Origin of the sequence: Burkholderia sp. WP9 (assembly GCF_900104795.1) — a bacterium.
GTDB lineage: Bacteria > Pseudomonadota > Gammaproteobacteria > Burkholderiales > Burkholderiaceae > Paraburkholderia.
This window is the reverse complement of the sequence record NZ_FNTG01000002.1, coordinates 742,126-855,736: the sequence shown is the minus strand read 5'-3', so window position 1 is coordinate 855,736 and position 113,611 is coordinate 742,126. Positions and strand designations below refer to the sequence as shown.

The window sequence follows — 113,611 nt, the reverse complement described above, 5'->3', positions numbered from 1 at the left end:
GCCATGGCCAACCGCGCGCTGCGCACGTGGCAACGCTCGGCGGAACTGCTCGGCGAGGACATCGAGTTTCTGCCTTCGGGCCACACGCGCGTGTGCTACCACCAGAAGGATGTCGAAAATTTCGATCAGTATGCGATCGACGCGCGCGCCTACGGACTCGAACTCGAAGTGCTGCATGGCGACGCCATGTTCAGGCGCTTTCCGTTTCTCGGCCGCGAAGTGCTGGCGGCCTCGATCTCGCCGCTCGACGGCCACGCCAATCCGCGCCTCGCCGCGCCCGCGTTCGGTCGCGCGGCTGTGCGGCTCGGCGCACAGGTGATCGAGGACACGGAGATCGTTCGCGTGGAAAAGGATGGTGGCCGGTTTCGCGTGGAAAGCGCGCGTGGCGACGTCTACTGGGCAGCGCAGCTCGTGATCTGCGCCGGCGCGTGGGCGAGCCGCCTGACCGAACAGTTCGGCGAATCCGTGCCGCTGACCGCGCGGGGGCCGCAAATGTGCGTGACCGAGCCGGTGCCGTACGTATTCAAATCGTCGATGGGCGTGTTCACGTCGATCAAGGAAGAGAGCATCTACTTCCGCCAGATTCCGCGCGGCAACATCATCGTCGGCGGCGGTCCTGCTGGTCCGGCCGACGCCGTGACGCGCCGCGCCTCCGTGTTGCCCATCAACACCGTGCGGCAACTGGCGCAGATGCGCCGGCTCGTGCCCGCGTTGGCGCCGCTGCATGTGATTCGTGTCTGGAGCGGCGTGGAAAGCTATCTGCCCGACAGCGAGCCGGTGATCGGTCGGAGCAGCCAGGTCGACGGCCTTTACTACGCGTTCGGCTTCAGCGGCTCGGGCTTTCAGATCGGTCCGGGCGTCGGCGAGACGCTCGCGGAACTGATCGATACGGGCAGCACGGCGATTCCTCTCGACCCGTTTTCCATTCGGCGTTTCGCGAAACAACCGGCGGCCCGCTCGACTATCGTGACGTCATGAAACAGTCCATCAGCCTCAACGCGGCCCGCGCGTTCATCGAAGCCCATTTCGACGAACCGGTGACGCTCGCCCAACTCGCCGCGCTCTCCGCGCTCAGCGTGTCGCGCTTTGCCACGGTGTTCCGGCAGCAATATGGATCGTCGCCATACCGCTATCTGTGCGGCCTGCGGATTCAACGCGCGCAGACGCTGTTGCTCGAAGGCGTGCCGGGATCGGTCGTCGCCACGGAAGTCGGCTTCTTCGACCAAAGCCATTTCGGCCGCCATTTCAAGCGATGCTGCGGCATGACGCCCAGCATGTTCATCGCGCGCGCCGCTGCCGGCAGCAACGCGATCACGAGCGCCGGCACTGCGGCGATTAGCGCCGTGCGGCCGGCGCGGCATGGCGGCGTGGGCAACGCCGGCGCCACGCCTACTGCGCCGCGTTCAGCTTCCGCCATAACGTCGTCTTGCTGATGCCGAGCGCCTCGCAGACGGCGTCGCGATCGCCTTCGTGCGCGGCGAGCGCGGCGCGGATTTCGTCGGCTTCCACGTGACGGCTGCGTTCGCGTAGCGATAGCGCGGCTTTCCTCGTGCGCGCGTGAGGCTCGGCGATTTCCGGCGCGAGCGTGCGCAACATGTCGCGGGTGAAAGCGGATTCGGTGGCGTCTGCGTTGGTGTCTTCAGGGACCGCGTCGGCGAGTTCCACGGCGATCCGTTCAATCACGTTCTGCAGTTCGCGCACGTTGCCGGGCCACGCGTAACGCTTGAGCGGCTCGTCGAGTGGGGCGAGCACGCGTTCGGCGGCAGCCGCGTCCGGCACACGCGCCGCGAGCCGCGGTTCACGCGCCACGGCTTGCAGCAGCAGTTGGGCGGCGAGCGGCAGCAGGTCGGTCGGCCGCTCGCGCAGCGGCGGCAATGCGATGCTGAGAATGTTGAGGCGGTAGTACAGGTCGGCCCGAAAGCTGCCCGCTTCGATGCCCTCGGTCAAGCCGCGATGCGTCGCCGCGACCACGCGAATATCGACCCGCGTCGGCTCCGTCGAGCCGAGCCGCACGACTTCACGTTCCTGGAGCACGCGCAACAGCCGGCTTTGCAGCGACAGCGGCATCTCGCCGATTTCATCCAGAAACAGCGTGCCGCGGTGCGCCACTTCGATCAGCCCCGCCTTGCCGCCCTTGCGCGCGCCGGTGAATGCGCCTTCTTCGTAGCCGAACAACTCGCTTTCCAGCAGCGCCTCGGGAAACGCGCCGCAATTGATCGCGACGAACGCGAAGTCGCGCCGCGCGCTCAACTGATGCATGCTCTGCGCGACCATCTCCTTACCCGTGCCGCTTTCGCCGAGAATCAATACGGTGGCGTCCGAGCGCGCATAGCGCTTGACGAGCGTACGCACCCGTTCCATCGATTCGGACGCGCCGACGATATCGTCGAGCCGGTAACGCGCGCTGAACTGCTGCACGCGCTGGCGCGAGCGCAGCGTCCGGTCGAGCCGTTCGACCGCGCGCGATTCCTGAAACGTCAGTACGGTGCCCGCGGCCGAACCGCTGCTCGCCAGCGGCCCGCGATGCACGACATAGCTCACGCCGCGCACCGTGCAGAACCCGTCGCCGTCCGCGTCCGGCAGACTGCCCGCGAGATCGGGCGCGAGTTCGAGCAGCACGCGGCCCACGGCGTGTGCCGCGTCGAGGCCGAGCACGCTCGCGAGGCGCTGGTTCATCGCTTCGACGCGGCCTTGCGCGTCGAGCGCGACGACGCCGTCGCGCAGATGCTGCAACAGATTGTCGAGCCGCTGACGTCGAACCGTTTCGCGGCGCGTGGCCTGGGCGACTTCGAGCGCGGTGTCGAAGGCCGCGCGCACGGAAGCGCGCGAGTAGAGAAACACCGCGCCCATGCCGGCATTCGCGGCGAGATCCGTGACGAGTCCGGGGCCGACCACCACCTCGATGCCGCGATCGCGCAGATCGAGCACGAGGCTTTCCGCGTCCTGCGCCGATTGATAGGAAGCGAACGTGATGTCGAGTGCGAAAGCGGCCGTGAAACGCCGCACTTCGTCGGGTGTGTCGCCGTGCGTGACGAGCGCGACCTTCGCGCCGTCGCGGCGTGCGCGCGCGAGCGCGTGCATCACGTCGAAACCGGTCGGACCGATCAGCACGACCGGCACCGATACGCGCGTCTTCAGATACGCGCCGTTCGAGCCGCCGGCAATCACGACATCCGGACGACCCGCGCCCGCGGCCTCGACTTCGCGCACGGCGTCTTCGAAACCGTGCGAGACGATGCGCAGGTCCGCGCGCTCCACGTATTCGCCGGCGATATCGAAAAACAGATCGCGCAAGCGGCTAATGCTGAGCGCCCAGATGCGGGGGCGCTGGGCGGGTTCGAAAAGAGGTGTGCTCAAGGCGGGGCGGCTCACGGCGGTGCTGGGAAAGTCCACCCATTATGCGCGCATCCATTTCCAATCTGAAATCCACGTTTCATTTCTGAAATCGGATCGAGGCGGGCGCGGACGGCAGTCCTTTTTTAAATCAGGTACTTAGCGCGCGTGCGCGTGGCTGGCCCGTTCTTTGCGTTTTGGGATGCGGTCCAACATATTCCCCATGCATCTGGAGACGAAGTCATGAGCGAAGCAGATAACAGTACGCCGAACACAGGCGCGTTCAAACCGAAGAAATCCGTCGCCCTGTCCGGCGTGACGGCAGGCAATACCGCCCTCTGCACGGTCGGCAAGACCGGCAACGACCTGCACTACCGCGGCTACGACATTCTCGATATCGCGGGCGCCTGCGAGTTCGAAGAGATCGCGTACCTGCTGGTCCACGAAAAGCTGCCGACCCAGGCCGAACTCACCGCGTACAAGACCAGGCTGAAGGCGCTGCGCGGCCTGCCCGCGAACGTCAAGGCCGCGCTCGAATGGATCCCGGCCGCAGCACACCCGATGGACGTGATGCGCACCGGCGTGTCGGTGCTGGGCACCGTGTTGCCGGAGAAAGACGATCACAACCTGCCGGGCGCGCGCGACATCGCCGACAAGCTGATGGCCTCGCTCGGTTCGATGCTGCTCTACTGGTATCACTACTCGCACAACGGCAAGCGCATCGAAGTGGAAACCGACGACGACTCGATCGGCGGCCACTTCCTGCATCTGCTGCACGGCGTGGAGCCGTCGAAGGCGTGGGTCGACGCAATGCACGTGTCGCTGAACCTGTACGCCGAGCATGAATTCAACGCATCGACCTTCACGGGCCGCGTGATCGCGGGCACGGGATCGGACATCTATTCGGCGATCACCGGCGCGATCGGCGCGCTGCGCGGGCCGAAGCACGGCGGCGCCAATGAAGTCGCGTTCGAGATCCAGTCGCGCTACCAGACGCCGGACGAAGCCGAAGCGGACATCCGCCGCCGCGTCGAGAACAAGGAAGTGGTGATCGGTTTCGGCCACCCGGTGTACACGATTTCGGACCCGCGCAACAAGGTCATCAAGGAAGTCGCGAAGAAGCTCTCGAAGGAAGCCGGCAACACCAAGCTGTTCAGCATCGCCGAGCGGCTCGAGTCGGTGATGTGGGAGGCGAAGAAGATGTTCCCGAATCTGGACTGGTTCAGCGCGGTCTCGTATCACATGATGGGCGTGCCGACGGCGATGTTCACGCCGCTCTTCGTGATCGCGCGCACGGCCGGCTGGAGCGCGCACATCATCGAGCAGCGCATCGACAACAAGATCATTCGTCCGAGCGCAAATTACACGGGACCCGATGACCTGCCGTTCGTGCCGCTCGCGAAACGTGTTTGAGCGTGGCTGAAGACCTTGCGAGCGTTGTCGATTGTTGAAGAGCGTCGACACGCCGATGCAAGTGTTCGACCTTCATTGCGTCTCGAGAGCGCGGCGCAATGAAATTGGGCCTTGGCTCGCTGGAACCCCGAGCCAAGGCTGTTTTTTGCGGCGTATTCGCGTGAGTGCCGGCAAACCCGGCCCGCGCGCTGCCGCGAGCTAAACTACCCGTACCTGACTGGCCCGCCAGGGAAGCGCTAAAAGAGGGGCAGCTGACTGTGATCGGCCGCCGCCATCGTTCCCGGATCATTACTGTTTTGTCCCCTACGCCATGAATACCGCAAACCGCAAACGCCTTCCCGGCACCCAGCTCGATTTCTTCGACACGCGTGCCGCCATCGACGCCATTGCGCCCGGCGCGTACGACAAGCTGCCGTACACGTCGCGCGTGCTGGCGGAGAACCTCGTGCGCCGCTGCGATCCCGTCACACTCGTCGCGTCGCTCAAGCAGATCATCGAACGCAAGCGCGATCTGGATTTCCCGTGGTTCCCGGCACGCGTGGTCTGTCATGACATTCTTGGCCAGACCGCGCTGGTCGATCTCGCTGGTCTGCGCGATGCAATCGCCGCGCAAGGCGGCGACCCTGCCATGGTGAATCCGGTGGTGCCGACCCAACTCGTGGTCGACCATTCGCTCGCCGTCGAGTGCGGCGGGTTCGATCCGGACGCGTTCGCGAAGAATCGCGCGATCGAGGATCGCCGCAATGAAGACCGCTTCGACTTCATCAACTGGACCAAGCGCGCGTTCAAGAACGTCGACGTGATTCCGCCGGGCAACGGCATCCTGCATCAGATCAACCTCGAGCGCATGAGCCCGGTGGTGCAGGTGAAAGACGGCGTGGCATTCCCCGATACGCTGGTCGGCACCGACTCCCATACGCCGATGGTGGACGCGCTCGGCGTGATCGCCGTCGGCGTGGGCGGACTCGAAGCGGAAAGCGTGATGCTCGGCCGCGCGTCGTATATGCGCCTGCCGGATATCGTCGGCGTGGAACTGACCGGCAAGCCGGCTGAAGGCATTACCGCGACCGACATCGTGCTCTCGTTGACCGAATTCCTGCGCAAGGAAAAAGTGGTCGGCGCGTACCTCGAATTCTACGGTGCAGGCACGGCCAACCTGACGCTCGGCGATCGCGCGACCATCGCCAACATGGCGCCGGAATTCGGCGCCACGGCCGCGATGTTCTATATCGACGAACAGACCATCAAGTATCTCAAGCTCACCGGCCGCGACGACGCGCTCGTCAAACTGGTGGAAACGTATGCGAAGGAAACCGGCCTGTGGGCGGACAGCCTCAAGCATGCCGAATACGAACGCGTGCTCAAGTTCGATCTGTCCACCGTGGTGCGCACGCTGGCCGGTCCGTCCAACCCGCACCGCCGTCTGCCGGTGTCGGAACTGGCGGCGCGCGGCATCAGCGGCAAGGTGGAGAATGAACCGGGCCTGATGCCGGACGGCGCGGTGATCATCGCCGCGATCACGAGCTGCACGAACACCAACAATCCGCGCAACATGATCGCCGCCGGCCTGCTGGCGCGGAACGCGAACAGGCGCGGACTGACGCGCAAGCCGTGGGCGAAGACCTCGCTCGCGCCTGGCTCGAAGGCGGTCACGCTGTATCTGGAAGAAGCCGGTCTGCTGCACGATCTGGAGAAGCTCGGCTTCGGCGTGGTCGCGTATGCGTGCACGTCGTGCAACGGCATGTCCGGTGCGCTGGATCCGGCGATCCAGAAGGAAATCGTCGAGCGCGATCTGTATGCGACTGCCGTGCTGTCGGGCAACCGCAACTTCGACGGCCGCATTCACCCGTACGCGAAGCAGGCTTTCCTGGCGTCGCCGCCGCTGGTGGTGGCGTATGCGATTGCGGGCACGATCCGCTTCGACATCGAGAAAGACGTGCTCGGCATCGACGCCGACGGCCACCCCGTCACGTTGAAGGACATCTGGCCGTCGGATGCGGAGATCGACGCGATCGTGGCGTCGAGCGTGAAGCCGGAACAATTCCGCAAGGTGTACGAGCCGATGTTCGCGGTCACGGTCGACACGGGCGAGAAGGCCAGCCCGCTGTACGACTGGCGCCCCATGAGCACGTACATTCGCCGTCCGCCGTATTGGGAAGGCGCGCTTGCCGGTGAGCGCACGCTCAAGGGCATGCGCCCGCTCGCCGTGCTGGGCGACAACATCACGACCGACCACCTGTCGCCTTCCAACGCGATTTTGCCGAACAGCGCCTCGGGCGAGTATCTGGCGAAGATGGGCCTGCCGGAAGAAGACTTCAATTCCTACGCGACTCACCGCGGCGACCATTTGACGGCACAGCGCGCCACCTTTGCGAACCCCACGTTGAAGAACGAGATGGTGGTCGAAGACGGTAAGGTGAAGGCGGGTTCGCTGGCGCGCATCGAGCCGGAGGGCAAGATCACGCGCATGTGGGAAGCGATCGAAACCTACATGGAGCGCAAGCAGCCGCTGATCGTGATCGCCGGGGCCGATTATGGCCAGGGGTCGTCGCGCGACTGGGCCGCAAAGGGCGTGCGTCTTGCCGGCACGGAAGCGATCGTCGCCGAAGGGTTCGAGCGCATTCACCGCACGAATCTGGTGGGCATGGGCGTGTTGCCGCTGGAATTCAAGCCTGGGGTGAACCGGCTTACGCTCGGTATCGACGGCACGGAAACTTTCGACGTGATCGGCGAGCGCAAGCCGCGCGCGGACCTCACGCTGGTGATTCATCGCAAGAACGGTGAGCGTGTGGACGTGCCGGTCACGTGCCGGCTCGACACGGCCGAAGAGGTTTCCATCTACGAGGCCGGCGGCGTGCTGCAACGCTTTGCGCAGGACTTTCTCGAATCGACGAAAGCGGCGGCCTGAGGCTGCCCGGTTGTCAGATCGTTTGAAGCAGCGAACGTTTTAACGCGGGACAGGGCGCTACGGTGCGGCATGCCGTACGCCCTGCACGAAGTCCCTCCAGGGACCGTCCGCCTACATCAGGACACGACTTTCATGGCCCACCAACCCCAGATCAAGATTGCCGCCACCTACATGCGCGGCGGCACCAGCAAAGGTGTGTTCTTCCGCTTGCAGGACCTGCCCGAGGCCGCTCAGGTGCCGGGCGCCGCGCGTGATGCGCTGCTGATGCGCGTGATCGGCAGCCCCGACCCGTACGGCAAGCAGATCGACGGCATGGGCGGCGCGACCTCGAGCACCAGCAAGACGGTGATCATCGCCAAAAGCAGCCGGCCGGATCACGACGTGGATTACCTGTTCGGGCAGGTGTCGATCGACAAGGCATTCGTGGACTGGAGCGGCAATTGCGGCAACCTGTCGGCCGCCGTGGGACCGTTCGCAATCAGCGCGGGTCTCGTCGACCCGAGCCGGATTCCGCGCGACGGCGTGGCGACCGTGCGCATCTGGCAGGCGAATATCGGCAAGACGATCATCGGCCACGTGCCGATGACCAATGGCGCCGTGCAGGAAACCGGCGATTTCGAACTCGACGGCGTCACGTTTCCGGCTGCCGAAGTGCAACTCGAATTCATGGATCCGGCTGCGGAAGAAGAGGGCGCGGGCGGTTCGATGTTCCCGACCGGCAATCTCGTGGACGACCTCGAAGTGCCGGGTGTCGGCACGTTGAAGGCGACCATGATCAACGCGGGCATTCCGACCATCTTCGTGGATGCGGAATCGATCGGCTACAAGGGTACGGAGTTGCAGGACGCAATCAACAGCGACCCAAAAGCGCTGGCGATGTTCGAGACCATTCGCGCGCACGGCGCGCTGCGCATGGGGCTGATCAAGCATCTCGACGAGATCGCGACGCGCCAGCATACGCCGAAGGTCGCGTTCGTCGCGAAGCCGGCCGACTATGTAGCGTCGAGCGGCAAGCGCATTGGCGCGGGCGATGTCGATCTGCTGGTGCGGGCGATGTCGATGGGCAAGCTGCATCACGCGATGATGGGCACGGCCGCGGTCGCGATCGGCACGGCGGCGGCGATTTCCGGCACGCTGGTGAATCTCGCGGCAGGCGGCGGGGCGAAGCAGTCGGTACGCTTCGGGCATCCGTCGGGGACCTTGCGGGTGGGTGCCGAGGCGAGCGAGAGCGGCGGCGAGTGGACGGTCAAGAAGGCGATCATGAGCCGCAGCGCGCGCGTGTTGATGGAAGGGTGGGTGCGGGTGCCGCAGGAAAGGTGAGGCGGCCGGCGCGAGCGCGCCGATTCGCCGCTCAGGTGTCCAGAGTGCGAAAGTCCGGCTTCGTCTGGAAAGCACGAAGCCGGAAAAACGGGTTGGATGAAATGGCGAAGCCTAAGACATCAGCCCGATGCTGGCGAGAACGAACCGAAGGCCGAAGAAGCACACGGACGAAAAAAGCGGCAGGCCGAAAGCCACCGTGACACACCGCAGGCCGACCACGCTGAGCGTTGGCCATCGATTGAGGGTGTAGACCGCCGCGCCGGCCAGTGCGCGGCTGATCCCGTTCACAGCCGCTCCATGACGACCTCGAGATACTCGCTGGGCAACACGAGTGTCTCGTCGCCGGAACGGTTGCCGTTTGCCAGCAGCGTCATCAGGTCGAGCTGGAAGGCTGCCTGCCGCTCGGCATCCATCGCGGCGAATGCCTTGTTGACCGGGCCGTAATATGTCCGGAATACCTCGATCCAATGCGCCGGTGAGCGGTAACGGAACGTGAATTCACGGCTCTTTGCAGCGACGGGCTTCGCGCTCCCGTGAAAGAGCTCGTCGAGCCGCGCCCTGGTGCCCCACAACGCGGGCGACTTGAGGCCGGGCGGCGGGGGCAGATACTTGCCGATCGTTTTGAACACCTGCCCGATGAAGCTCTCGGGCGTCCAGTTCGCAAGGCCGATTTTGCCGCCCGGCTTGCACACGCGCGCCAACTCGCTTGCCGCCATCTCCTGATTCGGCGTGAACATGACGCCGAAGGTCGAGATGACGGCATCGAACGAGGCGTCGGCGTAGGGCAGCGCTTCGGCGTCCGCTTCGCGAAACCGCACCGCGGTGAGACCTTCGGCTCGCGCCCGAGCCTTCCCCGCTTCGAGCAGCGAGGAGACATAGTCGGTCGAGGTGACGTCGCACCAGCGGCGTGCGGCGGCAAGCGTGGCGTTGCCGTTGCCCGCCGCGACATCGAGCACGCTGCTGCCGGCGCGCAGATCGAGCGCCTCGCACAGGTTTTCGCCGACGATCTGCAGCGTCGTGCCGACGACCGCATAGTTGCCCGTTTCCCACGCGACGTGCTGGCGCGCTTTGACATCGGCAAATGCGGAGGTTTGCGAAGAAGACTGGACTTGTGACATGGAAATGCTCCTGAAAATTTTTTTGTGCAATGCAAGTTGATCTCGTTGCGCGAAGGCTTTCAGCGTCGCTATGAATTCATGGGGCGCCTCCTTAATTGCGTTTAAGTATTCGATACATTCAAGATTCCTTAGCATCGTTGTAAGGAATTCGCATGGGTGCTAGTATCGTTGCGCGTGTTGAATCGATGAATGACCAGGCGTCCAGATCTTTTGCGCAGGACGCCGAAGTTCATGGGCACACATCCATGGATGCTCTCTCCAACGTTCTTCGCCTCGTTCGCCTGGGCGGCGCGGTGTATCTAAACGGCCACTTCACTGCGCCCTGGTGTCTGTTCGGCCAGGCGGACGCAGCGCTGTGCGGCAGTTACCTGCCACGAGCCGAACGTGTCGTCTCCTATCATCTGATCACCGAGGGAAGCTGCTGGGCGGCACTCGCGGACGATCCCGAGTCCGCCATTTACGTCAATGCCGGCGAACTGCTCGTCGTTCCGCAAGGCGAATCGCATCTGCTGGGCAGTTCACTCGACGTCACGCCCGGACCCACTGCCGAACTGCTCGAGAGTCAGTTGCGCAATTCGCCGGGGCAGTTGATGACGCTCAACTATGGCGGCGGCGGCGACAGTACGCGCTTGGTGTGCGGCTTTCTGGCTTGCGACGACACGTTGAGCAACCCGGTGCTGTCCGCGTTGCCTCGCCTCTTCAAGGTCGACATGCGCAATGATCCGCAGTCCGCGTGGCTCGAATCTTCTTTGCGGTTCGCCACGGCCGAGGCGGCGGAGTGGCGCGTAGGCAGTGCGCTCGTGCTTGCGCGGCTATCGGAGCTGCTCTTCGTGGAGGCGGTGCGGCGCTGCATCGACGCGCTGCCGGCCGATCGAAAGGGCTGGCTCGCGGGTGTGGGGGACAGGTTTGTCGGCCGGGTGCTGGCCATGATGCATACGCAGCCGGCGCATGCGTGGACCGTGGATGAGCTTGCCCGAATGGCGGGGTTGTCACGCTCCGCGCTGGCGCAGCGGTTTACGCAGTTGCTCGGTCAGCCGCCCATGCAGTATCTCGCCCACTGGCGTTTGCAGGTCGCCGCGCAGGAGTTGCGCGGCGGGACGAAGTCGGTGGCGGAGGTGGCGGATCAGGTGGGGTATGAGTCGGAGGCGGCCTTCAATCGCGCTTTCAAGCGGGAGTTCGGGATGCCGCCAGCGGGGTGGAGAAAGAGCCGGGGCGAGATGGCGAGTGCCGCGGCGGGTGCCGCCGGCGCGAGCGCGGTAGATTGCTACAGCGAACCCTTTAGCGGCAACCCGATGTGAAGGCGCCAATACTCCGTGCGCTCATTTCACGCCATGCTTCGCCTGCCATTTTTTCATGAACGCGATCTCATCGTGCTGTGCCTTGATGATGTTGCTCGCCAGCCGCTTCAGTTCCGGATCCTTGCCGTATTTCAATTCGACCTGCGCCATTTCGATCGCGCCCTGATGATGCGGAATCATGTGAGCGACAAAGTCCTTATCGGCGTCGCCGGTGTAGTCGGCGCTCATGTCCTGCATCATTTTGTCGTCGGCGGCTTTGAAGGCTTGCGTCGACTTTCCGCCGGCTGAACCGGACATATCCATGCCGGGCATGGACGCCGGTTGCTGGGCATGGACGGGCGCGGCCGCAACGGCAAACGCAAAGCCGCCGAACAGGCAGAGAGCACGAAAGGCGCGAAGGTTTTTCATAGTAGATTTCCGTTGGGAAAAAGTTGTCCCGATCGACACCGCTACCGGAAAGCGGAAGTGGGCGCGTGTGCTCCCACCGCCTTCCCGGCGGCTATCCGGCGGCTATCCGGCGTCGATCTGGTCCGGCGATCGAGCGATTGGGCGATCAGCCTATCAGGCTTTCAGTGACGGATGAAATCCCGCCGCCTCGATGGCCTCGATGAATTGCTCGGGCGCCAGCGTCGACGTGACCTTGACGATTTTAACGGGCACATCGACTTCGAGCCTCGCCACCGGGTCGAGACTCGTGACAGCACGCGTGATGGCGTTGGCGCATCCGCCGCACGACATGTCCGGGATGTTGAATTCCATGTCCTACCTCCAATGAGAAGTCATGGCTCGAGCGTGGACCTTCCCACGGCGGTAAGGTCAAGCCTCTTTTTTTGTGACTGGCTGAAGGCAAATCACCGCACCAAAAACGTGCGCGCGCGACGTCGTCCCTGCCTTACGATTTTCCAGAACCGCATGCTAGACTCCGTTTCCATGTCTTGCTGGCGCAAATTCTTCATCGTGTTGCTGCTCGTGCTGTGCCTCCCGGTTCAGTCGTTCGCGGCCGTCTCCATGAAATGCGAGTCCTCGCATTCCGTGGGCGAAGGGATGTCGGCGCGCCACGAGCATGGGGGTCCAATGACCCAGCATCACGATCATGCCGGGATGATGGCCGATCAGGCCGACAATATCGCCGGTACTCATCTTCAGCATCACGACGGCGGGGGCAGCGAGCATCACGCGCATGCGTGCTCCGCCTGCGCGTCCTGCTGTTTCGGCGGCGCGTTGCCCATCACGCCGGTCGTGTCCCTGTCCGCTAACGCGGTTCATTTTGCTGTTCCCCTGCCTCCCGCCGTGCGTGTCGTGTCGTTTCTGACTGACGGCGTCGAACGGCCTCCCCGAATCCCTCTCGTCTAGATCTTTCGCAGCCCTGTGCTGCGGTGTTCCATTTTGTCTCGATGGCGGCCGTGTGTCGTCCGTCGGGGCGGACTACGACGAGACTATCCATGCGAATGTTCATTGCGGCGCTGCTCGGCGCGCCGGCATGTCTGCCGGCACTCGCGTTCGCCGCGCCCCTATTTCCCGACCCGGCGAATGCCGCGGCATCCGTGCCTGCGCTCGAGGTGCCATCTGCATTGGCCGGCTATCGGCCGCACCGCGACCAGCCGTCACCAGGTTGGCAGGCGCTCAATCGCGCAGTGACCGATCCAGCCGATGGCGCTGGAAAGCGCCACGCTTCGATGCACTCGGGTGTCACTAATGCCGAAGGCGACGGCCACGGTGCTCACCACGCAGAGGCGGAAAAATGAGGCCGCGCCTGCTTCCTTCCACCAGCGCTGCTTCCATCGCCATCGCCATTGCCGTGTCATGGCTCGCCGGCTGCACGACGTTTTCAAAGGACGGCGGGTTCGACACCGTGTCGACGGTGGCCTCCGCGCGAATCGGCAAAGACGCCGTGTCGATAAAGACGGATGAAGACCGAAACACCGTGGCAAGCCGCACGCAAGCGTTGCTCGCCACACCGCTCAGCATGGACGACGCGCTCCAGATCGCGCTCCTGAACAACCGTGGCCTGCAGGCGTCGTACGGCGAACTCGGCATTGCCGAAGCGGACCTCGTTCAGGCAGGACGCCTGCCGAATCCCGGCTTTTCGTTCAGCCGCACGCACGGTGGCGATGACCTGAGTATCAGCCGCACTTTCACGCTCGGCATGCTGAGAGTACTGACCATGCCGCTGGTGACGCGCATCGAGAGCCGCCGTTTCGAGCAGACTCGCCTGCTCACCGCAAACGCCATGCTCAAAGTCGCCGCCGACGCCCGGCGCGCCTATATCCTCGCAGTCGCCGCAGGGCAATCGGCAATGTACGCGGAGCAGGTAAAGGACGCGGCCGAGGCCGGCGCCGAACTCGCTTCGCGCATGCAGCAGGCCGGCCATTTCAGCAAGCTCGATTACGCGCGCGAGCAGGCCTTTTACGCGGAAGCGATGGCGCAGGTAGGAAGAGCGCGACAGCAGTCAGTGTCCGCGCGAGAAAAGCTCACTCGCGCGATGGGACTCTGGGGTTCCCAGGCACAGTACACGCTGCCTGAGCGCCTGCCCGATCTGCCTGCCACGCGCCCCGAGTTGCACGATCTGGAAACCTTCGCGATGCAGAACCGGCTCGACATTCAGGCCGCGAAGCTGCAAACGCAAAGTGTCGCCAGCGCACTCGGCTTGAGCAAAGCGACGCGTTTCATCAACGTGCTGGATGTCGGCTATCAGAACAATTTCACGACTTCAGACGGCCGCCAGCAGGGCTATGAGATCAGCGTCGAGATCCCGCTGTTCGACTGGGGCAGCGCCAAAGTGGCGCGAGCCGAAGCGATCTATCTGCAGTCGGCGAATCGTGTTGCCGAGACCGCGATCAACGCGCGCTCCGAAGTGCGCGAATCGTATTCGGCCTATGTGTCCGGCTACGACCTCGCGAAGCACTATCGCGACGAAGTCGTGCCGGTCCGCAAAACCATCTCCGATGAATTGCTGCTTCGCTACAACGGCATGCTGGTCAGCGTGTTCGAACTGCTCGCCGATTCGCGCGAGCAGATCGGCGCGGTGAATAGCGCAATCGATGCGCTGAAGGACTTCTGGCTCGCGCAAACCGATTTGCAACAGGCGCTCGGCGGCCGTCTGCCAGTTGCCACGAGCGCGACGCCGCTCGCCTCCACGACGCAGCCGGCGTCGTCCACTGAATTGGAAGGTCAATGACATGGTGTCACGTCGACATTTTATCGGCGGCTCGGGAGCCGCTTTGTTAGGCGCCGCGCTGGTCAGCAAGGCCGGCGCCGCGTCGTTGCCCGAAGCGCCCAGCATGGCCTCGGCCGCGATGCAGGCACCGCGCGCGCCGTCGAATGGCCGGCCGTACACGCCGGTCGCCACACTCAACGGATGGTCGCTGCCGTGGCGCATGAGAAACGGCTGGAAGGAGTTTCATCTGATCGCCGAGCCGGTGGTGCGCGAACTGGCGCCGGGCATGAACGCGAACCTGTGGGGTTACAACGGCCAGGCGCCGGGGCCGACCATCGAGGCCGTTGAAGGCGACAAGGTGCGCATTTTCGTGACCAACCGGCTGCCGGAGCACACCACGGTCCACTGGCACGGCATGCTGCTGCCGTGCGGTATGGATGGCGTGGGCGGGCTCACGCAGCCGCACATTCCGCCAGGCAAGACCTTCGTCTATGAATTCGGTCTGGAGAGGCACGGCACCTTCATGTATCACCCGCACGCCGACGAGATGGTGCAGATGGCGATGGGCATGATGGGCCTGTTCATCGTTCATCCGAAAGATCCCGGCGCGATGCCCGTGGACCGCGACTTCGCGTTCATCATGTCGGCCTACGATATCGATCCGGGCAGCTTCACGCCGCGCGTGAACGAGATGACCGACTTCAATATGTGGACATGGAACGCGCGCGTGTTTCCGGGTATCGATTCGTTGCCGGTGCGCGCGGGCGATCGCGTGCGGATTCGCGTCGGCAATCTGACGATGACCAATCACCCGGTTCATCTGCACGGCTATCACTTCGAAGTGGTGGGCACGGACGGCGGCTGGATTCCGCCTTCCGCGCGCTGGCCCGAGGTGACAACCGATGTCGCGGTCGGGCAGATGCGCGCCATCGAGTTCACGGCGAATCGTCCGGGCGATTGGGCGTTTCATTGCCACAAGTCGCATCACACGATGAACGCGATGGGGCATCAGGTTCCGAACATGATCGGCGTGCCGCAGAAAGACCTGGCCAAACGCATCAACCGGCTGGTGCCCGACTATATGGCGATGGGCAGCACAGGCGGCTCGATGGAGATGCCGCTGCCCGACAACACGCTGCCGATGATGACCGGCACCGGGCCATTCGGTGCGCTCGAAATGGGCGGCATGTTCACGGTCGTGAAAGTGCGCGAGGGGCTAGGGCGCGACGACTACCGCGATCCGGGCTGGTTCAGGCATCCCAAAGGAACCGTGGCGTACGAATACACCGGCGAATTGCCGGATGGTTGATGTCGTGCAGATTGTGATGAACTTAGGAGAGTGTGAGATGAAGAACGTTTTGGTTTCGATGGCGATGGCTTGCATGGTGACGGTTCCCGTTTCGGCATATGCGGCGGATGAGGCGAGCCACGCGGCAGCGGCCGCGGATGGCGCTCAAGCGGGAGGCCAGGCGAAGGTCGGCATGTCGCATGGCGAGATCAGGAAAGTGGATGCGGTAGCCGGTAAGCTGACCATCAAACATGGTCCTTTGGAAAACCTCAGCATGGATGCGATGACCATGGTGTTCAAAGTGAAGGATTCGGCAATGCTCTCGCAGGTCAAGCCTGGTGACAGAATCGACTTCGTCGCTGAAGAGGTGGACGGGGCGCTGACGGTGGTTAAACTGGAGAAGCGATAAAACGCCAGGCGTGATCGGCCGTTTCGGAACGGTCCTACAGTTCGTGCGCTACCTGCCGTTGGCGCTCGAACGGTTCGCGCGTGTCGGCTACATTTGCCCGCCCTCATTGCGGCTCGCGCATCTGGCGGCGGCAATGGGCAAGCCGGTGTGGCTGCTCAACCGCTTTGCCGGCTGCTGGCGCTGGTTGCGCGATCGTGACGACAGCCCCTGGTATGCGAGCGTGCGGCTTTTCACGCAGACGTGACGAGGTGACTGGAGCGGCGTGCTGGAGCGCGTTGCCGAAGCGTTGCGTCAGGCGAGCGCCTCATCTCGCGGGAAGTCTTACCGAGCCTTTGTGCGGTAGCTCACCAAGTCGAGCCGAACTTACTCGACCCGAAGTTTCGAGATGTTATGCTCGGGCGTCGTGACTTTCATCGTGCACAGACGCGGACGATTTCAAAGAATACCTAGATTCCATTAGGAGCCGGGCATGCTGAGAAAAGTGGTCGATCGGGCGAAAAAGATCCGGCGCAGCGAGGGGTTCAAGCATTCCGTGGCCACACCGCGTCGCATTTCACTTCATGCTACACAGCGTTTGAACAGGGGCATTTTTGCCATCGAAATTCAGGAGAACTCCGGTTTCTTCTCCGTGATGCAGATGGTCCTGTTTATCCTGATGTACTGCGACGAAAAATGTCTGACGCCGTCCATCAGTGCTCGCGGTGGGCTCTACGGCGACCCTGAAGGAAAGATCGACTGGTTCTCGGCCTTCTTTGATTCCATGCATGGCGAGGCTACGGCGTTGCTGACGCACAGGGTGAGAAAATCGACGGTTCGTGACCTGGTCCAGCTAGGATTTCGTCAACGCTATGAGGCGCGGCTTCAACTCACGAGCGCCAGCGAGCTATTCTTCGCGCATTACCGGCCCGCCGGCCACATTCAGGACGAAGTCGAAGCGATCTGCCAGCAACTCGAAATTGGCACGTCGACGCTCGGTGCGCATTTCAGAGGCACGGACAAAACGCTGGAAGCAATCCCGGTTTCGTGGGGCGATTTCTGCCGCCACATAGAAACGACGCTCGCGGAAAACCCGCACCTGAGCAACGTTTTCGTTTCAAGCGACGAACAGGCGTTTCTCGACTTCTTCGTTGCCTGGCCGTTTCGCAAGCCGGTCAAGGTGGCTCCCGCGAAATTGCTCGCGAGCGGAAATACGCCGGTGCATTTCAGCGGCTACCCTGGGCTCGACATCGGCCGCGAAGCGCTGGTCTCCAGCCTTCTGCTATCGCGTTGCGGGTATCTCGTGAAGACACCTTCGTATCTGTCGGCGTGGTCCAGAATATTCAACCCGTCGCTGCCGGTGAAACTCGTGTCGCCGCCGCGGCCGGATGCATTCTGGTTTCCCGACAGCCGACTCTGGCTCGAACAGGTCGCGCAGGACAAAGCGGCCTGAACGCGGGCGCATTCTGCTGTCTCGAAGTCGTCACATGAGTAGGAAGAATGACGGGCATATAATCAAAAGCCCGCGAGACCTATCGTGACTGCAAAGAGGCTTCAGCATGTACATTGCCATGAACCGTTTCAAAGTGACGCCCGGATCCGAAACCGCTTTCGAGCATCTCTGGACCACGCGCGATACACACCTGAAAGAGGTGCCGGGTTTCGTGGAATTTCATCTGCTGAAGGGACCGCAGAAGGAAGATCACGTTCTGTATTCCAGCCATACCATCTGGAAGGACTACGCGTCTTTCGAGGCGTGGACGAAATCCGAGGCGTTTCGCGCCGCGCATCGCAATGCCGGTGGCGACAATCGTGTGCTCTATCTCGGGCATCCGGAGTTCGAAGGCTTCGAGGTCATTCAGACCGTCAAATGAACGCATGAGCGCGGCTATCGCGCTGGCGCCTGCGCACGCGAGCACGTGCGCAGCGTGCTTGCGGTATTCTTTTGCGAGTCACTCGCGCCGGTGCGTCACGCGCCGGGCAACTCACAGAGGAACGAACGCATGAAAGCCGTCAAAATCGGGTCGCCCGCCACTGTAGCCAATCTTCAGGTTGTCGATATTGCGGACCCCGGTCAACCCGGAGCGGGCCAGATTCGCGTGCGCATTCACGCGAACTCCCTGAACTTTCACGATTACGGCGTGGTGAGCGGCAATTTGCCGGCTGAAGCAGGGCGGATTCCGATGGCGGACGGCGCGGGTGTGGTCGAAGCAGTCGGCGCGGGCGTTTCGGAATTCAAGGCGGGCGATCATGTGGTGTCGTGCTTCTTCCCGTTCTGGGAAAACGGGCCGCCCGCCATTGCTGACTTCACGACCACGCCGGGCGACGGCGTGGACGGCTATGCGCGCGAAGCCGTTGTGCTGCCGGGCCACTACTTCACGCATGCGCCACGCGGTTATAGCCATGCGGAGTCCGCCACGTTGACTACCGCCGGGCTGACCGCATGGCGCGCGCTCGTTGTGGACGGTCAGTTGAAGGCCGGCGACACGGTGCTCGTGCTCGGCACTGGCGGCGTGTCGATTTTCGCCTTGCAGATTGCCAAAGCGATGGGGGCTTCGGTGATTGCCACGTCTTCATCGGATGAGAAGCTCGCCCGCCTGCGCGCACTGGGTGCCGACCATACGATCAACTATCGCGACAATCCGGAATGGGGCAAGCAGGTCCGCTCGCTGACCGGCGGGCGAGGTGTCGATCACGTGATCGAAGTCGGCGGCCCGGGGACTTTGCCGCAGTCGATCACCGCGTGCCGGATCGGCGGTCATATTGCGCTGATCGGTGTGCTGACCGGACGGGCGGGGCCGGTGCCCACCGCGGCGTTGATGGCGAGGCAGCAGCGCCTGCAAGGCTTGATCGTCGGCAGCCGCCAGGATCAGCGCGATATGATCCGGGCGCTCGAAGCGACCGGTATCAAGCCGGTGATCGATAGTACGTTCGCTCTGGAGAAGCTCGGCGAGGCGTTCGCGCACGAGGCATCCGGGGCGCACTTCGGGAAGATTTGCGTCGCGGTTTGAGTGTTGCGCGTGCGGCGTTGTGCGTGCGTTAGAGAAATCCGCGAGCGCGCATGCAGACCCGCATGCAGACCCGCTTGCCGGCTCCGATCGCTTTGATCGCGGCGCGACACGGTGGCGTGGTCGCATGCAGGCGCGTCTTAGCCGCGCCCGCCGAGGTCGGCGAAACTCACGCTGCGCGCTTCGCACGCGTCGGTAAAGACTGTGTCGTAGCTCGAGAAAAACACCGTGCGCGTTTGCGCGAGAGTCTTGAACAGGTCGACCAGTACGGCGCGTGCAGCGGCGTCGAGTCCGCCGACGGGTTCGTCCGCAAGCAGGACCCGGGTCTCGCCGAGCACGGCTGCGGTCAGGAAAATCTTCTTGCGCGTGCCGAACGACATCTGTTCGAACCGTTTGTCGAGATGCGGCGTCAGACCGAAGCGGTCCGCAAGCTCCAGGGTCGCGTTGCTCACCGCGGTGTTTCTCGCCGCTGCCACGTTGCGCAAGTACTCGCGGCCGGTTTGATCCTGATAGGTCATGCAGTCTTCGGGCACGTAGGTGAGCACGGATTTCGCGGCAAGCGGTGCGGTGCGCAGCGAATGACCGCCGAGCCACACCTCGCCGGCGTCGGGCTCGATCATGCCTGCGAGGATGCCTATGAGTGTCGACTTGCCGCTGCCGGATTCATCGTTTAACGCTACGCATCCGGACGCAATGTCGTCATGCAGCTCCTGAAAGATGAGGCGCTCGCTGTAGCGCTTGCTGAGGTTTTCGAATCGAAGCATGGGTTGGAGCGTGTAATAGGGTGTCTTTTGCAGCTTGGCGTTGCGCAAGTGTAGCAGTGTGAGACATGGCCGCTGCCGCGTCGTGAGCCACGCCGCGAGGCCGCGCGTCAGTGCGTGGAGGACCGGAGATCTGGAAGAACTGGCGTCATGCCGTAAAGTTGCGCCCTGCCGGGCCGATAAAACAAGCGCTTCATTTTCTTCGCCAGCTTCCCGAATAACTCGACGAATTATCAACTGCAACTCATGCACACCGCTGCCAGCAATGTGGCCCCACTGTCGCGCGCCGAACTCGGACGTATCGTCACCGCCATCGTGATCGGCAATGGTTTCGTTGCTTACGACTTCACCGTCTATAGCTTTTCGGCCGTTGCGATCGGCAATCTGTTCTTCCCGTCGCACGATCCCGCGTCGTCGCTGTTGCTCTCGCTCGCCACCTTCGGCGCGGGCTTCGTCATGCGCCCGCTCGGCGCGATCATGATCGGCCACATTGCCGACAGCCGGGGCCGCAAAGCCGGCCTCACGGTATCACTCAGCTTGATGACGCTCGGCACATGGCTGATCGCATGCCTGCCGGGTTACGCGTCGATCGGGCCGGCAGCGCCCGTGCTGATGGTGCTCGCGCGCCTGATGCAAGGGCTTGCGGCAGGCGGCGAGATCGGCCCGGCGTCGGCGTCGCTAATGGAGTCGGCCGGCTACCGGCACCGCTGCTTCATGGTGAGCTGGCGCGGCGCGAGCCAGGGCGCGGCCGCTTTCGCCGCCGCGCTGGTGGGGGCGAGCACCACGGCGCTGCTGTCGCCCGCCGCCATGCAGGCATGGGGCTGGCGCATTCCGTTCGTGCTGGGCGGGCTGATCGGCCCGGTCGGCTGGTACCTGCGGCGCCGCATGCCGGCGGCCGCGCCGCAGCAGCGCACGCGGCTCAGCCCGCGGCGTCTGTTCGCGGAGCACACGCGCCCGCTCGTCTGCGGCCTGCTGATGATGGCGGCGCCTTCGGTGAGCATTTACGTCACCGTGTTCTACATGCCGGCCTATCTGGTCCGCACATTGCATCGGCCGCCGACCATCAGCCTTCTCACGGCCTGTCTGTCCGGTGTCGTGATTCTCGTGGTGACGCCGCTGATCGCCCTCGCGGCCGACCGTTTTGCGAGCCGCAAGACGCTGCAATACGTATCGCTCGCGGCGTCGCTGGCAGTGGCCTGGCCCGCGTTCTGGGCGCTAACCCACGGCGCGGGCAACCTCGCGTCGCTCGTGATCATCACGGCTTACGTCGCGCTGGCGGTGAACAATGCCGGCGCCGCTTCGGTGCTGATGATGGAGGCGTTTCCCGCCCACCGGCGCGCGGCCGGACTGTCGGTGATTTACAGCTTTGGGGTGGTCCTGTTCGGCGGATTTTCGCCGTTCCTGGTGACGTGGCTCATCAAACGGACCGGTGATCCGATGGTGCCGGCGTGGTATCTGATGGGCGCTTCCGTGCTCACGCTCATCGCGTTGAAGGCCTTCCCGGAAAAGGCGGTGACGGATGCCTGCGCCGCCTGCGCCTCGCCGCCGCCTGCCTGAGCGCTAGGCCGGGTTGCGCAATTGCTGCAGGTCGAACGCGCGGGCGCGCAAGTCCTGCGGGCTCATGTCGAAGGCGCGTCGAAACGCGCGGGTGAAGTCGGAGGCGCTCTGAAAACCGAGTCCAAAAGCGATTTCCGCCACCTGGAGGTGCGGATAACGGACGAGTTCGTCTGCCGCCTCCCGCAGACGGCGATGGCGGATATACGCGCCAAGGCCGCCCTCGTGCTCGAACCAGCGATAGATCGTCGCCCGTTTCAATTGCAGTGCCTGGACCACACTGGTCGGTGTGAGGTCGCCCTGATGCAGATTGGCCTCGACATAGCGGCGTATCCTGCCCATTACCGCAGCTTGCAGCGCGGCGCGGCCCGTGCCGCTCAAGTGCGCGTCCTTGCGAAACGCCGCCACCAGTAGTTGCGCGCCCGCGTGCAGCGCGCTGATGGCGCCGGCCGCATCGAGCCTTGGAATGTCGCGGGCGAGCGCCGCCATGTGATCGAACACGACACCGGTGAGCGGCGAGCCTTGCTGAACGATGCGGCCATGGATAGCCGCGCCGTCGCGCAATTGCTCATCCACGAGCGCGGCCGGTACGAACACGCTCAGCACCCGGCATTCCGGGCGTTCCACGCGAAACGGCTGGTTCAGGTCGAACGCGACGATGCCCCGCACCGAACCCGGCGCGCTGCGCTTTTTGTGCATGCCGGTCACATGGCCGACTTCCCCTTCCAGAAAGAGGTGAAACACGTAATCGCGCCGCGAGTCGGTGGACACGCGGGCCACCGAGCGTTCCAGCAGCATCGAATCGGTGCTGCAGTCCGTGAACACCATGCCGCCGGTTGCGTATAAATCGATTTCACCGCGAAATCCCCCTGCAACCTGGGCCTTCGAGGGCGGCGCGTCGACCACATGACCCACACGCTGGCGCCACGCCAGAAACTGTTCGTCGGGCGCCAATCCGCGCGTGCTGAAACGGCTCGTCGAAATGACCGAGCGCGAGTGGGCGGCGGCGGCCGCGGCCAGATGTTGCGGCAGTGAGCGCTGATTCATGAATCGGTTGCTGGGAGCGAGGCGTGCGGTTTCGGCGAGCAGGCGCAATGCATGGAGATACGGTTCGCAGCCGCCCGAAATTGAGACGGATGGTCAAGCCTAACAAAAAACCTGCATTAATGTTACGTGATTAGATGCGGAACGTTTTCGCAGACGGCGCGGCACGCAGTGATTCACCGCCTCCGTTGCTGGAATCGCATCCGCACGAAGAGAGAGCGCCGATCCGCTATCCGCGACGCGCGGCGCGAAGGTCACGCTTTGCCAGCAGGCAATTCACGGGATATCGACGATGAGCGGCACGAACAGGCAACTGACCGCGCGGCGTCCGGCCAGTCTGGTGGACAGCCAACTGCAACATCTCGAGAACGTGATGCAGTATGTGACGCGTGGGGACGCGTCCAGCGGGCTGCATTCGCTCGACCATGAGTATTGGGAAAATCGCATCCGCGCGCTGGAAGACACTTACGAGCTGATCGCCGCCCAGCGGCAACGCGTGGCGAAACTGCTCGAAAGACTCTCGCGTGATGCGCGGATTGCGCTGAAGCCGCGCACGGCCGCTTGAGCCCAGGCCAAGAACAAGAAGCACGCAGACCGGGGTTGCGCAGAGGAGGACCAGATCGATGCATTCCAGCGTCGGCAATAAAAATCGAAGAACTTGAGAGAAAGCGGCGAGGGTGCGAACGGGCCTGCAAAGGCCCGTTCGCACCCTCGCCGAGCTTTACCTGGGTTGACCATCTGCGGCGCGGCTCCGTGCGGCCAGGTCGACCGTATCGCTCGTGAGCCGGTGAACGCGTTTCGCCATGCGCGCTTAGTGTTCCACGTGTTCTGAACCAAGCCCTCGCGAACAACACTCTTTTTCCAACACCCCCGCTGGTCTCACCTGCTCGCCCAACCTATTCGGTTGCGGCGGAGAGCGGTTCATTCTGCACACCAGCGCTTAATCGTGAAGCGCGATGATGCGGTCAGACAACGCGTGCAATCGTCGCTCACTCCGGATACCCCGAAAAAAGGGCGCTACTGTAATTCTGACCGCTTTTAATTAGGGAGCGGTTAATTGTAGGTATGCAGAATACGCAACGAATTTAGCGCTGATAAACTGTGCGCCGGAACAGCATTTGCCAGAACCGCCCGCAGTACCCGTTCCCCACAATCCGGCGGCTCGAATCGCCGGATAGACGGTAGAACTAGGCTTTTTCCGCGATTTGGAAGAAACGGCGGCACCGCATACTTGAGTGTATGCACGCTGTTAAAAGGGACGTATGGTTGGGTGTCCTGTCATCTGATCACGCACGGTGTCGTCCTTAGTCGATTCCCCTCCGCCGACCTCTGCCCATCTGACTTTGACAAGTATCGGGGCTCGTTCTGGGCCCGTTTTTGGAAGTGACTCATGAAGCCGGGAAAGAACTCGCTTGGTAAAAGACGCACACGCACGATCGTCATTTCGGTGTGCGCGGCACTCATTGCGGGGTTGCTCGCATTCGGCGTGTGGCGTTACCAGCAGCGCGCGGCGCAAGTCGCGCCGGCGCTGACCGGTGTCGCAAACCAGATGCGCCATGATGCTTCGGCATGGACGCGCGAAGAGAAAGACGCCTCGCAAATGCTGCGCGACATTCGCGACGCCAATGTCGCCGCGGTCGGCGTGAGTCCGAACGCGATTCTGATCTCGAAGCGCGACGGCACGAAATACTTCGTCACCGACCACAACGCGACCTTCTCACACGCGCTTCTGCTCGGCGAACCCAAGTCCGACGAGGCCGCCACCTATCAGCTCGTCTGGCTTCCCGACGCGGATATTCTCTCCGCCGGCTCACGCTGGGCACAACTTTTCGATCAGACTCGCGACGTCATCAGCTTGCTGCTTCCGCTGTTGTTGATCGGCGGTATGGCATGGTTCATGCGGCGCGAAATGCGCGGTGGCGCGGGGCTGCTCGACACGGCGCCGGCGCTGCGTTTCGACGACGTGATCGGCGCGGCCGAAGCGAAGACGGCACTCGCGGACATTCGCAGCTATCTGTCCGATCCGAAGCAGTTCACGTCGATGGGCGTGCGCGCGCCGTGCGGCATTCTGATGGTGGGCGGACCGGGCGTCGGCAAGACGCGGCTTGCTCAGGCGCTGGCGGGCGAGTGCGGCGCGAACTTCATCTCGATCACCGGCAGCTATTTCAGTGCGAAGTACTACGGCGTCGGCATCCAGAAGGTCAAGCATCTGTTCGAACTGGCGCGCAAGAATGCGCCCACGGTGATCTTCATCGACGAAGCGGACGGCCTCGCCAAACGCACGGATACGGGCAGCGGTCCTGTCGAAGCCGAGAGCAACCGCATCATCAATCAGTTGCTCGCGGAGATGGACGGTTTTGCTTCGAACGAAGGGGTGATCATCGTCGCGGCGACCAATCACCCCGACAATCTGGACGAGGCGTTGCGCCGGCCGGGCCGCTTCGATCGCACCGTGCAGGTCCGTTTGCCCGACCGCGAAGATCGCGCGAAGATCTTCCGCTTCTACGCGCAGAAACTGAAATCGAAATCCGCCGACATCGACTATGACCAGCTGGCGCGCCTGACTACCGGCCTGTCTCCGGCAACGGTCGCGATGGTGGTCAATCAGGCGGGGCTCGTCGCGCGCAAATGCGGCGACACCGAAATTGCCTCGAAGCATTTCATGGAAGCGATCAAGATTGCGCGCATCGGCGACGTGAGCGGCGCCGAGCGCGCGCTGAGCGAAGACGAGCGCACGCGTATAGCCGTGCACGAAGCGGGGCACGGTCTCGTCGCCGCGCTGCTGGGTACGGGCGTGCTCGAGGAAGTCACGATTCTGCCGCGCGGCGGCGCGTTGGGTGTCGCGCTCATTACCAAAGCGCAGGACAAGCACCTGTATCGCGAGACCGAGATCCGCAATGAAATCCAGGTCTTGCTCGGTGGCCGCAACGCTGAAATTCTCACGTTCTCCGAAGCATCGAGCGGTGCCGCCTCGGATCTGCAGGAAGCGTCGCGCATCAGCCTGGATATGGTGTCGAAATTCGGCTTCAACAGCGACGGCGATCTGTTCAGTCTGGCGGCACTGCCGTCACAATATGCAGGCTTGCAGATGAAGAGTGCGATCGAACACGCGAACGTGCTGCTCAAGGAGTTGAATGAACTGTGCTTCGGGCTGTTGCATGCCTACGAGCCAGTGCTGCGCGCCATTGCGGACGAACTGCTCGAGCAGGAAACCGTTCCCGGAGAAACCGTGTACCGGTTGATCAGGGAACATAAAAACACGCTGAAGATCGTTCACGAACCGGAGGCTGCGTGAACGGTTGACTCGCTGAGCAGCGCGTGACTCATATGGGCGGTGCCATCAATTGGCTCCGCCCGTTGTCGTTTACCGGCCTGCGCTACGCAAAATCCGACGGACCCGGCGGCGGCACGCCTGGAGGCGTATCAGTGTCACCCAACGCTGCGTCCTCGGCTTCCTCGGCAGGCTGAAGTACCTCGCCTTTTTTCGGCAGCGGTTGATCGAGACCCGGTTCGACCGGTGTGGGAATTGCGTCGCCGATCGGTTTGGACACCTCGGTGGGCGGGCCGCCTGGGTCTTCTTCGGCGTGGCGCTCGGGCTCGTGCTCGTTCGGGGAATTAGCCATGATTGCCGCAAGGGCTCTCCGGTTGGTGAGTACCCACCATGTGCAGCAATACGCGTACCACGGCCAGTTTGAGGGGAGCGAGCCGCTTGCTATCGGCACCCTTACAGCTTTGGCCGGCCGGCGAAACGCAAGGCATGGCGGCCTCAGGCCGCATCCGACGTGGCGCGGTCATCCGTCAAGGAACGCTCGACTCGCTCATGACGGGACGGCGGCGCAGGCTGCGCGTGTGACGACGCTGGCGCGCGCGGTGTCTTCAAACGCAGGATCGGTTCTTCGATCAGCCGCCAGGACAGAACGGCCATGGCGAGCGAGATTGCAAACGACCCCGCGATGCCTGCGACATGCGCCCACAAGGGCACCGTGCCGCCGAAGAGCGCTTCGGCGTGATGGTTGCGAGTCAGGTCGGGGATCAGGTTGTGATAGAGGTAGAAGCCGTAGCTGATTCTCCCGAAGCTCACCAGCCAGCTCGTTTCGAGCAGGCCGATAACGACCGCATTGCGGCAGCACGCAATCGAACACACCAGCGCCGCGATGCATAGGCCGTACGCGGCGCTGATCAGGGTGAACAGCACGGGGTTGCCCACCTCGCTCCACGTCGGCTCGGTCGCGCAGAAAGCCACTAGCCCCAAGCTCAATGCGAAGAGCGTCGCGCCGTGCCCGAGCCATGCCCGCAGCCGGCTCTCCTTTCGCGCGATCATCAGGCCGCCGATTCCACCCAGGGCCAGCAGCCAGAAGTTCGTCAGTGGGTGCGTATAGATGGTAATGTCCTGCCAATGCGCCGCGCGCATCGCCATGAGCGAAACGAGCCCGGTCGCGACGATCACGAGGCACGCCGCGAGATGCCGTCTAACGGCAAGCAGCAGCAATAGCGGTGCGAACACGAGATAAAACTGCTCCTCGATCGCGAGGCTCCACAAATGCGAGTAGCGTCCCGGCCAATAGTGCAGCACGGAGCCGATCCAGATGTTCGACAGATAAGCGAAATGAAACGGCATGCCGCTCGCCAGTTCGGGACTCGCCATGCCGAACGCCATCAGGGCGCACATTACCAGCAGCATCAGGTAATAAATCGGAAAAATGCGCAGGGTCCGGCGAAATAGAAAGCGCTTCAATTCAGCGCCGAATCGACTAACGCCGGTTTCAATGCGCGTGCGTTGCGCGGACAGAATGCCGATGATCAGAAATCCGCTCAGCGCGAAAAAGATCCATACGCCGAGATGGCCGATTTCGCCGATATCGCCGAACAGTCGGTGTTGAAAAAAGACCATCAGGACCGCGATCGCACGCAGTCCGTCGAAGCCGGCAATTCTAGTGTTCATGTGGTCGTCTTCCAGTGCGAAGGTGGCGCGCGTGGCGCGGCCGTTCTGGGCGGTAATGGAAGGACCGGAGCGCTCCGGCGACGCTAAGGTCGGCCGTGGCGAAGAGAAGGCGTCGCAATGACGCGCAACGCGCCTGCCGATCGCGGATCGGCCGAGCGCGTGTCCGGTCCACATGAGTGGCCGCCGTCGAATGGTGGCATCGCTCAAAGCGCGCGATGTCCGACGGGCGTGCATGAAACCATCCTACGATGAAAAAAAGCGAAAAAAATCGCGCATCGCATTCAGCGATTTATTTTCTGCTTCCATTACCGATCGCATTCGCGCCCGGCGATTTAAAACCGCAAATCTTGCCGCAAACCGAATACTTGACGACTCAGTATTACCGCATGCCGACAGCCGAATTTCAGATTGCCGCTATGCGATTCGAAATTAAAGGCGTCTTGTCAGCGCGTGCCGATCTACTCTGCGGCGCCGGCAGGAACGTTTTATTGTCATGGTGTTCCTACGAAAAACGGCGTACCGCCTGCGTGCGCCCATCTTGCGAGAACCTGAATGGAAACCCGTCGCGGCCACTCCGGAGGAAGTCCTCCCGGGGGACGTTCGATCGAAGTGGATTTCTTCCGCGGCGTCGTGCTGATCGTCATCGTGCTGGACCACATTCCCGGCAGCACACTCTCTCATCTGATGCTGCACGCTTATGCGCTGTGCGATTCGGCGGAAGTGTTCGTGTTTCTCGGCGGCTATGCGTCGGCGGCAGCTTATACGGCCGTGCTCGCGGGCCGCGGCGAGAGCGCGGCGAAGATGCGCTTTGTGCGGCGCTGCTGGGAAATCTACCGCGCCTATCTGTTGACGGCTGTGCTGACGCTGCTGTCCGGTGCCGTACTCGCGACGCTGAACCTGAACCGTCCCATGGTCGACCTCACCGGCTGGGCGCCTTTCGCGCTCCAGCCGCTGCGCGAGGCGCTCGATATCATGCTGCTGCGGCGCCAGCCTTATCTGTCGAGCGTGCTGCCCATGTATGTGATCTTTGCGATATGTGTGCCGTTCGCGGTGCCGCTGGCCCGCCGTTCGTCGCTCATGGCGCTGGGCTTGAGCGTGGCGATCTGGGCGCTCGCGCGGCCGCTGGCCGCGTTATTCAGCATTGACGACGTGGCCGACTGGGCTTTTAATCCGTTTGCGTGGCAACTGATGTTCGTGCTCGGGATTCTTTGCCGGGTGCAGCCCGTCAGCGAGCGCTTTCATGCGACCCGCACCGCCCGTTGGTGCACGCGGGGCGCGGTGGTGGCGGCGCTGACATTCGCTATCGTCAAACTCTTCGTGCTGACGCAACCTTTGCCCGGCACGTTTAAACAGAATCTTTCTCCCGATCGCGTGATCAACTTTATCGTCATTGCCTGGCTCGCCGCGCAGTTCGTGCGCATGGGCAGCATCGCGTGGCTCGCACGGCGGCTGCCCGCCGTGGTCACGGTCGGCCGCACGGGGCTGGTGTGTTTCGTTGCCGGCACACTGGTGTCCCTGATCGTCGATACGGCCACGCCGCATACATTTCATGGCTTTCGCGGCGTGCTGATCGGATTGGGCGGCGATCTCGTCGCCATCGGCGCCGTGCTGATGATCGCGCGTGGCTGGAACGGCTGGAAAGGGCAGCAGGCTCGCGCGGCCGCCAACGGCGCGGGTTGCGGATGAGGTCGCGCTGGGCCTCTGTGCGTGTCACGCGCGATTGGCGCGCGGCGATTCAGGTTGTCGGCGCGCTGCTGTGGCTCGCCGCTCACGAGGCATGTGCCGCGCCGAAGGAGGCGCCGCTCGCCATGCGCTGCGCGGAATTCGCGGGCGCGGTTCTGCCGCCCGAACTCATTGCGTTGCCGAGCGCCGGTGTGCAGATCGAAAGCGCGGCGATGGTCAGCGCCACCGCGCCGGGCAATCAGCAGGGCGGCGAGTATTGTCGTATCACCGGCCGTATCAAGGGCGTCAAAGCCACCACCCCCGACATCCGTTTCGATCTGAATCTTCCGCGCCGCTGGAATGGCCGCGCGCTGCAGATCGGCGGCGGCGGTTATAACGGCGTCGTGGTGAGCGGCACCGGCGTGATGCCGTTTTCGCCGAACCGCGCGCCGCTCGCGCAAGGCTACGCAACCTTCGGCGACGACTCCGGACATGTGGGCGATTCGTCGGTTGCGGTGTTCGGCCTCGTCGATGAGGCCGTTACGAACTTCGGCTTTGCGCATCTGAAGAAGACGCACGATGCCGCGCTTGCGCTGATTGCACGCGCCTATGGCCGGCCGCCGCAACGGATGTATTTCGCCGGCGGCTCGACCGGCGGCCGCGAAGGCTACACCGTGATGCAGCGCTTTCCCGACGATTACGACGGCGTGATCGCCAATTCGCCCGCGCTCAATTTTTCCGGCGTGCGTCTGCTCGGCGTGAAACTCGGCCAGGCGGAATACAGCACGCCCGGCGGCTTCATTCCGCCGTTGCTGCTCGAACACGTCTATCAACGCTCGCTCGCCGCGTGTGACGCACTCGACGGCGCGGCGGACGGGATTGTCAGCGACGTCGCCGCATGCCGGGAGCGCGAAGCGCAAATCATCGACTCGCTGCGCTGCGCCGGGCGTGCGCCGTCGCACGATGACTGCCTCACCGACACGCAACTTTCCACCTTGCTCGTCATGCGCGACGGGCTGTCGTTGCCCTACCGTCTGGCTTGGGACGTGAACGGCTATAGCGGCTACAACATTTTTCAGGGCACGCATCTGAGCGGACTGCTCGGCCTTGCGCATCAGCCGGAGCGCTTGCCGGTGCCGACATTCTTTGCCAACGGCTACCTGTTCGCGCAGGGCGACGGCTATATCCGCTATTTCGTCGCGCGCGATGCCGGCTTCGACTCTTTCAGATTCGACCCGCAACATCCTGGCAAATACCGCGCGCAACTGGTCGCGTTGTCGCAGACGATCGGCGCGATGAATCCCGACCTCTCGCGCTATATTGCTCGCGGCGGCAAGCTCATTACGCTGCAGGGCCTCGCCGACGAAGTCATCAGTCCGAATCAGACCATTCGCTACTACGACACCCTGGTCGATCGTTTCGGCATCGACCAGGTCAACAATTTCATGCGCTTGTACATGGTGCCGGGATTCCAGCACGGCAGCGGCGTGTTCATTCCATCCGTCGATCTGCTGGGCGCGCTCGATAACTGGGTGACGCGCGGGGCATCACCTGAAACGCTGACGGCAACCGATATCGCGGCGGCGACCAATGGACGCTCGCGTCCGCTGTGCCGCTATCCGCTGTTTCCGCGTTATGTCGGCAAGGGCAATGTGAATCTGGCCAGCAGCTTCGCATGTGCCGAGCCGTGAGCGGACGTCTTGCAAAAAGCGCTGCGGAAATTGAAAGGCCGGGGTGCATGCGCAGCGAGCCCGCTGCATGAGCGTGTGATTCCGCTTTCGCAAAGAGAAGGGCGGCGGCGCCTCGCATCGGCGCTGCCGCCCCACATCGAACTCAGCAACTCAATGCATACATGGGCCGTATCGCATTACTGGCCGTTTTGCATCGTGCCGCCCGCCCCATTGTTCATGCCATTGCCGGTACCGCTCCGGGTGCCGTTGCTCATACCGTTGTTCATGCCTTTGTTCACGCCGCCTTTGTTCATGCCGCTATTGGAACGGTTCAGCGACGGGCTATTCGGTGACGCGCCAGTACCCGTGCCCACGCCGCCGCCGGTGCCCGTCACGCCAGGCGTGCCGTAGCCCGAATCGCTCGGGCTCTTCATCGATCCATTGCCGACACCGGGCGTTGCGGTCCCGCCCGCGCCACCCGTAGTGCCGCCGCCGGCACCTACGCCGGTGCCTCCACCGCCAGTACCGCCAGCTCCGCCCGCCTGTGCGTAAGCTCCGCCAGACAATGCCATTACGAGCGCCGAAGCAAAAACCGTCTTGGTAACGTGTTTCATGTTGACCTCCATAAAGTCAGTTTGATGTCACGCAAGCGCTTGTCGCTCACATGCATGGACTGCCGCAAGCGGTGTGCCTCGCTTGAGGAGGCTCGCATTAGCGCGAACGGCACGGCAGCATGCAGAAATTCGAGCATGGGCCGTTCCCGGATCGATGCCGCGAATGATGAAAAGGTAGGTATCCAAAGCAATGGGAATAGTTACCTTGAATCGCGCGGCGAGGGCGCTGCGTCCAGTAAAAGCGGCCGATGCTTGCGCCTTCGGCGGAGGTTGGCGGCGAAGGGCAATCGCAGGATTGTGAAGGCAGATGACGCGTGTTAGAGTCCGAGGCGCCTGATCGGCAGCACCACAACCACCAGTAAAAACGCGGGCCGGCACATCACGCTGTCCGCGCAAAAACGATTAAGGACGCCGTATGGAAACGCCAGGCGCAACGCCTCTCGTCCCGCCAGGTCAGGACGACGTGCAGAACACGCTGCGCGACAACGGTGCCGGCATCGTCGCGGCTACCGTCTCGCCTGTCTCCAGCGAGCGGCCGCCGCTGCGTCTGCTGCTGGTGGACGACAGCGTGGACGCCGCCACGGCGATGTCGATGCTGTTCGAGGCGGACGGCTACGACGTGCGGGTCGCGCACGAAGCTAATCACGCGCTCGAGCTTGCGGCGCAGTTCGAACCTGAGATCGTGCTGCTCGATCTCGGCCTGCCCGGCATGGACGGGCTTCAGCTCGCCGAGGAGATGCGCAAGCGCGCGTCCACAGCCAATGCGCTGTTGATCGCGGTGACGGGCTATGGGCAGGCGGCCGACCGCCAACGTTCGCGTGAGGCGGGCTTCGACCACCATCTGGTGAAGCCGGTGTCGTGCGAAGAAATTCAGCATGTGATTACCGGCCGCTTCCCCGGCGGACAGCGCTAGACGCGCATCTTTCCCCTTTTCGACCCTACGTATTTCCGGTACGGCGCTGCAGTGCGCTGCACGCTTTCGCACTTTCCATTACATTGCGGGTGCGGTGGCGCTTTAACACCGCTCCCTCTAATTAAACAACGGTGTCTGCCATCGTCGATTCCATGCAGCCAATCGTCTCGGTCACGAACCTGTCGAAAACCTATGCGACCGGTTTTCATGCGCTTAAAAACATCAATCTCGCGATCAACCGTGGGGAAATCTTCGCTTTGCTCGGCCCGAACGGTGCCGGCAAAACAACCCTGATCAGCATCATCTGCGGGATCGTCAACGCGAGCGTTGGCAGCGTGACGGTGGACGGCCGCGATATCGCGACCGACTATCGCGGTGCGCGCTCGCTGATCGGCCTCGTGCCGCAGGAGCTGACCACCGACTCCTTCGAAACCGTCTGGGCGACCGTCTCGTTCAGCCGTGGACTGTTCGGCAAGCCGAAAAACCCGGCGTACATCGAAAAGGTGTTGCGCGACCTGTCGTTGTGGGAAAAGCGCGATAGCAAGATCATCACGCTCTCGGGCGGCATGAAACGCCGGGTGCTGATCGCCAAGGCGCTTTCGCACGAGCCGCGCGTGCTGTTCCTCGACGAACCGACTGCCGGCGTGGACGTGGAGTTGCGCCGCGACATGTGGAAGCTGGTGCGCTCGCTCGCGGCGAGCGGCGTGACGATCATTCTGACCACCCACTATATCGACGAGGCCGAGGAAATGGCCGACCGCATTGGCGTGATCAGCGGCGGCGAAATCATGCTGGTCGAAGAGAAAACGGAGTTGATGCGCAAGCTCGGCAAAAAGCAGTTGACGCTGCAACTGGAGAGCCCGCTCGCGCAAGTGCCGGACTCGCTCGCCGGCTATGGGCTCGACGTCGCGAAGGGCGGCAACGAGCTGATCTACACGTATGAGGGGGAGGGCGGGCGCACCGACATCATCGCGCTGCTCAAGGCGCTCGACGACGCCGGCATTCGCTTCAAGGACCTGCACACCACGCAAAGTTCGCTCGAAGACATTTTCGTCAGTCTGCTCCGAGGTGACCAATGAATCTCTACGCCATTCGCGCGATCTACAAGTTCGAGATGGCGCGCACCTGGCGCACGCTGATGCAGAGCATCATCGCGCCGGTGATTTCGACTTCGCTTTACTTTGTCGTGTTCGGCGCGGCGATCGGCTCGCGCATCAAGGAAGTGGACGGGATCAGTTACGGCGCGTTCATCGTGCCGGGTTTGATCATGCTGTCGCTGCTGTCGCAAAGCATTTCGAATGCGTCGTTCGGGATTTACTTTCCGCGCTTTACCGGCACGATCTACGAATTGTTGTCGGCGCCGGTGTCGTATCTGGAAATCGTGGTGAGCTACGTGGGTGCCGCGGCCACCAAATCGATTCTGCTCGGGCTGATCATTCTCGCTACCGCGGGATTGTTCGTGCCATTGCAGGTGCAGCATCCGTTCTGGATGATCCTGTTTCTCGTGCTTACGGCGGTCACGTTCAGCCTGCTCGGTTTTATCATCGGCATCTGGGCGGATAGCTTCGAGAAGCTGCAACTCGTGCCGCTCCTGATCATCACGCCGCTCACTTTTCTGGGCGGGAGCTTCTACGCGGTCAATATGCTGCCGCCGTTCTGGAAGGTCGTGACGCTGTTCAATCCGATCGTCTATCTGGTGAGCGGATTCCGCTGGAGCTTCTATGGTCTCGCCGACGTGAACGTCGAAGTGAGTCTCGCCATGACCGCGTTGTTTCTGGCGGTGTTTCTGCTGATCGTTGCGTGGATCTTCAAGACGGGATATCGGCTCAAGAGCTAGCAGGGCGCACGCGAGCCGGCACCCCTGCGGGCATGCCGGCCACGGCGCGCTTTGCTGTCTGACTTCTACGTCACATAACCCTGCGCGACATTGATCAACTGCACGCGGTTGCGCACGTTGAACAACTGCCGCAAACGGCGCAGGTGGTAATCGACGTTATGCGGCGACAACCCGAGGAAATAGGCGATCTCCTTGTCCCGCTGACCCTGCACGACCGCCCGCAGCACCGCATGCTGCAATTCGCTCAGCGTGACGCGCTGCTGCTGCGCGGGCGCGATGCCGATCACACTTTTCGCGTGCGTCCAGATGAATTCGTGGATCGTGTGCGCGAACATCAACGTTTCGGCCACGATCGATTCGGTCATCCAGCGCGGATTGCCGATCTCCGAGTTGAAGCACAAGCTAGCGCTCAGCTCCGGCTCGGGCAGCGGCATTTGCGTGAGGATCCCGCTTTTGCGCCCGGTCGCCTCAAGCAGGTCGATCAGGCCGCCGAGCCGTTCGCTGCGCATTTGCGCACGCGGCAGATCGGCGCGCATGTCCGCCGTATTCCAGAGAAACGGCAGGCCGGTCGGCGAGGCGAGCGCGACGCGCGGGTCGAGTTCGAAATAACGCTCGCGAAAGTAGCGCGTGAGCCAGCTCTGCGACTCGTAGCTGGTCAGCACGAACATCGTCTTGTGATGCGCCGACGTGCGCGTGGCCGAATAGCTGAACGAGTCGAATCCGAGTTGCCTGATGCGCTGCCGCACGAACTCGATGCGGTCCTGCGCGCTGCCAAAGCGCACCAGCGGACTGATGACCGGCGCGGCGCGCCGGGCGGCGGGTGAGGGCGTGCCGATTTCCTCCTCGGTGAAGAGCGTGAGAAAGCCTGTGGGCGCGATGCCTGTTGCGGTGCGGTTAGGTGCCCTGGATGCTTCAGCCGCGTGGGCTGATTTCTCGGGTTGCCGCGTGCCGGCCGGGTAGGCCGGTTGTGCGGCAACCGCCGAGTTGTAAGCTGCCGACGCGTGCCCGGCTTCACCTTGCGGCGAGCCGGTCAGCCAGTGCGGCAGCGTATCGCATTCATGTTCCATTAAACGGTAGCTCCAGCGTTCGAAACGCGTGAAAGACGACAACCTGAATGATTAGCTATTTCCAAAAATTACGGTAGCCGGTTCCTTGCTATCATTTTTGAGTTCTTGCTCTGATGGCGGACTGGCAACACGGGTATGGCAGGGTTCACTCTTCATATGCACCTCCCTGGGAATGGACGTGATGGCACGAATTCCAAAGCTGACTACGACGCTTGCCTACGATCGCTACATGGCGGGCGAGAAACTGGTCTCGAGCGTGAATCGCCCGTGGCGCCACCTCGTGCTGCGCTCGTATCTCGAACCGGCCGAGCAGGAACTGCTGGAAGCGCCCGGCTTGCAAGACCTCACGCTGATGACACTCGCGAGCGGCGCCGAGCACCTCGAGCGCAACCTGAACGGGCGCTGGGAGAGCGCCGATCTGCGGGTGGGCGACGTCTGGTTCGTGCCGCCCGCGCCGATCTCGTGGCGCTGGCGCTCGATCAGCGATGAGCCGCTGTCGACCGTCCATTTGCACATCGAGCGCAGCCTGATCGACAGCGTCGCCGATCAGATGGAGCTTGGCGGCTCCCGCGAGCTGTCGCTCGGCGACGCGATGCAGTTTCGTGATCCGCTGGTTGCCGCGATGCTTGCCGCATTGCATCGCGCCGCGGCGGATCCGGCCGACTCGCGTCTGTATGTCGATGCGCTGGTCCACGCGCTTGCCGCGCACCTGTTGCAGCACTATTCACGCGGCCGCTCAACGTTGTCTGGATCGCAGACCGGATTGCCGGCGCACCCGGAACGCCTCGTGCCGCGCCGGATTCGCCGTGTGACCGACTACATCCGCGCCAATCTGGCCGGGGATCTGTCGATCAGCGAACTGGCTGCCCAGTCGGGATTAAGCAGCTTTCATTTTGCGCGCGTGTTTCGCCGCGAGACCGGCGAGGCGCCGCATCAGTTCGTATCGCGACTGCGGCTCGAAGAGGCGGCGCGGCTGTTGCGTGCGACCGATCACACCGTGCTGCAGATTGCAATTGCGGTTGGTTTCGAGAATGCCAGTCATTTCTCCGTGCAGTTCAAGCGTGACTACGGCGTGACGCCGCTCGTTTACCGGCTGCGTAGCTGAAGAACGGATTGCGCGACCGGAAGTGGCCGGCTGGTCAGCAGGCAGTGGCGAGACGGCGGCAGAGGGTTCAAGCTAGCCGGACGAGGATTCGCTGAGCCTCGCCGCTTTCGCCGCCAGACGCGCTGTCGTACTGTCTGTCGTACTGTCACCGAAGTCGAACCGACTTGGATCGCTGCGAGGGACAATGCGACGGGCCGCCTTGGGGGAATCACGCACCTTGCGCAGTGTGCTGCGCATTGCGCGGCTTGCAAACTACGAACTTTCGTGGCGGACTTGCGGTTCGACCTGGCACGGCTATGCCGTCAAGGCGTGGCGGCCACGAATTGAACAAGCTCGTCGCACTGGTCCAACTGGCCTGACCGGCAAAATGTCAACTGTATCTGTCGAAGCCTTGCACCGGACGACAGAATGGTGCGCCTGCGGCCTGGCCTGTGCCTCGCGTCTGACCGACCATTCCATTCAACCCGTCACACTGGACAACTGGCGATGACCCGACTCCGAATCACCTCCTGCGGCCATGTCTTTACCGCTGAAACCCATCCGGACGCGCCGCATACCGTGGCCGCCTTCCTGAAGCTTCTGCCCTACCGCCAGAAGATCATCCACGTGCGCTGGAGCGGCGAAGGCTGCTGGGTGCCGCTTGGCGACTTCAAGCTCGAGAACGACGGCGTGGCGGTCGGCTTCGAGAATCACACGAGCCATCCGTCGGTCGGCGACATTCTGTTCTACCCCGGCGGCTGCAGCGAGACCGAGATCATTCTCGCGTACGGTTCGTGCTGCTTCGCGAGCAAGATGGGCCAGCTCGCGGGCAATCACTTCCTGACGATTGTCGAAGGCAAGGAAAAACTGCGCGAGCTCGGCACCAAGGTGTTGTGGGAAGGCGCGCAGGACGTACTGTTCGAAAAGATCTGACGCGGCGGTGCGGTGTCCCGCAAGGCGACTTGCGTTGGGGCACTAGTGCAGACGCGTCCTAACCCTGGTTAATTTTTGTTCCGTAAATCGCGCATACTGGAGGCGTCCGGGCGGCTTGCGAAGCGCTCCCCCTGTGCCTCCTGAGCGCGGTTGCCCAGTCCCTGCGGTCGCGTTGGATATGCCGAGGAAGTCCTCCTGGCGGTGGCGCGGAACACCTATTTTCGCCGCCACGCGGCGCCAGGTCTCCCACATGACGGACTCGCACGTACTGCCGCTGACCGCTCTTGCCGCACAGTTGCGTCTGCAACAGGTCGATCTGACCGAACGTTGGATGAAAGCCGTCTTTCACGACGCCGAATTGACCGAATCCGACCGGCTGACCTACGAGCAACTGGCCGATCACATCCCGAACATCCTCGAGGAAATCTGCAGCGTGCTGGAGCGCCAGGATCTCGACCACGCTGAAGGCGCGATCGAGCGCGACGCGCGCCTGCACGGCAAATTGCGCTGGAAGCAGGGCTACCGGATCGACGAACTGGTGCGCGAACTCGATCTGTTCCGGCAGATGCTGATCGGTGCGATCGTCGAATTCAGCGAGTCCCGGCCGTATTTCACGCGGCGTCACGAGGAGCGGGCGCGGTATTTCGTCGACGAAGCCGTCAGCTTCGTCACGCTGACCTCGATTCGCGAGGTCGTCAGCGAGCGTGACCGGAAAATCGACGACTACACCGGGCGCCTCGAGCGCGCCAATCACGAGTTGACGCTCAAGCAGCGGCTGGTCGGCGATCTGTACGAGTCACGCATGCAGATCACGCGCAGCGTCGTGCACGATCTGCGCAACTTCCTCAACGTGTTTTCGATGGCGCTGCAACTGATCAGCCGCGCGCCGTCCCGCGTCGACACCGCGCTCGCGCTCGCGAACCGTCAGGCCGCCGACATGAAAACGCTGGTAGACGAACTGGTCGAATATTCAGTCGTGCTCGGCGATAACAGTCCGCTCGTGGTGGAGAGCTTTGCGCTGCGCGAGTTGTTCGACGAACTGGTGATCTCGTGCGAACCCGCGATCGAAGCGAAAGGGCTGCGGCTTCAGACGGCCTTCGACGGCGCCTTGCAGGTGGTCGTGTCCAACCGCCTCAAACTCAAGCAGGTTGCGCTGAACCTGCTGACCAACGCGACCAAATATACCAAGGCGGGCCTGATCGAATTCAGCATGACGGCCGCGCAGGACGACCGCTGGCGCCTACGCGTGTCGGACACGGGCGTGGGCATCGAGGCATCGGACCGGGAACGCGTGTTCAAGGAATTCGAGCGCGCCGCCGCCGACGACATTCCCGGCGCCGGTCTGGGTCTCGCGATCGTCAAGGAATTGTGCCGGGTGCTGGAGGGCGAGATTCGTTTCGACTCGCATGAAGGCAAGGGGACCATCTTCGACATCACCTTTCCGATGCGCTTGCAGGCGACGGGCGGCTGACAGGTCTATCTGGATACGGCGTGCTCCGCTGTATCAGTTCTTGCATCTTCCAATGTGGTTCTCTTGTATGACTTTCGTTCAGTCACCGAGCGTAGACTGATTTTCGTCGATATTCGCCCGCGTGAAAGCTGGCTAGCCGCGATTCGCATTTATCCACAGCGCTGTTTTCAGACAATCTGAAATTGCGTCTTAGAAAAGACTAAAAACAGTCTGCACTATTTAAGACATTTGGCATTTTGCGTCTTAAATCGGCTATGTCGTTTTTCTAATATAAGCTAAAAAATAGCTTTGCAAGGTATATTTGTGTCCCGTGGCTTTGCGGCGAGGCGAAGCGCGATGCCATCTTAAGTTTCTATTGGTTCTGGCTAAATAGTTAGGATCACATAAGAAAAAACTATTGTTTGATTCTTCTATAAGAAGAGTGGGAGGTAAGTTGAACAAATCTTATAAGACCGTCTGGAATGCAACGACCCGCACATACGCAGCCGCGTCGGAGGTGACGAAAAGCCGTGGTGCAAAAGGGGTGTCGATATGCGGGTCGCTGGTGGCCGCGAGTGCGGGGCTGCTGAGTGCGTTGGCGTTTTCGCAACCCGCAGCGGCCGGGGAATGCGAGTCATCGGAACAGAACTGTCTGAGCGTCGCGCAGGCGTTGGCGGCCGGTGTCGCCGTGCCGGACAAAGACGACGCGGCGAAGCCCGCGGACATGGTGGCCGCAATCACGAATGCGAGCGTGTTCACCGGCAATCCGGCACTCGACACGGCGTCGGCGCCATCGTCGGCGGCATCCCTTGCCAGTTCGAACCGGACCGGCTTGCTCGGGGCGAGCGTGCCTACACCGGTGACCGACTATATCGCCGTGAGTCCGAACGTCGTTCTGGGCGCGCGCACCAGTGCGTCAACCGACCTGAACGCCATGGCAATCGGCCCAACGGCCGCTGCGACCGGCTTCAACGCATTGGCCGTCGGCTCGGCCTCGATTGCCGGTTCCGACGCTTCGACCGCGGTCGGCTCGGCGGCGGGCGTCGCTTCGGTGAATTCGACCGCCGTCGGGGCTTCGGCCATCGTGGGCGCGCTTTCCAATAACTCGGTGGCGGTGGGTTACAACTCGCGCGCAGGCGCCATGAATACGATAGCGCTCGGCTCCTTCGCGAGCGCCGTGTCGAGCGGGTCCGTGGCCATTGGCTACAACGCCTTCATCAACCCGTCCTCGACGAGTTCGATCGTGATCGGCTCGAACGCGTCGGCGAGCGCCAAGGGCTCGGTCGCGCTCGGCGCCGATTCGATTGCCGACCGCGCCAATGTCGTTTCGGTGGGCAGCATTACGCAAGGCCGTCAGATTACCTATGTCGCGGCCGGTACGCGGCCCACCGACGCGGCCAACGTCGGTCAGCTCTCAGGCGTGGCCGAAGCGCTCGGCGGCGGCGCGCAAGTCGATCCGAACGGCGCGGTGGTCGCGCCTGCGTACACCGTCGGCGGGACGACCTACCACGACGTGGGCGCGGCCCTCGCGGCGGTGGTGACAAATAGCGCCGCCGGCGGTGCCGACGCGCTGCGCTACGACACCCCGGCGCATGACGTTGCGACGCTCGGCAACAAAGTCACGCCGGTCAAGCTCACCAACGTCGCGGCCGGCACCTTGAGCGCAGCCAGTTCGGACGCCGTGACCGGCGCGCAACTCTACGGCACCAATCAGGCGGTCGCGCAAAACACGACTGACATCACCAACATCTCCAGCAACATCACGAACATTAGTAACGGCAAGGCGGGGCTGCTCCAGCAAGACGCTGTCTCGCGCGACCTGTCCGTGGCGAAGAGCACGGACGGCAAGCACGTCGACTTCACCGGATTGACGGGGGCGCGCGAGTTGGTTGGCGTGGCGGCGGGTACGACCGCGGGCTCAGCGGTGAATCTGGCGCAGCTCAGTCCGGTCGTGGCGTCGCTTGGCGGCGGCGCAACGGTGAACGCGAACGGTTCGGTGGCCGGTCCCACGTATCACGTGCAAGCGGGCACGCAGACCACGGTCGGCAGCGCGCTGAGTTCGCTCGACACCGGGCTTTCGTCGCTGCAGTCGCAGATCAGCGGCGGCACGGTCGGCCTCGTCACGCAGAATGCCGCATCTCACGACATTCTGATCGGCGCGTCCACGACCGGCACGCGGGTCAGCGTGGCGGGTTCGGCGGGAAATCGCGTGATCACCGGCGTGGCGGCTGGTGCGGTTGGCGCGGCCAGCAGCGACACGGTCAATGGCGCGCAACTTTATGCGAACACCGCTAATACGGCGGCCGCGCTGGGCGGCGGGTCGACCGTCAATCCGGATGGCTCGCTCAAGAGGCCGGCTTACAGCATCGGCGGAAGCACCTACAGCGACGTGGGGGCCGCGCTCGCGGCCGCCGTCACGACCAGTGTCCAGGCAGGCGCCGATTCCGTTCAGTACGATTCGGCGGCACACGACATCATCACGTTGGGCAAGGGCGTCGCGCCGGTTCGGCTCACCAACGTGCGCGCCGCTAATCTCGATGCCGGTAGTTCGGACGCTGTCAACGGCGCGCAACTGTTCGCCACCAATCAGGCCGTCGCGCAGAACAGCGTCAGCATCACGAACCTCGACCAGCGGGTGACGGATAACACGACGAACATCAGCAGCCTCGACCAGCGCGTCACCGCGAACACGACGAACATCAGCCATCTCGACCAGCGCACCACCACGATCGAAGGCGACGTGACCAACATCACGAACCAGATCACGAACGGCGAGATCGGGCTCGTTCAGCAGGATCAGGCGTCGCGCAATCTCACCGTGGCGAAAGATACGGACGGCGCGCGCGTCGATTTCACCGGCACCGGCGGCGCGCGCGAGCTGACCGGGATCGCGGCGGGCACCACGGACGCATCCGCGGTCAATCTCGGCCAGTTCAAGCCGATGGTGGCCGCATTGGGCGGCGGCGCGCAGATCAACGCCGACGGTTCGCTGACCGGCCCCAGCTATCACATGCAAGGCGGCACGCAAACCACGGTCGGCGACGCGCTCGGCTCGCTAGACAATGGTCTCAGCACGTTGCAGCAGAACATGGAAAACGGCGGCATCGGCATGGTCACGCAGGATCCGGTGTCGCGCGATGTCAAGGTGGGCGCGACGACGAACGGCAATCTGATCAACATGGCCGGCACGGCGGGTAATCGGGTCGTCACAGGCGTGGCGCGAGGATCGGTCAGTTCGACGAGCAGCGACGCGGTGAATGGCGCGCAACTGTATGCGCAGGCGGCGAGCACGGCGGTGGCGCTGGGCGGCGGAGCGACGGTCAACGCGGACGGTTCGGTAACGGCGCCTTCGTATAGCGTGGGCGGCAAGGTAGTGAACAACGTCGGCAGCGCGATTACCAACCTGGATGGCCGCGTCACCCAAAACAGCAGCGATATCGCCGGTTTGCAAACCACCATCGGCAACCTCAACGGGGCGGTCGCGAATGCGGTGCGGTACGACGGTTCGGCGCACGACAGGATCACGCTCGGCGGCACGGCGGCCAATGCGCCGAAGGTACAGCTGACCAATCTGAAGGACGCCAATCTATCGGCCACCAGCACTGACGCCGTGACCGGTGCGCAGCTCTGGAATACCAACCAGGATGTGAGCACGCTGAACCAGTTGGTCCAGTCCGTGCGGAACAATCAGACTACCGGCACTCCCTATGTGTCCGTGAACAGCGCCGGCAACGCGGCGCAGGCGATCGGCAACGGGTCCGTGGCGATCGGCGGCGGCGCCAAAGCGTCGGCGCCGAACTCGGTGGCGATCGGCGAGGGTTCGGTGGCCGACGTGACGAACACGGTTTCCGTGGGCTCATCCGGCAGTGAGCGGCGCATCACCAACGTCGCACCTGGCCAGGCGCCCACGGATGCGGTGAATATGCAGCAGTTCCAGGGCGGCTTGAGCGACATGGCGCGCAGTGCCTACTCGGGCACAGCCTCGGCGCTGGCGTTGACCTCGATTCCTGAAGTCGATTCCAGCAAGAACCTCGCGATCGGAGTCGGCACGGCCGGTTACAAGGGGTATCAGGCGGTGGCCGTGGGGCTGTCGGCGCGCGTCACGCAGAGTCTGAAGGTGAAGCTCGGCGCGGGCATCAGTTCCGCCACGACCGCGGTCACGGCCGGTGCGGCATATCAGTGGTAGAGCGAAGGCGGGAGATCGGCGCGTTCGATATGCGCCGGTAGAGGGGCCGCGAGCCTGGCTCGCGGCGCGCACCCCGCCGTCTGAACGCGCGGGGTGATGAACGGCAGGCCGTTACTGGAACAGCTTCATCGCCTGCGAGAGCGTATTGACCACGCCCCATGCCAGCGGAAGGGTCACATAAAGCCAGAACACGGCGAGTTTGACCTTGCTGGTCTGATTCACTGCTTGAACGGTCGACATGGGAATCTCCTTATGCGCCTTTGGCGAGTTGAGCGTCGGTCATGTGGTGCTTGTCGTCCACACGCTTGACCAGCAGGTTGCAGACGAAGCCGACCACCAGCAGCACGGCCATGATATGAACGGTCATCGTGTAGGCGTCCGCCTTGGCGACGCCGTGCGCGACTTCATAGGCGCGAATGTAGTTCACCAGCACAGGACCTGCGACACCCGCCGCAGCCCACGCCGTCAGCAGACGCCCGTGAATGCCGCCGACGAACGCCGTACCGAACATGTCGGCAAGATAGGCCGGCACGGTGGCGAAGCCGCCGCCGTACATTGTCAGGATCACGCAGTAGGCGAGCACGAAGAGGGCGATCTGACCGGATGCGGCGAAACCCGGCACGAGGTAGTACAGCACCGCGCCGAGCGCGAAGAAGATGAAGTACGTGTTCTTGCGGCCGATCCAGTCGGACGCCGACGCCCAGACAAACCGGCCACCCATATTGAACAGCGACAGAAGACCCACGAAGCCGGCCGCCGCGGCCGCCGTCACCGTGTTTTTGAAGCTTTCCTGAATCATCACCGAAGCCTGGCCGAGAATGCCGATGCCGGCCGTCACGTTCAGGAACAGCACGAGCCAGATCAGATAGAACTGCGGCGTCTTCAGCGCCTGGTCGATATGCACGTGGTTACGCGAGATCATCTTGTTCTGACTCGTCGCGGCCGGCGTCCAGCCGGCCGGTTTCCAGTCCGCCGGCGGCACGCGGATCGCCAGTGCGCCGATCGTCATCGAGATGAAGTACGCGATGCCGAGCACGACGAACGTCTCGGCCACACCGATGCTGGTGGCACTGCGGAAGTGGTTCATCAGCGCCACGGACAACGGCGCGGCGATCATCGCGCCGCCGCCGAAGCCCATGATCGCCATGCCCGTCGCCATCCCGCGGCGGTCCGGGAACCAGCGGATCAGCGTGGACACCGGCGACACATAACCAAGTCCCAGCCCGATTCCGCCGATCACGCCGTAGCCGAGGTAGAGCAGGACGATCTGATGCAGATACACGCCGAGCGAGGAGACGAGGAAGCCGCCGCCGAAGCAGCATGCGGCGGTAAACATCGTGCGGCGCGGGCCGACGCGTTCGAGCCACTTGCCGGCAAAGGCCGCCGACAAACCGAGGAACACGATCGCCAGCGAAAAGATCCAGCCGAGGGAGGTCAGCGACCAGTCATCCGCACTGGATTGCGTGATGCCGATGACCTTGGTCAGCGGGCCATTGAACACGGAGAACGCATACGCCTGGCCAATACAGAGATGGACGGCGAGCGCCGCGGGCGGGACCATCCAACGCGAAAAGCCGGGTTTCGCAACGGTGGCCTGTTTGGAAAAGAACGGGGCAGAGCCTGAATTGCCGCTCGGCTCGGTGATGCTGCTCATGGTCGGTCTCCGGTGACGAATTAGTTGTTATCGGCGCCTCGTACACTTTGCTTTAGGCGTCGCGGCGTAAAGTCCACGAACTCGGAGCCGTCAATATATGTATTTGAATTGCATATGACGTGTCGAAGTCCGCGACAAAAATTGCATCGTCGAACGATAGGCGGCGATCATGGCCTTTGCAATATGAGACGCAAAGACATAAGGTGTTTGCCTGGTGAAACACGACCGTAATCTGTCGAATCGCGGCGCCGCGGCGCAAAAGGGCGGGACAAACTACCGGTCATTCCAAACGAAACGGGCCGGCAGTGGCATCTTTCGCCACGCCGGCCCGCTTTGGCGGAGTTACCGCATTCAGGCGATGGTGCGCCCGGTTTTCATTTTCGCGGCTACGAGCACCGAGATCAGGCAGCCGATAGCCAGATAAGCGGCCACGGGATGCCACGAGCCACCGGCAAAGCTGACCAGCGCGACCGCAATGAACGGCGTGAAGCCGCCGCCGACCACGCTCGCCACCTGATAGCCCACACCCGCGCCGCTGTAGCGATACTCGGTGCCGAACAGTTCGGTGAACATAGGCTGCTGCACGCTCACCACCATGTCGTGCGCGACGTTGGCGAGCATGACGGCGAAGACCACGATCCACAGCGTCGAGCGCGCTTCGAGCGCGAGGAAGAACGGCACCGCGCTCAGCATGCCGATCACCGCGCCGACGATATACACGCGGCGGCGGCCGAAACGGTCCGCCAGCGCGGCGAAGCACGGGATCGTCACGCAGCTCAGCGCGCCGACCAGCAGACCGATGGTCAGGAAGAATTCGCGCGGCATGTGCAGATTTGCCGTCGAGTAGTTCAGCGCGAATGCGGTCACGATGTACATCGTGAACAACTCGGCAAGACGCAGCGCGATGATCAGCAGGAACGCTTTCGGATGCCGCAGCAATGCTTCGACAATCGGCAGGCGCACGCTACGTTCACCGTGCTTGCCGACTTTCTCGACGAACTCCTTCGACTCTTCATGCTCGAGCGGATCCACAGCGCGATCAGCACCAGCACCACGCTGAACAGGAAGGGCAGGCGCCAGCCCCAGCTTAGGAACGACGCGTTATCCATCGAACGGCTGATCAGCGCGACCAATCCGGTCGAGAGCACGAGGCCCACACCATAACCGACCTGCACGCCGCTGCTATAGAACGCTTTCTTCTTTGCCGGGGCGCTTTCGACCGCCATCAGCGCCGCGCCGCCCCATTCGCCGCCCACCGCGAAGCCCTGGATCGCGCGCAACGTCACGAGGAGCACCGGCGCCAACCAGCCGATGCTGGAGAAAGACGGCAGCAGGCCGATCGCGGCGGTCGACAGGCCCATCATCATGACCGTGAGCACGAGCATGCGCTTGCGTCCGAGCCGATCGCCGAAGTGCCCGAACACGAAGCCGCCGAGCGGACGGAACAGAAAGCCGACGCCGAAGGTGGCGAACGCGGCGAGGGTGCCCATCGCCGGGCTGACTTTGGGGAAAAACTCGGCATTGAAAACGAGCGCGGCGACGATGCCATACAACAGGAAGTCATACCAGTCGACCACGGCGCCGACGAAGCTGCCGAGCGCCGCCTTGCGGGCCTGGCTGCGCGCCTTGCGGTTGTCGGCCATGGCGGCCGTCGGGATGGTGGTGCTCGTCATAGTGTCTCCTCGAAACTCTCTGGCTGCTGGAATCGCGCGCGGGCAGGGTAGCGTGGCGGGTCGCGATCGATTGCAGGATGCCCGAAGGTTAATGATGCGAGGGCGATCCCACAATCCACATCTGACCAATAATGCGCGATTATCGTACATCTATGCGCGAATAGCGCGCGTTTTGCGCGTTTACACCGAGCGCCGCCCCTTCAGCCGCTGCGATGAAGCGTCTGAAGGCAGGCCGTGCTACCTTGAGGTTTCAGTCTCGAAAAACAACAGTTACTGATATACTACATACGGAATATTGATTTTTGCGGCATTGCAGCATATGATTGAGTCATTCCTTCACTCAATCATTCGGAGTTACAAATGGAATTTGTTCCTCTTTCGCTGCTTGCCGTTTCTGTCGTGGGTTTGGGCGCTGCGGCCACTGTACTGTTGACTCGCTGGGTTCCTCAACCGGTTGCGCAGCTTGCAGCGCAACATGGCCGCTTCGTGGGTTTGGGCGAGCAACGCGGCGCAGCAATGCCGGCGCCGTACCGTGCGCATGTTCAACAAGAGGCGATGAATGTCGTCAGAACTTCAAACTGAAGCAGTGGCCACACCGCTCACGTTGTCATTGCAGCCGATCGGCGCGAGCGCGAGCTTGCGCGATCAGGCGTATGCCATGCTCCGCCAGGCGATTGCCGACGCGGACATCTATCAGAACCGCGAAGAAATCCGACTCGACGAGCGCGTGCTGAGCGAGTCGCTCGGCGTCAGCCGCACGCCGGTGCGCGAGGCTATGACGCTGCTCGAGCAGGAAGGTTTTTTGCGCATGGTGCCGCGGCGCGGCATCTACATCGTGCGCAAGAGCAAGCGTGAAATCGTCGAAATGATCCAGATGTGGGCGGCCCTCGAAAGCATGGCGGCGCGTCTTGCCACGCTGCACGCCACGGACGAGGAAATTGCCCGGCTGCGCCACATGTTCGACAACTTCCGCGACGCGACGCCGGCCGAGCACATCGCTGAGTACTCGGATGCGAACATCGCGTTTCATCAGGCGATCGTCGAGTTGTCCAAGTCGCAGATCATTCTCGACACGATCAAGAACATCTTCATCCACGTGCGGGCGATCCGCCGCATGACCATTTCGCAGAGCGACCGCGCATCGCGTTCGATCGTCGATCATCTGCGCATTATCGAGGCGCTGGAGCAGCGGGATACCGAACTGGCCGAGCGCCTCACGCGGCAGCATTCGTTGGATCTCGCCGCGTTTGTCGAGGCGAATTGCGATTTTCTGGATTAACGGCTGCTTGGGCGGCGTTTGATTGGCAGGCTGAATAGGGAGCCCGCGGTGGAAACACCGCGGGCTTTTTTGTTTTCCGCCAGACCGAAATGCCGTCAGGCCGTCGAGGTGCGGGATAAACCTCGCTTGACGGTCTTAAAAATATGGTATGTGATATATCAAAAGAGCCAAGCGAAGCAATGACCTCGGTGTTTTCCCTCGACTTGGCGCCTGCAAGTTTGCCGTTTCTCCGTGGAGCGCCAGTCTGAGTAAGCCTAAGGAGGAGAAATCGCACCGAGGCGGCATCTAGAAATCAAGCTTGATTGAATCTGATATATCACATACCGTATGTGACGAAGGTGACTAGGAGACGACTATGTCCGCAGTTGTTTCACCCCTGATTTCAGCGACGTGCAGCGCAAAGGCCGAACAGGCGCTCAAACAGAAGGCGCGCCCGGCCGGCGAGGGCGCGTTCAGCATGACCGCGTTCGATACGGGACCCGCCCATTGCGACCCGCGCGACCATGCGCCGGGTACCAAAAACCAAACCATGTGCAAATAAGACGCGCCCTTCAGGAGACAGGACATGAGCAAAGCACTCGACGGCGTGCGCATTCTCGACTTCACGCATGTGCAATCCGGACCGACCTGCACGCAGCTGCTCGCGTGGTTCGGTGCGGACGTGATCAAGGTGGAGCGGGCGGGCGCGGGCGACATCACGCGTGAGCAGTTGCGCGACATTCCGGACGTGGACAGCCTCTACTTCACGATGCTCAACCACAACAAGCGCTCGGTCACGATCGATACGAAGAACCCCGAAGGCAAGCAGGTGCTCGAAGCATTGATCCAGAAATGCGACGTGCTGGTGGAAAACTTCGCGCCGGGCGCGCTCGATCGCATGGGCTTCACGTGGGAGCGGATTCAGGAATTGAATCCGCGCATGATCGTCGCTTCGGTGAAGGGCTTCGGCCCCGGGCCCTACGAAGACTGCAAGGTCTACGAGAATGTCGCGCAATGCGCGGGCGGCGCGGCGTCGACCACCGGCTTCGACGACGGTCCGCCGGTCGTGACGGGCGCGCAGATCGGCGACAGTGGCACCGGCTTGCATCTGGCGCTCGGCATCGTCACGGCGCTCTATCAGCGCACGCACACCGGACGCGGCCAGCGCGTCCTCGCCGCGATGCAGGACGGCGTGCTGAACCTGTGCCGCGTGAAGCTGCGCGACCAGCAGCGGCTCGAACGCACCGGCACGATGAAAGAGTACCCGCAATATCCGAATGGACAGTTCGGCGAAGCAGTGCCGCGCGCGGGCAACGCATCGGGCGGCGGTCAGCCGGGCTGGATCCTGAAGTGCAAGGGCTGGGAGACGGACCCCAACGCGTATATCTACTTCATCACGCAGGCCCCGGTATGGGCGAAGATCTGCAACGTGATCGGCAAGGAAGAGTGGGCGACGGATCCCGATTACGCGACGCCGGCTGCGCGCCTGCCGCGTCTGAAGGACATCTTCGCGGAGATCGAACGCTGGACCATGACCAAGACCAAGTTCGAGGCCATGCAGATTCTCAACAAGTACGACATTCCGTGCGGACCGATTCTGTCGATGAAGGAAATCGCCGAAGAGCCTTCGCTGCGCAAAACCGGCACGATCGTCGAAGTGGATCACCCGACTCGCGGCAAATATCTGACGGTTGGCAATCCTATCAAACTGTCCGACAGCCCGACCGAGGTGACGCGTTCTCCGCTGCTCGGCGAGCATACCGACGAGGTCATGGCCGAACTCGGCTATTCGCCCGAGCAGGTCAGCGCACTGCGCACTGCCGGCGCGATCTAGACGATTCAAGCTAACAGGGAGCAACGAATGGATACGTGGATGCGATTCATGTCGAGCGACGGCGGCGTCGTGTTCGGCCGTGTGGAGGGGGGCTATCTGCACGAGTATGAAAGTCTCGATCAGCCGGTGCCGACCGGCGCCGTGCTCTCGACGCGCGCGCTCGCCCCGATCGCGCCGTGCGCGCCGGGCAAGATCGTCGCGCTGTGGAACAACTATTACGCGCTGGCGGCGAAGCTCGACAAGCCCGTGCCCGCGCATCCGCTCTTCCTGCTGAAGCCGGCGGGTTCGGTGATCGGCTCGGGTGAGCCGATCCGCCGGCCGCTCAGCTACGCGGGCAAGATCGTCTATGAGGGCGAACTCGGCATTGTGATAGGACGGCGCTGCCGCGACGCGAGTGTCGAAGAGGCCGCTGAAGCGATCTTCGGCTACACGCTGGTGAACGACGTCACCGCTGCCGATCTGCTGAACGAGAATCCGCACTTTCCGCAATGGTGCCGTGCGAAGGGCTTCGATACGTTTTGCTGTATCGGGCCGGCGATCGTCTCCGGTTTCGACTGGCAGCGCGCACGTCTTGTCACGACACTCGACGGCGTGGAGCGGCAGAACTATCCGCTCGCCGACATGGTTTTCTCGCCGGCCGAGCAGGTGAGTCTGATCTCACAGGATCTCACGCTCGAACCGGGCGATGTGATTGCGTGCGGCACCTCGGTGGGCGTGGGGTCGATCAAGGACGGCGCGACGGTGTCGATCACGGTCGACGGGATCGGCACGCTGAGCAATACCTTGAGCGCCGCGCGCGCGGTTGCTGTGGCCGGCACGGAGCCAGTCGCGTCGAGCGCCGTCTGAACGGTTGGCTGACTTCGCCATGCATGGGCACGTGCCCATGCATTCCGACTCGGAGGAGCACGCATGCCGCTAGCGTATGACAGTACCGTGTGGTGTTCGCTGGCGCGTTTATTTGCTTCCGTGTTGGCCGTCGCGCTTGCCGCAGTCGGGCAACTGCAGTTCGAACGGCGAGCGAAGCGTCGGCCTGACTGGCACGTCGGCGCGTTGGCCGCCGCACTCGCGGCGCTTCTCGCTGCTGGCATGGGCGCGAGCGACGGCACGATCGGCGCCGCGGTGGCGGGCGCGGTGCTCGGCGCGCGACTGGCGCACGGACGCAACTTGACGCGGCGGCCGCGTCTCGTCGCCCTGTTGGGCAGCGGCATGGGGCTCGCTGTCATGTCGGGTGGTTTTGCGCGTTATCTGTCGTCGGCGGCGCAGGCGAGCGTGGAGCGCGCTGGACTCTGTGTCGCCGTGTTCATCGGCGCGTTGATTTTTGCCACCTCGACGATTGCGTTCTGCAAACTGCGCGGTGTATTGGACTTCGCCGCGGTGGCGCGTCCTGGTCACGATGTCGTCAATCTGCTTGCGCTGCTGCTGTGCGCCTGGCTCGGCTACGGTTTCGTCACCGAACAGGCGCAGCCATTCGGACTGGCCGCGCTACTCGCGATGAGCGCGGTGGCTTGTGCAATGGGTGTGCATCTGATGACCAGCCGCGAGTATTCCAATGCGCGCGAGCAGGGCCACGATTCAGGCGCACTCGCGTTTGCCGCGCGTTGCCACAGTCATAGCGCGACCACGCACAAACGCGGGCTGCTGGAGCGAATCGAATGGCACGGCGGCGAAGAGCAGGCGTGGACGCTGCGCTATGTAACGCGAGCCGACCTGCGAACGGCAGCATATCCGCGCTGTCGAAGCGAACGGCATAGCATGAATGGGGATGGGCGAAAGCGCGCGTGCGCCCACCATCATTCAACTCGCGCCACCACGAGGCGTGCCTTATGAACGCACGCAGCTGTCTGACGACAAGCGCGACGCGTAGCGGGATCGAAATCCCGCCGACGCTCTCAGTCGCCTGTCGCCGTGAACTCGCTGAAGTACTGCGACTTCTTGTGCAGAATCAGTTGAGCGAGGAAGTCGGTATCGTAGGCACGATGGAGATGGGAGTGAAACCGCTCGATATAGGCGGTGATACGGGCCGCTTCACTGTTGAATTCCTTGAGCACGTCGAGCGTGGCGCGATCCCAGCGAAAACGCAGGCCGAGATCGCTGAAAGCGGCGTTGTACGCGCTCAGGTGGGCATCGTCGGGATGGATCGAAGCGGCACGGTCAGGGTGCGCGCTGGCATGGGATTCAACCGAAGCGTGATTCATGATCGGCCTCCTGGGCTGACGAGTGATGGAACTCGCTTGCAGCATAGAAGTCCTGATGAATTTTCAATAGTTAAAGTTTTATTGCTTCTCCATAGCCTACTGCTTATACACGCTCAATTCCCTGACGCGCGTGATCTTCTCGATCAGATTCGCGCCTTCTTCCATGAGGAAGCGCTTGAAGGCGACCGCTACCGGCGGCAGGCGCTTGTTCTTGCGGTGCACCACGTACCAGTTGAGCATGACCGGAAAGCTCTCGACATCGAGCACGACCAGATGACCGAGTTGCAGTTCGAGGCTGATCGTATGCGCGGACAGAAAGGCGATGCCCATGCCCGCGATCACAGCCTGCTTGATCGTCTCGGTGCTCTTGATCTCCATGGCGATCTTGAGGTTGGCAAGGCGCCCGGCGAAACCTTCTTCCATCGAATTCCATGTGTCCGAGCCGCGTTCCCGCACGATGAAGGCTTCATTCGCCAACTGGCCGATCTTGATGTTGCGCTTATGCGCGAGCGGATGCGTGGGCGCCGCCACGATCACGTACGGGTGCGGCGCGAACGGCTCGTTGGTCGCGTCGGTTTCGTGGGGCGGGCGCACCATTACCGCGAGATCGGTCTGGTTGGTAGCGAGCTGATGCAGCAGCTCCTCGCGGTTGTGCACGGCGAGATTGAGCACGACACCCGAATAGCGGCGCGTGAATTCGGCCAGCAGTCGCGGAAAGAAGTAGTCGCCCGCGCTGATCACCGCGACGTTCAGCTTGCCGCCGGAGACGCCCTTGAGCTGACTCATCGCCTCGTCGACTTCGTGGAATTGCTGGATGATCGCGCGGCTGTAGTGAAGCATTTCGGTGCCCGCCGGCGTCAGATAGATTTTTTTGCCGAGTTGTTCGAACAGCGGCAGCCCGGCATGTTCTTCGAGTTGCCGGACCTGAGTGGAGACGGCCGGCTGCGTGAGATGCAATTCCTCGGCGGCGCGCGAGAAGCTCAGGTGGCGCGCCACCGTTTCGAAAACCTTCAGTTGTCGCAGAGTCGCATTTCGCATCGTCATGGCCGATGTATAAGCAAACGTGAATCAACATAATAACAAACTTTAATTATTAGTAATTCAGCAATGACCCTAGCATGACTCTGTATAAGAAAGCGGAAATGCCGCCAGATCGGTGGGTGAAGTACTCGGGTTAACGCTTGGATTTCAGGCCTTGTGGACCGGCGGCGACAGCCTCGTCGCAATGCGAAGTTTTAATTGATCGGAATAAAGTATTTTCAGAATGCGATGAATTAAGCGGGTGGATTTTTAAAGCAACGGATTAAAGACGCAAATATCAGATATTCCCGGAAGCACGGCTTTTCGGGGCACAACCATAAGGTGGGATGTATACAGTCCGGCGCGTCATCGAAGGGACTTCCATCGGGACGTTGGTCGGCTGCACTAAATAAATAGTGGAGACAAGGCTCATGGACGAATTCACTCAGCAGACCAAGGCCCGGGTGTTTTGGGCGAACCGTTGGTGGCAACTCGTCATCGGCATGGTGTGCATGGCACTGGTCGCCAATCTTCAATACGCCTGGACGTTGTTCGTCACCCCGATGAACGCGCGGCATCACTGGGGCGAAGCGTCGATTCAACTTGCGTTTGCAATCTTCATTCTGACTGAGACGTGGCTCGTGCCGCTCGAAGGCTGGCTGGTCGATCGGTTCGGGCCTCGGCCCGTGGTCGCGGGCGGAGCGATATGCGCGGGCATTGCATGGGTGATGAACTCATATGCCACGACCTTGCCGATGCTGTATGTTTCCGCGGTCATCGCCGGGATCGGCGCGGGTGGCGTGTATGGCACCTGCGTGGGCAATGCGTTGAAATGGTTTCCCGACCGGCGCGGTCTTGCCGCAGGTCTCACGGCTGCGGGCTTCGGCGCGGGCGCGGCGGTGACGGTGATTCCGATTGCCAACATGATTACGCGTTCGGGCTATGAGCACACGTTCTTCTTCTTCGGCATTCTGCAAGGCGGATGCATTCTGGCGCTCGCACTGCTGTTGAAGAAGCCGAACCTGCGCCAGCAACCCGCACCGAAGAAGAAGTTCGCCGTTTCGAAGGTGGACTTCACGCCGGGTCAGATGATCAAAACGCCGGTGTTCTGGGTGATCTACGTCTCGTTCGTGGCGGTGGCCGCGGGCGGTCTGATGGCCACCGCGCAGATCGGTCCGATTGCGAAAGACTGGGGCCTCGCACGCATTCCGATGACGATCTTCGGTATGACCTTGCCGCTCCTGACCGCCACGCTTTCCATCGACAACGTCTGCAACGGTTTTACGCGTCCGTTGTGCGGCTTCATCTCCGACAAGCTCGGCCGTGAAAACACCATGTTCGTGATCTTTATCGGCGAGGGTTTGGCGTTGCTCGGCTTGATGCAGTACGGCACCAACCCGTATGCGTTCATGACGTTCGCCGCGTTGATCTTCCTTTTCTGGGGCGAAATCTTCTCGATCTTCCCGGCGATCTGTGCCGATACCTTCGGCAGCAAATATGCGGCTGCCAATGCGGGTACCTTGTACACCGCGAAGGGCACGGCTTCGCTGCTGGTGCCGATTGCTTCAGTGCTGTCGGCGACGGGCGGCTGGAGCCTCGTCTTCATCGTTTCCGCCGTCGTGACGATCGCCGCGGGCATCTCCGCGAAGTTCATACTCGCCCCGATGCGCTCACGCTGGATCGAAACGCACAATGAGCCTCAGGGTGTGCTGGCGGTTGCCGGCACGGGCAAGGCCTCGCGGCTGAGTCACTGGCCTGAGCAGACAGGAGAATAGGGTGAGCGGCCCGCGCCCGGCAGTGACGTCATGAATGTATCGTTGCAGCAACTCAAGGTGTTCGTCGCCGTTGCGCGTGAGCGGAGTTTCACGCGCGCGGCGCGTGAGTTCGAGTTGACGCAATCGGCGGTGAGCCGTTGTATCCGTGAACTCGAAGAAGCGGTCGAACTTAAACTATTCGACCGCACTACCCGCCAGGTCGAACTGACTCATGCGGGCGCGAGTCTCGAACGAAGGATTGGCCGGCTGCTCGATGAAATCGACCTGACGCTGCGTGAAGAGCGAGCCGCTTACGACGGGCATACCGGCGTGGTGGTGCTGGCGAGCAATCCGGTGTTGTCGTCGAGCTGGGTGGCCCAAGGGCTCGCGCGATGCGCGGCGGCTTTTCCCGAGCTGATCGTCTCCGTCAGGGATCAGCCGCAAAGCGGTGTGCTCGCGAGCGTCGAGCAAGGCGAAGTGGACTTCGGCGTGGTCTCGCTCGCCGAGCCGCTCGCCGGCGATCTGTTGCACGCGCAAGTCGTTTTCACGACCCCGCTCCACGCGGTGATGCCGCCCGCGCATCCGCTTGCACGCCATGCGACCGTTGCGTGGAGCGCGTTGCACGAATGGGCGCTCGTTACGCTGAATGCCGATACGGGTGTGCGCGCGGCGCTCGAACTCGCCTTCAATACGAACGGCGTGAAGCGCCGGCCGGTGCAGGAGTTCGGGCATGTCGCGGCAGTGTTGCGCATGGTCGAACTGGGGCTCGGCGTCGGCATATTACCCATCGACGCGCATTGGCCCGCAGTGGGCACGTCACTCGTTAGCCGGCCGCTCGAGCCGGGGATGAGTCTGACGACGCTGCTCGTGCATCGCCGCAACCGTTCCCTGAGGCCCAACGCCGCGGCGGCGTGGGCACAGTTTTCCGCGCCAGCCGGCGCGCCTTCAGACGCCGCCGACGCTCAGCCATCCATTTCCGCAATGCGAACGGGGATGACCGTTGCGCGCGACGGCGCCGTACTCCACGAGCCCTAGTCAGCCCTCATCCCAAACCGGTTCGCAAGCATTCAGCCCATGCAACATCTCAGCCAGCATCTCAAGCAAGGAGCTTCATGATGGAAACTGAAACCGACCTCAGGCGCCATGATCTGCTTATCGACGGCAAGCGCTTGCCGCCCGGCACCGGCGAATATTCCGTCGACATCAACCCCGCCACCGAAGAGCCGATCGCACTGGTTGCACAAGGCAGCTCCGCCGACGTGGACACGGCAGTGCACGCGGCGCGTGCCGCATTGAAAGTATGGAACGCGATACGAACCGCTGAGCGCGGCCGCATTCTGATGCGGTTCGCCGCGCTGATGCGCGCGAATCTCGAAGAACTGGCCGCGCTCGAGAGCCTCGACGCCGGCAAGCCGATCGCCGCGGTCATGCGCCAGGACATTCCGGCCGCGATCGATACGCTCGAATACTACGCAGGCTGGTGCGACAAGATCAACGGCCAGGTCGTGCCGGTGCGCCCCGATGCATTGACATACACGTTGCGTGAACCCGTTGGCGTGGTCGCCGCGATCGTGCCGTGGAATTTCCCGCTGATGATCGGCATGTGGAAGATCGCGCCTGCGCTGGCGTGTGGCTGTACGCTGATCGTCAAACCCGCTGAGATCACGCCGCTGAGCGCATTGCGCATCGGCGAACTGGCACTCGAAGCGGGCGTGCCGCCGGGTGTGCTGAATATCGTCACGGGCAAGGGACGCGTGGTCGGCGATGCGCTGGTCGCGCATCCGGGCGTCGACAAGGTGACGTTCACGGGTTCGCCTGCCGTGGGGCGCGGCATTCTGCAAGGCGCGGCCGGCAACTTCAAGCGCGTCACGCTGGAACTCGGCGGTAAATCGGCCAACCTGATTTTCCCGGATGCCAATCTCGACAATGCGGTGCGCGCCGCGGCGGCGGGGATCTTCTTCAACACCGGTCAGGTGTGTTCGGCAGGCTCGCGCATTCTCGCCCATCGCGATGTGTACGACGAGGTGGTCGAGCGCCTCGCCGCTCGCGCGAAGTCGATCAAGGTCGGCGATCCGTCGGCGCGAGATACGTCCATGGGGCCGCTCATCTCCGCGGCGCAAATGAAGACGGTGTTGGGCTATGTCGAAACAGGGCGCTCCGAAGGAGCGTCGCTTGTGACCGGCGGCGCGCGAGTGGGCGAGCGCGGCTTCTTTGTCGAGCCGACTGTCTTCGCCAACGTCGAGCATGAGATGCGCATTTCGCAGGAGGAGATTTTCGGTCCGGTGGCGAGCGTGATTCGATTCAACGACGAAGCCGACGCGATACGGATCGCCAATGGCACGCTGTATAGCCTCGCCGCGGGCGTGTGGAGCGCGGATATCGGCCGCGTGCATCGGGTTGCGCGCGATCTGAAGGCGGGCACCGTGTGGATCAACACTTACGGCTACACCGATGTGCGCCTGCCGTGGGGAGGCTCCGGCGACTCCGGGTTCGGCCGCGAACACGGCGACGTCGCGATTGAAAACTTCACCGAGCCTAAAGCCGTGTGGCTCGCTATCGACCAGTAGCGACCAGTAGCGACCAGTAGCGACCAGTAGCGACCAGTGGTAACAAGTGGTCGCTAAAGGAAAGAGGATCGAACGCGCATGGCGTTCGATCCTCTTTTGCTTGCAGTCGTTCAACGGCGAGATCGTGTTTCCAGGCCTCACTCTCCCTGCAATGCCATCCGCTCACGCAGTTTGATGAGCGCCAGTACGACATCGATAGTCGGCGTGGGCTCGGCGACGAGGCGGCCCATTTCCTGTACCACCGTCAACAGCGGATCGATCTCCATTGGACGACGATTCTCCAGGTCGACCAGCGTCGAGGTCTTATGCGCGCCGACCGCGCCCGCGCCGTCGATACGCTTTTCCACATCGACGCGAAAGTGCACGCCGAACTGATCCGCAATGCGCTTGGCTTCCAGCATCATCGTGCGCGATACCGCACGGGTGCCGGGGTCGCTGGTGAGCACGTCGAGCGTGGCGTGCGTCAATGCGCTGATCGGGTTGAAGCACAGGTTGCCCCATAGCTTGAGCCAGATTTCGTCGCGGATATTGTCGCGAATCGGCGCTTCGAAACCGGCCGCTTGCATGATCTCGTGCAATTGCTGAATGCGCGGCGTGCGTTCTCCGCTTGGCTCGCCAATCGGGAACTTCTTGCCGTACACATGCTTGATGACGCCGGGTTCGACGATTTCGGCGGCGGGATACAGCACGCAGCCGATCGCCCGTTCAGGGCCGAGCTTTGTCCATTGACCGCCGTCGGGGTCGACGCTCGCGAGCCGCGTGCCGGCGAATCGGCCGCCGTGTTGGTAGAAGTACCAATACGGTATGCCGTTGACGCCCGTGACGATCGCCGTGTGTTTGCCGAGCAGCGGCTGCATCGCATCGACCACGCCGGGCAGCGAATGCGCTTTCAGCGTAATGATCACGAAGTCCTGCACGCCGAGTTCGCGCGGATCGGACGTGCAGCGTACCGGCGCGCTGAACGTCTCGCCGTCCATGATCAGACGCGCTCCGTGTTCGCGCATGGCAGCCAGATGCGCGCCGCGCGCGACGAAACTCACATCCGCGCCGGCGCGTGCCAGCTGCACACCCATCAAGCCGCCAATCGCTCCTGCTCCGAAGATACAGATCTTCATGATGCCGCTCCTCTGACGATGAATAGTCTCCTGCCCGGTGCCGTTTCTCGCCGTACACGGTTTGCGGGTCACTGTTCGAGCATAAGGGGAGGAGACGATTGCAGATAGTTAAAGTTTCTCAACGAGTCCATTAGGGATAGGTTATGGACGACCAGAAACCGGACTGTTTTGGAGAATTCAGAGTCGTTCCCAAAGATTGGATTTCCAAGCTGACGAATGCTGTGACGAGTTGGGAAATTTCCCATCTTTGGACGATCTTGATGGAGGCAGAATGCGATCTCTTTGAAAAGTGATGCATTCAGTCGGCATTGCAAATGAACTGTATTGAGGGCGATGCCATGAGGCCGAGGACTGCTTTGGACTATTCCGTCACGTTCGCGCATGTGGCACCGCAGACCCGTCTGCATGGCGTGGAAGCTGGTGCCCGGCGCCGCGACCCTCACGCGTGTTAGGGCGAGGTCCATGCGAACGGCAATTCGTCAACCCGCCGGCCGGAATTTAGCGGACGTGGACAGCATGTTGGCGCGCCTGCTCGACGTGATGTTGATTGCGTTGGGCGCGTCGTTGGCCTCGCTCGCGTTCGTGCCTCGTCCGGGTCTGTCGATTTTCGAGGGTGCGTTCGTCGCGTTCGATATGGCGTTTGCCATTGTGCTGTTGCCATGGTTCGGCGTGTACGACTCGTGGCGCGGCCGGTCGAAATGGCGTTTGAGTTTCAACATCGTATTCGGCTGGATCGCGGTGCAGGTTTGCGGACTTGCCATGTTGTTCCTGCTTCACCGTGCTGCATCAGTGTCGCGGCTCTGGTGCGTGAGTTGGACCGCGATCACGGCGGTTGGGCTGGTCGTTTCGCGACTGCTGGTGCATGCGGTACTCGGCCGCATGAGGCGGGCGGGAGGCAACCTGCGCACGGTGGCGGTGGTGGGCGTCGGCGCGCATCGCGACCGTGTGATCGCCAATATCGTGCGCTCGCCGGAAGCGGGCTTCCGGATGGTTGCCACGTTCAACACGCGGCAGGGGAACGAGGCTGATTTTCCGGGCTTGCCGTCGTTCGGGTGTCTGCCCGAATTCGCGGACTGGGTACGCTGTGAGCAGGTCGAAGAAGTGTGGCTCGCGCTATCCATGTCAGAGGAGGACACCATGCTGCGGATCCTCGACGAATTCAGCGGCGACCTGGTCAACGTGCGCTTCATTCCTGATGTACGCAGTCTTGCGATGTTCGATCGGAACGTGGTCGATCTGATTGGCACGCCGGCCATCAATCTGATGGCATCGCCGATGACTCCGTACGCGTTGGTTCAGAAGGCGGTTTTCGACCGGCTGTTCGCGCTCACGGCGTTGCTCGCGTTGGCGCCGGTGATGGTGACGATTGCAGTGGCCGTCAAGGCGACGTCGGAGGGGCCGGTGTTGTTCACCCAGCGGCGCAAGGGCGCGGACGGACGTGTGTTTCGCATCTACAAGTTTCGCTCCATGCGCAAGCACGCGGCGCGCACCGGTGTCGTTCGTCAGGCTACGCGTGGCGATCCGCGTGTCACTCGCGTGGGCGCGTTCTTGCGTCGCACGAGTCTCGATGAATTGCCGCAGTTTCTGAATGTGCTGCGCGGGGAGATGTCGGTGGTGGGGCCGCGGCCCCACGCGATCGAACACGATGACGAGTATCGCGGCATCGTCGACGGTTATATCCATCGGTACCGGATCAAGCCGGGTATTACCGGGTGGGCTCAAGTCAATGGTTTTCGCGGAGAGACGGATCGGGTTGAAAAGATGCAGGCACGGGTGGAACACGATCTGTACTACTTGCGTAACTGGTCGTTTGGGTTGGATATGCGGATTGTGTTTGCGACGGTGGTGAAGGGGTTGCGGCATCGGAATGCGTATTGACGCGCGGCTTCATCGCGATCTGAAACCAGATTGATCATGAAGCCGTGCCGATTGTGGAAGACGGCGCATATCCCAGTGGAATATGAATGAAATCTGCCCAATAGCGGGCAGCGAGAACGCGGCTTCGGCGCGTTCTCTTGAATAGGTTGAACAAGATGTTAGCGGTATTTTCAACCCGGCCGGCGTTCAGGCTTGGGGTTTTGATGGCAGCGGTAATCCTGCTGACCGGTGGATGTGCAGTGGCGCCAGGTATGCGAATGGAAACGTCTCGCGTGCAGGACAAGTCGGGTGGGTCCAATACGTCGAGCGTGGTTGGAGAAGCCAGCGAAGGCGCGGCAAGCGAAAAGGCCGATGCAACGGCGGGCACACCGGACATCGCCATCACGGAGGTCGACGCGGAGTTGATCTCGCAACTGGCTCAAAGCCGGAAACAGCAGCAGATCGAACTGTCGCAATTGCTCTCTGGAGCGCCGTTGGCATACACGGTCGGGCCGGGCGATGTGCTGCAAATTGTCGTCTGGGATCATCCGGAATTCGCGGCGGCACTTGGGTCGGCACAAACGCAATCTTCGTCGCGGCCGGGTGATCCGCTCGCTGGATTCGTCGTCGATCAGAACGGCGGCCTGACGTTTCCGTACGCGGGCACCCTGCAAGTGGCCGGCCTGCGCACCGAAGAGATACAGCAACGCTTGAGTAGCGCGCTCGGCAAGTACCTGGTCAAACCGCAAGTGACCGTGCGGATGGCGTCGTATCGGGCGCACCAGGTGTACGTGGATGGAGAAGTGCGTAGCCCCGGCACATTGGCGGTCAACGACGTGCCCATGTCGCTTTACGAAGCAGTGGGCCGCGCAGGTGGATTCAGTGAAGCGGCCGACCAGAGCGACCTCGTTCTGGTTCGCAGCGAACGGTCTTATCGCGTGAACCTGACCCAGATGCTTGCACAGGGATTGAGCCCGTCGCGCCTCTATCTGAAACCAGGCGACCTGCTGCGCGTCGTGTCGCGTGACGAAAACGACGCATACGTGATGGGCGAAGTGAACAAACCGGTCTCTGCGATTCCGCGTCGAACGGGGCGCATGACGCTGGCCGACGCTCTTGCGCAGGCCGGCAGCGTGAATGCTTCGACCGCCGACGCCGCTCAGATGTTCGTGATCCGCGGTTCGCTGGCGGGCACGCCGCAAGTGTTTCACCTCGACGGCCATTCACCGGTCGCGATGCTGCTCGCCAAGGATTTCGAGCTGCAACCGAAGGACGTGGTGTATGTGGATGGTAGCGGTCTCGTTCGCTTCAATCGTGTGCTGAGTTTGTTGATGCCGTTGATCAGCACGGGCTTGACTGCGGGGGTGATTGCGAAATGACCCGGGTTTTGATGGTGTGTGAGGGGAATATCTGCCGGAGTCCGGTGGCGCGGGCACTTCTCGAGCGGGCGCTGCCACTTGTTTCAGTGAGTTCGGCAGGTACGCGAGCGCTCGTTGGCCGGCATGCGGATCCGATGGCGATCCAGGTTGCGCGTGAGCATGGGATGGATATTAGTGGGCATGTGGCAGAGGCACTGAGCGACGAACACGTGCGCGCAGCAGATGTCGTGCTGACCATGACGAACACGCAGCGCGCGTTGATTCTCGATCGATTCCCGTTCGCAAGGGGGAAGGTATTCCGGTTGGGCGAGCATGAGCAACTTGATATTGTGGATCCGTATCAGCGGCATCGTGTCATTTTTGAACTGGCTTTCGCGCAAATCGAGCACAGCGTTTTGAAATGGTGCGAAGACATTGCCAGGTTGATGCACTGAATTATGAAATTACTTGATCGGGAACGCTCGGCCGACGCGCTGAGCGAAAAGGAAATCACGCTGTCCGATGTCATTGCCTTGTTGGGCGAGAACCGGCTTCTCATTGCGCTGACCACTGCGGCAATGCTGTTTCTCGGCGTGGCCTATGCGTTTTTCGCCACGCCATTGTACAAAGCCGATGTGATGATTCAGGTCGACAGCGACCCTGGCAGTGATACGCTCAACGACAAACTCGGCGACCTTGCATCGTTGTTCCAGAGCAAGGTGTCGACCGACGCCGAAATTGAACTGATCCGATCGCGGAGGGTGGTGGAAGAAACTGTCCGTAGTTTGCATCTCGACGTGAAGGCAACGCCGTACCGGTTTCCCTTAATCGGCGCGCTGGTCGCGCGGTATGTGACCGCAGGCGCTCCGGCGGATCCCGTCTTGGGGATGAGTCGTTTCGCGTGGGGCGGTGAGAGTCTGGATGTGATGCAATTCGACGTCCCCGCCGCGCTTTACGATCAGTCTTTCAGATTGATGGTGGAGGCGAACCAGGCATTCGAACTCCAGGGCCCTGATGGCCGCACGGTGCTGCACGGCCATATTGGCGCCACGGCGCAGGGTATGACACGGTATGGTCCGGTGCAACTGAGCGTGAACCGCATGGTTGCGCGCGCGGGCACGTCGTTCAATCTGGCGAGGGCCTCGACACAACTTACGGCAGCGGATCTGCAAAGCGCGCTCAATATCAGGGAGAAGGCGAAACAGTCGGGCATTGTCGCTGTCTCGCTTGAAGGCGCGGACGCGGCGAGCGCCGCTGCGACCGTTAACCGTGTTGCGAGCATTTACGTTCAGCGAAATGTGGACAGGAAGTCTGCGCAGGCACAGCAGATGTTGCAGTTCCTCGGCGAACAACTTCCTCAGTTACGCGCGGGCCTTGACGAAGCCGAGGCGAAATATAACGCGTTCCGCACCGGGAAAGGCACCGTCGATCTGGAGGCCGAAGGCAAACTCCTGTTGCAGTCAATCGTCGATAGTCAAACCAGGTTGATCGAGTTACAGCAACAACGTTCTGCGCTTGCACAACGGTACACGGTCGAACATCCCTCAGTGCAGGCTATCGACGCCCAGATTGCGGAACTGCAGAAACAGCAGGTTGCTTTCAATGAGAAAGTCGCTGCTTTGCCGAATGTTCAGCAACAGGAACTCCGTCTCCTGCGCGATGTGCGGGTCGATACGGACCTGTACACGAAGCTGCTGGATAGCGCGCAGCAATTGCGCGTATTAAAGGCGGGCCAGTTGGGGAACGTTCACACAGTCGACTACGCCGAGGTGGCCGAAAGGCCCGTGAAGCCGAAGAAAACCTTGGTGATTGCGTTGTCGGGTGTCATCGGTCTGCTGCTCGGATGCTCCGTCGCATTTGTGCGCAGCACGCTGAATTGCGGGCTCGAGACCCCGTCGGAAATCGAAGGCGCTGTCGGCGTGCCGGTATACGCGATCGTCTCGAAGAGCACGCGGCAGCGGGCGCTACAACAGGCGGCGCGTGGTGGCGTGCAGGGCTTGAACGTGCTCGCGGCGGTTCAGCCCGACGATATCGCGGTCGAAGGAATCCGCAGTCTGAGGACCGCATTGCAATTCGGCTTGCTCAAATCGCACAACAACATCGTGATGTTGACGGGGCCGCGGCCAGGAGTCGGCAAGTCGTTTCTCTCGGTGAACTTGTCCGCGGTGCTATCGGCAGGCGGTAAGCGCGTTCTGTTGATCGACTCGGATATGCGCCGGGGCGACGTGCACAGGTACTTCTCGCTTCCCGGTAAGCCGGGTCTGTCCGATGTGATCGGTGGAGTCGAACCGGCCAGTGCTGTCCATTGTCAGGTTCTGCCGAACCTCGATGTACTCACGAGTGGAAGCATGGCCTCCAGTCCGGCTGAAATGCTGATGAGCGATGCCTTCGGAAAATTGCTCGCGCATTTCAGCAAGCTGTACGACGTGGTGATCGTCGACTCGCCGCCGGTGCTCGCGGTGACCGACCCGGTGCTGGTGGCCAAACACGCCGGCCTGACATTGCTCGTCGTCCGTCACGGACGCCACTCGGCCGCCGAGCTCCAGGAAAGCACGCGACAACTGGGTAGCGCGGGCCGCGCCGTCGACGGTGTCCTGTTGAACGGCGTGCCCCATCGCGCCAGCACGTATGGCGCATTCTCCGAGTATGGGGCGGAAAAGGCCAGGTAATCGATTTCAACAAACTGCCGCGGATCGGTGCGGTGCCTTCCACGGCGGTCGTATCGCGTCACGCCCGGGTTCGCGAAGTCCGGCTCCAGCGGTATGAGCGAACACAATTTGCCTACGGATATTAGAAAAGAAATGGATTTTGAAACTGTTTCGGTAGTTGGCCTCGGCTACATCGGTCTGCCGACTGCAGCCGCATTTGCGGCGCGCCGCAAGCGTGTTATCGGCGTGGACATTAGTCAGCATGCGGTCGACACCATTAACCGCGGCGCCATTCACATTGTCGAGCCGGAACTCGACATGCTGGTGCACGCGGCGGTAACGCAAGGCTATCTGCGTGCGACCATCACGCCTGAGCCGGCAGATGCGTTTCTTATCGCGGTGCCGACACCTTTCTCGGACGGCTACAAACCGGACCTCCGTTTCATCGAGGCGGCGAGCCACGCGATTGCGCCGGTGCTCAAGAAGGGTGATCTCGTGGTGCTCGAATCGACATCGCCGGTCGGCACGACTGAACAGATGGCGGCCTGGATGTCGGAGCTTCGTCCCGATCTCACTTTTCCGCAACAGGCTGGCGAGCTATCCGACATCCGTATCGCACATTGTCCGGAGCGCGTGCTGCCCGGTCACGTGATTCGGGAACTGGTTGAGAACGACCGCGTAATTGGCGGCATGACGCCACGGTGCAGCGAATTGGCACGCGAACTCTATCAAAGCTTCGTGCGCGGCGATTGCATCTTGACGGATGCTCGAACAGCCGAGATGTGCAAGCTTACCGAGAACTCATTCCGCGACGTGAACATTGCCTTCGCGAACGAACTCTCGATCATTTGCGACAAGCTCGATATCAACGTGTGGGAACTGATCCGGCTTGCGAACCGGCATCCACGTGTAAGCATCCTGCAGCCAGGCCCTGGAGTGGGAGGTCATTGCATCGCCGTCGACCCTTGGTTCATCGTCGATTCAGCGCCCGAGCAGGCGCGTCTGATTCGTACCGCGAGAACCGTCAACGACGCCAAGCCTGGCTATGTCATCGACCGCGTCGAGCGCGCTGCGCGACGGTTCAAGGAGCCGGTGATCGCATGTCTCGGGCTGGCCTTCAAAGCGAATATCGACGACTTGCGTGAGAGCCCGGCAGTCGAAATCGCTGACGAACTCGCGGAGAGATTCGCGGGGCAGGTGGTGGTCGTCGAACCCAATGTCAGAACCTTGCCCGCGGCGCTCGACGGTAAGGTGCGGCTCTGCGAATTGAACGAAGCGCTGTTGGAGGCGGACATCATCGTCATTCTGGTCGACCATGCGCAGTTCCGGCGCGTGGATCCAGTCCGCTTCCAGGCGAAGGTCGTGATCGACACGCGCGGCGTGCTGGCGCATGCGTAGTGCGCCCCGTCCTTCAACGTTCACATGCCGAGGAATCGCGTGAGCGATCAATATGCAACGCGCGCGGATTCGGCGGTGAAAACGTCACGCATCCGCTCGAACTTCGTCGCCATGATGGTGTGGCAGGTCGGTAACTACCTCGTGCCATTGGCGACGTTTCCCTATCTGACGCGTGTGCTCGGCGCGGCGCATTTCGGCGTGCTTGGCTATGCGACGGCGATCGCTACGTACGGAATGCTTGTGACGGAGTGGGGATTCTTTCTCAGCGGTCCGAGGGCGGTCGTTGAACGTCGAGGGCAACCGGAGGCACTGAACGAGCTCGTCTGGTCGACGATGATCGCCAAAGCATGCCTGTGCTCGCTCTCGTTCGCAGTTCTGCTGGTCGTTGCCTACTTTGATCGCAAACTGGCTTCGGTCTTTCCCGTGGTACTCGCTGCTTGGTCGATGGCGGTTGGTAATGTCTTTACACTGAACTGGTTGTTGCAGGGACTCGAGCGGTTCTCCGCATTTGCGACCGTCGCACTGGCGGGCCGCTTTGTAGCCTTGCCGCTGACGTTCGTCTTCGTCCGCCACAGTGACGATGTTGCCTGCGCAGCAGGAATCCAGGGGGGAGCCGCGGTTTTAACGGGACTCTTTTCTCTGATTGCCGCACGGCAACTGGGTGTTCTGCGCCTTCCATCGGCATCGCTACGTTCGGTCTCCCAGCGTGTTCGGGAAAGCGCCGACATGTTCGTTTCATCGGCGTCGGTGAGTCTTTTCGGCATAACGAACGCAGTTGTTCTCGCGTCAATGACGACGCCGTATCAGGTGGGCATCTATACGGCAGCCGAGAAGCTCAAGGCCGTGGCCAATATGGTGCCGGCTCAAATCAATACGGTTTGCTACCCGCGTATCGCGTCGATGTTCCTTGCGCAACCGCGGTCGGCTGCCCGGCTCACGGCGATCGGCGCGCTTGCCATCGTGTCGACGACACTGGCCGGACTGGCGGTCATCGCCTATGTGTCGACACCGCTTACTACTTTGATTTTGGGTGCCGGCTATGCGGGTAGCGCGTCGCTGCTGAAGCTGCTTTGCCTTGCAAGCGTGTTCGGCAATCTGGCCTATTTTCTTGGATTGCAAGTACTGGTGCCGTTCGGGAATGCTCGCGTGCGGTCGCTGTTGATGCTGGCGGCTGGCGCGCTGAACGTTGGCCTGGCAATTGTTCTGACGCCGCGTTTCGGCGCCGATGGCGCCGCGGTGTCGCTTCTTACCGCTGAGGCGCTGTTGCTTGCCGTGTATGTCTCGATGATCTTGAGCAAGCCAGTGCTGCGCCACCACTTTACCCAATTGTTGATTCGATGATGCCAAGCCTGGTCCCTGTTCATGTCATATCCCTGTCTCGTTCCGGCCGCCGCGATGCAATTGCCGGATTATTGGGTGACCATGACGCGCCATTCCGTTTCGAGGACGCTGTCGATGGGCGTTGCCTTACTCAGATCGAACTGGATGCCGCCTACGACGATGTTGCGGCTCGCCGTCGTTACGGACGCTCATTGACCCGTGCGGAAGTGGCGTGCTTTATGAGCCATCGCTCGGTGTGGCGCAAGATTGTTGAAGCGGGTCGCGCTGCGGTAATCCTCGAAGACGATGCGATCCTCGAACCGGCATTCTTTGATGATGTGCTGCGTATCAACGAGTCCGAGTTGTCGGCCATTGCCGATATTGTTCTGCTTGGACAATCCAAATTGCGCCGCTCAGAGTCATCGTGGACCTACTTCAATGCATCTCTTTATACACAACTCGACACTTGCGGCAAGGATGGTGGAGTAAAAAATTAGCCGCAAGGGGGTTGTTAACTGTGCGGATTTCGCGTTTACTCTCGGATTTTCAGCATGAAGATCCGAGACGACGCAGGAGCATGGGTGGACGAGGAATTTGAGACGCTGGATCTGGGTGATCCACGGCGAGACCGGCGCGCGAAGGAGCTGGTCAAACGGTTCGCCAGCCGACCCACGGCTAGCATTCCGGGCGCGTGCGAAGGCTGGTCAGAGACGATCGCTGCATATCGCTTTTTGGGCAATGAGCACATCGACTGGCGCGACATGATGCAGCCGCATTGGGACCGTACCACGGCACGCATGGGGCAGTTGCCGGTGGTGCTGTGCATTGCCGATACGACAGAGCTGAACTTTAACGGTCAGGATATCGAAGGGGCTGGCCCGCTCTGTTATGAAGCACAGGTGGGCATGTATCTTCACGCGACCTATGCGGTGACACCGGATCGGGAGCCGCTGGGTGTGATGAACGCATGGATGTGGGCGCGCGAACCACGCGATGCAAACGGCAAGCGTGGGGGCGTTAAGGAAAGTGCGCGGTGGATCGAAAGCTATGAGATCGTGGCCGAACAGGCACGGGCCCTGCCTGACACGCGGCTGGTGTATGTGGCCGATCGTGAAGGCGACATCGCCGCGCTCATGCAGCGTGCGCAGGAACTGGGTGAACCGGCGGACTGGCTGATGCGCTCGCAACACAATCGCGCGCTCAAGGGCGAAGCAAGTTTGTGGGAGACGGTGCACGCCAGCAGGGTACTCGGCCACATCAGCTTCGTGCTGCCCGGGCGCAGCGGCCAGAAGGCGCGTGAAGTGAGGCAGGAACTGCGTAGCCAGCGCGTCACGCTGCCCGGGCGTGCCGGTGTCAAGCTCACCTGCGTCGAGGCGTATGAAGTGGATGCGCCAGCGGGTGTGAAGCCCGTTATCTGGCGTCTTGTGACCAACCGCGAAGCAGGTGATGCGCATGCCCTCATCGAACTCGTTGACTGGTACCGCGCGAGGTGGGAAATAGAAATGTTCTTCAACGTCCTGAAGAACGCCTGCGGGGTCGAGGCACTGCAACTCTCACAGATGGAGCGGGTAGAAAAGGCGCTCGTGCTGTACATGGTCGTATCGTGGCGTATCGCGCGGCTCATGCGTGTGGGCAGGACCTGTCCGGAGTTGGACGCGTCGCTGTTCTTTGCGGCTGACGAGATACACGGCGCCCATGTGCTCTGTAAGAAAGCGCGTCCCAAAAAACCGCCGACGCTCAACCAGATGATACGGATGGTCGGCTCACTGGGCGGATTTCTCGGGCGCAAGAACGACGGCGAACCAGGCGCGAAGACGCTATGGATTGGCATGCAGCGAGTTATGGATGCTGTGATCACCATACAGATCTTGCGCGACGGCTATGACACTTCTGTATAACGAGATGACTTCAATGAGCCGCTCAGACGAGTCACGGCGATTGGCGGACTGCGTATCGGTGTTCCGTTCAAACAGTGGACATCGGGATCCGTGGGCTACTGGATCTCAGCGCGGGCGGCCAGTCAGGCTCTCGCCTATTCGGAAGGCCCACTCGGCGCTTTGCTCGATGACTGGCCATGGCATCGCGACGAGGGCGGCGCTCGCGTAGCCGAATTGCGTCCCTATGCCGTGTGGGAGGATTTCGAACGGTTGCCAAGCAGTATCGAAGAGGAGCGTGGAGCAGGGATAAGATCGCGCGCGTCATTGCATGACGTGGCACTTTGGCCGATGCGCCTCTTGCGAACCGCGGCTCGTTGGAGCGTGGTTGCATTGCAGCGGTCGTCATCGGTGAGCCATGCGGCAAGCGTGCGCCATGACTGACGCCGTATTCGTGCAGCAGGGGAACCGATTGGCGGCGCATGAGCCGACTCGCCAGCCTGGAACGCCATTGATATGGATGGTGTTCGCGGGCGGACTCGCGCTATCGCCGTTCGCGGACTACCTGTCAGTCCTGGCTGCGCATGGAATCGAGAGCGCGGGCGGTGACGCGCGTTTCTCGCTGTTCGTGCGCGGAAGCATGGTGGGCGGACTGATACTGTTTATGCTCGCAGGCGGCCGGATAAGGCTTTCAAGTTGGCGTACGGCGCTACTGGCCGTGCTGGCGATCATCGCGTCGGCAGGGGCGGTCGTATTCGGGGATGTGACAAGCGCCGAGTTTACGCAGCAAGCTGTTTTCGTTCTCAAAGTATTCTCTTTTTTTGTCTGTCTCGCAGCGCTCTCGGGAATGAGCGACAGCCAACTTGAGAAACTCGAACCGATCGTGCGTTTGACGCTGTTTGCCTACGCGTTGGCAATCGTGGTGGGCGCGGTGTTCTCGATCGATATGTTTCGCAGCTATTGGGCTGAAACGCAAATCCGCTCTGGTTACAAGGGCATTGTGTACGCGCAGAACGAAGCGTCCGCCCTCATGATCGTGGCGCTTGGCTATGGCCTGCTCAGAGTTTTGACGTCGGGCTGGACGGTATGGAACGGCGCCCTGGTCGGCAGCGTCGTGCTCGCTTCATGCCTTGTTGGCACCAAGGCGGCGATGGCAGGAGCGCTTGCCATGACATGTTCGTATTTGTATTGCCGGCATCGGGTGCCGCAAGCGACCTTGCGCGCGGCGGCTCTCGTTGCAGTACTGGTTGGCCTGGCGGGGGCCGTCTACCTGTCGCTGCCGGGCGTGCGAAGCGCTGTCGATCTCAGTCTGCAATATTTCATGTATCAGCATGATCACGCCGGCGAGGGCGGAATGCTCACCATGATTTTATCCGGGCGCGACGTCAAGTTTTCGAATGTATGGGACGAGGTGGCAAGCGAAGGCTTTGTGCCATTGCTCACGGGCGGCTATCCGGTAGTGCGCTATCTGGTTGAGATCGACGTGCCTGATCTGGTGCTGGCGATGGGTTTGCCAGTTTGTGTTCTGTATTTGTGGCGTGTTGGAAGGGCGTTCTTATATCGCGGAAACGGGGCCGTCCCGGGCTTTGGCAAATGGTTTTATATCGTTTTGATGGGAACGGCTTGCACTGCGGGGCATGTGCTTGTCTCTGCAATCGTCAGCCCATATCTCGCCATGATTGCTGTGCTCGTCGAGCGTGGTGCGGCAGATCTCCGCCCTCTAACGAGAAGGTTGGATGGTGAATAAGCGTCGGGACAATAACGCGCGCCCGCCTCATGAACCGGCGTCGATGCGCGTGCTGCACGTGGGACCAGGACAGGGGCAGCGAGGCGGCATTGCATCTGTTCTCGCCGAGCTGGGCGCGCAACGGGCGAGGTTTCTGCATGCCGGTGTAATGCTGGCCATCTTCGAAACGCATGGTTTTCAAAGCCTGAGATCACTATTGTGCTTTCTGCTAGTCGATATTCCGTGCTTTCTATTCGCGCTGCTCAAGGGTGTCGACCTGATTCATTTCCATGTGTCGGTCCGAGGTTCTTTCTACCGAAAATTCATGTTGTATCTGCTTGCGCGTCTGTGCGGGAAAAAGACAATCTTTCATCTGCATGCAGGTAATTTCCAATACTTTTGGACCCGCAGTGGATCTGCCACTCGCAAAGCGGTGTTGTGCTTCATTCGCGGAGCAGACGCGGTGGTAGCTGTGTCATCGGCAATTGCGGCGGAACTGCGGATCCATCAGGGTGTTGCGCATGATCTGCATGTAATCGGGAACACGGCGTATAGCGCTGAATTGGCGGCAGGCGCGGCTTTGCAGGACTTCCCAAGCGCGACGGGCACGGACGCGATGCCATACGTCGCTTTTGCCGGCAGATTCACGGAGGGCAAGGGGCTCGACGAGTTACTGAGGGCGGTTGCGTCGCTGAACCGACAAGGCATCGAGGTTGAGCTGCGCTTGGCGGGCGCCGGCGATATGGCTAGATGGAATCGTGCGGCGATCGACTGCGGCGTGAGTGAGCGGGTGCGCTTTGTCGGATGGTTACAGGGCGATGCAAAGCTCGCGTTCTATCGCGACGCGGCCGTGTTTTGCATGCCGAGTCATTTTGAAGCGTTCGGCATCTCGACACTGGAGGCGATGTTTATCGGTCGCCCAGTGATCGGTACGCGAGTCGGTGGGTTCCTCGATCTGGTCGAGGAGGGGGTGACGGGCTACCTCGTCCGTTGCGGCGACGCTGACGAGCTGGCGGAAAGAATCCGGCAGGTGGTCGAAAGCCCCGATCTTGCACGCGCAATGGGGCGGCAAGCGGTGTCAAGAGCCTTAAGCCGTTATTCGGTTGACGCGATTGTCGGTCAATACGTTCGATGCTATCGGAAAGTGGGTGATTCCCAACGGGAGCGGCTGATATGAGTTATGGATGGTTGCTGATTTGCCTTCTGGGAAGTTTAAGTATTGCCCGCGCCCAGGATATCGGAGTCGCGTGGACCGATCCGCAAATGAGCGCGTGGGCGAGCACGTACGACAAGCTGTTCTCGACGGCGTGGAAGGATGGTATCGATGCAGGCATTGGCGTTCAGGCAAATCCCGGCGGTATCACCGTGGTCGACGACCCGGTGGTTGCCGGACGCAAGGCCTTGCGTATTCATATGACTCGATCCGAAGACTTTTCGAAGATCGCGAACGGCGTTCCTCGAGCAGAGTTGATCTTTCCGCGAGCGGTGAGTTTTTCGCAGGGAACAGACTATCTGATCAGATGGAGCACGTTCATACCCGTTGGTTTCACTTTCGACGCCAGGCAGGCGGTCATCATCACCCAGGTACATCAAGGTGAATGGACCGGCGGCCCAACGATCGCGTTGAGTTTGCAAGGTAAGCAGTACGCCATTTCGGAGCGTGGAGGGGCGAATACAGCGACTGTTTCCGCCGGCAAGTGGCTGTGCTGCGCGGACGCTGACGAGGGCAAGTGGGTCAACTGGTCGCTGCGCTATGTGGGCGACGATTCCGGTCACCACGCTTCGACCCAGTTGTGGAGGGACGGACGGTTGGTGTTTGCATCGCAAGGGGTACCGAATGCCTACATGGGTGTGCAGGACGCGTATTTGAAAATGGGACTGTACAAGTCTGGGTGGAATGGTTCTGCGTCCGATGTCAGCGAGATTACGTTGTTTTTTGGACCGGTTTCGGTGTCGAAGAAATAAAGGCAACATCCGCGACACGCTATTCATATGTGGGATGTCAGAGAACAGGCAGAGTGGCTTTATGGAGCGCATTGAAGTATTTGGATGTCCTATGGATGTGGCGACAATGGAAGAAACGGTCGCCGCGATTTTGACTCGAATTATTGCTAGACGCTTCACCCAGCACGTCGCGGTCAATGTGGCGAAGCTCGTACATATGCAGGCCGACACCGAACTGGCAAAGTCGGTCCAGTATTGTGACCTGATCAGTATCGACGGGATGGGCGTGATCTGGGCGGCGCGGATGCTTGGTCACGAGGTGCCTGAACGTGTTGCCGGCGTCGATCTGTTCGACAGGTTGCTAGCGGAGGCGGCGAGGCTAGGGCTTCCGGTGTATTTGCTCGGCGCGACCGACGAGGTGGTCGCACGCGTGGCCACGATATGCACGGCCCGCTATCCTGGTCTGCGAATCGCGGGATATCACCACGGTTATTTCGGCAATGACCAGCAATCCGTTGTCGACCGGATTCGCGAGTCAGGCGCGCGACTGCTGTTCGTGGCGATTACCTCGCCTACCAAGGAGAATTTCATCAACCGCTGGCAAGCGGCGCTCGGTGTCGATTTCGTAATGGGGGTGGGAGGAACGTTCGATGTCGTGGCCGGTAAAGTCAACCGGGCACCTCGCTGGATGCAAAGGGCGGGGCTGGAATGGTTCTTTCGCGTCCTGCAGGAGCCGCGTCGTATGTGGCGCCGCTATCTGGTCACGAACAGCAAGTTCGCGCTTATGTTAGGTAAGGCGCTAATCGTGCAGCGGTAGCCGGGGCGAGCCAATCGCGCGCACAGTCAATCAAGGAAGTCCTTCGTGTTGCACATCTATCGCATAGCGCATCTACTTCATCGTCTACATGTGCCTTTTTTGCCGTGGGCGCTAAAAGTCTTTAACCGCGTGGTCTTTTCTGTATCCTTGCCGCCGTCTGTCATAGTCGGGCGAAATGTGGTGTTCGGCTATCAGGGACTTGGCATCGTCGTGCATCGGCACGCGGTGCTCGGTAGCGATATAGTCATTGCACCCAACGTAGTGATTGGGGGCCGAGGGCAGCCAGGTGCGCCGGTTATCGAGGATAACGTTCTAATCGGTGCGGGTGCATGCATACTGGGGCCGGTGACGATCGGGCGGAATGCGAAGATCGGCGCGAACGCCGTGGTCACGTTCGACGTGCCGCCGCATGTCACGGTAGTCGGCGTCCCGGCTCGAATCGTCCAGCCGCGACAAAGCGGTTAACCGCTTTCCCAGATACCCTCACCCCCTCCTCACCATCAAAAACCCCACCCCAATCGCCGCCAGAAAACCCCCACAACACCGATTGAACCATCGCCGCACCGTCGCACGGACCAACCATTTTCCGAGATACATCCCCGCCCACGAATACAACGCGATAGCAAACCATTCCAGCACCAGAAAACTGACGCCCAGCACGGCGAACTGCGGCAGCATGGGTTTGGCGATATCGACGAACTGCGGCAAAAACGCGGTGAACACCAGAATGGCTTTCGGGTTCCCGGCGGCCACGAGGAACTCCCGCCGCGCGACCCGTGCAAGCGAGGCATCGTCCTGTTGCGTCGTGTCGATGGTTGGCGCGTCGCTGCGCCACAGCTGGATGGCGAGCCAGATCAGATAAGCAGCGCCGGCCAGTTTGATGGCCAGAAAGAATCACTCCGAAGCGTGTAACACAACCGCAAGCCCCGTTGCGGCAAGCACGAGCATCAAGGCGAAAGCGACGAGGCGGCCCGTGCCGCCGACGAACGCGGTCATGAAGCCATGACGCGCCGCCACATTGATCGACAGCAGATTATTGGGGCCGGGCGCCAGATTGATCGCGAAACAGGCGGGTAGAAAAAACAGCCAGGCGGTAATGGACATGACGGCTCGCACGGTGAACGGACGTTGGAGATCCATCGCACGGCGCAACGGCAGCCCGCGCGATACCCTCTGGCCTATTGTAGCGAAACCCGTTCCAGCTCACGCTGCCGGCGCCCTCAATTCACCGCTTTGACAAACCCCGGATCGCCGATCAACGCGTCGACGTTCAGCCTGACCGTGTCTTCGATTGCGATGGTGTTGCTGGTGAACTTGGGCGATTTTTGCTTGACCGTCTTGGTGGTGGAAAACACCACCTTCTGGGTCGTGGCATCGGTCACCACATAGCGCATCTTGAGCGTCCAGAACGCCGGCGACCGCGTGTCGTCCACTGAGAATTTCTCGATGCTGCCGCTGAGAACCCGCTTGCCTTCGTCGAGATGAAAACCGGCGATTTTCAGGCGGTTCACAATGCCGTCGCGCACGGTTTCATTGATATCGTCTTTGAGCACGATGCCCGTCATTGCCGTGTTTTCGATGCGGTTCGGCGAGACCTCTCCATTGCGGGCCGGCATATAGGGGAAGTCACGGGCAGGGGCGACGCTAAGCCAGCCGGTTGGATGCGCCGCCGCGCGCGGCGTGCTATTCAGGCCAAACCACGACCAGGAGCAGGCGGACAGCATCAACGGCAGCGCGATCGTGCCGCAACCCTTGAGCACGGTTGTCGTCAAGGGGGAGTGCGTGTGACTGAGCGATGGCGGCGCAGACGCGCTCCGGCGCGGCGACTCAGGCGCTGTGCTGGAAAAAGCGGCGGTCGAAGTCAGAGGAGTTACCCTTTTAAATTGAATCATTCCGGGGGAATAAACGACATGGTAACAGCGGCCCGGCCCCGTACATCTCTTAATGACATCGTGACCCGGATTCACGCTGGTTTCAAGCGGGCGTGCTCATCATAACCAGCAGACGCTGTGATAAACACCGTGTCAATAGAGGATCACTGTTACGCGCGCGTCCTGGGTCCGGTCAGATCGATGCGGTAATCGTTATCTCACGACAATAACAGTCGCGTGTGACAACCCTTCGCGTCAGTCCCGCACATGGCATGCTCGTAATCGCTGATGGCGACGCTTGAGCTTGCGATAGCGCAGAGATTGCGGCGCGCACGCCCATTGTCGATTCGCGGTTCGGTTGATGCGTACCCGTACTTAACGCGTGGGTTCAATATTGCTAAGTATGGCAAAACAAATGGGTGAACGCGTCGACTACTATCAGATCAACCCGTTCGCATTTCAGCCGGGCGAAGTCTTGAGCCTTGACGACGCGATCTTCTATACCGACTGCTGGCGAACACGCACGCAACAGAGGGCGTGTCACGCCGAGCCGTCAGAAGAACCCGGCTTTCCCCTGAGTCATATCCACCAACGCTCGCTGAGCGTCCTCCATCACATTGACAGGCAGACGGATCGTCATCTTCACGAGCATCGCGTAAGCGCTGTCCGCAAGCGTATAGCCTTCGGCGTCGATCCATCGGCGCACTTTCGCCTCGTCGGCGTAGCTGACTTCGACGGTCAGCGAAACCTGCGCAATCCGCTCGACGCGCGGCGCATCCAGTAAAGCCGAAGCAATCGCATCGGTGTACGCGCGCACGAGCCCGCCGGCGCCGAGCTTCACGCCGCCGTAGTAGCGCACGACGGCGGCCAGCACGCCGTCCAGATCGTGATGCCGCAAGACTTCCAGAATCGGCCGGCCGGCGGTGCCGGAGGGCTCGCCGTCGTCGGACATGCCGGACTGGCCGCCTGCCAGCAACGCCCAGCAGACGTGCGTCGCGGCGGGATGCTCGTCGCGCAGACGCCGCAACTCGGCCATCGCGGCGTCGCGGTCGGCGACCGGTATCGCATACGCAATAAATCGACTCTTGCGAATCTCGAGTTCCGCGCTCAGCGCCGCGGGCAAGGTATAAGTGGGCAAGGCAAAGACTTCGGTGGATGAAAAAATGCGGGCCGCACGCGGCGCCGTGCCCGCCATGGTAACGGATCGGCGGCTGCGGACGGATTCGGCCTGCCATGCATTCGCGCGTAGAGCACGGTCATTGTCGCCGTGGTCTGCCGCCTCCGCGCCGCGCATCAATCGAATTGCACGCATTCGTCTACAATCTTTCGCTGAACGCCACGCGGTCGTCCGCGACAATCAGCGCGTCATCAAGGAGACAGCATGCTTGACCTATCCACGTTGGGGACTTTCGTTGCCGTCGTACTCGGGCTCTTTCTGATTCCGGGTCCTGCCGTGCTGCTGGTTTTGACGCGCACCGTGCATGGCGGTCGCAAGGCCGGCATTCTCACCGGCCTCGGTATCGCGGTGGGTGATTTCATTCATGCGCTGGGTGCATCGGTCGGCCTCTCGGCGCTGCTGATGACTTCCGCGCTCGCGTTCAACGCGGTGAAGTTCGTCGGCGCGGCCTACCTCGTCTATCTGGGCATTCGTGCATTGCGCGAGAAGCAGGCGAGTGCGCATATGCCGGCGGTGGCGCCGGTGTCGGCCTCGAAGGCGTTCTTTCAGGCCATTCCCGCCGAAGTGCTGAATCCCAAAACGGCGCTATTTTTTCTCGCGTTCCTGCCGCAGTTCGTTCATCCCGAACACGGCTCCACGTTTCTGCAATTCACCGCGCTCGGGCTAATCTTTGTCGGCATGAGTGCGCTTTATACGACGCTGATCGTATTGACCATTCGTCCGCTGGGCAAACTCGTCAGGCGCCTGACCTGGTTGACGCGCTGGCAGAACAAGATTATCGGCGTGCTGTTCATTTCGCTTGGCCTGCGCGTGGCGACACAAACGCGTTGAACGATGCGCGCGCTTGTTTCGCGCCGTCACGACAGGAGAGTGGGCACCGCGCTCTGACTAGATGTTGCGGCGCTGTCGCCTGAGACGGCCTTCGCGCGCGTATTCCATCTGACCTTCGGTGCGAACCGCAAGTCTTTCCTGTGCGGCGCGGCTCATCTGCCGCGTGTCGTCGATATCGCCCACACGCAGCACTTCCTGAGCGATCCTGATGCGCAGTGTCATTAACGGTTCGCCGCGTTCTACCAGCGCGCGGTCCGCTGCGCGAGCTTGCTGGACGCCGCAGTCGATCAGGTTGCGCAGCTCCAGCAGCGTAAGCCGCTGCCGCTGGATTTCGAGGATGAGCCGCTGAACGGCCTGCTCGTCGCGCGTGCGCCACCAACCGCGCAGTTCGGCGAGCGTGGGCGGATCGAAGGGTGGAAGACGCATTGCTCAGACGAAAAAGTACTGTATATATGTACAGTATATCCCGTCTTTTTACGAACGCACGTAGAGCGCGTTCGCAGGTTCACTTCCTCCGCGCGAGGCGGCTCAAGTGTTCAACACAGCGCGAGCATGATGGACGTGGAGACCACGATGATGAAAAGACACGTGGCAGTAAGAATGTCGTAGGGATAGCGCATGGTGTATGACCATCTGACGTGGCGGGTTGTAGGGCCATCATAGGGATAAGCGCGCCGGGCGACTGTTAAGCTTTGCAAGACGTGGGGCGCGGGTGGGCGCCATGCGTCTGCATACGATCGGAGAGGTAAACATGAGCGATGTCGCATCTCGCGCGATCACGCGCGCACCGGAAATCGAGTTCTGGTTCGACTTCGGCAGTAACTACAGCTACCTCAGCGTGATGCGCATCGAGGCTCTGGCTGCAGCAAGGGGCGTGCGAATCGGCTGGCGTCCATTCTTGCTGGGGCCTGTTTTCCGCGATCTCGGTTTCGACAATTCACCGTTCGTGCTGCAGAAGGAGAAGGGCGCGTACATATGGAAGGACATGGAACGGCAATGCCGCAAATATGGCATCCCGCTGAAGCGTCCCAGCACGTTCCCACGTGCGGCGCTCCTCGCCATGCGCGTGGCGCTGCTCGGCGCGGAGCGCGAATGGATCGCGGCGTACTGTCGCCAGATCATGCAACTGAACTTCGCGCATGACCGCGACATCGGCTCGATGGAGGTGGTGAGCGAGGCGCTCGAGGAACTGGGATTGCCGGCCCGGCAGATCATCACCGAAGCGCAAAGCGACGCGAACAAACTGCGCCTGCGTGAGCAGACCTCGGCGGCCGCGGCGCGCGGCATTTTCGGCGCCCCGACGTTTTTTGTCGGCGATGAAATGTTCTGGGGCAACGACCGGCTGGATGATGCATTGGAGTACTGCGAGTCGATTGCCGCGCGTGGCTAGCGCAATGCATGCGCGACGTGTGAGCGACGCTGTCGCGTGCTATTCGTCACCGTGCTGGCAGAAGCGCCGGCCCGGAACGTGCGAGACGACAGCTTGAGCAATTTCAAGCGGAGTGCTCTCGGCGGGCACCACCCGGCGACATGATTCGGGCGTGTGCTTCATGGTCCATTCGACGAGCCGGTAAGAACGTCCCCAAGGATGCTGCAGCGGGTCCGAGACCTTGCACGAATGAATCTGGTGGACCCATTCGTTGCCGGGCATGGCGCGCAGATGCTCGAATACCGTGTTTTCATCCATGGTTTGACTCCTTCTTCGCGGGCCTGCAGCCCGTCTTATCGCGCGTCGTCGACACCCTTGAGAAAAAGCGCCGCCGATGTTCTGGCGGCTTCAACAGGGGATGTTGTGCCTCATGGTTACAGCAAAGAATTAAGCGAGACTTAAGATCGCGAAAAAGCGTAGTCGGCGCGTACCCTCAAGACCTCGTGAAATCGGCCGTTATTAGAGCGGTTGGGGCTGCCGACCCCGCTTCGCCTTCGGGCTCGCACCTCATAACGTGACGAATCTCGCCCAAACGCCGCTTTCCGAGCGCCTTCGCTCGCTCGTCGATACCGTGCAGCACAATGAGCGCACGCTGCGCCGCTTCCAGACCGTGGAGTTGCGATTGATCGGGGCGCAAGATTTCCCGTCCTTTCTCGATACGCTAATCAGTCATTTGCCGCGGGAGTTCTCGCTCACGGGCGTGACGCTCTGGCTCGACGACCGCGCGCCGATGCTGCGCGAACTGCTCGAACCGGCCGCCTTGCAGGCGCTCGACCAGCCCAACCTGCGAACGTCGCGCGAGGGCGGTTTTGCCGCTCGAGGTCTATGCGACGATGGCCGGCCGTGGCTCGGCACGTTGCGCGAACTGGACGACACGGTGCGGCGCGCTTTCTTCGGCGACGCCGAAGCGCCGGCCAGTGCGATCCTGCTGCCGCTTGCCGCGGGCGACACCGTCAGCGGCTATCTCTGGCTCGGCAGCGACGATCCTGCGCGTTTCGGTCAAGGCATGGCCACCGACATTCTTGAGCGCTTCGCGAGCATCGTGACGGCGAGCCTCGACAATGTCGCGCATCGCGAGCGGCTCAAGCAACTGGGCATGACCGATTCGTTGACGGGCCTCGCCAATCGCCGCTACTTCGACGAGCGGCTGCGTGAGGAAGTCATGCGCGCCGTTCGCTATCGCATGCCGGTGGCGTGCCTGTTCATCGATATCGACAGCTTCAAGCGGATCAACGATACCTACGGTCATCAGACCGGCGACCGCGCGCTGGCGGCGGTGGCGGCTTGTGTGCGGCAGCAGGTGCGCCTCGGCGATACCGTGGCACGATATGGCGGTGAAGAATTTGCCGCCCTGCTGCAAGGTGACCGGGCCGACGCGCTCACCGTTGCCGAGCGTGTACGGCTGGCGGTCGAGAGGCTGGCTTTGCAGGACGATAACGGCGAACGCATTGCCTTGACGGTGTCGATCGGCGTGGCGGCGCGGATGGTCAGCGGTACGCAGGCCGAGGCGGCCACGTTGGGCAGCGTGATCATTGAGGAAGCGGATCGCGCGATGTACCAGGCCAAGCGCAACGGCCGTAATCGCATCGAAGCGCTGGTGAATGCGGATGGAGATTGCGCGGCTGATTAGTTGGCGCATCCGGCGGCGATTGTGCGGCTGATTCGCCGGCGCATTCTGCAGAGATTGCGCGCCGCTTCGGCCCATCATTGCTTATGCCTGATCGCGCCGCAGGGCTTGCCGTCCGTGCGAAGGGATGGGGCGCGATGCGAGCTTCGCGCGAGGACTGCGTTTCCTGGGCCCCTGCCGCGCTACGAGCGGATCACGCCGTTGACCTCACCGCTCAACTCACGCCGCTCAATTCATACGGTCTTCCTCAGGCCATTCAGCTAACACCGCTCAATTCACCCCGTCTACCTCACGCCATTCAGCTAACGCCACTCAATTCATACGGTCTACCTCAGGCCATTCAGCTAACGCCGTTCACACCCACCGGCGCATCCGGCGGCACGCCGAGCAATTGCAACGCTCCGCCCGTCACGCCGCTGAACACCGGACCGGCCACCGTGCCGCCATAGAACGCCTTGCCCGCCGGGTCGTCGATCATGACCGCGACGATCAGCCGTGGATCGCTCATCGGCGCCATGCCGACGAACAGCGCGCGGTAGCGGTTTTTCGCGTAGCTCGCGCCGACCTGTTTGCGCGCCGTGCCGGTCTTGCCGCCGATCCGGTAGCCTTCCACCGTTGCCGCGCGGCCTGTGCCGCCCACGCCGGTCGCCATTTCCAGCATCGAGCGGATGGCGCGCGCGGTCGCCGGCGTCGTGACCGTATGACCTTTTTTGTCCGTGGACTGCGCGGCGCCGGCTTCCGCTCCCGCCCCCGCTCCATTACGCAACAGACTCACGTGATGCATCGTGCCGTCGCCCGCATAGGCCGTGTAGACCTGCGCGATCTGCAGCAGCGAGGTGGAGAGCCCATAGCCATACGCCATGGTCGCCTGTTCGATCGGACGCCAGCGTTTATACGGACGCACCTTGCCCGACGCCACGCCCGGAAAGGTCAGCTCGGGGCGCAGGCCGAGCCCGTATTCCTGATACTTGGTCCAGATCGTCTCGGCCGGCAGATTCAGCGCGAGCTTGGCGAGCGCGATGTTGCTCGACTTCTGCACCGCTTCGGCGACCGTCATCGCGCCGTGATTCGAGGTGTCGTGGATCACGGCCGGCCCGATCTTGTACCAGCCCGGCGCGGTATCGATGATGCTCTGCGGCCGCACCTTGCCTGCGTCGATCGACAGCGCGACGACCACCGGCTTGATCGTCGAGCCGGGCTCGAAGGTGTCGACCACCGCGCGATTGCGCAATTGACGGCCAGTCAGGCGGGCGCGGTCGTTCGGATCGAAGCTCGGATAATTGGCGAGCGCCAGAATTTCGCCATTGCGCGCATCGAGCACCACCACGCTGCCCGCCTCCGCGTGATGTTTGGCAATGGCTTCCTTCAACTGCGCGTAAGCGAGCTGCTGAATCCGCCGGTCGATCGTGAGGTGGATGGTGTCGCCGTTCTGCGCGGGCACGAGCGGCCGGGTCTCGGACACCACGCGGCCCAGACGGTCGCGGATCACTTCACGCTGGCCGGGCACGCCGAGCAGCTGCTCGTTGGCGGCGAGCTCGACGCCTTCCTGGCCGTTGTCCTCGACATCCGTGAAACCGACTACGTGCGCCGCCGATTCGCCTTCGGGGTAGAACCGCTTCGAATCCGCGATCTGCGTGATGCCGGCAAGGCCCAGTTTGGACAGATGTCCGGCGGTCTCGGCATCCACCTGCCGCTTGAGCAGAACGAAGGTCTTGTCGCCGTTCAGACGCCTGCGCAGCTCCGCGAGTGGCAGATCGAGCAGCTTGGAGAGCGGCGCGACCGCTGCTTCGTCGATCAGTTTGGGCGAGGCCCAGATTTCATAGGTCGCGAGGCTGACGGCGAGCATCGAGCCGTTGCGATCGACGATCCGCCCGCGTGTCGCGTCGAGTTCGAGGGTACGCTGGTAGCGTTTCTGGCCCTGATCGACGTAGAAGTCCTGGTTCACCACCTGCACCCAGAACGCGCGCCCCGCCAGCGAGGCAAACGCGCCGAACACCAGCAGGACGATGAATTTCGAACGCCACATGGGCAGGCGCGCGGCCAGCAACTGGTTCTTCGCGACGGGCGCGTAGGGATCGTGAGACTGGGATTTCTTCTTGTGGATCATTGGGTGCGGATATCGAACAGCTCGATTAACTTGTGCCGCGTGGATCGGCGGCAATGAATACTTTGGGTGGCTGGCGCAATCGCCCCGGCAACCGATGTCGCTCCAATTGTAATAAGAACGTAATCTGTATGCGAGGTTCATGCAAGCTGATATTCGTTGGGTACGATGTCGCGGAGGGCGCCGCCGCCGAGGGCCGCGTGCCGAGTGCCGAGTGCCGCAAACGGGCAGGGGCAGGGGCATAAAAAAAACCGCGCGGACTTGAAAATCCGCGCGGCTGTTTCGTTCGATTAATGCGTCGACTCCGACGCGGCGTGTTAAAGAGGCGCTCCCTGCCTGTTGAGCGCCTTCTTTTTTATGTGCCTGCTTGTGTCGTTCCCGGGTGGTCCGACAATGCTCAGGCCGGCAGCGAGAAGCTCGAAATCGCCTCGCGCAGCACCCCCACCTGATCCTTCAGCGAATGCGCGGCAGCCGCGGCCTGTTCGACCAGCGCCGCATTCTGTTGCGTGACCTGGTCCATTTCGCCCACTGCACGATTGACCTGCTCGATGCCCGCGCTCTGTTCGCGCGAGGCGTTGCTGATCTCTTCGAGAATCTCGTTCACGCGACGCACCGACTGCACGATCTCGCCCATCGTCGAACCGGCGTTGGCGACCAGTGATGCGCCGGCTTCGACCGTATCGGTCGAGGTCTCGATCAAGGCCTTGATTTCCTTTGCCGCCGTGGCCGAACGTTGCGCGAGGCTGCGCACTTCGGCTGCGACCACCGCGAAGCCGCGTCCCTGTTCGCCGGCGCGAGCCGCTTCCACGGCCGCGTTGAGCGCGAGAATGTTGGTCTGGAAAGCGATGCCGTCGATCACGCCGATAATGTCGCCGATCTGCCGCGAGCTGGTGGTGATTTCGCCCATTGTGCGCACCACATCGTCGACCACGCGGCTGCCGCGCGTGGCGACGTCCGCGGCCTGGCCGGCGAGGTGTGCGGCCTGCTGCGCGCTGTCCGCGTTCTGCTTCACGTTGACCGTCATCTGGTCCATGCTCGACGCGGTTTCGACGAGCGCGGCGGCCTGTTCTTCGGTGCGCTGCGAGAGATCCGTGTTGCCGGCGGCAATTTCGGTCGCGCCGATATTGATGTTTTCCGTGCCGAGGCGCACGCGCGACACGGTCTCGACGAGACCGGCCTGCATCGTCTGGAGCGCGTGCAGCAGGCTGCCGGCGCTGTCCGGCTGGACCGGCACGCGCGTGGCGAGGTTGCCGCGCGCCATCAGCTGCGCGTGCTCCACGGCGGCTTCGAGATCGCCGCCGAGCGAGCGGCGAATGCTGCGCAGCACCAGCAGCATGACAGCGGTGGCGATCGCGCCGAGCGTGACGGTGATCACGAGCCAGCGCAGCAGATTGGCATAGAACGCGCTCTGTACGTCGTCCATATACATGCCGGTGACGATATACCAGTCCCACGGGACGAAGTGCAGCGAGTAGCTGGTTTTGGCCACCGGCTTATCGTTGCCCGGCTTGGCCCACAGATAGTCGACGAAGCCGCCGCCCTCGCGATTGCCCGCGGTGACGATATCGGTAAACAGATGGTTGCCCGCCGGATCGACGAACTGCCCGAGGTTCTTACCGACCATTTCCGGCTTGAACGGGTGCATCAGCATGACCGGCTGCGAATCGTTGACGGAGATGTAGCCGTCCTTGCCGTAGCGCATGGCCGCCAGTGTGGCGAGCGCCTGCTTTCTGGCTTCGTCTTCGCTGAGGGTGTGCTGTTGTGCGAGTGTGTAGTAGCGGCCGACGATATGGTTGGCCTGGTCGATCAGCGCTTGCAACTGATCGCGGCGGTCCGAAATCATCGAGGCGCGGTTTTGCCATGCGCCGAAGCCGCCGATCAGGATCAGGCCGATCCAGAGGACGGCGATCATCGACGCCAGTTTCTTGTTCAAAGTCATAGCGGTTTTTGCTTTCGCACAGTGGTCGGTCAGGTTGGGGTTCGCTAGCGGCGAGTGGCTTGTCGCTGACTGTGTTTACGGCGCGGCGGCAGCGACTGCACAGGGCAGGGGAAACCCGCTGTCAGGCATCCTTATTTGTCTGACTAAAAAGAGTCTTTACAGGCTGGATGGCATTTTTATGCAGCGATTCGCAGTGGCCCGTTTATTTTACTGATTCAATCGGGCTTTCCCTATATTGCCAAATAAAAATGCGGATTTTATTGAGTCGACATTAATAGTTAAGGCGTTCGGTAAACAAAAGCGGAATATCGGAAGTCTTAAGATCGCCACAATGGGTTATCGACAAAAACGACCCGGCGCGTTGCCTGTCTGCTTCCTGGCAAGCGGTTGCGTCATGATTCCACAAAACGCCAATAAAATACAAGCAAACGGTGCATTACCTCGGTTGCAAAAAACGACACATTTTTCCACTTATCCGCAAATGGAGAAAACCGCGGTCGTGGAAAAGACGAATAAATAAAAATTCCGCTATAGTCGCCATTTTCCAGTCGCCAGTCGGGCAAAAGAAGAGCACCAATAAGCCCGCCACCAGGAGTACAAAAAAATGAATGCCCGCGAACCTGCTTTCGTCTCCGCTTCCCGTAGTGCGCGCCTGCGCCAGATGCTCGTCAGCAACGAACTCGAATTCATGATGGAGGCCCATAACGGCCTGTCCGCGCGGATCGTCCGCGAAGCCGGTTTCAAGGCGATCTGGGGCTCGGGCCTCGCGATCTCCGCGCAATACGGCGTGCGCGACAACAACGAAGCAAGCTGGACGCAAGTCGTCGACACGCTCGAATTCATGGCCGACGCGAGCGACCTGCCGATCCTGCTCGACGGCGATACCGGCTACGGCAACTTCAACAACGTGCGCCGACTCGTGCGCAAGCTCGAACAGCGCGGCATTGCCGGCGTGTGTATCGAAGACAAGCAATTCCCCAAGACCAACAGCTTCATTAACGGCGAAGCGCAGCCGCTCGCCGATATGGACGAGTTCTGCGGCAAGATCAAAGCCGGTAAGGACTCGCAGTCCGATGAAAACTTTTCGATCGTTGCGCGCGTGGAAGCGTTGATCGCCGGCTGGGGCATGGACGAGGCGCTGCGTCGCGCGGAAGCCTACCGGCAGGCCGGCGCGGATGCGATCCTGATTCACAGCAAGCTCTCGCGTCCCGACGAAATTCTCGAATTCGCGCGCGAATGGGCGGGCCGTGGTCCGCTCGTGATCGTGCCGACCAAGTACTACAGCACGCCGACCGAAGTGTTCCGCGAAGCCGGCATCAGCACGGTGATCTGGGCGAACCATCTGATTCGCGCGGCGACCTCGGCCATGCAGGCGGTCGCCAAGGAAATTCACGCGAACGAAACGCTCGTCAACGTCGAAGACAGCATCGCCGCCGTCAACGAAATCTTCCGCCTGCAAGATGCCGACGAATACTCGGAAGCCGAAGACCGCTACCTGTCGAGCGGCCGCGCGGCCGGCTCCGCAGTCGTGCTCGCGGCAAGCCGCGGCAAGGGTCTCGAAGCCGTTACCGAAGACCGTCCGAAAGTCATGCTGCCGATCGCCGGCAAGCCGCTGCTGCGCTGGCTCGTCGATGCCTTCAAGAAGCAGGGTGTAAACGACATCATCGTGGTCGGCGGTTACCGCGCCGACGCGATCGACACGGCCGGTATCAAGCTCGTCGTGAATGAACAGCACGCGCAATCCGGCGAGCTCGCATCGCTTGCCTGTGCGGTCGACAAACTGGCCGGCGACACGGTCGTGTCGTATGGCGATCTGCTGTTCCGCAGCTATATCCTGCGCGATCTGGTGGAGAGCGACGCGGCCTTCAGCGTGGTGGTCGATTCGTCGCTGACCGACGCGGAAAACGCCAGCGTGCGGGATTTCGCATGGTGCTCGGCGGCCGACGACCGCGGCCTGTTCGGCAACAAGGTCGTGCTGCGTCACGTGTCGAGCGGGCAGGACGCTGCTTCGTCGATCGCGTCGCAAACGCCGCATGGCCGCTGGGTCGGACTGCTGAACGTGCGCGGCGAAGGCCGTGAGCGTTTGCAGGCGGTCATGCGCCAGTTGCAGGCGCGGCCGGATTTCGCGTCGCTCGATATGCCCGCGTTGCTGAACGCGCTGATCGAAGCGGGCGAATCGATCGAAGTGCAATACGTGCATGGCCACTGGCGCGGCGTGAACGATCTCGAGGACTTCCGTCGTGCGGGCGACTTCGCGCATGCACAAGCGCCGTTCGCGGCCGCGGTCGGTGACTCGGCGAACAGCGCGGCGCATAGTGCGGAAAATAATGCGGCAAGCAGCGCAGCGAGGGGAGCGGCGCAATGATCGAGGCGGCACAGTTCGTCGAGGCGGCGCGCGAGCGCGGCTTCGACTGGTATGCGGGCGTACCGTGTTCGTATCTGACGCCGTTCATCAACTACGTGTTGCAGGACGAGTCACTGCATTACGTATCGGCGGCCAACGAGGGCGACGCCGTCGCCCTGATCGCGGGTGTCACGCTTGGCGCGCGCAACGGCCGGCGCGGCATCACCATGATGCAGAACTCCGGACTCGGCAACGCCGTGAGCCCGTTGACGTCGCTCACGTGGACCTTCCGTCTGCCGCAATTGCTAATCGTTACGTGGCGCGGCCAGCCCGGTGTCGCCGACGAACCGCAGCACGCCTTGATGGGTCCCGTCACACCCGCCATGCTCGACACGATGGAGATTCCCTGGGAAACATTCCCGACCGAGGCCGACGCAATCGGCCCGGCTCTCGATCGCGCCATCGCGCATATGGATGAAACCGGCCGCCCGTATGCGTTGGTGATGCAAAAAGGCAGCGTGGCGCCGTACGAGTTGAAGGACAGCGGCGCGAGCGAGCGCCGCGTGCCCGTTGCACCGCAGTCGCGGTTCGCGAATCTCGCGGCGAGCGAACTCGCTTCGCGTCACGACGCGTTGAAAAAGGTGATCGCGCACACGCCGCTCGAATCGACGGTGGTGCTTGCCTCGACCGGATTTTGCGGGCGCGAACTGTACGCGATCGACGACCGTCCGAACCAGTTGTACATGGTCGGCTCGATGGGTTGCGTGACGCCGTTCGCGCTGGGTCTCGCGCTCGCGCGTCCCGATCTGCATGTGGTCGCGCTCGACGGCGACGGCGCGGCGCTCATGCGCATGGGCGCGTTCGCGACCCTCGGCGCATACGGGCCGTCGAATCTCACGCACGTGCTGCTCGATAACGGCGCGCATGACTCCACGGGCGGTCAGGCGACGGTGTCGACGCAGGTTTCGTTTGCGGGCGTCGCCGCGGCGTGCGGTTACGCGTCGGCGCTCGAAAGCGACGACGCGGCCGTGATCGACGACCTGTTCGAAGCGGCGCCGCTCGACGGTCCGCGTTTCGTGCGTCTGGCCATTCGCCGCGGCACGCCCGACGGGCTGCCGCGTCCCACCATTACTCCGCCGGATGTGAAGACGCGTCTCATGCGCCACATCGGCGCCGCTTGAAGTCAAGGAGCGCCCATGCTGCTACTCAATCCCGGTCCGGTGACGCTCACCGAACGCGTTCGCAACAGCCTATTGCAGACGGATCTGTGCCATCGCGAAAGCGAGTTTTTCGATTTGCAGGAAGAGGCCCGCACGCGTCTGGTCGATCTGTACGGCCTCGATGCCGGCGAATGGCAAGCGGTCCTGATGACCGGCTCAGGCACGGCGGCGGTCGAAAGCATGACCGCGGCGCTGGTGCCGCAGAACGGCAAGCTGCTCGTGGTGGAAAACGGCGTGTACGGCGAGCGTATTTCGCAGATCGCCACGCAGTACGGGATCGCGCATGAATCGCTGAAGCACGACTGGATGCAGGCGCCCGACCTCGCGAAGATCGCCGAACGCCTCGACGCGGACAAGGCGTTCACACACGTCGCCGTGATCCATCACGAAACCACGACGGGCCGCCTGAACGATCTGGCCGCGCTCGGCGCATTGTGCCGCGAACGTGGGCTGCGTTTGCTGGTGGACGGCGTCAGCAGCTTCGGCGCGGAATCGATCGATTTCACCGACACGAGTCTCGACGCGGTGGCGGCCACGGCGAACAAGTGCCTGCATGGCGTGCCGGGCGCGTCGTTCGTGCTGGTGCGCCGCGCGGCGCTCGGAGAGGCGGCGAGCCGCACGTACTACCTCGATCTCGGACGTCTTGCGCGTTTGCAGGATCAGCGCAACACGCCGTTCACGCCTTCCGTGCATGCGTACTACGCACTTGTCGAAGCGCTGCGCGAACTCGCCGACGAAGGCGGTTGGCGCGCACGTCATGCGCGCTACGCGGCGCTCGCCGAACAGGCGCGCGCGGGGCTTGCCGAGCGCGGCATCGGCAGCGTGTTGCCGCCCGAGCAGTCGTCGGTGGTGCTGCGCGCGTACCGTCTGCCGGCCGGCGTCGCTTATCCGCAACTGCACGACGCGCTCAAGGCGCGCGGCTTCGTCATCTACGCGGGGCAGGGCGGTTTGTCGGCGGAACTGTTCCGCATTTCGACGATGGGCAACATTCACGCCGCCGACATCGACCGTCTGTTGCAAGGCTTTAGCGAACTGACGCGTTGATTCGCGCTTCCGGTGGCTGGCCGCGCAACGCGGTCACACCGGATCTTTGTCCGGCGGCCCATCGGGCCGCTGCGGTTCTTCGGTATGGTGGCCGGGTGACGGCGGCACCAGCGGATCGGCTTCCGGGTCGCGGTTCGGATCGGCATTGGGATCGGGAATCGGGCTGGTATGCATGTCGTAGCTCATGACGGCACCTTTGGCTGGAGAAGAGGACAGTACGGGCGGCGAGGTCGAACCCACGCCGGCCGCTCTTTTCAAGCGTAGACGTTTCCGGCGCGCCGCGTCTCTTACTTTTTCGCACGACGGCCCGCGCTGAGCTGCCAGTAACGCTCGGTGGCGAAAATGTCGTCGTAATTGCCCGCGCCGAATGCGCGCAACTGGCTTTCGTAAGCGTTGACGGCTTCGCGTTTGAGTTGCGCGCGGCGTTGTGGATCGATCGTATAGCTGGCGCTCGGCTGGGCCGGTGTCGCGACGATGCCGCGCTGCGCGAGATCGGCGAGCCGCGCCTGCACCACGCCGGGCGTGCGGCGGTGAATCGCTTCCTCGTAGCCGAACCAGGTCAGATGCGACAGGCGCGGCAGGATTTCGCAGCAGGCCTCGAACACCCGCACGTGGTCGTCGTGATACAGGCCGAGCGGCATGAGCAGCGTATTCGCGGTCGTGCGGTAGATGGTTTCTTCGAGCGCCGCCGCCAGTTTGCCGATCGATGGCGAGTCCAAATACTGGCTGTCGCGAAACGGCATGCGCAGCGGAATCGCGTCGAGCACTTCGAGTGCGCGGTTGTCTTCCAGCGTGCGCTCGTGAATGGCCTGATGGGCGTCGTTGAAGCCCGACCGGGCGTCCCATTCGGTATGCATCGGCTGCTCGGGCGGCGCGGCGAACACTGTGCAGACCGCGGCGTCGGGATGCGCGGCGAGCAACGCGCCGCAGCTGAAAACGGCGTCGTCGAAATGGGGCGAGACGATGAAAAGGCGCGGGCTGGTTTCGCTCATGGGACGTGTGATGGGTTCGCGACGCGCGGGCTGTGATGAGGTTGGCCGACTGTGCCCCGAGCGTCCCGCTGGTGCGCGGGAAAACGCGGCGTCACATCAGCTTAGGCGGAATCGGCGGGGCTTGCGCGGCGCTTTTGTGGGCCGCAAGTGGCGTGCCTGACCACGCACATGTGATTGATAAGACGCCTTAAGAAGTCACAAGTGAGCGCTTAAGCTGATTTTCTGTATTGGAAAATCGTCTGGCCAGGCGCGAACGCTATGCCCCTTCGGCCACCAGCGCCGCCGCGCGACTGAACGCCGCCACCATCCCCGCGACGATATCCTCGCGCAACCGGGCGTCAACCGTCTTCAACGCATACGACGGGTGCCACGTCGGCACGATCAGCCGCCCGCCGTGATCGATGGTCTGCCCCAGATATTCCGATAGATTGACGTGCGCACCGGTCAGCGCCTTCAGCGCGGTCGCGCCGAGCGTAACGACCACTCGCGGCGCGACCTGCGCAAGCTCTTGCTCCAGCCAATACTGGCAAGCCTCGACCTCGCGCAGCGCGGGTGTGCGGTGCACGCGCTGCTGATCGAGCGTTTCCCACTTGTAGTGTTTGACGGCATAGGTCAGATACAGCGCCGCGCGTGCGAGTCCGGCGCGCGCGAGCACGGTGTCCAGCAACTGACCGGCGGGGCCGGTGAAGGGCTCGCCGGTCTGGTTCTCATGCTCACCGGGTTGTTCGCCGACCACCATGATCGCCGCCTGAGCGGGACCGGTGCCCGCGACGGCCTGCTTCGCGTTGCGCCACAACGCGCAGCGCCGGCAGGTGGTTAGCGGACCGGTCGGCTCGCGCAACGGTGGCGTGATCGCTGAATATTCAATGGGCGGCATGTCCGGGACGGTGACGGTGCCGCTCTGCGCGCCGATACGGCTGCGCTCGCGTGCGAGGTGCGCGGGCAGCGGCGGGCCTGCGGGCGGCGTTCTCCAGTAGCGCAGTGGCACGGGCGCCGGCGCGCCGTTGAAGACGCTGGTGTAATACGCGAGCCAGAGCGCCTCGGTGGGTTCGCTGGTCGTGGCTTCGCCGGCCATGGCGCCCGGTGGCAACATCTGCATGGCTGGTGAGTGCTGCCGGCTCGCGGAGAGAGGGTGCTCGCCGTTATCCGCCGACGGCCGGTCGATTCGCAGCAGCATGCCGTTCCAGAACGCCGCGCCGTGTGGCGTCGCCAGCATCCACGTGGAATCGCCCATCCGCTCGGCGAAGCGTGTGGCGGCGCGCTCCAGCAGATCATGATGCGGCTCGTACCAGCCGACGAATTCCGGCAGCCCCATGGACGGATCGCGCCGCCTGAACAGGGTGAGTAGTAGTAGATCGTCGGTTTCGTGCTCCACGGAGCGGATACGCTGATCGAGCAGCGCGCCGTCGTGGTCCAGCAGATCGAGGACGTGGCGCTCGCCGCTAGTCCAACGCCACAGAATGCGGTAGAGCAGGGACCAGCGGTCCGGGGAGCGGAAGCAGGCCGCGGTTTTCAGCCGGGCGAGCAGTTCACGAGGAACGGCGGGAGCGGCGACCGCCGGAGTGGTGGCGGGGCTATCCGGAACATTGGGGGTGTGAGTGCCGGCATTGGTCGAAGGGCTCGAAGGGCCCGAATTGCCCGAATGGTTCGAAGGGCCCGAATTGCCCGAATGGTTCGAAGGGCCCGAATGGTTTGAATTGCCCGAATGGCTCGAATTGCCCGAATGGCTCGAAGCGTCCGAATCACACTCGACCCATTCGATCCGCGCCGGCTCGACCTCTTGCAGCAGTAACTCCCGCGCCGCGCGGCGCCACGCGGCGAAAGTCGGTTCGATAGAAATGCGTTTCATGCGGGCGCGCCGCGGCCATGCGCAACGTAAAGCGCCAACCCTCGCGGACAAAATACTGTATAGATGTACAGTATGCGCCTGAACGCCCGTCCGGATCAAGCCTGCCGCGTCACAGCGACCCCGGCCGGGGCGTCACGCCTAGACGTCGCGTAAATCCTCGGGCGTATCGACATCGCGCAAAATGCCCGCATCGTCGACATCCAATCGCGTCACCCGTTGCGACATGAACAACGACTTTGCGCCGGTATCGCCATCGAGCGCTAGCAGCGCGTTGCGATGCTCGATGCCGAAGCCGACCGGATGTCCCCGCTGCCCCTGATAAAACGGCGCGACCAGCGAAGCACCGCCGTCGAGTGCGCGCGCCACGTCTTCGATCGTCGAAGTGGCGATGCGCGGCATGTCGGCGAGCGCGACGATCCAGCCCTCGGCGCCTTCGGCTGCCTCGATGCCGGCCGCGAGGCTCGCGCCCATGCCGCGTTCGGCATCGCGCGCGAACACCACGTCGCAACCGGCGTCGTTGAGCAGCCGCGCGAGCGCGTCCGAACCCGGCCGCACCACGGCCAGCACCCGCGTCACGACCCGTAGCAGCCGATGCGCGGATTCATGCGCGACCGGTGTGCCGTCGGGCATACGTGCAAGCAGTTTATTGTGCAGGCCGTCCGGGTCGAAGCGCGAACCGAAGCCGGCGGCGAGCAACACGCCAGTGGCGAGCGAGGCGTAGGCCATGGACGGACACCGGGAGCAAAAGATGAGGTCGATTGTGCGATGCAACGCAGCCGTAGGCAAGCGCCAATGCGTATGCATGGCGCTTGCTGTTCGATATCGCGATGCGTTTGCATAACTTAGCGACTTCGATCGAAACGAATCGGCGTCACCATGAAACGCATCGGCGTATGCGAACGCATTGACGCACGCCAACGTAACGGCGCACGCGAACGCGACGGCCAGCGCGGACGCAAAGACCCACGCGAAGACCCACGCATCACACCTGCATCGTGCCCATCACCTTGTCCAGCGTAATGGGCAGATCGCGCACGCGCACGCCGGTGGCGTGATACACCGCGTTCGCAATCGCCGCCGGCACGCCCGTAATGCCGATCTCGCCGATGCCGCGTACCCCGAGCGAGTTGATATACGGATCCGGCCGGTCGATAAAGCTAATGTCGAGCGAACCGATATCGGCATTCACCGGCACGTGATATTCCGCGAGATTCGCATTGGTGAAGCGGCCATAGCGCGTGTCGACCGAAGTCTCTTCCTGCAGCGCCGCCCCGACACCCCACACGATGCCGCCCATCAGCTGGCTGCGCGCCGTCTTCTGGTTGAGCACGCGCCCCACGTCGTACACGGCCACCACGCGCGGCACCCGGATCGTGCCGAGGTCGGCATCCACATGCACCTCCACGAATACCGCACCGAACGAGTGAAACGAGTACCTCTGCTTTTCGTCGCCGGGCTTGACGGTCGCGATCGCCTCGATCGGCTTGCCGCCCGAGCGCGCGATGATCGCCGCCGCCGGATCGCGCTTGCCCGGTTGCGAGCGGCTCGTCACCCAGCCGTTTTCCACGGTGATGTCGTCGAGCGCGATGCCGTGTACGGGCGAAGCCTGATCGGCGAGCGCCAGCGCGATCAACTGGCTGCGCGCCTGGCTCGCCGCGTCGCGCACGGCCGGCGAAACGCTCGCCGCCGATTGCGATCCGCCAGACACCGGCGCTCGCGGCAAGGACGAATCGCCGAGCGCGAAGTGGATGTTTTCCGGCGCGAAGCCGAGCGCGTCGGCGGCCACCTGGGTCATCACGGTGTAAGTGCCGGTGCCGATATCCTGCGTGCCGGAGGCGACCATCGCAGTGCCGTCGGGCAAGATCCGCGCAATGGCGCTGGCTTCGCTGCGATTGGCCGGATAAGTCGCGGTGGCCATGCCCATGCCGATCAGCGTGCCGCCGTTGCGCATAGAGCGAGGCTCGCTCGTGCGCCGTGACCAGCCGAATTTCTCGGCGCCGATCTGATAACACTCGCGCAAGGACTTGCCCGACCACGGCTTGTTTTCCTGCGGATCGGACTCGGCGTAATTCTTCAGGCGCAGCGCGAGCGGGTCCATGTGCAAGGCGACGGCGAGTTCGTCCATCGCGGACTCGAGCGCGAACGACCCGGTCGTTTCGCCCGGCGCGCGCATGAAGGTCGGCGTGCCGAGATTGAGCGGCACGATGCGGTGCGTGGTCACCTGATTGGGCACCGCGTACAGCATGCGCGTGACCATGCAGCAGGTCTCGGTCCAGTCTTCGATCACCGAGGTGTTCGAGAGGCTATCGTGACGCATCGCGGTCAGCGTGCCGTCGCGTCGCGCCGCGAGCACGAAGTGCTGCTCGGTGTGCGGACGCGCGCCGACCGGGCCGAACATCTGCGGCCGTTCGAGCACGAGCCGCACGGGGCGCCCGGTCTGTTTCGCCGCCATCGCGCACAACGACACATGCGACCACGACGAACCCTTGCAACCGAAACCGCCGCCGACGAACGGCGAAATCACGCGCACGTCGGCGGGTGACATGCCGAGCGTCTTCGCGACCGCCTGCGCCGCGCTGCTAACGCCTTGGGTCGAATCGTAGAGCGTGAGCTGCGGACCGTCCCAGCGCGCCATCGTGGCGTGCGGCTCCATCGGGTTGTGATGTTCGATCGGCGTGGTGTAGGTCGCGTTGACGTGCACCGTGCCGCTTTGCATGCCGTCGTCGAAGCTGCCGCGTTGCGTGTCGGTTTGCCGGCCTTGCGGCCTGTCGGGTGCGTGCGCGTTCGGTTTGGCTAGCGCGAAGTCCGTGACCGCGGCGCCGCTCTGATAGGTGATACGCAACTGGCGCGCGGCGTCGGTGGCATGTTCGAGCGTGTCGGCCACCACCACGGCGACCGGCTCGTTGCTGTAATGAACCTCGTTGTCCTGAAGCAGCGACAGGCGGCGTCCGGCGGGCGGCGCCAACGCGGGCTTGCCGCCATTGGGCAAGCGCGGCGCGTTCTGATACGTCATGACGAGCAGCACGCCGGGCAGCGCCTGTGCGCGGCTCGCGTCGATCGAGGCAATGGTGCCGCGCGCGATCGTGCTCGTGACGAGCACCGCATGCGCAAGACGCGCCTCGGGAAATTCGGCGGCATAGCGCGCTTCGCCGGTGACTTTGAGCAGACCGTCGGTGCGGTCGAACGGTTGACCGATCAGATTCATGCGACACCTCCCGCGCGGCCGGCGGCCTGATTCACGGCGCGCACGATCGCGCGCTGCGCGAGCTGCACCTTGAAGCGATTGTCGTGTTGCGGCCGGGCTTCGCGCAATGCGGCCGAGGCGGCGTTCTTCAGCGTGGCTTGCGTGAGCGGCTGGCCATTGAGCATCTGCTCCGCCGCGCTCGCGCGCCACGGCTTGTGTGCCACGCCGCCTAACGCGATACGCACGGTCCTCACGCGGTCGCCATCCATCTGCAATGCGGCGGCAACCGAAACCAGCGCGAATGCGTAACTGGCCCGGTCACGCACTTTGAGGTAATGGGAGTTCGCGCTGAAGAGCGGCGGCGGCAGATCGACGGCGGTAATCAGTTCGCCCGGCTGCAAGGTCGTATCGACATCGGGCCGCTCGCCAGGCAGCCGGTGGAAATCAGCGAACGCAATGATCCGCTCGCCTGCGGGACCGCTCACGCGCACCACGGCGTCGAGCGCGGCCAGCGCCACGCTCATATCCGACGGATTCACCGCGATGCATTGGGGACTCGCGCCGAGAATCGCATGCGTGCGATTGTGGCCGTCGAGCGCCGCGCAGCCGCTGCCCGGCATGCGCTTGTTGCACTGCGTGAAGGCCGTGTCGTAGAAGTAGCCGCAACGGGTGCGTTGCAGCAGATTGCCGCCTACGGTCGCCATATTGCGCAACTGCGACGACGCGCCCGACAAAAATGCTTGCGTGAGCAACGGGTATTGTTCGCGCACCAGCGCGTGGTTGGCCGCATCGCTATTGCGTACCAGCGCGCCGATCCGGATGCCGCCATCGGGCAGCGTCGTGACCGTATCGAGGCCGCTGATATGCGTGATATCGATCAGCCGCACCGGCCGCGCTACGCCGCCCTTCATCAGATCGAGCAGGTTGGTGCCGCCGCCGATGAACACCGCGCCCGGCTGCTGCGCCGCCCGCACTGCACCGGCGACGTCGCCGGCGCGTTCGTAAGAGATCGCATCCATGCTGTCGCTCCTCAGGCGTTGCGGCTGTTGCCGCTGCCCATCGTGTCGGTGCCCGCAGCATTGCTGTTCTGGCCGCCGTCTTCATGCACCGCGCGCACGGCGGCCACGATGTTCGCGTACGCGCCGCAGCGGCAAATATTGCCGCTCATGCGTTCGCGGATTTCATCATCGGAGAGTTGTGCGGGACGGCTGCGGACATCGGCCGTGACGGTGCTCGCCGTGCCGGTACGAAATTCATTCAGCAGGGCGGTCGCGGAGCACAACTGCCCGGGCGTACAGTAACCGCACTGAAAGGCGTCGTGTTCGATGAACGCGCGCTGCATCGGACTCAATGCGCCATTGCTGGCGAGCCCTTCGACCGTGGTGATGGTCTCGCCCTCGTGCATCACGGCAAGCGTCAAACAGGCGTTGATGCGGCGGCCATCGGCGAGCACCGTGCAGGCGCCGCATTGTCCTCGATCGCAGCCTTTCTTCGTGCCCATCAGGCCTGCGTATTCGCGCAGTGCATCGAGCAGGGTCACGCGCGGCTCGAGTTGCAGCGTGTACGGGCGGCCGTTCACGGTCAACGTGACCGGGCGCGGCGGTATGGCTTGACGAGCTTGGACCGGCGGTGCGGCAGGGGTTTGGGTTTGTGCGCGCAGATGCGGCGCCGCGCCGATCGTGGCGGCAGCGGCAGCCGATTGAAGGAAGCGGCGGCGTGAAGGTTGGGGTGGGGTGGCGGCTGACTCGTCACTCGGATCCGGACATTCGTTATGCGTGGACATGACGTTCTGTTGACTCCGTTGAAAGGTCGATGCAGGCTAGCGATGCGTCGGTATCCGAAGCGTCGCGATCCATTGGACATCACGCAGCAATTTCGGTGCCGTTGCATACACAACGGTATTAGCAAATATCGGAGACAGCCAATGACAGTAATGCCCCGATTCAAGCCCGCGTCGAGACCCGTGCCGCTGGTACGAACCCTGGCCGCCATGGTGGCCGTGACGGTCGTGTTGAGCGCATGCCACGGCAGCGATGAAGTCAATTCGCCGCCGCCAACGAACACGCTGCCGAGCTTTATCGCCAGTGCCTCGGTAAGAACCCAGTCCTACGACGGCAATACCGACGACCTGCTCACCGCGGGTCTCGGCAAGACCGGCCTCGCTTCGGCCACGGCGCCAGCCATTGCCAACGCTGCGCAACCGACTGCCGCCGAACTGCGGCGCCTCGCTATCTGGGCGAACTATCGCGCGCTCGTGGACATGACCGCGAACGGGGGCTATGGACGTTTCTGGGGACCCAATGTCGACCTGAACGGCAACGACACGCTCGGCGAGGGCAAGATCGCCGGCAAGGAATATCTCGCCTTCGCCGACGACGGCAGCGGCACGCAGAACGTCACCATGCTGGTGCAGATTCCGGCGAGCTTCAATCCGGATCAGCCGTGCATTGTCACGGCTACGTCATCCGGTTCGCGCGGCGTGTACGGCGCGATTTCGGCGGCCGGCGAGTGGGGTCTCAAGCGCGGTTGCGCGGTGGCCTACAACGATAAAGGCAGCGGCAACGGCGCGCATGAGCTGTCTTCCAATCGGGTTACGCTGATCGACGGCACGTTGCAGGATGCCACTGCGGCGGGCAAGAACAGTTTCTTCACGGCCAACCTCGGCAATACCGATCTCGCGACTTACAACAACCAGTTCCCGAATCGCTACGCATTCAAGCACGCGCACTCGCAGCAGAATCCGGAGAAGGACTGGGGCAAGAATACCTTGCAGGCGATCCAGTTCGCGTATTGGGCGCTCAACGACTCGTATGGCACGCTCAACGGAGCGACCCGCAACGTGCGCTACGAGAACGGCAGCATCACGACCATCGCGGCTTCGGTGAGCAACGGCGGCGGCGCGTCGCTCGCGGCGGCGGAACAGGACACGTCCGGCTGGATCACCGCGGTGGTCGTGGGCGAGCCGCAGATCAATTTGCGGCTGCCCGCGCAGGTCTCGGTGGCGCAGGGCGGCGTGCCGGTCGGCGCATTCGGCAAGCCGCTCGCCGACTACATGACGCTCGCCAATATGCTGCAACCGTGCGCGGCGCTCGCGCCCGCCGCGGCCGGCGCGCCATATCTGACAGCGTTGCCGCTTGCCACCACCACGTCGATTCGCACCGCGCGATGCACGTCGCTGGCGAGCGCGGGTGTGATCGCGGGCACGAACACGACGACCCAGGCGATCAACGCGCTCGCGCTTCTGCATCAAAACGGCTATCAGACCGACTCCGACGTGCTGCAAGCGCCGATGTGGGACTCGCAGGCGGTGCCGGCCGTTGCCGTGACCTATGCGGATGCGTACGCGAAAGCGAGCGTGACCGCCAACCTCTGCGCGTTCAGCTTCGGCACGACGAGCGCGGCGGGAGCGGCTGGCGTGACGCCGGCGGTGTCGCCGATGCTCACGGTGTTCGGCAATGGCAACGGCGTGCCTCCGACCAACGGCATCAACCTCGTCTTCAACCCGGGCGCAGGCGCGGCGGACCATCGGCTGGCGAGCGCCGACGGCAGCTTTGCGGGGGCCTCCTGTCTGCGCACGCTGTGGACCAACGGCACGCTCACCGGCAGCGTCGAAGCCATTCGTGTGAATGCGAACCTGCATGGCAAGCCCGCCATCATCGTGCAGGGTCGCGCGGATGCCCTGGTGCCGATCAACCACGCGTCGCGGCCGTATCTCGGCTTGAACCAGCTGAGCGAAGGCGGCGCGAGCAAGCTATCGTTCTATGAAGTGACGAACGCCCAGCATTTCGATGCGTTCCTCGGCGTGGCGGGCTTCGATTCACGCTTCGTGCCGCTGCATTACTACAACATTCAGGCGCTCAATCTGATGTGGAGCCATCTGAAAAACGGCACGCCATTGCCGCCGTCCCAGGTGATTCACACCATACCGCGTGGCGGCTCGCCGGGCGCCGCGCCGCAACTGACCACGGCCAATCTGCCGGCGATCGCGGCGAGCCCCGGCGTCAACGCGATTACGGTGAGCAATGGCGCGGTGAACGTGCCGAATTGAATCGCGCATAGCTGAATGCACCGGCTCGCGGCGGCCATCACGCGCGCGAGCCGGCCTGCGCGAATCGCTGCTCGCGAGCAAGCCCGCCCGGGTATAAGCGATGCTAGGGCAGGTGAAGTGAAGCGTGTTCAAAGGAGAGCGAATGCAGTTCGACTACAGGCATTTCCATATCGATTGCCGCGCCCGCCACGCGGAAGACGGCCTTTACCACGCGAGAGCGAAGATCACTCACGTGCCGCACAAAAACGAACACGTCCGCTCGCACGATTCCGGCGACATCGACGCCTTTTCCAGTGAAGCCGACGCCATTTCATGCGCGAAGTCCTACGCAATGGAATGGTGCGACGCGGCGGCGCAATAACGCGCATTGCAGAGAGGACACGTCGTGGCCAGGCTTCGAATCGCGACCTTCAACATCAACGGAATTCGCTCGCGCCTGCCGGCGCTGTTGCAATGGCTCGAACGCGAGACGCCCGACATTGTCTGCCTGCAGGAACTCAAGGCGGTGGACAGCGCGTTTCCCGTCGAGCAGCTGCGCGACGTGGGCTATGGGGCGATCTGGCAGGGGCAGAGCGCATGGAACGGCGTGGCGATCCTGTCGAAAGGCGCGGCGCCGCTGGAGAGCCGCCGCGGCCTGCCGGGTTTCGAGGCGGACACGCATAGCCGGTATCTCGAAGCCGCGGTTGGCGGCGTGCTGGTGGCGTGCCTCTATCTGCCCAACGGCAATCCCCAGCCCGGCCCCAAATTCGACTACAAGCTGGCGTGGTTCGATCATCTGATCAAGCACGCGGCGGACCTCTACAAGAGCGGTCATCCAGTGGTGCTGGCGGGCGACTTCAACGTGGTGCCGACCGACGAAGACATCTACAACCCGCGCTCGTGGCTAAAAGACGCGCTGCTGCAACCCGAGAGCCGCGAGCGTTATCAGCGATTGCTCGCGCAAGGCTGGACCGACGCATTGCGAACGCATTTCGGCGAAGAACGGGTCTATACCTTCTGGGACTATTTTCGCCGCCACTGGGACACGAACTCCGGATTGCGTATCGACCATCTGCTGCTGAGCGCCGACCTCGCGCCGCGCTTGCGCGATGCGGGTGTCGATCGGTGGGTGCGTGGCGAGCCGCACGCGAGCGATCACGCGCCCGCGTGGGTCGAACTTGATATGGGTGCGGGACGCCGCAAGAAAAGCAGCGCATAAAGCGAAACGGGCGATCGACAGAAGCCGATCGCCCGTTGATCAAACGCGTCGACAATCAACGGCGATAGTCGCGCTCAGCGGCGCCGTGCGCCCACAGCGCGCCCGCCACGAAACCGGCGAGAGCCACCACCGCGATCGCCGTGAACGGACTTTCCGCCGTCGTTTCACGCACGAGGCTCGTGGTGCTCGCGCACAGTTGCTGGGCCTTGCCGCTCAGTTCTTTGGCCTTGCCGGCCAGTTGGGTGCCGGTATCGCCCAGCACATCGCCGGCCGCGCCCTGAACCTTTCCCGCGACTTCCTTGACTGCGCCTTCCACTTTGTTCGCTGCCGAATTGGTGTCCATACGTTTTTGCTCCCATTGTCATATTTACGTGCGAGCCATTGCGAATCGCAACACCCGCACACCAAGGATCCGCGCACGCCGCCCTGAAAGGCGCGGCTTACGTCCACCAGACAGGGCGCAAGAAGCGCGCCCGGGAAAAAGCAGAATTGACGAAGCGGGAACGTATCAGCGCCGCCGTCTGGAATTGATGCCCACGAAGACGGCCATGAGCATCAGAAAGCCGCCGAACAGCAGCGCCGAATTCACCACGACGTGCCGGATTCCGAGCCGCTCGACGTTGATGAACGGATAGGGATAGAAATCCGACAGGCTCCCACGCCAGAAGGTGACGCCGAGATAGGCCAGCGGATACACCAGCCACAATAGACAATGCCGCAGCCTCAAATGAAAGCGCGGTACGAACAGCACCCAGTAAAGCGCGGCCAGCATGGGCAAGACGCTGTGAAGCGATTCGTTAAGCAGCAGCCGGAATGCCGTGGGCGTCCAGTAACCTCGCAGCAGCAGGTTGTACGCAATGCCGACAAACACCATGTACACCACCACCGCGGTGACGACGGTAGGTTGCCGGAAAAACCGCGCGGGCGCCGATCTGTGCCCGCGTAACGCCACGCAGGTAAAACAGATCGCGCAGGCGAGCGCCGTCAGATTGGTGAGGTAACTGCTCATGCGGGAGATGCCGTCGAGCACGGTCAACCCGCGCGCGAGCGTGCGGTCGATCGTGACGTCAGCTTGCGCGACGATCGAGATCCACGCAATGACGGCGATGATCGCCGCCAGCGTCACCGACGAAACACTTGGCGTATGCAGCGGAAGCTCGGGCTCCCGGTGCTCGGAAGGGGCAGGGCGCATGCGTACGATTCTATACACACCGCATGGGCTTTGCAGTGTGCGTGACCGAGCGCACGCGCTGGATCGATCAAGCGCGAGGCAGAAGAAATACTATGGCGTGCTATGCGAACCGGTCACAGGCTTCAAGCGTTCCGCTACTGCGGGAATGGCTGAACTCGCCGGAACGGCTTCGTCGATCGCGGTGCGCCCGCCATCGTGGAAAAATGCCAGCTCGGCGGCCTTGTTCAGGACCAGGATGCTGATGCGCCGGTTGGTCGGCTCATCGGCGACATTGCTGTTCAGCGGCAATACGTCCGCCAGTCCGCGCACCTGCAGCAGCTTTTCGCCATGCATGCCACCGGCAACGAGCGAGCGGCGCGCGGCGTTGGCGCGTTCGGACGACAGTTCCCAGTTCGAGTAGCCCTCCGGTCCCGCGGTGTAGGGCACCGCATCCGTATGGCCGGCGATCGAAATGCGGTTGTCGACGTCGTTGAGCGCGGCGCCGATCTGCGTGAGGATCGTTACCGCATACGGTTGCAGCTTCGAGCTGCCGGAAGGAAACATGGGCCGGTTCTGCGAATCGACGATCTCGATACGCAGCCCTTCATTCGTGATCGAGATGCGGATCTGATCCTTGAACGCCTTCAACGCTGGGCTCTGTTCGATCAGCGTGGTGAGCTTCGCCTTCAGTTGTTCGAGGCGCGCCGCGTCGGATGGCGCCACGGTCGGCGCGACGGTCGCGGACGGTGCGGGTTGGGTCTCGGTCTGGCTCTTCCTGCCGTCGCCGGGCCGTGTATCGGAGATGTCGCGGCCGCCGCCCTGCACCACGCTCGGACGCGCCGCAGCCGTGCCTTCGTTGCCGCCGAGCAGGCTCGACAGCGGTGTGTTGAAATAATCCTCGATCCCCTGCTTGTCGTACTTCGACGTGGAGCCGAGCAGCCACATCAGCAGGAAGAACGCCATCATTGCAGTGACGAAATCGGCGTACGCGATTTTCCATGCGCCGCCGTGATGGCCGCCATGATCTTCGCCCCTTCTCGAACGGCGCACAATCACAGGCGCCGGCGCCTGCTCCTCCCGTGACGCCCGCGATTTTCTTTCGCTCATCATGCCGCTCCGCGTCAGGCCGACTTCGGCATCTTGGTGGCGCGCACGGCGTCGTCGAGTTCCTGGAAGCTCGGGCGGTCCGCGGTGAACAGCACCTTGCGGCCGAATTCGACGGCGATCGGCGGCGCGTAGCCGGACAGCGACGCGAGCAGCACGGCCTTCACGCACTGATACGGCTTGGCTTCAGCGCGGCCTTTGGCGTTGAGCAGATCGGCCAGCGGGCCGATAAAGCCATACGCGAGCAGAATGCCGAGGAACGTGCCGACCAGCGCGCCTGCAATCATTTCGCCGAGCACGGCGGGCGGCGCGCCAACCGAACCCATGGTGTGAACCACGCCCATGACCGCGGCGACGATACCGAAGGCGGGCAGGCCGTCCGCCATCTTCTGAATGGCGTTGGCCGCGACCGTCGATTCCGCGTGATGCGTGGCCAGTTCCTCGTCCATCAGGTCCTGCACTTCGAGCACGTTCACATTGCCGCCGGACATCATGCGCAGATAGTCGACGATGAAGTCGAGCAGATGATGGTCCTCCAGCACATGCGGATACTTCTGGAAAAGCACGCTTTCTTCGGGTGCGCCCACGTCGACTTCGAGCGACATCATGCCTTCCTTGCGCGCTTTCTGGAGCAACTCGTAAAGCAACGCGATCAGCTCGAGATATTTCTCCTTGGTGTAGCCACCGCTTTTAAAGCATGAGGGAATCGCCTTGAGGGTTTTCTTCAGTGTGGAAGTCGGATTGCTCACGACAAACGCGCCGATTGCCGCGCCGAAGATGCACAGTAGTTCGAATGGCTGAATCAGCGCCGGCAGATGGCCGCCCACGCCGATAAAACTGCCAATCACCGAACCGATCACTAAAACCCAGCCGATTGCAACAAACATACTTTCTCCGATTATCTTGCGCTGCCCCGCGTTCGATTAGAAAAGCCCTTATTTCAAAGGCTTTTCTCGCGCGTCACAAATCTTCCGTATGTACCGGTAAACGGCTGAATCCGGTGATGCTGAAGTGCTGAGCTGCTTAAAATGCGAAATAAATTCACCAATCGGTTAGTTCTTGATATAGGTCGGTAAATCTGTCCGCATTTTGCGATTTTCGGATTGCAATTCGTGTTTTTCCGGGTCCGGCCACATACCGAGTCAAGATGCCGCTGATACCCACTGATAGGTAACTTTTTACCGATCGCTCTGGTAGCATGACGATCGATTTGTCCCGACGGCCGTTAAGGCGGCGCCCTGTCGCGTCACGGTTCCGTCCGCTACTGACACCGGCAGTACCAATGACTCAACCGGGAAGGGAATGCCGCATGCGAAAACCAGAATCTACTGTTCAAAGTCGACTGATTCCCAAGGCGGCGGCCTGTATCACAGGCGTGAGCCTGCTATTCATCTCTACCCTCGGTCATGCCCAGGAGTTTTCGCTGTTCGGTGGCGGCTCGCGTGCGGGCAGCACGAACACCTATACATGGGCTTTCAATTATCAGGAAGGTCTGGGTCAATACTTCGCCGGCAGTTTCACGTGGCTTAACGAAGGGCATATTCCGAACCACCATCGCGACGGTCAGATGATCCAGTTGTGGGGGCGTATTCCCGTGGGCAACCCGCAATTCGTTCTGCAAGCGGGCGTCGGCCCGTACCGCTACTTCGATACGACCACCGCCGCGGAAGGCGGCAGTTATTCCGACACTCACGGCTGGGGCGTGGTGTACAGCGTGCGCGCCGCATACTACGCGTCGAGCCGGTGGATCACGCAGCTCCAGTTGAATCGCGTGCACGTTCAGCGTGGGCCGGATGCGACCAGCGTGATGTTCGGTGTCGGCTATCAGCTCGACGCCCCGGACTCGCCCGGTCCGCGCGACTGGGCGAGCGGCAGCACGCACAAAGTCACCAATAACGAAGTGGCGGTGTATCTCGGCAAAACCATCGTCAATTCAACCAGTTCGCCGAGCGCGTTCGGCGGCGCAATCGAGTACCGGCGCGGCCTCGCGAAGTATCTCGACGTCACGATCGGTTATCTCCACGAAGGCAGCAGCAAGGTGGCGCGCCGCGACGGTTTCACCAGCCAGTTATGGGCCACCCGCGCGTTTCTCAACGACAAGGTTGCGCTCGCGCTCGGCCTCGGCGCCTACTACGCGATCAACGAGAACGAAAACAGCGCGTCGCCTGGGCCGGGCGCGGGCAAGTTCTCCGGTCTCGTCACGATTGCGGGCTCGTATCGTCTAAGCGACCATTGGGACGCGCGGCTCGAATGGAACCGCGTCGTGACCCGCTATGATCGCGATTCGGATGTGATTTTCGGCGGGCTGGGCTATCGTTGGTGAATTGGGTGAAGGCCCACGCGCCAGGCGTCAAGTGTTGTCATGCAAGCAGAAGCAGTCTCTCGAACCGCAAGTCAAGACTCGGAAAAACGGAGAACAGCATGAAAGCCAGCACCATCGCCGAGCGGGAGGCCCGGGGCCGCGCCGCCCGTGAGCACTCGAAACGTTCAAGCCATAAAACGGTAGGCGAACTGCATCGCAATCCGATCGAGTTGCTCAAGCAAAGCAGCGAGGGCAGGGTGCACAACCTCGTGCCGCTGCGCTACGGGCGCATGGCCGCCTCGCCTTTCGCGTTTTTTCGCGGCACCGCGATCCTGCAGGCGCACGATCTCAGCAAAGTGAGCGACACGGGCCTGACCATGCCGATCTGCGGCGACGGCCATCTGATGAATTTCGGCGGTTTCGCCACGCCCGAGCGGCAACTCATCTTCGATCTGAACGACTTCGACGAGGTGGCGGTCGGACCGTTCGAATGGGACCTGAAACGACTGACCGCGAGCCTCGTCGTCGCCGCGCGTCATATGCGTCTGAGCCGGGGCACGGCGGAAAGTCTGGTGATGACGGCGGTCACCGAATATCGTGACCGCATGGCACATTATGCGCAATGCGGCGCGCTCGAACTCTGGTACGACCGCATCAGCTTCGAGTTGATGGCGGAAACCGCCTTGACGCCTGAACGCCGCCGCACCGTGCGGCGCGGCATGGAAAAGGCCGCGAGCCGGACGCACGAAAATCTGCTCGAGAAAATGGCGGAGCACGACGGCGATCACTGGACCATTCGCGACGCGCCGCCTGCTCTGTTCCACGTGCTCGGCGCCAACACCCTGTTCACGCCGGAAGAGACCGAAGCATTCAGAAGCGGGAACTGGCGCAAGATGGTCGAACGCATGTGGGGCGAATACGAGAAAACGCTGTCGCACGACCGGCGCGAACTGCTGGGCCATTTCACCATGCAGGACCTCGTGTTCAAAGTGGTCGGCGTCGGCAGCGTCGGCACGCGCTGCATGGTGATGCTGCTGGTCGATCACATGGGCAAGCCGCTGTTCCTGCAAATCAAGGAGGCGCGACCCTCGGTCATCGCGCAGTTCTACAAGTCGCCGGCCATCAAGCACGAGGGCGAACGCGTCGTGCGGGGGCAACGCATGCTGCAGGCCGCTAGCGATATCTTTCTCGGCTGGGCGACGGGACCGCTGGGGCGGCATTTCTACTTTCGTCAGTTGCGCGACATGAAGCTGTCGGCAAACATCGAGTTGTTCGACTCCGACCTGCTGGATGGTTATGCGCGCTTATGCGGCTGGATCATGGCGCGGGCGCATGCCAAGGCGAGCGGGCAGGCAATCGAAGTGAGCGCGTATATCGGCCGCGGCGATCAGTTCGCGGAAGCGCTCACCGGCTACGCGATGGCCTACGCGGACCAGGTGGAACGCGATTACGACGTGTTCCTGAAGGCATGCCGCGGCGGCGAGCTGGAAGCGCGCACGGACGAGGATATGGCGGCGGATTTCCGCGTATAGCGGATGCATTCGCGATCGCGCGGCTCGCCGGGCTAGGTGGCGGGCGGGCCGCGCAACGCCTCGCGCAACGTCACGAAACGCAGACTCAGCCGTCGGCGCGCGCCTCGCGCAATGTCACGAAACGCAGCTGTCGCTGCCGCGCTGCGCCGATCACACTCGGCAACACCGCGAGGATCAATGGCGTGCCGTCGGCGGTGAGGGCTGCGTTGCCATCGTGCAGCAGGAGAATGTCCCGCGGCGCGAGACCGTCGAGCAGGCGCCGCGTGACCACGTGCGGATCGCGCTCGCGCGTGTCGTAGCCACGCCGCGTCCACGCCGCGAGGCGCAGGTCGAGCTTGCGCAAGACCGGTTCGAGAAAGATGTTGCGCAGGCCGGCCGGTGCGCGGAAAAACATCGGCCGCTCGCCGCTCAGTGTTTCGAGCGTGCGTTGTGCGGCATCGATCTCCCGCGTGAGCGCGCCCGGAAACGTCACGGAAAACGTGTGTACGTGAACCTGCGAGTGGTTTTCGAGCGCATGGCCGCGCGCGACGATCTCCCGCGTGAGCGCCGGGTAGCGCTGCGCCTCTGCGCCGATACAGAAGAAGGTGGCGCGCACGCCGAAGGCGTCGAGCAGATCGAGCACTTGCGGCGTAACGACCGGGTCCGGACCGTCGTCGATGGTCAGCGCGATCGCGTCGGCGTTGCGCGGGGTAGCGGGCAGGCGCGTCCAGTTCGGGCCGAGCAGCGTGGTGCGCGGCAGCAGTCCGGCCACTGTGAAAATGGCGTGATTCACAAAGATCGCGGCGAGCCACCAGGGCCATGCGGCGGGCGCGAGCAGCCATCCGGCCAGCACGAAAACGTGCCATGCGGCGGTGGCCGTGAGCATCGCGGGATAACCGGTGCGCGGCCAGCGGCGCGGCGGCGTGTGATGGGCGCCATGCGGCGGCGTGGAGAGTTCTTTCATCAAGCGTGCTTCCTGTCTTCCTTCCTTCGTCCTGCGAAGGCCTTACATCGCGCGCGTGACGCAACAGCAAACGATACCATTGATGCGCGCCGCGACGTGCCCGCCGACAGGAGCGGTAAAATGTGAAAGCACGCTGAAAGACGTTGTGCTTCGCGACAATCGGGTCCGCTGGGTGATGTAGCGGCACATCTGCTCTTTTACTGCGCGCATTGCGATGCGCCAGGCTCGCGGCGAACGATTTCCTTGAGGCGTGGTGGGTTTGACGAGCGCCTATCAACTGGCCGACGATGATGTGATCGTCGGCACCTCGCCGATGTCCGACGTACAGGGTTGCAGGTTCCGCAAGGATGACCCGCGGTTCATGAAGCTTGCAGCCAGTTTGCATGATCTGCACAACGAGGAGACGTGCCGTGACGGGAACGGGAATCAAGAAGGTCGCGCTGGTGACGGGCGCGGGCAGCGGAATCGGCCGCGCGTGTGCGCTCAAGATGCTGGAGCACGGCTATAGCGTCGTGCTGGCCGGCCGCCGGCAGGCGCCGCTCGACGCAATCGTGCAGGAAGCGCAGCAACTCGGCGGCGACGCGCTGGCCGTGGCGTGCGACGTGACGGATGCGGACAGCGTCGCTGCCTTGTTCGACACGATCCGCGAACGGCGCGGCCGGCTCGACGTGCTGTTCAACAACGCGGGCCGCAATGGTTCGCCCGTCGATATCGACGAACTCTCGATCGACGAATGGCGCTCGGTGGTCGACACTAACCTCACCGGCGTGTTCCTGTGCACGCGCGCGGCCTTCGGTTTGATGAAAACGCAGAGCCCGCGCGGCGGCCGCATCATCAACAATGGCTCGATCTCGGCGCATGCGCCGCGGCCCAATAGCATTGCCTATACCGCGACCAAGCACGCGATCACCGGCCTCACGAAAGCCGTGTCGCTCGACGGCCGGAAATACGACATTGTCTGCGGGCAGATCGACATCGGCAATGCGGCGACCGAGATGGCCGAACGCATGGCGCGCGGCGTGCCGCAGGCCAACGGCGAAATCGCCGTCGAGCCGCTGATGGACGTTCAGCATGTGGCCGACGCCGTGCTGCACATGGCCGAACTGCCGCTCACGGCGAACGTGCAGTTCATGACCATCATGGCGAGCAAGATGCCGTTCGTCGGCCGGGGGTGATGGCCGGAGCGCGAGCAGCAAGCCGCGCCGGATCAACTTATACTGGGCGCTTTCCGCCTCGATGGAACCCGCTTCGCCGTGCCCCGAGCCACACCTGAGGACGACCCGCAACCGGTGCCGCCCGTGCCGCCCGATCTCGACGATTGTTGTCATAGCGGCTGCAATCCGTGTGTGTTCGATCGCTATGACGAAGCGCTCGAACGTTATCGAGCCGCGCTCGCCGAGTGGCAGGCGCGGCAGCAAGTGCGGCCAGCGCAGCACGTGACGGCGGCGCGGCGAAGCAAGCCGCGCACGCGCCGTTGAACGGCGCTCGAGGTTTCGCCTCGAGGCCGCAGTTCTCACCCAGCCCCGTCATGACCGACCTTCAGTCCGCGCCTCTCGAACCCCTGAATGAATCGCACACGCTGGACGACCTGCATCGCTTCGTGCAGCGTTATCCGCGGCTGTTCGTGCTGACCGGCGCGGGCATCAGCACCGACTCGGGCATTCCCGGCTACCGCGACGACAACGGCGAATGGAAACGCTCGCCGCCCATCACGCTGCAGGAGTTTCTCGGCACGCTGGCCATGCGCCAGCGCTACTGGGCGCGCAGCATGGTCGGCTGGCCGGTGGTCGCCCACGCCGAGCCCAACGCCGCGCATACCGCGCTCGCGCGGCTCGAAGCGGCCGGCCATGTGCCGACGCTGGTCACGCAGAACGTGGACGGCCTGCATCAGCGGGCGGGCAGCCGCGAGGTGATCGAACTGCATGGCGGTATCAACGGTGTGACGTGTCTGGACTGCGGCATGCAGCACTCGCGCGCGTCGATCCAGCAGACCCTCGAAGCGGACAATCCCGCGCTCCTGAACGTGACGGCCGAAACCGCCGCGGATGGCGACGCGCATCTCGAGTGGCACGACCTTGGCGGGTTCCGCATTCCGGCCTGCCCGAACTGCGGCGGCCTGCTGAAGCCCGCGGTGGTGTTCTTCGGCGAAAGCGTGCCGAAGGAGCGCGTGGAGGCGGCCTCGCATGCACTCGACGCGGCGGACGCCGTGCTCGTGGTCGGCTCGTCGCTGATGGTCTACTCCGGCTACCGCTTTTGCGTGTGGGCGCAAAAGCAGCGCAAGCCGGTGGTTGCGATCAACCTGGGCCGCACGCGCGCGGATCCTTTGCTGTCGCTGAAAATCGCGGCGCCGTGCGCCGAGACGTTGACCGCGCTGGCCGGCCGGCTGGCGCTGGATTGAACGGTCGGCCCGACAAAAGAACGCAACCCGAAAGGAAAATTCATGTTGACGACGATCGCACAGCTCGAAGCCCTCTACGGTCAGCCGCACGAGCGCGCGGTGCGTAAAGAGATTTCGTTTATCAACGAAGACTATCGCGCGTTCATCGAAGTCGCGCCGTTCGCTGTGCTCGCCACCGCCGGCCCTGAAGGCCTCGACTGTTCGCCGCGCGGGGACGCGCCGGGCTTTGTGCGTATCGTCGACGAACGCACGCTCGCGCTGCCGGATCGCATCGGCAACAATCGCCTCGACAGTCTGCGCAATATCATCGTTGAGCCGCGTCTGGCGCTGCTCTTCATCATCCCCGGCGTGGGCGAGAGCTTGCGCGTGAACGGGCGCGGCCGTATTACCGACGATCCGCAATGGCTGGACAGTTTCGCTGTCGCAGGTAAACTGCCGCGCACCGTGCTGCTGATCGACGTGGACAGCGTCTACTTTCATTGCTCGAAAGCGTTGGTGCGTTCGAAATTATGGGATCCGGCGCATTACGTCGAGCGCTCGCGCCTGCCGAGCGCCGGCGAGATTCATCGGCGTATCAACGGTGCGCAGTTCGACGCGGCGACCTACGATCGCGAACTCGCCGAACGCGTGCGCACGGCCTTGTACTGAAACCGAAGCTGACCATGACAGACTCCCATCCGGCGTTGCGGCAACGTTCGCCATCCGCCGAACGCAACCGTGAACCGATTCTCGCCGTGCTGCGCGAAGCGCTGCCGGCCACCGGCCGCGTGCTCGAAATTGCGAGCGGCACGGGCCAGCACGCGATCTGCTTTGCGCGCGCCATGCCCGGGCTCGACTGGCAACCGAGCGATGCCGATGCCACAGCGCGCGAGTCGATCGCGGCGTGGATCGCGCACGAGGGGCTCGCGAACGTGCGCGCGCCGCTCGCGCTCGACGTGCATCAGCCGGATTGGGGCGTGGATACGCTCGACGCCGTGGTTTGCATCAACATGATTCACATCTCACCGTGGAGCGCGACGCAGGCGTTGTTCGCGGGGGCGAGCCGCCGTCTCGTGGAGGGCGGCGTGCTGTATCTCTACGGTCCTTACAAACGCGGCGGCGCGCATACTTCACCGAGCAACGAGGCGTTCGATCAGCAGTTGCGCGGCCGCGACCCGGCATGGGGCGTGCGCGACATGGAAGCCGTGGTGGCGTTGGGCGCTTCGGTCGGATTCGTGTGCGACGAGCCGGTCGCCATGCCGGCCAACAATTTCAGTCTGGTGTTGACGAAACGCGCGGGTGCGGCGCGGGTCTGACTAACGTTCGACGCAATGAATTGCGCCGCCCGCTGCCTGCCGGCGAGCGGCAAGCCGGCAATTCTTTTATTCTTTCACCCTCGACGCCCGCCGACGTTCCTTCCGGCGCGGCGTCACGACATTTTTTGGACTCTGGAGAATTCACATGGGCAAACAGGCAATCGGCGTGGTGGGGCTGGCGGTCATGGGCCGCAATCTGGCGCTCAACATCGAGAGCCGCGGCCACGCGGTGTCGGTGTACAACCGCAGCCGCGAAAAAACCGACGAACTCGTCGCCGAATATCCGGACAGGAAGCTGGTGCCGGCCTTCACGCTGGAAGAATTCGTGGAGTCGCTGGAAAAGCCGCGCCGCATTCTGCTGATGGTCAAGGCCGGCGAGGGCACCGACGCCACGATCAACCAGTTGAAACCGCTGCTCGACAAGGGCGACATTCTGATCGACGGCGGCAACACGCATTTCACCGACACGATCCGCCGCAATCAGGATCTCGCCAAGTCCGGCCTGCATTTCATCGGCACCGGCGTCTCGGGCGGTGAGGAAGGCGCATTGAAAGGCCCGTCGATCATGCCGGGCGGCCAGCGCGACGCCTACGACCTCGTGGCCCCGATCCTCACCGAAATCGCCGCCAAGGCGCCGGACGGCGAGCCGTGCGTCGCCTATATGGGACCGGACGGCGCGGGCCACTTCGTGAAGATGGTGCACAACGGCATCGAATACGGCGATATGCAGCTGATCGCGGAAAGCTACGCGGTGCTCAAGCAGGTGGTCGGACTCTCGAACGAAGAGCTGGGCAAGGTCTACACCGAGTGGAACGAGGGCGAGCTCGACAGCTATCTGATCGAAATCACCTCGAAGATTTTCAGCAAGAAAGACGAAGAAACCGGCAAGGATCTGGTCGACGTGATCCTGGATCGCGCCGCGCAGAAGGGCACCGGCAAGTGGACCAGCCAGAACGCGCTTGATCTCGGCGCGCCGCTGCCGCTGATTACGGAAGCCGTGTTCGCGCGCGTGCTGTCGTCGCTGAAGACGCAGCGCGTGGCCGCGAGCAAAGTGCTGGAGGGCCCGGCGGCCAAGCCGCTCGCCGCCGAGCGTCAGGCGTTCATCGAGTCGGTGCGCCGCGCGCTTTACTTCAGCAAGGTGATCTCGTACGCACAAGGCTTCGCGCAACTGCGCGCCGCCTCGGAAGAGTACAAGTGGGATCTGGATTTCGGCACGATCGCGAAGATCTTCCGCGCCGGCTGTATCATCCGCGCCCGCTTCCTGCAAAAAATCACGGACGCTTATACGAAGGACAAAGCGATCGCTAACCTGCTGCTCGATCCGTATTTCCGCGACATCGCGAAGAACTACCAGTCGGCTCTGCGCGAAGTCGTGATCGCGGCGATCAACGCGGGCGTGCCGGTGCCGGCTTTCGCGTCGGCAATCGCGTATTTCGACGCGTATCGTTCGGAACGCCTGCCGGCGAACCTGGTGCAGGCACAGCGCGATTTCTTCGGCGCGCATACTTTCGAACGCACCGACAAGCCGGGCAGCTTCCACGCGAACTGGAGCTGAGCGTTTGAATGACGGCCCGGCGCGTCCTTGCATCAAGGCGTGCCGGGCTGCGCAGGCGCTTTAAATTCGAGACAGGAAATTGTTGCTGAAGGGCGGCGCAGAGGTAGGCTGGACGGGCGATGCGCCGCCTACTATTGCTATTTTTGAAATAGAGTTTCGTCGTTTTAGGGGTTTCCCCTAGGTGTCGACACTCCTAAACTTCTACTTAACCGCTGCGGGACACCAAGTCCCAGGCGCATTAAAACAAGTTCTGGAGGTTTACATCATGAAATCCCTTATCTCTGCAGTCGTCGTTGCCGCCGCTCTGGTTGCTCCTGTTGCTTCGTTTGCTCAATCGAACCAGCCGGTGACGCGCGCTCAAGTCCGCGCTGAACTGGTTCAACTGGAAAAGGCCGGCTACAACCCGGTGGGCGATCATACCGACTACCCGTCTAACCTGCAGGCCGCTCAGGCTCGCGTCGATGCTCAAAACGGTACTGCCCAAGCCGTGAACAGCGGCTACGGCGCACCTATCGCCGGCAGTTCGCAAGCCGGCCGTCCGCTGAGCAGCAACGACCGTAACTCGGTCTACTTCGGCAACTAATTCGCGCCGAAAGTGATGAAAACGTCGCCTGACTGACGGGCGGCGCGCAAATAGAAACGCCGTCCGGATTGCCGGGCGGCGTTTGTCGTTTACGGCGCGGCTTGGGCGCGTGCATCTGTGGCAGGCCGGGCGGTGAATAATAAGCGGCGGACCAGCGGCGCCCGGGAATGGGCGCCGGGGTCAGGGCATTGCGGGTGTAGGCGGGGGCGTACGTCTTAATGCAGCGAGCGATGCCGGCGGCCTATTTCATCGAACAAGGCGCGGCTGGGTTCGAGGGCCAGCAGCCAGGATTCGTCGTAGCCGCTCAGATTGTCGAGCGCCTCGCGCAAACGCTCGATCGCCACAGCAGGAATCTCGACGCTCGCTTCCACGCCACTCGACAACCCGGCGACGCTGGCCAGTTGTACCAGGGCGTCGGCGGCTTCGGCCACGTCGGCGGCGAAAACCAGGTGGGTGTTCAAAAGCTCGACCAGACCCGGCGACGCCGCAATATCGTCGACGTTGAGTTGCACGGCCAGAAAAGTGGCTTTGTTCATCCTCAACTCCCTAGCAGATTTCAGACGTTAGCTTATGGCGTGCCGACAGCAAGACTGAGTATAGGCCAGGGCTCCAATGATTCAATGATCACACGAATCGGCCGCGCGGCCCGTTGGCGGCGAGCAAGCCGCCTGCCACACCTATAATGAGGCCAGCCGCTACGAGGCTCGCGCCCGTCAGACCAAGCCGCCGCGCGCGGCGGGCCGCGACTGGCGGCGTTGTTTCTTCTCAACTGTCTGGTGACCATGAAGATCATTCGCAGCAAGGATTTCACCGCGCCGCGCGCCTGGGGCGCGCTCGATATCGCCAACATGGGCGGCATTACGACGCGGCTGCATTGGACCGATCAACCTTATAAGTGGCATGTCAACGACGGC

The 113,611-nt window shown here is 62.6% G+C and carries 103 protein-coding genes and 3 pseudogenes (2 of these 106 running past the window's edge); 69 read left to right on the top strand and 37 right to left on the bottom strand.

Annotated elements, in window-relative coordinates:
* Window positions 1–978: the 3' portion of an NAD(P)/FAD-dependent oxidoreductase gene (locus BLW71_RS25130; protein ID WP_091803057.1), read on the top strand. It extends 192 nt beyond the left edge of the window; only the last 978 of its 1,170 coding nucleotides appear in the window; the start codon falls outside the window, past its left edge; its stop codon occupies window positions 976–978.
* Complete coding sequence (locus BLW71_RS25125) at window positions 975–1,433, top strand: helix-turn-helix domain-containing protein (RefSeq protein WP_091803054.1); 459 nt, start codon at window positions 975–977, stop codon at window positions 1,431–1,433. The genes BLW71_RS25130 and BLW71_RS25125 overlap by 4 nt, the downstream gene beginning before the upstream one ends.
* On the opposite strand, the gene prpR is transcribed toward BLW71_RS25125, so the two are convergent.
* Window positions 1,390–3,357, bottom strand: a complete 1,968-nt coding sequence (gene prpR, locus BLW71_RS25120) for a propionate catabolism operon regulatory protein PrpR (protein WP_091808841.1) — start codon at window positions 3,355–3,357, stop codon at window positions 1,390–1,392. The two genes, BLW71_RS25125 and prpR, sit on opposite strands and share 44 nt — an antisense overlap.
* Window positions 3,358–3,576: 219 nt before the next feature.
* Here prpR and prpC point away from each other — a divergent pair, with 219 nt between their 5' ends.
* From prpC to prpF, 3 genes are all read left to right on the top strand, one after another.
* Window positions 3,577–4,746 (top strand): bifunctional 2-methylcitrate synthase/citrate synthase, encoded by a 1,170-nt coding sequence (prpC, locus tag BLW71_RS25115; protein WP_091803051.1) that lies wholly within the window; start codon window positions 3,577–3,579, stop codon window positions 4,744–4,746.
* A 310-nt stretch (window positions 4,747–5,056) separates the two neighbouring features.
* Entirely contained in the window at window positions 5,057–7,654 is a 2,598-nt protein-coding gene (gene acnD, locus BLW71_RS25110; protein WP_091803050.1) for a Fe/S-dependent 2-methylisocitrate dehydratase AcnD, read from the top strand.
* Window positions 7,655–7,786: 132 nt separating this feature from the next.
* Complete coding sequence (gene prpF / locus BLW71_RS25105; RefSeq protein WP_091803047.1) at window positions 7,787–8,974, top strand: 2-methylaconitate cis-trans isomerase PrpF; 1,188 nt, start codon at window positions 7,787–7,789, stop codon at window positions 8,972–8,974.
* A 111-nt stretch (window positions 8,975–9,085) separates the two neighbouring features.
* On the opposite strand, the gene BLW71_RS41765 is transcribed toward prpF, so the two are convergent.
* A complete protein-coding gene (locus BLW71_RS41765) occupies window positions 9,086–9,262 on the bottom strand; it encodes a hypothetical protein (protein ID WP_177205116.1) in 177 nt (58 codons plus the stop codon).
* A complete protein-coding gene (locus BLW71_RS25100; protein WP_091803044.1) occupies window positions 9,259–10,092 on the bottom strand; it encodes a class I SAM-dependent methyltransferase in 834 nt (277 codons plus the stop codon). Before BLW71_RS25100 ends, BLW71_RS41765 begins: the two co-directional genes overlap by 4 nt.
* 245 nt (window positions 10,093–10,337) lie before the next feature.
* On the opposite strand from BLW71_RS25100, the gene BLW71_RS25095 reads away from it, so the two are divergent.
* Window positions 10,338–11,390, top strand: coding sequence for an AraC family transcriptional regulator (locus tag BLW71_RS25095; RefSeq protein ID WP_091803041.1), 1,053 nt, complete (start codon window positions 10,338–10,340; stop codon window positions 11,388–11,390).
* 21 nt (window positions 11,391–11,411) lie between these two features.
* Here the strand turns inward: BLW71_RS25095 and copM are convergent, their stop codons facing one another.
* Window positions 11,412–11,798 (bottom strand): CopM family metallochaperone, encoded by a 387-nt coding sequence (gene copM / locus BLW71_RS25090; RefSeq protein WP_091803039.1) that lies wholly within the window; start codon window positions 11,796–11,798, stop codon window positions 11,412–11,414.
* A gap of 153 nt (window positions 11,799–11,951) precedes the next feature.
* Complete coding sequence (locus BLW71_RS25085) at window positions 11,952–12,149, bottom strand: heavy-metal-associated domain-containing protein (RefSeq protein WP_091803036.1); 198 nt, start codon at window positions 12,147–12,149, stop codon at window positions 11,952–11,954.
* A gap of 12 nt (window positions 12,150–12,161) precedes the next feature.
* Here BLW71_RS25085 and BLW71_RS42350 point away from each other — a divergent pair, with 12 nt between their 5' ends.
* From BLW71_RS42350 to BLW71_RS25040, 9 genes and pseudogenes are all read left to right on the top strand, one after another.
* Complete coding sequence (locus BLW71_RS42350) at window positions 12,162–12,743, top strand: DUF2946 family protein (protein WP_353615895.1); 582 nt, start codon at window positions 12,162–12,164, stop codon at window positions 12,741–12,743.
* Window positions 12,744–12,832: 89 nt separating this feature from the next.
* On the top strand, window positions 12,833–13,135 hold the full coding sequence (locus BLW71_RS25075; protein ID WP_091803030.1) for a hypothetical protein: 303 nt from the start codon (window positions 12,833–12,835) through the stop codon (window positions 13,133–13,135).
* Window positions 13,132–14,568 carry a TolC family protein gene (locus BLW71_RS25070; protein ID WP_091803027.1) on the top strand — a complete coding sequence of 479 codons (1,437 nt, stop codon included), beginning with the start codon at window positions 13,132–13,134 and terminating at the stop codon, window positions 14,566–14,568. Before BLW71_RS25075 ends, BLW71_RS25070 begins: the two co-directional genes overlap by 4 nt.
* Window position 14,569: 1 nt before the next feature.
* Window positions 14,570–15,856: a multicopper oxidase family protein gene (locus BLW71_RS25065; RefSeq protein WP_091803024.1), complete on the top strand. Its 1,287-nt coding sequence runs from the start codon at window positions 14,570–14,572 to the stop codon at window positions 15,854–15,856.
* A 37-nt stretch (window positions 15,857–15,893) separates the two neighbouring features.
* Window positions 15,894–16,244, top strand: a complete 351-nt coding sequence (locus BLW71_RS25060; RefSeq protein WP_091808839.1) for a copper-binding protein — start codon at window positions 15,894–15,896, stop codon at window positions 16,242–16,244.
* 112 nt (window positions 16,245–16,356) lie between these two features.
* Window positions 16,357–16,587: pseudogene (locus tag BLW71_RS25055) on the top strand (tetratricopeptide repeat protein); the annotation flags it as partial.
* Window positions 16,588–16,713: 126 nt separating this feature from the next.
* A complete protein-coding gene (locus tag BLW71_RS25050) occupies window positions 16,714–17,673 on the top strand; it encodes an O-fucosyltransferase family protein (protein WP_091803021.1) in 960 nt (319 codons plus the stop codon).
* A gap of 106 nt (window positions 17,674–17,779) precedes the next feature.
* Window positions 17,780–18,094 (top strand): heme-degrading protein HmuQ, encoded by a 315-nt coding sequence (hmuQ, locus tag BLW71_RS25045; protein WP_091803019.1) that lies wholly within the window; start codon window positions 17,780–17,782, stop codon window positions 18,092–18,094.
* A gap of 129 nt (window positions 18,095–18,223) precedes the next feature.
* The gene (locus BLW71_RS25040) at window positions 18,224–19,231 is read left to right on the top strand and encodes a zinc-dependent alcohol dehydrogenase family protein (RefSeq protein WP_091808837.1); all 1,008 of its coding nucleotides are present in this window, start codon (window positions 18,224–18,226) and stop codon (window positions 19,229–19,231) included.
* A gap of 137 nt (window positions 19,232–19,368) precedes the next feature.
* Here the strand turns inward: BLW71_RS25040 and BLW71_RS25035 are convergent, their stop codons facing one another.
* The gene (locus BLW71_RS25035) at window positions 19,369–19,992 is read right to left on the bottom strand and encodes an ABC transporter ATP-binding protein (protein WP_091808835.1); all 624 of its coding nucleotides are present in this window, start codon (window positions 19,990–19,992) and stop codon (window positions 19,369–19,371) included.
* Window positions 19,993–20,235: 243 nt separating this feature from the next.
* On the opposite strand from BLW71_RS25035, the gene BLW71_RS25030 reads away from it, so the two are divergent.
* A complete protein-coding gene (locus BLW71_RS25030; RefSeq protein ID WP_091803017.1) occupies window positions 20,236–21,546 on the top strand; it encodes an MFS transporter in 1,311 nt (436 codons plus the stop codon).
* 3 nt (window positions 21,547–21,549) lie between these two features.
* Here the strand turns inward: BLW71_RS25030 and BLW71_RS25025 are convergent, their stop codons facing one another.
* Entirely contained in the window at window positions 21,550–22,590 is a 1,041-nt protein-coding gene (locus BLW71_RS25025) for a helix-turn-helix transcriptional regulator (protein WP_091808832.1), read from the bottom strand.
* Between the two features lie 289 nt (window positions 22,591–22,879).
* On the opposite strand from BLW71_RS25025, the gene BLW71_RS25020 reads away from it, so the two are divergent.
* Together BLW71_RS25020 and BLW71_RS25015 are read left to right on the top strand one after the other, a co-directional pair.
* Window positions 22,880–23,152 carry a hypothetical protein gene (locus tag BLW71_RS25020; RefSeq protein WP_091803014.1) on the top strand — a complete coding sequence of 91 codons (273 nt, stop codon included), beginning with the start codon at window positions 22,880–22,882 and terminating at the stop codon, window positions 23,150–23,152.
* Window positions 23,153–23,977: 825 nt separating this feature from the next.
* Window positions 23,978–25,882, top strand: a complete 1,905-nt coding sequence (locus tag BLW71_RS25015; protein WP_091803011.1) for an AAA family ATPase — start codon at window positions 23,978–23,980, stop codon at window positions 25,880–25,882.
* An 82-nt stretch (window positions 25,883–25,964) separates the two neighbouring features.
* Here the strand turns inward: BLW71_RS25015 and BLW71_RS25010 are convergent, their stop codons facing one another.
* A complete protein-coding gene (locus BLW71_RS25010; protein WP_091803008.1) occupies window positions 25,965–26,210 on the bottom strand; it encodes a hypothetical protein in 246 nt (81 codons plus the stop codon).
* Window positions 26,211–26,353: 143 nt separating this feature from the next.
* A complete protein-coding gene (locus tag BLW71_RS25005; protein ID WP_091808829.1) occupies window positions 26,354–27,529 on the bottom strand; it encodes an acyltransferase family protein in 1,176 nt (391 codons plus the stop codon).
* A gap of 232 nt (window positions 27,530–27,761) precedes the next feature.
* On the opposite strand from BLW71_RS25005, the gene BLW71_RS41125 reads away from it, so the two are divergent.
* The 3 genes from BLW71_RS41125 (at window position 27,762) to BLW71_RS24995 (ending at window position 30,882) form a co-directional block, all read left to right on the top strand.
* Complete coding sequence (locus tag BLW71_RS41125) at window positions 27,762–27,962, top strand: hypothetical protein (protein ID WP_143048394.1); 201 nt, start codon at window positions 27,762–27,764, stop codon at window positions 27,960–27,962.
* A gap of 119 nt (window positions 27,963–28,081) precedes the next feature.
* Window positions 28,082–29,215 (top strand): OpgC domain-containing protein, encoded by a 1,134-nt coding sequence (locus BLW71_RS25000; protein WP_091803006.1) that lies wholly within the window; start codon window positions 28,082–28,084, stop codon window positions 29,213–29,215.
* Window positions 29,212–30,882, top strand: coding sequence for a tannase/feruloyl esterase family alpha/beta hydrolase (locus BLW71_RS24995; protein WP_091803004.1), 1,671 nt, complete (start codon window positions 29,212–29,214; stop codon window positions 30,880–30,882). The genes BLW71_RS25000 and BLW71_RS24995 overlap by 4 nt, the downstream gene beginning before the upstream one ends.
* A 176-nt stretch (window positions 30,883–31,058) precedes the next feature.
* Here BLW71_RS24995 and BLW71_RS41755 read toward each other — a convergent pair whose 3' ends face one another.
* Complete coding sequence (locus BLW71_RS41755; protein ID WP_091803001.1) at window positions 31,059–31,475, bottom strand: hypothetical protein; 417 nt, start codon at window positions 31,473–31,475, stop codon at window positions 31,059–31,061.
* A 415-nt stretch (window positions 31,476–31,890) separates the two neighbouring features.
* Here BLW71_RS41755 and BLW71_RS24985 point away from each other — a divergent pair, with 415 nt between their 5' ends.
* The 3 genes from BLW71_RS24985 (at window position 31,891) to BLW71_RS24975 (ending at window position 34,225) form a co-directional block, all read left to right on the top strand.
* On the top strand, window positions 31,891–32,388 hold the full coding sequence (locus BLW71_RS24985) for a response regulator (protein WP_091802999.1): 498 nt from the start codon (window positions 31,891–31,893) through the stop codon (window positions 32,386–32,388).
* A 152-nt stretch (window positions 32,389–32,540) separates the two neighbouring features.
* Window positions 32,541–33,467, top strand: coding sequence for an ABC transporter ATP-binding protein (locus BLW71_RS24980; RefSeq protein WP_091802997.1), 927 nt, complete (start codon window positions 32,541–32,543; stop codon window positions 33,465–33,467).
* Window positions 33,464–34,225 (top strand): ABC transporter permease, encoded by a 762-nt coding sequence (locus tag BLW71_RS24975; RefSeq protein ID WP_091802995.1) that lies wholly within the window; start codon window positions 33,464–33,466, stop codon window positions 34,223–34,225. Before BLW71_RS24980 ends, BLW71_RS24975 begins: the two co-directional genes overlap by 4 nt.
* A gap of 65 nt (window positions 34,226–34,290) precedes the next feature.
* Here the strand turns inward: BLW71_RS24975 and BLW71_RS24970 are convergent, their stop codons facing one another.
* Window positions 34,291–35,292, bottom strand: a complete 1,002-nt coding sequence (locus tag BLW71_RS24970; RefSeq protein ID WP_091802993.1) for a helix-turn-helix transcriptional regulator — start codon at window positions 35,290–35,292, stop codon at window positions 34,291–34,293.
* A gap of 181 nt (window positions 35,293–35,473) precedes the next feature.
* Between BLW71_RS24970 and BLW71_RS24965 the strand changes: the two genes are divergently transcribed.
* From BLW71_RS24965 to BLW71_RS24950, 4 genes are all read left to right on the top strand, one after another.
* A complete protein-coding gene (locus tag BLW71_RS24965; RefSeq protein ID WP_091808827.1) occupies window positions 35,474–36,397 on the top strand; it encodes a helix-turn-helix domain-containing protein in 924 nt (307 codons plus the stop codon).
* 486 nt (window positions 36,398–36,883) lie between these two features.
* Window positions 36,884–37,309 carry a DUF3830 family protein gene (locus tag BLW71_RS24960; protein ID WP_091802990.1) on the top strand — a complete coding sequence of 142 codons (426 nt, stop codon included), beginning with the start codon at window positions 36,884–36,886 and terminating at the stop codon, window positions 37,307–37,309.
* A 250-nt stretch (window positions 37,310–37,559) separates the two neighbouring features.
* Window positions 37,560–38,780: a sensor histidine kinase gene (locus BLW71_RS24955; RefSeq protein ID WP_091802987.1), complete on the top strand. Its 1,221-nt coding sequence runs from the start codon at window positions 37,560–37,562 to the stop codon at window positions 38,778–38,780.
* A gap of 433 nt (window positions 38,781–39,213) precedes the next feature.
* Entirely contained in the window at window positions 39,214–42,945 is a 3,732-nt protein-coding gene (locus BLW71_RS24950) for a YadA-like family protein (RefSeq protein WP_091802984.1), read from the top strand.
* Between the two features lie 111 nt (window positions 42,946–43,056).
* Here BLW71_RS24950 and BLW71_RS24945 read toward each other — a convergent pair whose 3' ends face one another.
* The 3 genes and pseudogenes from BLW71_RS24945 to shiA all read right to left on the bottom strand — a co-directional run bounded on the left by BLW71_RS24945 (window position 43,057) and on the right by shiA (window position 46,272).
* The gene (locus BLW71_RS24945) at window positions 43,057–43,185 is read right to left on the bottom strand and encodes an MFS transporter small subunit (protein ID WP_091802982.1); all 129 of its coding nucleotides are present in this window, start codon (window positions 43,183–43,185) and stop codon (window positions 43,057–43,059) included.
* 10 nt (window positions 43,186–43,195) lie between these two features.
* Window positions 43,196–44,599, bottom strand: coding sequence for an L-lactate MFS transporter (locus BLW71_RS24940; protein WP_091802979.1), 1,404 nt, complete (start codon window positions 44,597–44,599; stop codon window positions 43,196–43,198).
* A gap of 351 nt (window positions 44,600–44,950) precedes the next feature.
* Window positions 44,951–46,272: pseudogene (gene shiA / locus BLW71_RS24935) on the bottom strand (shikimate transporter).
* Between the two features lie 360 nt (window positions 46,273–46,632).
* Between shiA and BLW71_RS24930 the strand changes: the two are divergent.
* The 6 genes from BLW71_RS24930 to BLW71_RS24905 all read left to right on the top strand — a co-directional run bounded on the left by BLW71_RS24930 (window position 46,633) and on the right by BLW71_RS24905 (window position 51,191).
* Window positions 46,633–46,854, top strand: coding sequence for a hypothetical protein (locus BLW71_RS24930; protein WP_091802976.1), 222 nt, complete (start codon window positions 46,633–46,635; stop codon window positions 46,852–46,854).
* The gene (locus tag BLW71_RS24925; RefSeq protein WP_011491078.1) at window positions 46,832–47,551 is read left to right on the top strand and encodes a GntR family transcriptional regulator; all 720 of its coding nucleotides are present in this window, start codon (window positions 46,832–46,834) and stop codon (window positions 47,549–47,551) included. Before BLW71_RS24930 ends, BLW71_RS24925 begins: the two co-directional genes overlap by 23 nt.
* A gap of 355 nt (window positions 47,552–47,906) precedes the next feature.
* Window positions 47,907–48,092: a hypothetical protein gene (locus tag BLW71_RS24920; protein WP_091802974.1), complete on the top strand. Its 186-nt coding sequence runs from the start codon at window positions 47,907–47,909 to the stop codon at window positions 48,090–48,092.
* Window positions 48,093–48,116: 24 nt separating this feature from the next.
* A complete protein-coding gene (gene frc / locus BLW71_RS24915) occupies window positions 48,117–49,364 on the top strand; it encodes a formyl-CoA transferase (RefSeq protein ID WP_091802971.1) in 1,248 nt (415 codons plus the stop codon).
* Between the two features lie 27 nt (window positions 49,365–49,391).
* A complete protein-coding gene (locus BLW71_RS24910) occupies window positions 49,392–50,210 on the top strand; it encodes a fumarylacetoacetate hydrolase family protein (RefSeq protein ID WP_091802968.1) in 819 nt (272 codons plus the stop codon).
* A gap of 63 nt (window positions 50,211–50,273) precedes the next feature.
* Complete coding sequence (locus BLW71_RS24905) at window positions 50,274–51,191, top strand: NAD(P)(+) transhydrogenase (Re/Si-specific) subunit beta (RefSeq protein ID WP_091802965.1); 918 nt, start codon at window positions 50,274–50,276, stop codon at window positions 51,189–51,191.
* Window positions 51,192–51,253: 62 nt separating this feature from the next.
* Here the strand turns inward: BLW71_RS24905 and BLW71_RS24900 are convergent, their stop codons facing one another.
* On the bottom strand, window positions 51,254–51,559 hold the full coding sequence (locus BLW71_RS24900) for a hypothetical protein (protein WP_091802963.1): 306 nt from the start codon (window positions 51,557–51,559) through the stop codon (window positions 51,254–51,256).
* A 96-nt stretch (window positions 51,560–51,655) separates the two neighbouring features.
* Window positions 51,656–52,603: a LysR family transcriptional regulator gene (locus BLW71_RS24895; protein ID WP_091802961.1), complete on the bottom strand. Its 948-nt coding sequence runs from the start codon at window positions 52,601–52,603 to the stop codon at window positions 51,656–51,658.
* A gap of 407 nt (window positions 52,604–53,010) precedes the next feature.
* Here BLW71_RS24895 and oxlT point away from each other — a divergent pair, with 407 nt between their 5' ends.
* The 3 genes from oxlT to BLW71_RS24880 all read left to right on the top strand — a co-directional run bounded on the left by oxlT (window position 53,011) and on the right by BLW71_RS24880 (window position 56,900).
* Window positions 53,011–54,354 carry an oxalate/formate MFS antiporter gene (gene oxlT / locus BLW71_RS24890; RefSeq protein WP_091802959.1) on the top strand — a complete coding sequence of 448 codons (1,344 nt, stop codon included), beginning with the start codon at window positions 53,011–53,013 and terminating at the stop codon, window positions 54,352–54,354.
* A 30-nt stretch (window positions 54,355–54,384) separates the two neighbouring features.
* Entirely contained in the window at window positions 54,385–55,368 is a 984-nt protein-coding gene (locus BLW71_RS24885) for a LysR family transcriptional regulator (RefSeq protein ID WP_091802958.1), read from the top strand.
* An 80-nt stretch (window positions 55,369–55,448) separates the two neighbouring features.
* Complete coding sequence (locus BLW71_RS24880; RefSeq protein WP_091802956.1) at window positions 55,449–56,900, top strand: aldehyde dehydrogenase family protein; 1,452 nt, start codon at window positions 55,449–55,451, stop codon at window positions 56,898–56,900.
* A 137-nt stretch (window positions 56,901–57,037) separates the two neighbouring features.
* On the opposite strand, the gene BLW71_RS24875 is transcribed toward BLW71_RS24880, so the two are convergent.
* Window positions 57,038–58,015, bottom strand: a complete 978-nt coding sequence (locus BLW71_RS24875) for a 2-dehydropantoate 2-reductase (protein ID WP_091802954.1) — start codon at window positions 58,013–58,015, stop codon at window positions 57,038–57,040.
* 462 nt (window positions 58,016–58,477) lie between these two features.
* On the opposite strand from BLW71_RS24875, the gene BLW71_RS24870 reads away from it, so the two are divergent.
* From BLW71_RS24870 to BLW71_RS24805, 13 genes are all read left to right on the top strand, one after another.
* Window positions 58,478–59,893, top strand: coding sequence for an undecaprenyl-phosphate glucose phosphotransferase (locus tag BLW71_RS24870; RefSeq protein ID WP_091802952.1), 1,416 nt, complete (start codon window positions 58,478–58,480; stop codon window positions 59,891–59,893).
* A gap of 155 nt (window positions 59,894–60,048) precedes the next feature.
* Window positions 60,049–61,251: a polysaccharide biosynthesis/export family protein gene (locus BLW71_RS24865; RefSeq protein WP_459252302.1), complete on the top strand. Its 1,203-nt coding sequence runs from the start codon at window positions 60,049–60,051 to the stop codon at window positions 61,249–61,251.
* The gene (locus BLW71_RS24860) at window positions 61,248–61,685 is read left to right on the top strand and encodes a low molecular weight protein-tyrosine-phosphatase (RefSeq protein ID WP_091802947.1); all 438 of its coding nucleotides are present in this window, start codon (window positions 61,248–61,250) and stop codon (window positions 61,683–61,685) included. Before BLW71_RS24865 ends, BLW71_RS24860 begins: the two co-directional genes overlap by 4 nt.
* 3 nt (window positions 61,686–61,688) lie before the next feature.
* Window positions 61,689–63,899 carry a polysaccharide biosynthesis tyrosine autokinase gene (locus BLW71_RS24855; RefSeq protein WP_091802945.1) on the top strand — a complete coding sequence of 737 codons (2,211 nt, stop codon included), beginning with the start codon at window positions 61,689–61,691 and terminating at the stop codon, window positions 63,897–63,899.
* 132 nt (window positions 63,900–64,031) lie between these two features.
* Window positions 64,032–65,276: a UDP-N-acetyl-D-mannosamine dehydrogenase gene (gene wecC, locus BLW71_RS24850; RefSeq protein WP_091802943.1), complete on the top strand. Its 1,245-nt coding sequence runs from the start codon at window positions 64,032–64,034 to the stop codon at window positions 65,274–65,276.
* Between the two features lie 39 nt (window positions 65,277–65,315).
* Window positions 65,316–66,617 (top strand): flippase, encoded by a 1,302-nt coding sequence (locus tag BLW71_RS24845; protein WP_286162092.1) that lies wholly within the window; start codon window positions 65,316–65,318, stop codon window positions 66,615–66,617.
* A complete protein-coding gene (locus BLW71_RS24840) occupies window positions 66,614–67,093 on the top strand; it encodes a glycosyltransferase family 25 protein (RefSeq protein WP_286162091.1) in 480 nt (159 codons plus the stop codon). Before BLW71_RS24845 ends, BLW71_RS24840 begins: the two co-directional genes overlap by 4 nt.
* Window positions 67,094–67,147: 54 nt before the next feature.
* Complete coding sequence (locus BLW71_RS24835) at window positions 67,148–68,494, top strand: IS4 family transposase (protein ID WP_091797797.1); 1,347 nt, start codon at window positions 67,148–67,150, stop codon at window positions 68,492–68,494.
* A gap of 412 nt (window positions 68,495–68,906) precedes the next feature.
* On the top strand, window positions 68,907–70,217 hold the full coding sequence (locus BLW71_RS24825; protein WP_143048392.1) for an O-antigen ligase family protein: 1,311 nt from the start codon (window positions 68,907–68,909) through the stop codon (window positions 70,215–70,217).
* Window positions 70,207–71,373: a glycosyltransferase family 4 protein gene (locus BLW71_RS24820; RefSeq protein ID WP_353615894.1), complete on the top strand. Its 1,167-nt coding sequence runs from the start codon at window positions 70,207–70,209 to the stop codon at window positions 71,371–71,373. The genes BLW71_RS24825 and BLW71_RS24820 overlap by 11 nt, the downstream gene beginning before the upstream one ends.
* Entirely contained in the window at window positions 71,370–72,161 is a 792-nt protein-coding gene (locus BLW71_RS24815) for a heparin lyase I family protein (protein WP_091802938.1), read from the top strand. Before BLW71_RS24820 ends, BLW71_RS24815 begins: the two co-directional genes overlap by 4 nt.
* A gap of 61 nt (window positions 72,162–72,222) precedes the next feature.
* Complete coding sequence (locus BLW71_RS24810; protein WP_177205113.1) at window positions 72,223–72,957, top strand: WecB/TagA/CpsF family glycosyltransferase; 735 nt, start codon at window positions 72,223–72,225, stop codon at window positions 72,955–72,957.
* Window positions 72,958–73,002: 45 nt separating this feature from the next.
* Complete coding sequence (locus tag BLW71_RS24805; RefSeq protein WP_091802932.1) at window positions 73,003–73,422, top strand: serine O-acetyltransferase; 420 nt, start codon at window positions 73,003–73,005, stop codon at window positions 73,420–73,422.
* 18 nt (window positions 73,423–73,440) lie between these two features.
* On the opposite strand, the pseudogene BLW71_RS24800 reads toward BLW71_RS24805, so the two are convergent.
* The 3 genes and pseudogenes from BLW71_RS24800 to BLW71_RS24790 all read right to left on the bottom strand — a co-directional run bounded on the left by BLW71_RS24800 (window position 73,441) and on the right by BLW71_RS24790 (window position 75,966).
* A pseudogene (locus BLW71_RS24800) lies at window positions 73,441–74,061 on the bottom strand (LysE family translocator).
* A gap of 116 nt (window positions 74,062–74,177) precedes the next feature.
* Window positions 74,178–74,717 carry a hypothetical protein gene (locus BLW71_RS24795; RefSeq protein WP_091808823.1) on the bottom strand — a complete coding sequence of 180 codons (540 nt, stop codon included), beginning with the start codon at window positions 74,715–74,717 and terminating at the stop codon, window positions 74,178–74,180.
* Window positions 74,718–75,381: 664 nt separating this feature from the next.
* Entirely contained in the window at window positions 75,382–75,966 is a 585-nt protein-coding gene (locus tag BLW71_RS24790) for an IMPACT family protein (RefSeq protein ID WP_502686857.1), read from the bottom strand.
* A 243-nt stretch (window positions 75,967–76,209) separates the two neighbouring features.
* Here BLW71_RS24790 and BLW71_RS24785 point away from each other — a divergent pair, with 243 nt between their 5' ends.
* Entirely contained in the window at window positions 76,210–76,836 is a 627-nt protein-coding gene (locus tag BLW71_RS24785; RefSeq protein WP_091802929.1) for a LysE family translocator, read from the top strand.
* A gap of 57 nt (window positions 76,837–76,893) precedes the next feature.
* Here BLW71_RS24785 and BLW71_RS24780 read toward each other — a convergent pair whose 3' ends face one another.
* Complete coding sequence (locus BLW71_RS24780; RefSeq protein WP_091802926.1) at window positions 76,894–77,262, bottom strand: hypothetical protein; 369 nt, start codon at window positions 77,260–77,262, stop codon at window positions 76,894–76,896.
* A 325-nt stretch (window positions 77,263–77,587) separates the two neighbouring features.
* On the opposite strand from BLW71_RS24780, the gene BLW71_RS24775 reads away from it, so the two are divergent.
* Window positions 77,588–78,226, top strand: coding sequence for a 2-hydroxychromene-2-carboxylate isomerase (locus BLW71_RS24775; RefSeq protein ID WP_091802923.1), 639 nt, complete (start codon window positions 77,588–77,590; stop codon window positions 78,224–78,226).
* A gap of 39 nt (window positions 78,227–78,265) precedes the next feature.
* Here the strand turns inward: BLW71_RS24775 and BLW71_RS24770 are convergent, their stop codons facing one another.
* Complete coding sequence (locus BLW71_RS24770) at window positions 78,266–78,523, bottom strand: DUF2866 domain-containing protein (protein ID WP_091802919.1); 258 nt, start codon at window positions 78,521–78,523, stop codon at window positions 78,266–78,268.
* Between the two features lie 256 nt (window positions 78,524–78,779).
* On the opposite strand from BLW71_RS24770, the gene BLW71_RS24765 reads away from it, so the two are divergent.
* Complete coding sequence (locus BLW71_RS24765) at window positions 78,780–79,895, top strand: GGDEF domain-containing protein (protein ID WP_091802916.1); 1,116 nt, start codon at window positions 78,780–78,782, stop codon at window positions 79,893–79,895.
* 337 nt (window positions 79,896–80,232) lie between these two features.
* Here the strand turns inward: BLW71_RS24765 and BLW71_RS24760 are convergent, their stop codons facing one another.
* Together BLW71_RS24760 and BLW71_RS24755 are read right to left on the bottom strand one after the other, a co-directional pair.
* Window positions 80,233–81,999 carry a peptidoglycan D,D-transpeptidase FtsI family protein gene (locus tag BLW71_RS24760; RefSeq protein WP_091802914.1) on the bottom strand — a complete coding sequence of 589 codons (1,767 nt, stop codon included), beginning with the start codon at window positions 81,997–81,999 and terminating at the stop codon, window positions 80,233–80,235.
* A gap of 394 nt (window positions 82,000–82,393) precedes the next feature.
* Window positions 82,394–83,935, bottom strand: coding sequence for a methyl-accepting chemotaxis protein (locus BLW71_RS24755; RefSeq protein ID WP_091802911.1), 1,542 nt, complete (start codon window positions 83,933–83,935; stop codon window positions 82,394–82,396).
* Between the two features lie 604 nt (window positions 83,936–84,539).
* Between BLW71_RS24755 and aepX the strand changes: the two genes are divergently transcribed.
* Genes aepX through BLW71_RS24740 form a run of 3 tightly spaced genes read left to right on the top strand, consistent with a single transcriptional unit; the run spans window position 84,540 to window position 88,543 of the window.
* Window positions 84,540–86,300: a phosphoenolpyruvate mutase gene (aepX, locus tag BLW71_RS24750; protein WP_091802908.1), complete on the top strand. Its 1,761-nt coding sequence runs from the start codon at window positions 84,540–84,542 to the stop codon at window positions 86,298–86,300.
* Window positions 86,297–87,460: a phosphonopyruvate decarboxylase gene (gene aepY, locus BLW71_RS24745; protein WP_091802905.1), complete on the top strand. Its 1,164-nt coding sequence runs from the start codon at window positions 86,297–86,299 to the stop codon at window positions 87,458–87,460. The genes aepX and aepY overlap by 4 nt, the downstream gene beginning before the upstream one ends.
* A gap of 15 nt (window positions 87,461–87,475) precedes the next feature.
* Window positions 87,476–88,543: a 2-aminoethylphosphonate aminotransferase gene (locus tag BLW71_RS24740; protein WP_091802901.1), complete on the top strand. Its 1,068-nt coding sequence runs from the start codon at window positions 87,476–87,478 to the stop codon at window positions 88,541–88,543.
* Between the two features lie 33 nt (window positions 88,544–88,576).
* Here the strand turns inward: BLW71_RS24740 and BLW71_RS41750 are convergent, their stop codons facing one another.
* The 7 genes from BLW71_RS41750 to BLW71_RS24710 all read right to left on the bottom strand — a co-directional run bounded on the left by BLW71_RS41750 (window position 88,577) and on the right by BLW71_RS24710 (window position 96,351).
* Window positions 88,577–88,729 carry a hypothetical protein gene (locus BLW71_RS41750; protein ID WP_165614491.1) on the bottom strand — a complete coding sequence of 51 codons (153 nt, stop codon included), beginning with the start codon at window positions 88,727–88,729 and terminating at the stop codon, window positions 88,577–88,579.
* Between the two features lie 101 nt (window positions 88,730–88,830).
* Window positions 88,831–89,535, bottom strand: coding sequence for a PIG-L deacetylase family protein (locus BLW71_RS24735; protein WP_091802898.1), 705 nt, complete (start codon window positions 89,533–89,535; stop codon window positions 88,831–88,833).
* A 256-nt stretch (window positions 89,536–89,791) separates the two neighbouring features.
* On the bottom strand, window positions 89,792–91,384 hold the full coding sequence (locus BLW71_RS24730; protein WP_091802895.1) for a UdgX family uracil-DNA binding protein: 1,593 nt from the start codon (window positions 91,382–91,384) through the stop codon (window positions 89,792–89,794).
* 138 nt (window positions 91,385–91,522) lie between these two features.
* Window positions 91,523–92,110 (bottom strand): nucleotidyltransferase family protein, encoded by a 588-nt coding sequence (locus BLW71_RS24725; RefSeq protein ID WP_091802892.1) that lies wholly within the window; start codon window positions 92,108–92,110, stop codon window positions 91,523–91,525.
* Window positions 92,111–92,366: 256 nt separating this feature from the next.
* Window positions 92,367–94,589: a xanthine dehydrogenase family protein molybdopterin-binding subunit gene (locus BLW71_RS24720; RefSeq protein WP_091802889.1), complete on the bottom strand. Its 2,223-nt coding sequence runs from the start codon at window positions 94,587–94,589 to the stop codon at window positions 92,367–92,369.
* Window positions 94,586–95,587: an FAD binding domain-containing protein gene (locus BLW71_RS24715; RefSeq protein ID WP_091802886.1), complete on the bottom strand. Its 1,002-nt coding sequence runs from the start codon at window positions 95,585–95,587 to the stop codon at window positions 94,586–94,588. Before BLW71_RS24715 ends, BLW71_RS24720 begins: the two co-directional genes overlap by 4 nt.
* Before the next feature lie 11 nt (window positions 95,588–95,598).
* Window positions 95,599–96,351, bottom strand: coding sequence for a 2Fe-2S iron-sulfur cluster-binding protein (locus tag BLW71_RS24710; protein WP_091802883.1), 753 nt, complete (start codon window positions 96,349–96,351; stop codon window positions 95,599–95,601).
* A 207-nt stretch (window positions 96,352–96,558) separates the two neighbouring features.
* On the opposite strand from BLW71_RS24710, the gene BLW71_RS24705 reads away from it, so the two are divergent.
* From BLW71_RS24705 to BLW71_RS24695, 3 genes are all read left to right on the top strand, one after another.
* The gene (locus tag BLW71_RS24705) at window positions 96,559–98,616 is read left to right on the top strand and encodes a D-(-)-3-hydroxybutyrate oligomer hydrolase (protein WP_502686856.1); all 2,058 of its coding nucleotides are present in this window, start codon (window positions 96,559–96,561) and stop codon (window positions 98,614–98,616) included.
* A gap of 142 nt (window positions 98,617–98,758) precedes the next feature.
* Entirely contained in the window at window positions 98,759–98,977 is a 219-nt protein-coding gene (locus tag BLW71_RS24700) for a hypothetical protein (protein ID WP_091802877.1), read from the top strand.
* Window positions 98,978–99,001: 24 nt separating this feature from the next.
* Window positions 99,002–99,814 carry an exodeoxyribonuclease III gene (locus BLW71_RS24695; RefSeq protein ID WP_091802874.1) on the top strand — a complete coding sequence of 271 codons (813 nt, stop codon included), beginning with the start codon at window positions 99,002–99,004 and terminating at the stop codon, window positions 99,812–99,814.
* A 55-nt stretch (window positions 99,815–99,869) separates the two neighbouring features.
* Here BLW71_RS24695 and BLW71_RS24690 read toward each other — a convergent pair whose 3' ends face one another.
* From BLW71_RS24690 to motA, 4 genes are all read right to left on the bottom strand, one after another.
* Window positions 99,870–100,157, bottom strand: coding sequence for a CsbD family protein (locus BLW71_RS24690; RefSeq protein ID WP_091802872.1), 288 nt, complete (start codon window positions 100,155–100,157; stop codon window positions 99,870–99,872).
* A 165-nt stretch (window positions 100,158–100,322) separates the two neighbouring features.
* Window positions 100,323–101,006 (bottom strand): Pr6Pr family membrane protein, encoded by a 684-nt coding sequence (locus BLW71_RS24685; protein WP_091802869.1) that lies wholly within the window; start codon window positions 101,004–101,006, stop codon window positions 100,323–100,325.
* A gap of 90 nt (window positions 101,007–101,096) precedes the next feature.
* On the bottom strand, window positions 101,097–102,092 hold the full coding sequence (motB, locus tag BLW71_RS24680; protein ID WP_091808817.1) for a flagellar motor protein MotB: 996 nt from the start codon (window positions 102,090–102,092) through the stop codon (window positions 101,097–101,099).
* A 14-nt stretch (window positions 102,093–102,106) separates the two neighbouring features.
* The gene (motA, locus tag BLW71_RS24675) at window positions 102,107–102,976 is read right to left on the bottom strand and encodes a flagellar motor stator protein MotA (RefSeq protein WP_091802866.1); all 870 of its coding nucleotides are present in this window, start codon (window positions 102,974–102,976) and stop codon (window positions 102,107–102,109) included.
* 422 nt (window positions 102,977–103,398) lie between these two features.
* Here motA and BLW71_RS24670 point away from each other — a divergent pair, with 422 nt between their 5' ends.
* Together BLW71_RS24670 and BLW71_RS24665 are read left to right on the top strand one after the other, a co-directional pair.
* Window positions 103,399–104,412: a hypothetical protein gene (locus tag BLW71_RS24670; protein WP_091802863.1), complete on the top strand. Its 1,014-nt coding sequence runs from the start codon at window positions 103,399–103,401 to the stop codon at window positions 104,410–104,412.
* Between the two features lie 98 nt (window positions 104,413–104,510).
* Window positions 104,511–105,923, top strand: a complete 1,413-nt coding sequence (locus tag BLW71_RS24665; RefSeq protein ID WP_091802860.1) for a DUF2252 domain-containing protein — start codon at window positions 104,511–104,513, stop codon at window positions 105,921–105,923.
* Between the two features lie 85 nt (window positions 105,924–106,008).
* Here the strand turns inward: BLW71_RS24665 and BLW71_RS24660 are convergent, their stop codons facing one another.
* Window positions 106,009–106,866: a polysaccharide deacetylase family protein gene (locus tag BLW71_RS24660; RefSeq protein WP_091802857.1), complete on the bottom strand. Its 858-nt coding sequence runs from the start codon at window positions 106,864–106,866 to the stop codon at window positions 106,009–106,011.
* 410 nt (window positions 106,867–107,276) lie between these two features.
* Here BLW71_RS24660 and BLW71_RS24655 point away from each other — a divergent pair, with 410 nt between their 5' ends.
* The 7 genes from BLW71_RS24655 (at window position 107,277) to BLW71_RS24625 (ending at window position 112,697) form a co-directional block, all read left to right on the top strand.
* Window positions 107,277–108,041: an SDR family oxidoreductase gene (locus BLW71_RS24655; protein ID WP_091802854.1), complete on the top strand. Its 765-nt coding sequence runs from the start codon at window positions 107,277–107,279 to the stop codon at window positions 108,039–108,041.
* A gap of 78 nt (window positions 108,042–108,119) precedes the next feature.
* Window positions 108,120–108,344: an oxidoreductase-like domain-containing protein gene (locus BLW71_RS24650; RefSeq protein WP_091802851.1), complete on the top strand. Its 225-nt coding sequence runs from the start codon at window positions 108,120–108,122 to the stop codon at window positions 108,342–108,344.
* A 50-nt stretch (window positions 108,345–108,394) separates the two neighbouring features.
* Entirely contained in the window at window positions 108,395–109,264 is an 870-nt protein-coding gene (locus BLW71_RS24645; protein ID WP_091802846.1) for an NAD-dependent protein deacetylase, read from the top strand.
* A gap of 42 nt (window positions 109,265–109,306) precedes the next feature.
* A complete protein-coding gene (locus BLW71_RS24640; protein WP_091802842.1) occupies window positions 109,307–109,912 on the top strand; it encodes a pyridoxamine 5'-phosphate oxidase family protein in 606 nt (201 codons plus the stop codon).
* 14 nt (window positions 109,913–109,926) lie between these two features.
* Window positions 109,927–110,559: a DUF938 domain-containing protein gene (locus BLW71_RS24635; RefSeq protein ID WP_091802839.1), complete on the top strand. Its 633-nt coding sequence runs from the start codon at window positions 109,927–109,929 to the stop codon at window positions 110,557–110,559.
* A gap of 145 nt (window positions 110,560–110,704) precedes the next feature.
* Entirely contained in the window at window positions 110,705–112,114 is a 1,410-nt protein-coding gene (gene gnd / locus BLW71_RS24630; RefSeq protein WP_091802836.1) for an NADP-dependent phosphogluconate dehydrogenase, read from the top strand.
* Between the two features lie 265 nt (window positions 112,115–112,379).
* The gene (locus BLW71_RS24625; RefSeq protein WP_091802832.1) at window positions 112,380–112,697 is read left to right on the top strand and encodes a DUF4148 domain-containing protein; all 318 of its coding nucleotides are present in this window, start codon (window positions 112,380–112,382) and stop codon (window positions 112,695–112,697) included.
* 215 nt (window positions 112,698–112,912) lie between these two features.
* Here the strand turns inward: BLW71_RS24625 and BLW71_RS24620 are convergent, their stop codons facing one another.
* Window positions 112,913–113,233 (bottom strand): hypothetical protein, encoded by a 321-nt coding sequence (locus BLW71_RS24620; RefSeq protein WP_011491138.1) that lies wholly within the window; start codon window positions 113,231–113,233, stop codon window positions 112,913–112,915.
* Window positions 113,234–113,479: 246 nt separating this feature from the next.
* Between BLW71_RS24620 and BLW71_RS24615 the strand changes: the two genes are divergently transcribed.
* Window positions 113,480–113,611, top strand: partial view of a cupin domain-containing protein gene (locus BLW71_RS24615; RefSeq protein WP_177205112.1) — the 5' portion only. The gene runs 180 nt beyond the window's last position; the window shows 132 of its 312 coding nt (coding positions 1–132); it begins with the start codon at window positions 113,480–113,482; its stop codon lies beyond the right edge, outside the window.

What these genes read in the sequence shown, in the direction of transcription:
- BLW71_RS24940 (WP_091802979.1), bottom strand. Translation starts at nt 44,599, where the DNA reads ATGAGCAGCATCACCGAGCCGAGCGGCAATTCAGGCTCTGCCCCGTTC.
- BLW71_RS24945 (WP_091802982.1), bottom strand. Translation starts at nt 43,185, where the DNA reads ATGTCGACCGTTCAAGCAGTGAATCAGACCAGCAAGGTCAAACTCGCC.
- BLW71_RS24815 (WP_091802938.1), top strand. Translation starts at nt 71,370, where the DNA reads ATGAGTTATGGATGGTTGCTGATTTGCCTTCTGGGAAGTTTAAGTATT.
- BLW71_RS24635 (WP_091802839.1), top strand. Translation starts at nt 109,927, where the DNA reads ATGACAGACTCCCATCCGGCGTTGCGGCAACGTTCGCCATCCGCCGAA.
- BLW71_RS24835 (WP_091797797.1), top strand. Translation starts at nt 67,148, where the DNA reads ATGAAGATCCGAGACGACGCAGGAGCATGGGTGGACGAGGAATTTGAG.
- BLW71_RS24905 (WP_091802965.1), top strand. Translation starts at nt 50,274, where the DNA reads ATGCCGCTAGCGTATGACAGTACCGTGTGGTGTTCGCTGGCGCGTTTA.
- BLW71_RS24625 (WP_091802832.1), top strand. Translation starts at nt 112,380, where the DNA reads ATGAAATCCCTTATCTCTGCAGTCGTCGTTGCCGCCGCTCTGGTTGCT.
- BLW71_RS25050 (WP_091803021.1), top strand. Translation starts at nt 16,714, where the DNA reads ATGCTGAGAAAAGTGGTCGATCGGGCGAAAAAGATCCGGCGCAGCGAG.
- prpC (WP_091803051.1), top strand. Translation starts at nt 3,577, where the DNA reads ATGAGCGAAGCAGATAACAGTACGCCGAACACAGGCGCGTTCAAACCG.
- BLW71_RS24980 (WP_091802997.1), top strand. Translation starts at nt 32,541, where the DNA reads ATGCAGCCAATCGTCTCGGTCACGAACCTGTCGAAAACCTATGCGACC.
- BLW71_RS24930 (WP_091802976.1), top strand. Translation starts at nt 46,633, where the DNA reads ATGGAATTTGTTCCTCTTTCGCTGCTTGCCGTTTCTGTCGTGGGTTTG.
- BLW71_RS24810 (WP_177205113.1), top strand. Translation starts at nt 72,223, where the DNA reads ATGGAGCGCATTGAAGTATTTGGATGTCCTATGGATGTGGCGACAATG.
- BLW71_RS24720 (WP_091802889.1), bottom strand. Translation starts at nt 94,589, where the DNA reads ATGAATCTGATCGGTCAACCGTTCGACCGCACCGACGGTCTGCTCAAA.
- BLW71_RS41750 (WP_165614491.1), bottom strand. Translation starts at nt 88,729, where the DNA reads ATGAGCTACGACATGCATACCAGCCCGATTCCCGATCCCAATGCCGAT.
- BLW71_RS24755 (WP_091802911.1), bottom strand. Translation starts at nt 83,935, where the DNA reads ATGACTTTGAACAAGAAACTGGCGTCGATGATCGCCGTCCTCTGGATC.
- BLW71_RS25100 (WP_091803044.1), bottom strand. Translation starts at nt 10,092, where the DNA reads ATGTCACAAGTCCAGTCTTCTTCGCAAACCTCCGCATTTGCCGATGTC.
- copM (WP_091803039.1), bottom strand. Translation starts at nt 11,798, where the DNA reads ATGAAAAACCTTCGCGCCTTTCGTGCTCTCTGCCTGTTCGGCGGCTTT.
- BLW71_RS24975 (WP_091802995.1), top strand. Translation starts at nt 33,464, where the DNA reads ATGAATCTCTACGCCATTCGCGCGATCTACAAGTTCGAGATGGCGCGC.
- BLW71_RS24735 (WP_091802898.1), bottom strand. Translation starts at nt 89,535, where the DNA reads ATGAGCGAAACCAGCCCGCGCCTTTTCATCGTCTCGCCCCATTTCGAC.
- BLW71_RS24705 (WP_502686856.1), top strand. Translation starts at nt 96,559, where the DNA reads ATGGTGGCCGTGACGGTCGTGTTGAGCGCATGCCACGGCAGCGATGAA.
- BLW71_RS24740 (WP_091802901.1), top strand. Translation starts at nt 87,476, where the DNA reads ATGCTGCTACTCAATCCCGGTCCGGTGACGCTCACCGAACGCGTTCGC.
- BLW71_RS24620 (WP_011491138.1), bottom strand. Translation starts at nt 113,233, where the DNA reads ATGAACAAAGCCACTTTTCTGGCCGTGCAACTCAACGTCGACGATATT.
- BLW71_RS24865 (WP_459252302.1), top strand. Translation starts at nt 60,049, where the DNA reads ATGTTAGCGGTATTTTCAACCCGGCCGGCGTTCAGGCTTGGGGTTTTG.
- BLW71_RS24690 (WP_091802872.1), bottom strand. Translation starts at nt 100,157, where the DNA reads ATGGACACCAATTCGGCAGCGAACAAAGTGGAAGGCGCAGTCAAGGAA.
- BLW71_RS24825 (WP_143048392.1), top strand. Translation starts at nt 68,907, where the DNA reads ATGACTGACGCCGTATTCGTGCAGCAGGGGAACCGATTGGCGGCGCAT.
- BLW71_RS24700 (WP_091802877.1), top strand. Translation starts at nt 98,759, where the DNA reads ATGCAGTTCGACTACAGGCATTTCCATATCGATTGCCGCGCCCGCCAC.
- BLW71_RS25000 (WP_091803006.1), top strand. Translation starts at nt 28,082, where the DNA reads ATGGAAACCCGTCGCGGCCACTCCGGAGGAAGTCCTCCCGGGGGACGT.
- prpF (WP_091803047.1), top strand. Translation starts at nt 7,787, where the DNA reads ATGGCCCACCAACCCCAGATCAAGATTGCCGCCACCTACATGCGCGGC.
- BLW71_RS24875 (WP_091802954.1), bottom strand. Translation starts at nt 58,015, where the DNA reads ATGAAGATCTGTATCTTCGGAGCAGGAGCGATTGGCGGCTTGATGGGT.
- BLW71_RS25085 (WP_091803036.1), bottom strand. Translation starts at nt 12,149, where the DNA reads ATGGAATTCAACATCCCGGACATGTCGTGCGGCGGATGCGCCAACGCC.
- motB (WP_091808817.1), bottom strand. Translation starts at nt 102,092, where the DNA reads ATGAGCGAAAGAAAATCGCGGGCGTCACGGGAGGAGCAGGCGCCGGCG.
- BLW71_RS24685 (WP_091802869.1), bottom strand. Translation starts at nt 101,006, where the DNA reads ATGCGCCCTGCCCCTTCCGAGCACCGGGAGCCCGAGCTTCCGCTGCAT.
- hmuQ (WP_091803019.1), top strand. Translation starts at nt 17,780, where the DNA reads ATGTACATTGCCATGAACCGTTTCAAAGTGACGCCCGGATCCGAAACC.
- BLW71_RS25035 (WP_091808835.1), bottom strand. Translation starts at nt 19,992, where the DNA reads ATGCTTCGATTCGAAAACCTCAGCAAGCGCTACAGCGAGCGCCTCATC.
- BLW71_RS24665 (WP_091802860.1), top strand. Translation starts at nt 104,511, where the DNA reads ATGAAAGCCAGCACCATCGCCGAGCGGGAGGCCCGGGGCCGCGCCGCC.
- wecC (WP_091802943.1), top strand. Translation starts at nt 64,032, where the DNA reads ATGGATTTTGAAACTGTTTCGGTAGTTGGCCTCGGCTACATCGGTCTG.
- BLW71_RS25125 (WP_091803054.1), top strand. Translation starts at nt 975, where the DNA reads ATGAAACAGTCCATCAGCCTCAACGCGGCCCGCGCGTTCATCGAAGCC.
- BLW71_RS24955 (WP_091802987.1), top strand. Translation starts at nt 37,560, where the DNA reads ATGACGGACTCGCACGTACTGCCGCTGACCGCTCTTGCCGCACAGTTG.
- BLW71_RS25005 (WP_091808829.1), bottom strand. Translation starts at nt 27,529, where the DNA reads ATGAACACTAGAATTGCCGGCTTCGACGGACTGCGTGCGATCGCGGTC.
- BLW71_RS24995 (WP_091803004.1), top strand. Translation starts at nt 29,212, where the DNA reads ATGAGGTCGCGCTGGGCCTCTGTGCGTGTCACGCGCGATTGGCGCGCG.
- BLW71_RS24840 (WP_286162091.1), top strand. Translation starts at nt 66,614, where the DNA reads ATGATGCCAAGCCTGGTCCCTGTTCATGTCATATCCCTGTCTCGTTCC.
- motA (WP_091802866.1), bottom strand. Translation starts at nt 102,976, where the DNA reads ATGTTTGTTGCAATCGGCTGGGTTTTAGTGATCGGTTCGGTGATTGGC.
- aepY (WP_091802905.1), top strand. Translation starts at nt 86,297, where the DNA reads ATGATCGAGGCGGCACAGTTCGTCGAGGCGGCGCGCGAGCGCGGCTTC.
- BLW71_RS24900 (WP_091802963.1), bottom strand. Translation starts at nt 51,559, where the DNA reads ATGAATCACGCTTCGGTTGAATCCCATGCCAGCGCGCACCCTGACCGT.
- BLW71_RS24640 (WP_091802842.1), top strand. Translation starts at nt 109,307, where the DNA reads ATGTTGACGACGATCGCACAGCTCGAAGCCCTCTACGGTCAGCCGCAC.
- BLW71_RS24855 (WP_091802945.1), top strand. Translation starts at nt 61,689, where the DNA reads ATGAAATTACTTGATCGGGAACGCTCGGCCGACGCGCTGAGCGAAAAG.
- BLW71_RS24715 (WP_091802886.1), bottom strand. Translation starts at nt 95,587, where the DNA reads ATGGATGCGATCTCTTACGAACGCGCCGGCGACGTCGCCGGTGCAGTG.
- BLW71_RS24970 (WP_091802993.1), bottom strand. Translation starts at nt 35,292, where the DNA reads ATGGAACATGAATGCGATACGCTGCCGCACTGGCTGACCGGCTCGCCG.
- BLW71_RS24820 (WP_353615894.1), top strand. Translation starts at nt 70,207, where the DNA reads ATGGTGAATAAGCGTCGGGACAATAACGCGCGCCCGCCTCATGAACCG.
- BLW71_RS25020 (WP_091803014.1), top strand. Translation starts at nt 22,880, where the DNA reads ATGAGCGGCACGAACAGGCAACTGACCGCGCGGCGTCCGGCCAGTCTG.
- BLW71_RS25070 (WP_091803027.1), top strand. Translation starts at nt 13,132, where the DNA reads ATGAGGCCGCGCCTGCTTCCTTCCACCAGCGCTGCTTCCATCGCCATC.
- BLW71_RS41755 (WP_091803001.1), bottom strand. Translation starts at nt 31,475, where the DNA reads ATGAAACACGTTACCAAGACGGTTTTTGCTTCGGCGCTCGTAATGGCA.
- BLW71_RS24880 (WP_091802956.1), top strand. Translation starts at nt 55,449, where the DNA reads ATGGAAACTGAAACCGACCTCAGGCGCCATGATCTGCTTATCGACGGC.
- BLW71_RS25060 (WP_091808839.1), top strand. Translation starts at nt 15,894, where the DNA reads ATGAAGAACGTTTTGGTTTCGATGGCGATGGCTTGCATGGTGACGGTT.
- aepX (WP_091802908.1), top strand. Translation starts at nt 84,540, where the DNA reads ATGAATGCCCGCGAACCTGCTTTCGTCTCCGCTTCCCGTAGTGCGCGC.
- BLW71_RS24925 (WP_011491078.1), top strand. Translation starts at nt 46,832, where the DNA reads ATGTCGTCAGAACTTCAAACTGAAGCAGTGGCCACACCGCTCACGTTG.
- BLW71_RS25025 (WP_091808832.1), bottom strand. Translation starts at nt 22,590, where the DNA reads ATGAATCAGCGCTCACTGCCGCAACATCTGGCCGCGGCCGCCGCCGCC.
- BLW71_RS24730 (WP_091802895.1), bottom strand. Translation starts at nt 91,384, where the DNA reads ATGAAACGCATTTCTATCGAACCGACTTTCGCCGCGTGGCGCCGCGCG.
- BLW71_RS24660 (WP_091802857.1), bottom strand. Translation starts at nt 106,866, where the DNA reads ATGAAAGAACTCTCCACGCCGCCGCATGGCGCCCATCACACGCCGCCG.
- BLW71_RS24885 (WP_091802958.1), top strand. Translation starts at nt 54,385, where the DNA reads ATGAATGTATCGTTGCAGCAACTCAAGGTGTTCGTCGCCGTTGCGCGT.
- BLW71_RS24670 (WP_091802863.1), top strand. Translation starts at nt 103,399, where the DNA reads ATGCGAAAACCAGAATCTACTGTTCAAAGTCGACTGATTCCCAAGGCG.
- BLW71_RS24920 (WP_091802974.1), top strand. Translation starts at nt 47,907, where the DNA reads ATGTCCGCAGTTGTTTCACCCCTGATTTCAGCGACGTGCAGCGCAAAG.
- BLW71_RS24760 (WP_091802914.1), bottom strand. Translation starts at nt 81,999, where the DNA reads ATGATCCACAAGAAGAAATCCCAGTCTCACGATCCCTACGCGCCCGTC.
- BLW71_RS25065 (WP_091803024.1), top strand. Translation starts at nt 14,570, where the DNA reads ATGGTGTCACGTCGACATTTTATCGGCGGCTCGGGAGCCGCTTTGTTA.
- BLW71_RS42350 (WP_353615895.1), top strand. Translation starts at nt 12,162, where the DNA reads ATGAGAAGTCATGGCTCGAGCGTGGACCTTCCCACGGCGGTAAGGTCA.
- BLW71_RS24775 (WP_091802923.1), top strand. Translation starts at nt 77,588, where the DNA reads ATGAGCGATGTCGCATCTCGCGCGATCACGCGCGCACCGGAAATCGAG.
- BLW71_RS25010 (WP_091803008.1), bottom strand. Translation starts at nt 26,210, where the DNA reads ATGGCTAATTCCCCGAACGAGCACGAGCCCGAGCGCCACGCCGAAGAA.
- BLW71_RS24965 (WP_091808827.1), top strand. Translation starts at nt 35,474, where the DNA reads ATGGCACGAATTCCAAAGCTGACTACGACGCTTGCCTACGATCGCTAC.
- BLW71_RS24785 (WP_091802929.1), top strand. Translation starts at nt 76,210, where the DNA reads ATGCTTGACCTATCCACGTTGGGGACTTTCGTTGCCGTCGTACTCGGG.
- BLW71_RS25040 (WP_091808837.1), top strand. Translation starts at nt 18,224, where the DNA reads ATGAAAGCCGTCAAAATCGGGTCGCCCGCCACTGTAGCCAATCTTCAG.
- BLW71_RS24870 (WP_091802952.1), top strand. Translation starts at nt 58,478, where the DNA reads ATGCGAACGGCAATTCGTCAACCCGCCGGCCGGAATTTAGCGGACGTG.
- BLW71_RS24860 (WP_091802947.1), top strand. Translation starts at nt 61,248, where the DNA reads ATGACCCGGGTTTTGATGGTGTGTGAGGGGAATATCTGCCGGAGTCCG.
- frc (WP_091802971.1), top strand. Translation starts at nt 48,117, where the DNA reads ATGAGCAAAGCACTCGACGGCGTGCGCATTCTCGACTTCACGCATGTG.
- BLW71_RS25030 (WP_091803017.1), top strand. Translation starts at nt 20,236, where the DNA reads ATGCACACCGCTGCCAGCAATGTGGCCCCACTGTCGCGCGCCGAACTC.
- BLW71_RS25015 (WP_091803011.1), top strand. Translation starts at nt 23,978, where the DNA reads ATGAAGCCGGGAAAGAACTCGCTTGGTAAAAGACGCACACGCACGATC.
- BLW71_RS41125 (WP_143048394.1), top strand. Translation starts at nt 27,762, where the DNA reads ATGAAACCATCCTACGATGAAAAAAAGCGAAAAAAATCGCGCATCGCA.
- BLW71_RS24895 (WP_091802961.1), bottom strand. Translation starts at nt 52,603, where the DNA reads ATGACGATGCGAAATGCGACTCTGCGACAACTGAAGGTTTTCGAAACG.
- BLW71_RS24960 (WP_091802990.1), top strand. Translation starts at nt 36,884, where the DNA reads ATGACCCGACTCCGAATCACCTCCTGCGGCCATGTCTTTACCGCTGAA.
- acnD (WP_091803050.1), top strand. Translation starts at nt 5,057, where the DNA reads ATGAATACCGCAAACCGCAAACGCCTTCCCGGCACCCAGCTCGATTTC.
- BLW71_RS24780 (WP_091802926.1), bottom strand. Translation starts at nt 77,262, where the DNA reads ATGCGTCTTCCACCCTTCGATCCGCCCACGCTCGCCGAACTGCGCGGT.
- BLW71_RS24645 (WP_091802846.1), top strand. Translation starts at nt 108,395, where the DNA reads ATGACCGACCTTCAGTCCGCGCCTCTCGAACCCCTGAATGAATCGCAC.
- BLW71_RS24985 (WP_091802999.1), top strand. Translation starts at nt 31,891, where the DNA reads ATGGAAACGCCAGGCGCAACGCCTCTCGTCCCGCCAGGTCAGGACGAC.
- BLW71_RS24910 (WP_091802968.1), top strand. Translation starts at nt 49,392, where the DNA reads ATGGATACGTGGATGCGATTCATGTCGAGCGACGGCGGCGTCGTGTTC.
- BLW71_RS25075 (WP_091803030.1), top strand. Translation starts at nt 12,833, where the DNA reads ATGCGAATGTTCATTGCGGCGCTGCTCGGCGCGCCGGCATGTCTGCCG.
- BLW71_RS24710 (WP_091802883.1), bottom strand. Translation starts at nt 96,351, where the DNA reads ATGTCCACGCATAACGAATGTCCGGATCCGAGTGACGAGTCAGCCGCC.
- BLW71_RS24770 (WP_091802919.1), bottom strand. Translation starts at nt 78,523, where the DNA reads ATGGATGAAAACACGGTATTCGAGCATCTGCGCGCCATGCCCGGCAAC.
- BLW71_RS24725 (WP_091802892.1), bottom strand. Translation starts at nt 92,110, where the DNA reads ATGGCCTACGCCTCGCTCGCCACTGGCGTGTTGCTCGCCGCCGGCTTC.
- oxlT (WP_091802959.1), top strand. Translation starts at nt 53,011, where the DNA reads ATGGACGAATTCACTCAGCAGACCAAGGCCCGGGTGTTTTGGGCGAAC.
- gnd (WP_091802836.1), top strand. Translation starts at nt 110,705, where the DNA reads ATGGGCAAACAGGCAATCGGCGTGGTGGGGCTGGCGGTCATGGGCCGC.
- BLW71_RS25095 (WP_091803041.1), top strand. Translation starts at nt 10,338, where the DNA reads ATGGATGCTCTCTCCAACGTTCTTCGCCTCGTTCGCCTGGGCGGCGCG.